Source organism: Spirochaetota bacterium, assembly GCA_030154445.1.
Lineage (GTDB): Bacteria > Spirochaetota > Brevinematia > Brevinematales > Brevinemataceae > Brevinema_A.
This window is the reverse complement of sequence record JAGUQW010000006.1, coordinates 1-115,343: the sequence shown is the minus strand read 5'-3', so window position 1 is coordinate 115,343 and position 115,343 is coordinate 1. Positions and strand designations below refer to the sequence as shown.

The 115,343-nt window shown below is 29.4% G+C and carries 106 protein-coding genes and 1 tRNA gene (1 of these 107 running past the window's edge); 48 read left to right on the top strand and 59 right to left on the bottom strand.

Features of this window, described 5'->3' with window-relative positions; genetic code table 11:
• Positions 1-76, bottom strand: partial view of a hypothetical protein gene (locus KFW21_03775; GenBank protein ID MDK2818553.1) — the beginning only. The gene continues 716 nt to the left of window position 1, outside the view; the window shows 76 of its 792 coding nt (coding positions 1-76); its start codon is at positions 74-76; the stop codon falls past the left edge of the window.
• A gap of 26 nt (positions 77-102) precedes the next feature.
• Positions 103-1,587: an L-lactate permease gene (locus KFW21_03770; GenBank protein ID MDK2818552.1), complete on the bottom strand. Its 1,485-nt coding sequence runs from the start codon at positions 1,585-1,587 to the stop codon at positions 103-105.
• 152 nt (positions 1,588-1,739) lie between these two features.
• Between KFW21_03770 and KFW21_03765 the strand changes: the two genes are divergently transcribed.
• Positions 1,740-2,585 carry a DUF1295 domain-containing protein gene (locus KFW21_03765; protein ID MDK2818551.1) on the top strand — a complete coding sequence of 282 codons (846 nt, stop codon included), beginning with the start codon at positions 1,740-1,742 and terminating at the stop codon, positions 2,583-2,585.
• A 60-nt stretch (positions 2,586-2,645) separates the two neighbouring features.
• Here KFW21_03765 and KFW21_03760 read toward each other — a convergent pair whose 3' ends face one another.
• Positions 2,646-3,023, bottom strand: coding sequence for a sulfite exporter TauE/SafE family protein (locus KFW21_03760; GenBank protein ID MDK2818550.1), 378 nt, complete (start codon positions 3,021-3,023; stop codon positions 2,646-2,648).
• Between the two features lie 156 nt (positions 3,024-3,179).
• Here KFW21_03760 and KFW21_03755 point away from each other — a divergent pair, with 156 nt between their 5' ends.
• On the top strand, positions 3,180-4,142 hold the full coding sequence (locus KFW21_03755; GenBank protein ID MDK2818549.1) for a class I mannose-6-phosphate isomerase: 963 nt from the start codon (positions 3,180-3,182) through the stop codon (positions 4,140-4,142).
• 90 nt (positions 4,143-4,232) lie between these two features.
• On the opposite strand, the gene KFW21_03750 is transcribed toward KFW21_03755, so the two are convergent.
• Both KFW21_03750 and KFW21_03745 read right to left on the bottom strand, forming a co-directional pair.
• A complete protein-coding gene (locus KFW21_03750; GenBank protein ID MDK2818548.1) occupies positions 4,233-5,975 on the bottom strand; it encodes an AMP-binding protein in 1,743 nt (580 codons plus the stop codon).
• 330 nt (positions 5,976-6,305) lie between these two features.
• Positions 6,306-6,452: a hypothetical protein gene (locus KFW21_03745; GenBank protein MDK2818547.1), complete on the bottom strand. Its 147-nt coding sequence runs from the start codon at positions 6,450-6,452 to the stop codon at positions 6,306-6,308.
• Between the two features lie 356 nt (positions 6,453-6,808).
• Here KFW21_03745 and KFW21_03740 point away from each other — a divergent pair, with 356 nt between their 5' ends.
• Positions 6,809-8,347 (top strand): PTS transporter subunit EIIC, encoded by a 1,539-nt coding sequence (locus KFW21_03740; protein ID MDK2818546.1) that lies wholly within the window; start codon positions 6,809-6,811, stop codon positions 8,345-8,347.
• 150 nt (positions 8,348-8,497) lie between these two features.
• Positions 8,498-9,862: an MATE family efflux transporter gene (locus tag KFW21_03735; GenBank protein MDK2818545.1), complete on the top strand. Its 1,365-nt coding sequence runs from the start codon at positions 8,498-8,500 to the stop codon at positions 9,860-9,862.
• 137 nt (positions 9,863-9,999) lie between these two features.
• Here the strand turns inward: KFW21_03735 and KFW21_03730 are convergent, their stop codons facing one another.
• Genes KFW21_03730 through nagB form a run of 4 tightly spaced genes read right to left on the bottom strand, consistent with a single transcriptional unit; the run spans position 10,000 to position 14,816 of the window.
• The gene (locus KFW21_03730; GenBank protein ID MDK2818544.1) at positions 10,000-10,263 is read right to left on the bottom strand and encodes an HPr family phosphocarrier protein; all 264 of its coding nucleotides are present in this window, start codon (positions 10,261-10,263) and stop codon (positions 10,000-10,002) included.
• A 32-nt stretch (positions 10,264-10,295) separates the two neighbouring features.
• Positions 10,296-12,035, bottom strand: coding sequence for a phosphoenolpyruvate--protein phosphotransferase (gene ptsP, locus KFW21_03725; GenBank protein ID MDK2818543.1), 1,740 nt, complete (start codon positions 12,033-12,035; stop codon positions 10,296-10,298).
• Between the two features lie 36 nt (positions 12,036-12,071).
• Complete coding sequence (nagA, locus tag KFW21_03720; GenBank protein MDK2818542.1) at positions 12,072-14,033, bottom strand: N-acetylglucosamine-6-phosphate deacetylase; 1,962 nt, start codon at positions 14,031-14,033, stop codon at positions 12,072-12,074.
• Between the two features lie 30 nt (positions 14,034-14,063).
• The gene (nagB, locus tag KFW21_03715; protein MDK2818541.1) at positions 14,064-14,816 is read right to left on the bottom strand and encodes a glucosamine-6-phosphate deaminase; all 753 of its coding nucleotides are present in this window, start codon (positions 14,814-14,816) and stop codon (positions 14,064-14,066) included.
• A 184-nt stretch (positions 14,817-15,000) separates the two neighbouring features.
• Between nagB and KFW21_03710 the strand changes: the two genes are divergently transcribed.
• Entirely contained in the window at positions 15,001-15,480 is a 480-nt protein-coding gene (locus KFW21_03710; GenBank protein ID MDK2818540.1) for a PTS glucose transporter subunit IIA, read from the top strand.
• A gap of 70 nt (positions 15,481-15,550) precedes the next feature.
• On the opposite strand, the gene KFW21_03705 is transcribed toward KFW21_03710, so the two are convergent.
• Positions 15,551-17,014, bottom strand: coding sequence for a hypothetical protein (locus KFW21_03705; GenBank protein MDK2818539.1), 1,464 nt, complete (start codon positions 17,012-17,014; stop codon positions 15,551-15,553).
• A gap of 146 nt (positions 17,015-17,160) precedes the next feature.
• On the opposite strand from KFW21_03705, the gene murI reads away from it, so the two are divergent.
• The 9 genes from murI to lspA all read left to right on the top strand — a co-directional run bounded on the left by murI (position 17,161) and on the right by lspA (position 27,982).
• Positions 17,161-17,913: a glutamate racemase gene (gene murI, locus KFW21_03700; GenBank protein ID MDK2818538.1), complete on the top strand. Its 753-nt coding sequence runs from the start codon at positions 17,161-17,163 to the stop codon at positions 17,911-17,913.
• A 32-nt stretch (positions 17,914-17,945) separates the two neighbouring features.
• A complete protein-coding gene (locus KFW21_03695; GenBank protein MDK2818537.1) occupies positions 17,946-19,001 on the top strand; it encodes a hypothetical protein in 1,056 nt (351 codons plus the stop codon).
• A 35-nt stretch (positions 19,002-19,036) separates the two neighbouring features.
• Positions 19,037-19,564 (top strand): hypothetical protein, encoded by a 528-nt coding sequence (locus tag KFW21_03690; protein ID MDK2818536.1) that lies wholly within the window; start codon positions 19,037-19,039, stop codon positions 19,562-19,564.
• A gap of 10 nt (positions 19,565-19,574) precedes the next feature.
• Positions 19,575-20,192 carry a hypothetical protein gene (locus KFW21_03685; protein MDK2818535.1) on the top strand — a complete coding sequence of 206 codons (618 nt, stop codon included), beginning with the start codon at positions 19,575-19,577 and terminating at the stop codon, positions 20,190-20,192.
• Positions 20,193-20,203: 11 nt separating this feature from the next.
• The gene (recG, locus tag KFW21_03680) at positions 20,204-22,261 is read left to right on the top strand and encodes an ATP-dependent DNA helicase RecG (GenBank protein MDK2818534.1); all 2,058 of its coding nucleotides are present in this window, start codon (positions 20,204-20,206) and stop codon (positions 22,259-22,261) included.
• 278 nt (positions 22,262-22,539) lie between these two features.
• Positions 22,540-23,400: a flagellin gene (locus KFW21_03675; protein MDK2818533.1), complete on the top strand. Its 861-nt coding sequence runs from the start codon at positions 22,540-22,542 to the stop codon at positions 23,398-23,400.
• A 171-nt stretch (positions 23,401-23,571) separates the two neighbouring features.
• Positions 23,572-24,507, top strand: a complete 936-nt coding sequence (locus tag KFW21_03670) for a flagellin (protein MDK2818532.1) — start codon at positions 23,572-23,574, stop codon at positions 24,505-24,507.
• 174 nt (positions 24,508-24,681) lie between these two features.
• Complete coding sequence (ileS, locus tag KFW21_03665; GenBank protein MDK2818531.1) at positions 24,682-27,435, top strand: isoleucine--tRNA ligase; 2,754 nt, start codon at positions 24,682-24,684, stop codon at positions 27,433-27,435.
• Position 27,436: 1 nt separating this feature from the next.
• Positions 27,437-27,982, top strand: a complete 546-nt coding sequence (lspA, locus tag KFW21_03660; GenBank protein MDK2818530.1) for a signal peptidase II — start codon at positions 27,437-27,439, stop codon at positions 27,980-27,982.
• 32 nt (positions 27,983-28,014) lie between these two features.
• Here lspA and KFW21_03655 read toward each other — a convergent pair whose 3' ends face one another.
• From KFW21_03655 to KFW21_03645, 3 genes are all read right to left on the bottom strand, one after another.
• Complete coding sequence (locus KFW21_03655) at positions 28,015-29,124, bottom strand: SpoIID/LytB domain-containing protein (GenBank protein ID MDK2818529.1); 1,110 nt, start codon at positions 29,122-29,124, stop codon at positions 28,015-28,017.
• Positions 29,125-29,187: 63 nt separating this feature from the next.
• Positions 29,188-29,760 (bottom strand): dephospho-CoA kinase, encoded by a 573-nt coding sequence (gene coaE / locus KFW21_03650; protein ID MDK2818528.1) that lies wholly within the window; start codon positions 29,758-29,760, stop codon positions 29,188-29,190.
• Complete coding sequence (locus KFW21_03645) at positions 29,753-31,849, bottom strand: hypothetical protein (protein ID MDK2818527.1); 2,097 nt, start codon at positions 31,847-31,849, stop codon at positions 29,753-29,755. Before KFW21_03645 ends, coaE begins: the two co-directional genes overlap by 8 nt.
• Before the next feature lie 126 nt (positions 31,850-31,975).
• Between KFW21_03645 and KFW21_03640 the strand changes: the two genes are divergently transcribed.
• Both KFW21_03640 and KFW21_03635 read left to right on the top strand, forming a co-directional pair.
• Complete coding sequence (locus tag KFW21_03640) at positions 31,976-32,482, top strand: hypothetical protein (GenBank protein ID MDK2818526.1); 507 nt, start codon at positions 31,976-31,978, stop codon at positions 32,480-32,482.
• Positions 32,483-32,679: 197 nt separating this feature from the next.
• Positions 32,680-33,504, top strand: a complete 825-nt coding sequence (locus KFW21_03635) for a hypothetical protein (protein ID MDK2818525.1) — start codon at positions 32,680-32,682, stop codon at positions 33,502-33,504.
• Between the two features lie 84 nt (positions 33,505-33,588).
• Here the strand turns inward: KFW21_03635 and glgB are convergent, their stop codons facing one another.
• Positions 33,589-35,733, bottom strand: a complete 2,145-nt coding sequence (gene glgB, locus KFW21_03630) for a 1,4-alpha-glucan branching protein GlgB (protein ID MDK2818524.1) — start codon at positions 35,731-35,733, stop codon at positions 33,589-33,591.
• A 146-nt stretch (positions 35,734-35,879) separates the two neighbouring features.
• Here glgB and KFW21_03625 point away from each other — a divergent pair, with 146 nt between their 5' ends.
• From KFW21_03625 to KFW21_03615, 3 genes are all read left to right on the top strand, one after another.
• On the top strand, positions 35,880-36,341 hold the full coding sequence (locus tag KFW21_03625; protein ID MDK2818523.1) for a hypothetical protein: 462 nt from the start codon (positions 35,880-35,882) through the stop codon (positions 36,339-36,341).
• A gap of 77 nt (positions 36,342-36,418) precedes the next feature.
• On the top strand, positions 36,419-36,868 hold the full coding sequence (locus KFW21_03620; GenBank protein ID MDK2818522.1) for a hypothetical protein: 450 nt from the start codon (positions 36,419-36,421) through the stop codon (positions 36,866-36,868).
• 163 nt (positions 36,869-37,031) lie between these two features.
• Positions 37,032-38,690 carry an aryl-sulfate sulfotransferase gene (locus KFW21_03615; protein ID MDK2818521.1) on the top strand — a complete coding sequence of 553 codons (1,659 nt, stop codon included), beginning with the start codon at positions 37,032-37,034 and terminating at the stop codon, positions 38,688-38,690.
• An 82-nt stretch (positions 38,691-38,772) separates the two neighbouring features.
• Here the strand turns inward: KFW21_03615 and KFW21_03610 are convergent, their stop codons facing one another.
• The 5 genes from KFW21_03610 to KFW21_03590 are packed head-to-tail and all read right to left on the bottom strand — an operon-like array spanning position 38,773 to position 43,778.
• Positions 38,773-39,756 (bottom strand): MoxR family ATPase, encoded by a 984-nt coding sequence (locus KFW21_03610; GenBank protein MDK2818520.1) that lies wholly within the window; start codon positions 39,754-39,756, stop codon positions 38,773-38,775.
• 22 nt (positions 39,757-39,778) lie between these two features.
• A complete protein-coding gene (locus KFW21_03605; GenBank protein MDK2818519.1) occupies positions 39,779-40,315 on the bottom strand; it encodes a hypothetical protein in 537 nt (178 codons plus the stop codon).
• Positions 40,312-40,932 (bottom strand): hypothetical protein, encoded by a 621-nt coding sequence (locus KFW21_03600; GenBank protein ID MDK2818518.1) that lies wholly within the window; start codon positions 40,930-40,932, stop codon positions 40,312-40,314. The genes KFW21_03605 and KFW21_03600 overlap by 4 nt, the downstream gene beginning before the upstream one ends.
• A 1-nt stretch (position 40,933) precedes the next feature.
• Complete coding sequence (locus tag KFW21_03595; protein ID MDK2818517.1) at positions 40,934-42,547, bottom strand: RnfABCDGE type electron transport complex subunit D; 1,614 nt, start codon at positions 42,545-42,547, stop codon at positions 40,934-40,936.
• The gene (locus KFW21_03590) at positions 42,540-43,778 is read right to left on the bottom strand and encodes a 4Fe-4S dicluster domain-containing protein (GenBank protein MDK2818516.1); all 1,239 of its coding nucleotides are present in this window, start codon (positions 43,776-43,778) and stop codon (positions 42,540-42,542) included. The genes KFW21_03595 and KFW21_03590 overlap by 8 nt, the downstream gene beginning before the upstream one ends.
• Positions 43,779-43,942: 164 nt before the next feature.
• Between KFW21_03590 and KFW21_03585 the strand changes: the two genes are divergently transcribed.
• Positions 43,943-44,572, top strand: coding sequence for a hypothetical protein (locus KFW21_03585; GenBank protein MDK2818515.1), 630 nt, complete (start codon positions 43,943-43,945; stop codon positions 44,570-44,572).
• A 2-nt stretch (positions 44,573-44,574) separates the two neighbouring features.
• On the top strand, positions 44,575-45,216 hold the full coding sequence (locus KFW21_03580) for a hypothetical protein (GenBank protein MDK2818514.1): 642 nt from the start codon (positions 44,575-44,577) through the stop codon (positions 45,214-45,216).
• A 54-nt stretch (positions 45,217-45,270) separates the two neighbouring features.
• Here KFW21_03580 and KFW21_03575 read toward each other — a convergent pair whose 3' ends face one another.
• Together KFW21_03575 and KFW21_03570 are read right to left on the bottom strand one after the other, a co-directional pair.
• Entirely contained in the window at positions 45,271-45,708 is a 438-nt protein-coding gene (locus tag KFW21_03575; protein ID MDK2818513.1) for a hypothetical protein, read from the bottom strand.
• A gap of 87 nt (positions 45,709-45,795) precedes the next feature.
• Positions 45,796-46,170 carry a hypothetical protein gene (locus KFW21_03570; protein ID MDK2818512.1) on the bottom strand — a complete coding sequence of 125 codons (375 nt, stop codon included), beginning with the start codon at positions 46,168-46,170 and terminating at the stop codon, positions 45,796-45,798.
• Positions 46,171-46,296: 126 nt separating this feature from the next.
• On the opposite strand from KFW21_03570, the gene KFW21_03565 reads away from it, so the two are divergent.
• The 5 genes from KFW21_03565 (at position 46,297) to KFW21_03545 (ending at position 49,057) form a co-directional block, all read left to right on the top strand.
• Positions 46,297-46,644, top strand: coding sequence for a hypothetical protein (locus tag KFW21_03565; GenBank protein ID MDK2818511.1), 348 nt, complete (start codon positions 46,297-46,299; stop codon positions 46,642-46,644).
• 20 nt (positions 46,645-46,664) lie between these two features.
• Entirely contained in the window at positions 46,665-47,165 is a 501-nt protein-coding gene (locus tag KFW21_03560; GenBank protein ID MDK2818510.1) for a hypothetical protein, read from the top strand.
• A 131-nt stretch (positions 47,166-47,296) separates the two neighbouring features.
• Positions 47,297-47,638, top strand: coding sequence for a rod-binding protein (locus tag KFW21_03555; GenBank protein MDK2818509.1), 342 nt, complete (start codon positions 47,297-47,299; stop codon positions 47,636-47,638).
• 100 nt (positions 47,639-47,738) lie between these two features.
• Positions 47,739-48,611, top strand: coding sequence for a flagellin (locus KFW21_03550; GenBank protein MDK2818508.1), 873 nt, complete (start codon positions 47,739-47,741; stop codon positions 48,609-48,611).
• A gap of 113 nt (positions 48,612-48,724) precedes the next feature.
• Positions 48,725-49,057 (top strand): hypothetical protein, encoded by a 333-nt coding sequence (locus tag KFW21_03545; GenBank protein ID MDK2818507.1) that lies wholly within the window; start codon positions 48,725-48,727, stop codon positions 49,055-49,057.
• A 68-nt stretch (positions 49,058-49,125) separates the two neighbouring features.
• On the opposite strand, the gene bamA is transcribed toward KFW21_03545, so the two are convergent.
• The 4 genes from bamA to KFW21_03525 form a co-directional block, all read right to left on the bottom strand.
• Complete coding sequence (gene bamA / locus KFW21_03540; protein ID MDK2818506.1) at positions 49,126-51,564, bottom strand: outer membrane protein assembly factor BamA; 2,439 nt, start codon at positions 51,562-51,564, stop codon at positions 49,126-49,128.
• A 140-nt stretch (positions 51,565-51,704) separates the two neighbouring features.
• The gene (locus tag KFW21_03535; protein ID MDK2818505.1) at positions 51,705-55,916 is read right to left on the bottom strand and encodes a hypothetical protein; all 4,212 of its coding nucleotides are present in this window, start codon (positions 55,914-55,916) and stop codon (positions 51,705-51,707) included.
• A 108-nt stretch (positions 55,917-56,024) separates the two neighbouring features.
• Positions 56,025-57,899: a tetratricopeptide repeat protein gene (locus tag KFW21_03530; GenBank protein ID MDK2818504.1), complete on the bottom strand. Its 1,875-nt coding sequence runs from the start codon at positions 57,897-57,899 to the stop codon at positions 56,025-56,027.
• 63 nt (positions 57,900-57,962) lie between these two features.
• Complete coding sequence (locus KFW21_03525; GenBank protein MDK2818503.1) at positions 57,963-60,113, bottom strand: hypothetical protein; 2,151 nt, start codon at positions 60,111-60,113, stop codon at positions 57,963-57,965.
• Positions 60,114-60,315: 202 nt separating this feature from the next.
• Here KFW21_03525 and KFW21_03520 point away from each other — a divergent pair, with 202 nt between their 5' ends.
• A complete protein-coding gene (locus KFW21_03520; protein MDK2818502.1) occupies positions 60,316-62,772 on the top strand; it encodes a glycogen/starch/alpha-glucan phosphorylase in 2,457 nt (818 codons plus the stop codon).
• Between the two features lie 77 nt (positions 62,773-62,849).
• Here KFW21_03520 and KFW21_03515 read toward each other — a convergent pair whose 3' ends face one another.
• From KFW21_03515 to KFW21_03490, 6 genes are all read right to left on the bottom strand, one after another.
• Positions 62,850-63,344: a hypothetical protein gene (locus KFW21_03515; GenBank protein MDK2818501.1), complete on the bottom strand. Its 495-nt coding sequence runs from the start codon at positions 63,342-63,344 to the stop codon at positions 62,850-62,852.
• A gap of 39 nt (positions 63,345-63,383) precedes the next feature.
• Complete coding sequence (locus tag KFW21_03510) at positions 63,384-63,533, bottom strand: hypothetical protein (GenBank protein ID MDK2818500.1); 150 nt, start codon at positions 63,531-63,533, stop codon at positions 63,384-63,386.
• A 167-nt stretch (positions 63,534-63,700) separates the two neighbouring features.
• Positions 63,701-63,979: a hypothetical protein gene (locus tag KFW21_03505; GenBank protein MDK2818499.1), complete on the bottom strand. Its 279-nt coding sequence runs from the start codon at positions 63,977-63,979 to the stop codon at positions 63,701-63,703.
• Positions 63,980-64,043: 64 nt separating this feature from the next.
• Complete coding sequence (locus tag KFW21_03500) at positions 64,044-65,300, bottom strand: replication-associated recombination protein A (GenBank protein ID MDK2818498.1); 1,257 nt, start codon at positions 65,298-65,300, stop codon at positions 64,044-64,046.
• Between the two features lie 21 nt (positions 65,301-65,321).
• Positions 65,322-65,966, bottom strand: coding sequence for an FAD-dependent thymidylate synthase (gene thyX, locus KFW21_03495; protein ID MDK2818497.1), 645 nt, complete (start codon positions 65,964-65,966; stop codon positions 65,322-65,324).
• Positions 65,967-65,993: 27 nt separating this feature from the next.
• Entirely contained in the window at positions 65,994-66,170 is a 177-nt protein-coding gene (locus KFW21_03490) for a hypothetical protein (protein MDK2818496.1), read from the bottom strand.
• 294 nt (positions 66,171-66,464) lie between these two features.
• On the opposite strand from KFW21_03490, the gene KFW21_03485 reads away from it, so the two are divergent.
• The 3 genes from KFW21_03485 to KFW21_03475 are packed head-to-tail and all read left to right on the top strand — an operon-like array spanning position 66,465 to position 69,318.
• Positions 66,465-67,013, top strand: coding sequence for a hypothetical protein (locus KFW21_03485; protein ID MDK2818495.1), 549 nt, complete (start codon positions 66,465-66,467; stop codon positions 67,011-67,013).
• Positions 66,988-68,640 (top strand): hypothetical protein, encoded by a 1,653-nt coding sequence (locus KFW21_03480; GenBank protein MDK2818494.1) that lies wholly within the window; start codon positions 66,988-66,990, stop codon positions 68,638-68,640. The genes KFW21_03485 and KFW21_03480 overlap by 26 nt, the downstream gene beginning before the upstream one ends.
• A gap of 24 nt (positions 68,641-68,664) precedes the next feature.
• Positions 68,665-69,318, top strand: a complete 654-nt coding sequence (locus KFW21_03475) for an HAD family hydrolase (protein ID MDK2818493.1) — start codon at positions 68,665-68,667, stop codon at positions 69,316-69,318.
• A 54-nt stretch (positions 69,319-69,372) separates the two neighbouring features.
• Here KFW21_03475 and acpS read toward each other — a convergent pair whose 3' ends face one another.
• The gene (gene acpS / locus KFW21_03470; protein MDK2818492.1) at positions 69,373-69,723 is read right to left on the bottom strand and encodes a holo-ACP synthase; all 351 of its coding nucleotides are present in this window, start codon (positions 69,721-69,723) and stop codon (positions 69,373-69,375) included.
• A gap of 199 nt (positions 69,724-69,922) precedes the next feature.
• On the opposite strand from acpS, the gene KFW21_03465 reads away from it, so the two are divergent.
• The 4 genes from KFW21_03465 (at position 69,923) to KFW21_03450 (ending at position 73,074) form a co-directional block, all read left to right on the top strand.
• Positions 69,923-70,837, top strand: a complete 915-nt coding sequence (locus tag KFW21_03465) for a sigma-70 family RNA polymerase sigma factor (GenBank protein MDK2818491.1) — start codon at positions 69,923-69,925, stop codon at positions 70,835-70,837.
• Between the two features lie 159 nt (positions 70,838-70,996).
• Positions 70,997-71,512, top strand: coding sequence for a ribosome recycling factor (gene frr / locus KFW21_03460; protein ID MDK2818490.1), 516 nt, complete (start codon positions 70,997-70,999; stop codon positions 71,510-71,512).
• Positions 71,513-71,518: 6 nt separating this feature from the next.
• A complete protein-coding gene (uppS, locus tag KFW21_03455; GenBank protein ID MDK2818489.1) occupies positions 71,519-72,217 on the top strand; it encodes a di-trans,poly-cis-decaprenylcistransferase in 699 nt (232 codons plus the stop codon).
• Positions 72,218-72,231: 14 nt separating this feature from the next.
• Complete coding sequence (locus tag KFW21_03450; GenBank protein MDK2818488.1) at positions 72,232-73,074, top strand: phosphatidate cytidylyltransferase; 843 nt, start codon at positions 72,232-72,234, stop codon at positions 73,072-73,074.
• A gap of 57 nt (positions 73,075-73,131) precedes the next feature.
• Here KFW21_03450 and yidD read toward each other — a convergent pair whose 3' ends face one another.
• The 5 genes from yidD to KFW21_03425 form a co-directional block, all read right to left on the bottom strand.
• Positions 73,132-73,782, bottom strand: a complete 651-nt coding sequence (gene yidD / locus KFW21_03445; protein ID MDK2818487.1) for a membrane protein insertion efficiency factor YidD — start codon at positions 73,780-73,782, stop codon at positions 73,132-73,134.
• A gap of 10 nt (positions 73,783-73,792) precedes the next feature.
• Positions 73,793-73,927, bottom strand: coding sequence for a 50S ribosomal protein L34 (gene rpmH, locus KFW21_03440; GenBank protein MDK2818486.1), 135 nt, complete (start codon positions 73,925-73,927; stop codon positions 73,793-73,795).
• Between the two features lie 44 nt (positions 73,928-73,971).
• Positions 73,972-74,044: transfer RNA gene (locus KFW21_03435), tRNA-Phe, on the bottom strand.
• An 83-nt stretch (positions 74,045-74,127) separates the two neighbouring features.
• Positions 74,128-75,198, bottom strand: a complete 1,071-nt coding sequence (locus tag KFW21_03430; GenBank protein ID MDK2818485.1) for a P-loop NTPase — start codon at positions 75,196-75,198, stop codon at positions 74,128-74,130.
• Between the two features lie 2 nt (positions 75,199-75,200).
• Positions 75,201-76,328 (bottom strand): glycosyltransferase, encoded by a 1,128-nt coding sequence (locus KFW21_03425; protein MDK2818484.1) that lies wholly within the window; start codon positions 76,326-76,328, stop codon positions 75,201-75,203.
• Positions 76,329-76,397: 69 nt separating this feature from the next.
• Between KFW21_03425 and KFW21_03420 the strand changes: the two genes are divergently transcribed.
• Genes KFW21_03420 through KFW21_03405 form a run of 4 tightly spaced genes read left to right on the top strand, consistent with a single transcriptional unit; the run spans position 76,398 to position 78,713 of the window.
• Positions 76,398-77,333 carry a YmdB family metallophosphoesterase gene (locus KFW21_03420; protein MDK2818483.1) on the top strand — a complete coding sequence of 312 codons (936 nt, stop codon included), beginning with the start codon at positions 76,398-76,400 and terminating at the stop codon, positions 77,331-77,333.
• Positions 77,323-77,673: a hypothetical protein gene (locus KFW21_03415; GenBank protein MDK2818482.1), complete on the top strand. Its 351-nt coding sequence runs from the start codon at positions 77,323-77,325 to the stop codon at positions 77,671-77,673. The genes KFW21_03420 and KFW21_03415 overlap by 11 nt, the downstream gene beginning before the upstream one ends.
• A 3-nt stretch (positions 77,674-77,676) precedes the next feature.
• The gene (locus KFW21_03410; GenBank protein MDK2818481.1) at positions 77,677-78,363 is read left to right on the top strand and encodes a DUF554 domain-containing protein; all 687 of its coding nucleotides are present in this window, start codon (positions 77,677-77,679) and stop codon (positions 78,361-78,363) included.
• Between the two features lie 38 nt (positions 78,364-78,401).
• Positions 78,402-78,713: an ankyrin repeat domain-containing protein gene (locus KFW21_03405; protein ID MDK2818480.1), complete on the top strand. Its 312-nt coding sequence runs from the start codon at positions 78,402-78,404 to the stop codon at positions 78,711-78,713.
• A gap of 258 nt (positions 78,714-78,971) precedes the next feature.
• Here KFW21_03405 and KFW21_03400 read toward each other — a convergent pair whose 3' ends face one another.
• Entirely contained in the window at positions 78,972-80,027 is a 1,056-nt protein-coding gene (locus tag KFW21_03400) for a VWA domain-containing protein (protein MDK2818479.1), read from the bottom strand.
• Positions 80,008-80,946: a hypothetical protein gene (locus tag KFW21_03395; protein MDK2818478.1), complete on the bottom strand. Its 939-nt coding sequence runs from the start codon at positions 80,944-80,946 to the stop codon at positions 80,008-80,010. Before KFW21_03395 ends, KFW21_03400 begins: the two co-directional genes overlap by 20 nt.
• Before the next feature lie 152 nt (positions 80,947-81,098).
• Here KFW21_03395 and KFW21_03390 point away from each other — a divergent pair, with 152 nt between their 5' ends.
• From KFW21_03390 to KFW21_03380, 3 genes are all read left to right on the top strand, one after another.
• On the top strand, positions 81,099-82,235 hold the full coding sequence (locus tag KFW21_03390) for a tetratricopeptide repeat protein (GenBank protein ID MDK2818477.1): 1,137 nt from the start codon (positions 81,099-81,101) through the stop codon (positions 82,233-82,235).
• Between the two features lie 61 nt (positions 82,236-82,296).
• Complete coding sequence (miaB, locus tag KFW21_03385) at positions 82,297-83,622, top strand: tRNA (N6-isopentenyl adenosine(37)-C2)-methylthiotransferase MiaB (protein MDK2818476.1); 1,326 nt, start codon at positions 82,297-82,299, stop codon at positions 83,620-83,622.
• A 9-nt stretch (positions 83,623-83,631) separates the two neighbouring features.
• Positions 83,632-84,981, top strand: coding sequence for a TldD/PmbA family protein (locus tag KFW21_03380; GenBank protein ID MDK2818475.1), 1,350 nt, complete (start codon positions 83,632-83,634; stop codon positions 84,979-84,981).
• On the opposite strand, the gene KFW21_03375 is transcribed toward KFW21_03380, so the two are convergent.
• Entirely contained in the window at positions 84,970-85,893 is a 924-nt protein-coding gene (locus tag KFW21_03375; protein MDK2818474.1) for an iron ABC transporter permease, read from the bottom strand. The genes KFW21_03380 and KFW21_03375 overlap by 12 nt on opposite strands.
• Positions 85,894-85,995: 102 nt before the next feature.
• Here KFW21_03375 and KFW21_03370 point away from each other — a divergent pair, with 102 nt between their 5' ends.
• From KFW21_03370 to KFW21_03360, 3 genes are all read left to right on the top strand, one after another.
• Positions 85,996-86,559 carry a hypothetical protein gene (locus tag KFW21_03370; GenBank protein ID MDK2818473.1) on the top strand — a complete coding sequence of 188 codons (564 nt, stop codon included), beginning with the start codon at positions 85,996-85,998 and terminating at the stop codon, positions 86,557-86,559.
• Between the two features lie 85 nt (positions 86,560-86,644).
• Positions 86,645-87,445: an RNA polymerase sigma factor WhiG gene (gene whiG / locus KFW21_03365; protein MDK2818472.1), complete on the top strand. Its 801-nt coding sequence runs from the start codon at positions 86,645-86,647 to the stop codon at positions 87,443-87,445.
• A 150-nt stretch (positions 87,446-87,595) separates the two neighbouring features.
• Positions 87,596-87,889, top strand: coding sequence for an HPF/RaiA family ribosome-associated protein (locus KFW21_03360; protein ID MDK2818471.1), 294 nt, complete (start codon positions 87,596-87,598; stop codon positions 87,887-87,889).
• 70 nt (positions 87,890-87,959) lie between these two features.
• On the opposite strand, the gene KFW21_03355 is transcribed toward KFW21_03360, so the two are convergent.
• A complete protein-coding gene (locus tag KFW21_03355; GenBank protein MDK2818470.1) occupies positions 87,960-88,235 on the bottom strand; it encodes an HPr family phosphocarrier protein in 276 nt (91 codons plus the stop codon).
• Between the two features lie 110 nt (positions 88,236-88,345).
• On the opposite strand from KFW21_03355, the gene KFW21_03350 reads away from it, so the two are divergent.
• From KFW21_03350 to KFW21_03335, 4 genes are all read left to right on the top strand, one after another.
• On the top strand, positions 88,346-88,807 hold the full coding sequence (locus KFW21_03350; protein MDK2818469.1) for a hypothetical protein: 462 nt from the start codon (positions 88,346-88,348) through the stop codon (positions 88,805-88,807).
• Positions 88,808-89,162: 355 nt separating this feature from the next.
• Positions 89,163-90,122, top strand: coding sequence for a DUF4340 domain-containing protein (locus KFW21_03345; protein MDK2818468.1), 960 nt, complete (start codon positions 89,163-89,165; stop codon positions 90,120-90,122).
• Positions 90,123-90,172: 50 nt separating this feature from the next.
• On the top strand, positions 90,173-90,718 hold the full coding sequence (locus tag KFW21_03340; protein MDK2818467.1) for a hypothetical protein: 546 nt from the start codon (positions 90,173-90,175) through the stop codon (positions 90,716-90,718).
• 44 nt (positions 90,719-90,762) lie between these two features.
• Positions 90,763-92,313 carry an NAD(P)/FAD-dependent oxidoreductase gene (locus KFW21_03335; GenBank protein ID MDK2818466.1) on the top strand — a complete coding sequence of 517 codons (1,551 nt, stop codon included), beginning with the start codon at positions 90,763-90,765 and terminating at the stop codon, positions 92,311-92,313.
• Positions 92,314-92,427: 114 nt separating this feature from the next.
• Here KFW21_03335 and rseP read toward each other — a convergent pair whose 3' ends face one another.
• From rseP to KFW21_03245, 18 genes are all read right to left on the bottom strand, one after another.
• Entirely contained in the window at positions 92,428-93,813 is a 1,386-nt protein-coding gene (gene rseP, locus KFW21_03330; GenBank protein ID MDK2818465.1) for an RIP metalloprotease RseP, read from the bottom strand.
• Between the two features lie 16 nt (positions 93,814-93,829).
• Entirely contained in the window at positions 93,830-94,558 is a 729-nt protein-coding gene (gene rlmB / locus KFW21_03325) for a 23S rRNA (guanosine(2251)-2'-O)-methyltransferase RlmB (protein ID MDK2818464.1), read from the bottom strand.
• A 77-nt stretch (positions 94,559-94,635) separates the two neighbouring features.
• Positions 94,636-95,835, bottom strand: a complete 1,200-nt coding sequence (locus tag KFW21_03320; GenBank protein ID MDK2818463.1) for an acetate kinase — start codon at positions 95,833-95,835, stop codon at positions 94,636-94,638.
• 50 nt (positions 95,836-95,885) lie between these two features.
• Positions 95,886-97,943 carry a methionine--tRNA ligase gene (metG, locus tag KFW21_03315; GenBank protein ID MDK2818462.1) on the bottom strand — a complete coding sequence of 686 codons (2,058 nt, stop codon included), beginning with the start codon at positions 97,941-97,943 and terminating at the stop codon, positions 95,886-95,888.
• Positions 97,944-97,967: 24 nt separating this feature from the next.
• Positions 97,968-98,294 carry a hypothetical protein gene (locus KFW21_03310; protein ID MDK2818461.1) on the bottom strand — a complete coding sequence of 109 codons (327 nt, stop codon included), beginning with the start codon at positions 98,292-98,294 and terminating at the stop codon, positions 97,968-97,970.
• Positions 98,294-99,955, bottom strand: coding sequence for a DUF2723 domain-containing protein (locus KFW21_03305; protein ID MDK2818460.1), 1,662 nt, complete (start codon positions 99,953-99,955; stop codon positions 98,294-98,296). Before KFW21_03305 ends, KFW21_03310 begins: the two co-directional genes overlap by 1 nt.
• Before the next feature lie 162 nt (positions 99,956-100,117).
• Positions 100,118-102,823, bottom strand: a complete 2,706-nt coding sequence (locus KFW21_03300) for a DUF3553 domain-containing protein (GenBank protein ID MDK2818459.1) — start codon at positions 102,821-102,823, stop codon at positions 100,118-100,120.
• 29 nt (positions 102,824-102,852) lie between these two features.
• Positions 102,853-103,869 (bottom strand): hypothetical protein, encoded by a 1,017-nt coding sequence (locus tag KFW21_03295; protein ID MDK2818458.1) that lies wholly within the window; start codon positions 103,867-103,869, stop codon positions 102,853-102,855.
• Between the two features lie 134 nt (positions 103,870-104,003).
• On the bottom strand, positions 104,004-106,277 hold the full coding sequence (locus tag KFW21_03290) for a lytic transglycosylase domain-containing protein (protein MDK2818457.1): 2,274 nt from the start codon (positions 106,275-106,277) through the stop codon (positions 104,004-104,006).
• A 117-nt stretch (positions 106,278-106,394) separates the two neighbouring features.
• Entirely contained in the window at positions 106,395-107,321 is a 927-nt protein-coding gene (locus tag KFW21_03285) for an FAD-dependent oxidoreductase (GenBank protein ID MDK2818456.1), read from the bottom strand.
• 50 nt (positions 107,322-107,371) lie between these two features.
• Entirely contained in the window at positions 107,372-108,115 is a 744-nt protein-coding gene (locus KFW21_03280) for an OmpA family protein (protein ID MDK2818455.1), read from the bottom strand.
• A gap of 24 nt (positions 108,116-108,139) precedes the next feature.
• Positions 108,140-108,868, bottom strand: coding sequence for a motility protein A (locus KFW21_03275; GenBank protein MDK2818454.1), 729 nt, complete (start codon positions 108,866-108,868; stop codon positions 108,140-108,142).
• 48 nt (positions 108,869-108,916) lie between these two features.
• Positions 108,917-109,171: a flagellar FlbD family protein gene (locus tag KFW21_03270; GenBank protein ID MDK2818453.1), complete on the bottom strand. Its 255-nt coding sequence runs from the start codon at positions 109,169-109,171 to the stop codon at positions 108,917-108,919.
• A gap of 51 nt (positions 109,172-109,222) precedes the next feature.
• The gene (gene flgE / locus KFW21_03265) at positions 109,223-110,596 is read right to left on the bottom strand and encodes a flagellar hook protein FlgE (protein ID MDK2818452.1); all 1,374 of its coding nucleotides are present in this window, start codon (positions 110,594-110,596) and stop codon (positions 109,223-109,225) included.
• Positions 110,597-110,661: 65 nt separating this feature from the next.
• Positions 110,662-111,210 (bottom strand): hypothetical protein, encoded by a 549-nt coding sequence (locus KFW21_03260; GenBank protein ID MDK2818451.1) that lies wholly within the window; start codon positions 111,208-111,210, stop codon positions 110,662-110,664.
• A gap of 94 nt (positions 111,211-111,304) precedes the next feature.
• Positions 111,305-112,711, bottom strand: a complete 1,407-nt coding sequence (locus tag KFW21_03255; protein MDK2818450.1) for a flagellar hook-length control protein FliK — start codon at positions 112,709-112,711, stop codon at positions 111,305-111,307.
• Between the two features lie 202 nt (positions 112,712-112,913).
• Positions 112,914-113,975: a hypothetical protein gene (locus tag KFW21_03250; GenBank protein MDK2818449.1), complete on the bottom strand. Its 1,062-nt coding sequence runs from the start codon at positions 113,973-113,975 to the stop codon at positions 112,914-112,916.
• A gap of 78 nt (positions 113,976-114,053) precedes the next feature.
• Positions 114,054-114,929: a cation transporter gene (locus KFW21_03245; protein ID MDK2818448.1), complete on the bottom strand. Its 876-nt coding sequence runs from the start codon at positions 114,927-114,929 to the stop codon at positions 114,054-114,056.
• Positions 114,930-115,343 lie beyond the last annotated feature (414 nt).

Genomic DNA, 115,343 nt, shown 5'->3' with positions numbered 1-115,343 from the left:
CTATTGTATCTACTTGATTGGTTAACATAGTAGCAGAATAATCCTCATAACTAATACTATTAAAATCTTTAGACATTCTTAGCTCCTTCAAAATAAATCTATTTAGATTATTAAATATCCTACTAGAGAAATCACCATCAAAATACCAACATATCCTAACAAAAATTTGAATATTATTCCAGTTATATTACTCTCTTCATCTGACGAGCCTAGTGCTGCCATCACTATCGCAACACTATGAGGTGCTAACATTTTGCCAGCAGTAGAACCACTTGCATTCATCGCAACTAACCATGCTGAAGATGTATTCAATGCTCGCCCCATCTCTGCTTGTAATGATCCCATTAATATACCTGAAGATGCAACACTACCAGTAACTAAAACACCTATAGTACCTAACAAAGGTGCAAACAAAGGATATAAAGATCCTAAATATTGAGAAAATCCTAAAGAAAGAGAATCTATCATTCCACTATGAGTCATAATTTTTGACATAGCTAAAATTGAAACTAATACTATTATCGTTTTTTGTAATTGTCCTAATGTTTTGATAAATGTTTTTCCTATTTGATTAAAAGATAATCCCTGTATTAAAGTCCCTATTATTCCAGATATTAATAACAATACACCAGCATCTGCAACCCAACGAATAATCAAATGTTTTGAACCAGGATATATTACAAATTCTGTTTTAAAAATACTTATCCATTGATTAATAATAGGAAATAAAGGACTTGTTATTAATATTAAAAATATTGCTATTAAAAATGGAATTAAAGTAATGAACGCTTCTTTTATATCAATTTTATTCTTAGTTCTTAAATGAGGATAAAAAATATTAGTAGCAAGAATACCACCACTAATATTTAGTGTCCCTGATATTATAGCGACAAGAGACGGATCTAAAGGCAGCATCATTCCTACTCCTTGTCCCAAACCTGCAAATAAAGGCACCCAAAAAACTTCTCTAACTTTTTGCCAAGAACCTGCAACAACCCAAGTAATCACAAAAGGTACAATTAAGGATGGTAGTAATAATTGCCAAGAAAGAAAACGCATAATTTCATCTAGTGGAACTCCTGAGGAATTTGCTAAAGCAACTATTCCTATTCCTACCCCACCGTAAGCAGTAGGAACACTATTTGCTAACAAGGCAACTACTCCTGATTTTAAGGGAGAAACCCCCATAACTATTAAAATACTAATAGGTAGCGCTAACCCTGAGCCAAAACCTGCAATTGATTCTAGAAAACTTTCTAAACCCCATGCAATTAGTACCACGGTAATACGACTATCATTAGAAATAGTACCTATAAGAGATTGAATTTTTTTGACAGAGCCACTTGCTACCATCAGATTAGACAAGGTAATAGAGCCTAAAATAATAATCCCTATAGGCCATAGACCATAAATAACACCTTCTAATACTGACAACGCTATTAAATTGATATTTTGTTCCCATACAAAATAAGCTAATAAAGCCGTTATAAGTAAAGTTAAAGGGGCAACAATATAAGCAGGTTTCTTAAGACCTGTTAATAAAGTAATTAAGAACAAAATCGGACCTAAAGCGTATAATGATAACATGATATTCTCCTATTGTAACTCATAATTAATCATGAGTATGATATTACATTTTACTATATATTATGATTATGTCAAATATATTACATATATTTGACAAAATTAGTTATAATAACTATATTATATAAGTATATATACGATACGGAGTGTATATTATGGATATATTTGTTTTATCAGTACTTACTTATGCAGGTTTTAGTCTTTTAATCTTATGGATACTTTTCACTATTATTTTTGTTATTGCTTATGCAATAAACATTTGGAAAATATTAGACATCGCTTGGGGATTAGGATTTGTTATCGTTGTTTTGACAGGATGGGGAATGTTTTGGGATTTTTATCCAACCCAGCATCTATGGGTTGTAGGATTGGTAAGCATATGGGGACTTCGATTGTCTATCCATCTTGGTATGCGCGGGGTAAAAAAAGAAGACACCCGCTACGAACAATTCAAAGGTTCTCGTTATAAAATACTCCAAAGTTATATTAATGTTTTTCTTAGTCAAGCATTTTTTATTTGGTTAATATGTCTTCCATTTTATTTTTATATGCCTATAGAATCTCAAATTATTAAATTACCTATAAATACTTATATCTTAACATTTGGTATAATAATATCTATTGCAGGATTGTATTGGGAATGGGTCAGTGATTTTCAGCTAAAATATTTGAAAAAACCTGGAGAATTAGTAAAACAAGGATTGTGGAAGTATTCAAGACATCCTAATTATTTTGGCGAAATATTATTTTGGTGGGGTATTTGGATAGCAACACGTGTGGCTGTTTTTAGTAATAATTCTATATCCTCTAATCTTATGATTTTTGTGAGTTTAATTTCTATTTTATCACCATTAACCATTACCTGTATTATTAATTATCTTACAGGACCTATCTTAGAAAATCAGATGAAAAAATATTTTAATTGGGAGGAGTACAAATCTACTACCCCTTATATTATACCTTACAAATTATTTAAATCTAACGCAACAAATAATAAATAAAATATTTATAATAAAAAAAAAGATCTCGTATGATACGAGATCTTTTTTATTTATTTCAAGTTATGAAAACCACATTTTAACAGCCATAATAATCATAATAACTGAAAAAGATTTTTTTAATACCATTGTAAATATAGGTGAATCTTTGAATACAGAATTTACAAGCCAAGCTCCCACAGCTGCACCTATAAACACCCCTATCCAAAGAAATACAGCTGTCTTAACATTAGCATTTCCAGCTTTATAATATTGTATTCCTGCTAAAATAGACGGAGCTATTATAAACATTAACAAAGTTGTTCCCTGTGCCATTTTTTGTGGATAATTGAATACAGATACTAATAGTGGAACTATAATAACAGCTCCTCCTATTCCAAATAAACCACTGGCCAAACCACTAACTAAACCTAAGACTAAAATAATAAAAATTTCACTCAAAATATTCTCCTTGGTAATGCATATTAATTATAATTTTCGTCTAGTTAGTATAACAAAGATTATAATAGTTAGCAAAAATAAAATACTAACTAGACAAATAACTAAAATAGATTTATAATAATATATAAATATAAGAATATATCAAAAGGAGAATATATGAAATTTTATCCTATGCAATTTTCCCCTATTTTTAAAGAAAAAGTTTGGGGAGGAAGAGCTTTAAATACAATCCTTAGTAAAAATTTACCTAAAAAAGATCAAAATTATGGTGAAAGTTGGGAAGCTTCTGCTCACAATAATGGTCTAGGTATTGTACTCAATGGTGAATTCAAAGGCAAAACTATTCCTGAATTATTGAATACTTATTCTACAGAAATATTAGGAAAAGATATCGCTGATAAATATCTCAATATATTTCCTCTCTTACTAAAATTTTTGGATATTAATGACAAATTATCTATTCAAGTCCATCCCGATGATTTCTATTCTATTCCTATAGAAAAATCTTTTGGTAAAGCCGAATGTTGGTATATAATCTCAGCAAGTGATGATGCTACCCTAATTATGGGAATGAAAGAAGGTATTACTGCTGAACAGTACTTAGAAAACGCAAATAAAAATATGTTTGATGACATGTTTGAAGAGATTTCTGTAAAAGCAGGTGATTTGGTAGTAATCAAACCAGGCATGGTACATGCTAGTTTAAAGGGATCTATTCTTATTTGTGAATTACAACAAAATTCTGATATTACTTATCGCATTTATGACTTTGATCGTTTGGAAAATGGAACAAAAAGACCTCTTCATCTTAAAAAATCAGCAGATGTTATTGATTTTCAAGCAAGAGCAGATGTGAGATCTTTTGCAAATAACCATAGTGAAATAGTAGAATTACTAGATTGGGAATATTTCACCCTAAATCGATTGACTATAAATAGCTCCATCATAAGATCAAGTATTCCTATAATGAAACTTTACTCTATTCTAAAAGGTTATTTTGTAATGACTTGTCAAAATGAAAAAATGACTCTTACTCAAGGAGATAGCTTTTTATTACCTGCAAATCTCGAAATAACTTTAGAAGGAAATGGGGAACTTCTTGAAGCTTTTCCTAAATAAAAAATAATATTTTAACAACAAAAAACTCTAGTTTGAAAACTAGAGTTTTTTAGATTTAGATTTAGATTTGTAATAATTAATGAAAATTTTCTAATGAAAATGTTTTGACAAGAGATGTCTAAATTTATGCCCTTTGTATTCAAAACGCTTAATTTTTCTTGTGGTATTTTTTTCTAACTCTTCTTGTCTAATTTCATAGCCACGAATTTTTTGATATGTTTGTAATTTTGTATTTACTGTTCTCAAATGAGTATTGATGATTTCTTTTATTTGTGAGCTATTCGGATCTATATCTTCTTCTGTTAATTTCAACATATCTAATACAATTAAGGCACAAGGAACTTCACTCATATCATTATCAGCAACTGCTACTCCAATAACAATGGATTCTAAAATATAGGCATGGGTATTAATAAATTCTTCAATTTCTTCAGGATAGACATTCTTACCTCCACCAGTTACAATAATATTTTTATAACGACCTGTAATATACAGATATTCTCTTCCTTTTTTAGTCCCAATATATCCCATATCTCCTGTTTTTAACCAACCATCATTAGTAAGTACCATTGCTGTTGATTCCATATCATTGAAATACCCTTGCATCACATTCTCACCCTTTATACAGATTTCACCTACTCCACTAGAATCAGGATCTGCAATTTTCCAAGATACATTCATAATTGCATTACCAACAGATTTATTATCAATAGGACCTAAAGGATCACCTACAGAAATTACTGGTGATGCCTCTGTTAATCCATAACCATTAGCAAGATTAAATCCTAATACAGCATATCCTTTTGCGACAGAGTGGGACAAAGGAGCTGCTCCAGAAATCATATATTTTACAGTATCTAAGCCTGCTTTTTTGCGTAAAAAAGCAAGTATTTTTTTACCAGTTTTATGATTCCCTGTAATAAAATAAGATAATTCTGAAATTTTTAATAATAATTGAACAATTTGCTTGATAGGAAATTTTAATTGTGTAAGATTTCTATGAATTCCATCTAGTATTTTGGCATATAGGGTAGGAATACCAATCATAACAGTGACTTCTGTTGTTTTAATGACATCTATTAATCTTGTTGGCTTGATAGAATCTGCATAAGCTATAGTACCCCCAATAGCAAAGAGTGTCAATTCTACAGCAAATTGAAAAGTATGATGCAAAGGGAGAACACTTAATATTACATCTTGTTCTATCAAACGAGCTGATTGCCATAAGTTGTTTGCTTGATGCATAAAATTACCATTACTAAGCATAATCGCTTTTGGATCACCTGTTGTACCAGATGTATAAATTAAGGATGCCAAATCTGATCGTTTGAGTTCATTTTTTATAAAAGATGTGGATATATTAGTAGCTTGTTTTAATATTTCTTTGAATGAGATAGTATTTGTAGTATCTTCAAGTGTCGTACAATAGTCAAAAACAATCCATTCTTTAATCAACGAAACAATTTCTAAATCTTTTATTAATTTTTCATAAATATTTAGAGAAACACCCATGACTTCTATACCAGAATTTCTAATAATATTTTTAACCTCTTCAAGAGAAAGCATAACATCACAAGGAACAGCAATAATACCATTATAAACAATTCCAAAATACATCATCATCCATTCTGGACGATTTTCTGACATAATAGCACATTTATCACCTTTATTCAGTTTAGAAATCTCTTGTAAATAATTCGCAATAGCACGAATATTTTTATAAAATGTTCCGTATGTAACAGCAACATATCTTTCACCGTCATACATTTTACTATAAATAGAATTTTCTCTATATTCAAAAGAATCGGCTAGATTTTGTAAATTTAAATACATATAGTTCTCCTTTTATAATATTTATATAGACAGTATTATAATTTATTTTTACTAAAATATCAAATTGCAATCTACGGATATTTTAAAAAATTATTATTTATTACTATTGTTTTATAAAAATATTACTTTCACTAGTTTGTTTCATGATATTATTTGTCAATAAAAAAGGTCCATATTGAATTCAATCATTAGTCAAATGAAATGCATACCATTTAGTTAGAGGAAATTTAATATCTGTAAAATATATCCCTATTCTGGAATTTTCAGCATAACAAAAATAATATTGTACTCCATTTTCTTTAAGAATATTTTTTCCCAAAGGAGCAAACTTTAACCATTATGATCAGATTTCCATGTAGTATTATTAACAGATAATAGCCAGTTACTCTCTGCTCTATCATTTGAAGTCAAAGAACATTGGGGAACTATCGCAATCAACAAAATTATTAATGTATTGATATCTTTTTTTTTGTTCATCTTAAACCTCTTCATTTATTTTTTAAATTTTTGAAAACTTTTTTAATTTAGCAAAATTTATGATAAAAGATATATAACATTCAAATACATATCAAATTTTTATAAAAATTTATGATAGCTAGTGATCAAAATAATAATATCTGTAGATTTTATATGTTAAGCTAATTATTTAATATCAATAGAAGTTTGAAATCAAATCAAATTAAATTTATAATATACGATCATAGATTTAGAAAAAAGATCTATTTTTATTATTTTCCATAACGATTTTCTGCTTGACTATTCAATAATATAATATACTATAAAGTATAACAATAAAAATATATATTAATAATTGATTAATTGAGGAGAATATTATGTCAAAAAATGGTTCAGGATTTGAAATCATGCAAAAACTTGGGCAAGCTTTAATGTTACCTGTTGCGGTACTACCTGTTGCTGGTCTATTATTGGGGATAGGTGTGGGCGTACCAGCAGCTCTTGCAGTACAAAATATAGCGATATCACCTATATTAAGTAATATTTTTAGTGTTATGGGAACTGCTGGTGATACTATTTTTAGTATTCTTCCTTTATTATTTGCTATTGCAACAGCAATCGCTTTTACAAACAATGATGGAGCAGCAGCTCTTGCAACATTAGTTGGTTATGTAGTTTTTCTTGGTACTGTAGGGGCTATTGCAACAATCAACAGTATTCCAACAAAATCTATCTTAAATATCCAATCTCTTGATATGGGTGCTGTTGGTGGATTGTTAGTAGGAGGGTTATCTGCTTTTGTTTTTAATAGAACTTATAATACTCAATTACCAGAAATTCTAGGATTTTTTGGAGGAAAAAGATTTGTTCTTATTATAAATGCTTTGTCTTGTCTTCTTTTAGGGGTAGTAATGGTATTTATTTGGGCTCCTATTGGCAGTGCTATCCAAAATTTTTCAAACTGGGCAGCTTATGAAAATCCAAATATAGCTTTCCCAATGTATGGTTTTTTAGAAAGATTACTTATTCCTCTTGGTGTTCACCATGTATGGAATGTTCCTTTTTTCTTTGAAATAGGCAATTTTGATAAAGCTAATTTACTTAGTGTCCAAAATGAAATTTCTTATTTAGCTCAAAATGCTTCCGATGTTCTTGCTAGTACAGCTCTTCCGGCTGAATTAATAAAAGGTGAAATTCCACGTTATCTTTCAGGAGATCCTACTGCTGGAAATTTAGCACCATCATATTTATTCAAAATGTGGGGACTACCCGCAGCAGCTATTGCTATAGGTTTGAGTGCAAAACCAAAAAATCGTAAAGCCGTAATGGGATTAATGATCTCTGCAGCCCTCACATCATTTATAACAGGTATTACAGAACCTATTGAATTTTCATTTATGTTCGTTGCTCCGTTACTCTATTTAGCACACGCAGGTTTAGTCTTTTTAGCATATCTTATTGTTACTCCTATGGATATTCGCCATGGTACAACTTTCTCTCATGGGCTAATTGATTTTACTCTACTTTACGGATTAGGACATAACCAATACATGCTCATTCTCTTGGGTATTGTTTGGGCAATACTATATTTTGTCGTATTTTATTTTGCTATTAAAATTTTTAATATCCCAACCCCTGGTCGTGAATTAAACTCAATATCTGTAAAAAATGTAGCTATCGATGAAATTGCAGAAATACTTGTTGAAGCATATGGTGGTGCTAGCAATATTACTACTACAGATGCTTGTATCACTAGATTAAGAATTTCTGTGATGGATGTTAGTCTCATCAATCAAGATAAATTAAAAGAATTAGGTGCTAAAGCTATTATTATTTCTGGAAATGGAACACAAGCTATTTTTGGGACTCAATCCGATATTTATAAAAATGAAATGATTAAATTTATGAAAAAATAATATATTCTATGTGTTAAAAAATCCTCTAGTATAAACTAGGGGATTTTTTAATGTTTTTTTATTATTTAGAAGATAATAGGTATTTATATTTGACAATATAGATACAATATAACTATACTATTATTATATAACTTTTATTAGGATTTTCAGATGTCAACATATAACAAATTAACCCGAAAAATAACTCCTTTAATTTTAGGAATTGGTATTCCAGCTAGTCTTCGCTCACTTTCTCAATATATACAACAAATTATTGATACAATGTATATTGGTCAATATAATAGTGATAGTTTACTGGCCATTTCATCTGTTATTATACCTTTTTGGATGTTTGAATCATTTTGGATTGGGATAGCTTCCGCAACTACGGTTATGATTGCTCAGCGTATTGGATCAAAAAATAAAAAATCTGCTACTAAAGTTGCTCAAATGACTTTTTTAATAGCAATTATATTATCTTTTTGTTTTTTTGTTTTTTGGCAAATAATGAGTCCAGTAATAGCAAAATTGATGAATTTGACAGGAGATCCTGCTGATAACGCTATTATCTATATTAAAACAGTATCATTTTTATATTTTTTTAGATTTGTTGGATTAGGTGCTCCTGCATCTATTTTGGAATCCTTAGGAAATACTAAAATAATTATGTATGCTACTCTTGCTCAATGTTTCACAAATATTATTCTTGATCCTATTTTGATTTGGGGCTTAGGGCCTATTCCAGAATTTGGGATTCAAGGTGCTGCTATTGCTACTGTATTGGCAGAGCTTGTAGCTACAACAATCTTGAGTATGTATTTTTGGAAACATAATTATCTCAATATCAAAACTACTACTATATTGCCTCTTCAATATGATCTTAAAGAGCGTTTCAAATTAGGATTTCCTCTTACTATAGAAATAATGATTTGGAGTTTATCTACTGCTAGTATCATATCCATGATGAATGCTGTTTTTCCTTTAGGGGGGGCAATCTTCAATGTAGGATTCTTACTTAGTGATATGTGTTACAAACTTTTATATGGATTTGATATTGCAAATATGTCCTTAATAGGCAGATCATTTGGAGCCAAACGAAAAGATAGAATGATTGCAATAATAAGATCTGTAACCAAAACTAAATGGATTACAGGATTGTCTATTATGTTATTTTTTTATATACTTAGAATTCCTATTGTTAGATTGTTTTCTAACGATCAGATAATTGTACAAACTACCTTGGATAATTTTTTATGGATTTTGAGTATAGCTTTAATTACAATGACTGTAGGGATTAATATGAGCACCTTAAATGGTATGGGCTACGCTCGTTATTCTCTTTATGTTAGCCTTGTTGCTATTCCTATACGCGTTATATTGTCTTATTGGATACTATACCATACAAATTTTGGTATTACAGGAATTTGGGCAGCTACTATTATTGAAGAAATTTTGAGAATTGTATTGACTTATATTATTAGAAATCATATGTTAAAAAAATATTGGGACAAATGGGCTACAGCACCATTATCTTAAATCATTATCTAACTTGATAAAGATTATACATTATAGATCCTGTATATTTTTCTTTTGTTATTTCATATACTGTGTATTCAAACAAAAAAACACTCTTAGTTTATTACCAAGAGTGTTTTCATTTTAAATATTAAAAATTAATCTTTAAGATTTGCAAAGAAAGAAACTAACTGTTCTCCAATTTTTGCTTCATCTCCACCAGAAATATGTATTTTTAACATATCTCCCTTTTTCACAGCTAAAGACATGATTTTGAGTAAAGAATTACCAATAACTTTTCTATCACCTTTTTCTAATTCTATTGTAGAACCTTCAAAACTTTTTACAAGTTTAACTAGTTCATTACCAGGTCTTGTATGCAAACCTGTTTCATTTGATATGGTGACTTCTATACAACTCATTTTCAACTCCTTAATATAACTAATATATTATATTATTTATTTAATACTTTTTCAAGTGATTCTTCTAAGAATTTTTGTATTTCTGCACCTGTACCTAAAGAAAGAACTTTTTGAGCAATTTCTTTAGCTTCTGTCATTGTTGTTGCACGAATAATTTCTTTGATTTTAGGAATACTAATCGCACTCATACTTAATTCTTTTACCCCTATACCTATCAAAAATAAAGTAGCAAGAGGATGTCCTCCCAATTCTCCACAAACACCAACCCAAACATTTTTAGCATTTGCTGCAGCCGTTGCTTGAGCCATAAGACGCAGTACTGAAGGATGGAATGAATCATATAGCTTAACAATATGTGGGTTACCTCTATCTACTGCAAGAGTATACTGTGTTAGATCATTAGTACCATAACTAAAGAAATCAACAAGATCTGCTAATTCATTCGCTATCATTGCTGCTGATGGAGTTTCTATCATGACCCCTCGTTGAATTTTAGGATCAAAATCTATTCCTTCCGCTAAAAGTTCTTTTTTACATTCTTCTAATAATTCATTAGCACGCTGAACTTCTTCTAAAGAAATAACCATAGGATACATAATACCAACTTTACCATGAGCAGAAGCTTGTAAAATAGATCTCAATTGAGTTTTGAAAATATCAACTTTATCCAAACATACTCTTAGAGCTCTCCAACCTAAGAAAGGATTCAATTCATGAGGAAATGTAAAATAATCTAAACTCTTATCACCACCAATATCTAGTGTTCTAATAATAACAAGATCTTTATCAAAGGCACGAACTACATTAGCATAGGCATTTGTTTGTTCTTCTTCTGAAGGCCAATTGGATCTATCCATATAAAGAAATTCACTACGATACAATCCAACACCTTTTGCACCCTGCTCTAATGCCGGTAAAGCATCAATATCAGTACCAACATTAGCACAGAGATCAATAGTTACTCCATCTTTGGTAATAGCAGGTAAATTTTTGAGCCCTGCAAGTCTTTGAACTTCTTTTTTGTATTCGTTTAGTTTGTTATCATAAAATTTTTTATCTTCGACATTTGGATTAATAATAATATCACCTTCAGAACCATCTAAAATAATATCTTGACCATTTTGAACATTATCCAAAATTTCTCTAGCTCCTACAATGGCAGGAATTACTAAAGTGCGAGACATAATAGCAACATGCGAAGTAGCACCACCTTCGGCAGTTACAAATCCTAGTACTTTTTCTTTGTCCATTTGAGCCGTATCAGAAGGTGTTAAATCAAATGCAATCACAATAGAAGGCTCATCTATTTCTGATAATTGAGGAATATGAATACCCAAAATATTAGATACAAGGCGTCTAAATATATCTTTCATATCAGCAGCTCTTTCTCGCATATAAGTATCTTCCATAGAACTAAACATTTCTATATATTGGTCTGCTACGATTTGTGTTGCTTTATCAGCAGAAAATAGCTCATCTTTGATTAATGTTTTAACTTCTTCTTCCATACTTTCATCAAGTAAAATTTCTATATGTCCATCAAAAATCTCAGCCTCGGCTACACCGATATTTTTTAAAGTGATTCTCTTGATATTTTCTAATTGTTCTTTTGCTTGAGTACGCCCTGTATCAAACAATTGATTTTCTTGTTCTATTTGTGATTCTACAATATTTTTATTATTAATTTTGATTTCTGGTTGTGCAAAGATAAATACTTTTCCTGAAACAACTCCTGGGCAAGCGGATATACCTTTTATTTTAGTTGTAGTCATATTGACTCCTATTGTCGTAATATATTATTTATTGTCTTAATTTTCAACTGGTATATAGCGTCCATTCGATACTACACCATGTACTTTCAAATCTGTATCTAATATGGTAATATCAGCCTTATAACCAGGTTTGAGATATCCATATTCATCATCTTTGTTAATAGAACGCGCTGGATAAAGAGAAGCCATTCTAAAAGCATCTTCTAGTGGTACTTTGACATACTTCACTAAATTCTGAACACATTTATCCATCAAAATAGCAACTCCAGCTAAAGTACCATCTTCAGCAATACATCTACCATCTCTATGATAAATTTTCCGTCCACCAAATTCAAATTCTTTTATATCAGTACCTGCAGGAGCAGATGAATCGCTCACCAAAAATAGATGATCTCCTAATGATTTGTAAGCTATATCCACAGAAGCATAATTACAATGAATTCCATCTACAATAATTCCTGCATAAATATTATCGCTTTCCAACACTGTTCCTACAGCTCCCGGTTCTCGAGAGTCAAAAGGTTTCATGGCATTGTACAAATGTGTCGCCATAGTAAGACCACTAGGTATTTTTTCTGATATTTGAGCAAAAGTCCCATTAGTATGACCCATAGAAACAATTACACCAGCATCTGCTAATTTTTTGATATGCACACTATCTACTTCTTCTGGGGCTAAGGTGACTATTTTGCGTGAAATATTAGTATTTATAATCGCATCTAAAATTGCTATAGATGGCTTTCTAATATATTTTTCTTCGTGAATACCTTTTTTGATTTTAGAAAGATATGGTCCTTCAAAATGCCAAGCAATAATTCCCAATAATTCTGGATTTTCGAGATGATTAATAAGATCTATAGCTTCTAAAATACGCTCATCACTTGTTGTAATTAATGTTGGTGCTATAGATGTTACTCCATGTTTGATATTTGTTTCGTGTAATACTTGTAAAGTATCTAAAGAAATATCATGATTAATATCAGCTCCACCACAACCATTAACTTGAAGATCTATGTATCCAGGAACAATTATTTTTCCTTTGAGATCTATTTTTGTCATAACAATATCTAAAGAAGAATCCATTTCTATACTTTTTATTCTATCATTTTCAATAATCACTGTTGCATTATCAAGAAACTTATCACCGTCAAATACTCTAGCATTAACTAACGCATAATAAGATTTATACAATCCTTTAATCAAAATTTTGGGATGAATATTTTTAGCTTCTACTTCTTTATGATACCGATAAGTTCTGACTCTAATATCTACTACAGCTTCTTCACTTGCAACAAATGTTGCTTTTGTATGCATTTGCAATGCTGAAGCAGGATATAGATGATTGATTCCTTCTTCAATACTTACTTGTAAAGCCCTTGCTTTGGCAGAGCCTTGAGCTAATACGACAATTTCTTGTGCATCGAGAAGTGTTCCCACTCCAATAGTTAATGCGATTTTGGGAACTAATTCTACCTTGCCGTTAAAAAATTTTGCATTCGCAACACGCGTTTCAAAAGTTAATTCTTTATCTCTTGTGCGTGATGTTAAAGAAGAGCCCGGTTCATTAAATGCCAAATGTCCATCATCTCCCAAGCCACAAATCCACAAGTGAACACCCCCGTAAGATTTGATTAATTCTTCGTAGCGTTGCCCTTCTTCTTTTATATCTTCTGCCAAAGAATTTAGTAAATGAATATTTTTGAGTTCTGCATCAACAAAATTAAAAAATCTTGTATTAATAGTTGAGTAAAAACTATTAACATTAGAGGGAGATATCCCTAAATACTCTCCTGTATTAAAAAAAACTATATTTTTAAAAGATAATACCCCATCTCTATGAAACTGAACAAGTCTTTCATACATAGGTAAGACAGTCCCACCCCCAGGTATTCCCAAAATAAAAGGATTTTGCTCTGTAGGGTTAAAATCAAGTATTCTTTTTGCTATAAAATAGGCAGCCCAATCACCAACATGTTCTTCTGTGATAATTAATCTCATCCCCTTCTCCTATGTTCAAATTCAGGCAATTCATTCATTAATCAATGTTGTTAATAATCTACCAGCAACTTTATCTACCATAAAGGTAGTTTTAGGATGCATTTGTAAAATAGAGGCAGGACTCATATTAGAAATTGGTTTTTCCAAACAAGATCTAATCGCAAAAGCTTTTTGTATTCCATAGACTACTATCAATATTTCTTTAGAGTCATAAATAGTGCTTATTCCCATTGTTAAAGCTTGTGAAGGAACTTTAGAAGTATCTTCTCCAAAAAAACGAGCATCAGCTTTGATTGTTTCTGATGTCAATGTTTTTAGTCTTGTCCGAGAATGCAAGGAAGATCCAGGTCCATTAAAAGCTAATTCACCCATTGATCCTAAAGAACCTAAGAAAAAATCTATTCCACCTAATTCTACAATTTTTTGCTCATATTTTTTACATTCTATAGAAAGATCTTCAGCAATTCCATTTAAAGTATAAATATTTTGAGGAAGGATATCAATCTTAGAAAAAAAATTATTTTGTAATAATTCAAAATATTTTTGTTGCATCTTTTTTGAATATCCAACAAATTCCCCAGCATAAAAAACAATAAGTTTTTTTAAAGAAACCTGATCTACTTGTACATATTGTACTAACTCTTCACAAATACTTAATACTGTAGATCCTGTAGACAAACCCAATACAAAATATTCTTTTTGATTATTATTGATTTTTTCAACAAGTATTTTTGTTGCAGAGACTACTAATTCATGCCTATTCAGGAGCACTTTTAATTGCATTGTAATACCTCTATATCGATCACTATAAACTATCATAACATGTTTTAATTTTTATGCAAATTTAAAATAAGAAAATATATAATATATATAATATATATAATATATATATTATATATTATAGTTGACTATCTATTTATTTAATTGTATAATCTATACAATTAAATAAAAATATTTTGAGGTTACCATGTTTAATTTTTTAAAAAAGACTCCTAAAGTCATCAATATATATTCTCCTTTAGATGGAGAAATTTTACCATTATCTGCATCTCCTGATGCAGCATTTGCACAAGGAATGATGGGAGAAGGTATTTGTATTAATCCTACCCAAGATACTCTTTATTCACCTTTTGATTGTGAAGTGAATATTTTCCATACATTACATGCTATCGGTTGTAATGATGGTACTATAGAAGCTATCGTACATATAGGTATGGATACTGTTCAATTGAATGGAGAGGGTTTTAAAGCTTTAGCCCCTTTACAAGGATTTGTAAAAAATCAAACTCCTCTAATTTCCTTTAACAAAGAAACTCTGTTATCCAAAGTTTCAACGCTTATTACCCCTGTTATTATCGTAGAAAAACCAGAAACAGCAACATTACAAATTATCAAAAATTCTGGAATAGTAAAAGCCGGTGAGCTTATTATGCAGGTTACTTTATAAGTTACAAAGTTCTAAACAAATCAAAAAATCCTCCTATTAAATAGGAGGATTTTTAGTTATTTCGTTGTATTTATTTATCTTTATTCTGACGCCAGACTTGTTCTTTTTCCCAAAGTTGATTGTAATAATAACCTTTCTTACTGAGTTGTACTTTGTTCTCTGTAGGAAGAGGCACATATCGCCAAAATACATAGCGTGAATTTTGTTCTAATTTCTGAACACCTTGCGTTTCTTTTGTCATCCACAAAAGATAATCGGTAATAAATAATGTTTTTAGATCACCTTTGAGCTTGGCTTCAAGATAATATTCATAATAACGACCTGTTAATCCTTCTTCCATCCAATAGTAAGAAGCAATTTCTTTCGCAGCTTGCCATCGAATATCACCAATACCAGTAAGTAAAGATAGATCTGCAGATCTTGTAAAAATAGGAAGAACCATTCTACCTCTTCCAAATTTTTTATTATCACTATCCAAAGCTTCCCAACAAGCTCCTATATTTCCATAACCAGGTACTAAGATCATATAAGGCATAATATTCATTGTTTCACCCTTATAGATACGATGAAAAGCTTCTGGATCTAAGGCTAACCACTGATTTAACTTTTTCTTTACTATATCTCTAAAGAGAAAATCCCTACTTCCTTTTGGCAAGAATCCAGAAGTTAGTAAAGGAAATGGATTCCCCTTACGCCCTACCGACATTTTAACCATTTGTCGGAAATTACTAACCTCAGATATTAAACTATCTATATCTTTATGATTGCTTGGTGATGATAGTTCACCACCACCTTCTACCGTTTGTAATTCGCCAAGAGATTCTTGAGCTTTAACCATCGCTCGTGCACTCAATACCATTTCTTTATTAATCTTTTTAATTTCTTTATGAAAAGCTGGAATATCATCTAGTGCTTTATTTTGTTCAAATGTATAGAGGCCTTCTATTTGTGTTTCTGGATCTGCATGTAATTCTGTTAATACCTTTAATCCATTATCGATTTTTTGTAATAAATCATTTCTTTGTTGTTTAAATCCTTCAAATCGACTACGCTCTACATTTAATAAAGAAACATACTTTTCTTGTTTGGCATTTACTTGGTGAGGTTGGATTTGTGATATTTTAGGACCTTCTGTTTCATCAGTAGCTGACGGTTTTATTTTGCCATCGACTATTCCTTGAAGCCATTCATCAGCATAAAAAACTGTCTCTTCCTCGTAATTCACTGGGTTTAAGGATTGATTCAAAATAAATTTCTGATCTTCTGGTGATAAACTTCTAAGATCAACTAATCCATAGCGTAAAAACAATCTTTTAGCAGTACTTAGTTCTGGATTTATCATCTTGGCAATCATAGGATATAATTCCCAAAACATATTTCCCAGTTTATCTCTGTATATGCGTTTATCTTCTTTATCAGTAGCTGTTTCATAATTTTTTTTCATTTGTAAAAATCGCTCAGCAAAGGCATCATCTACACCTATTAGAAGTTTTCTTATATAACTATTTTCTGGTAATTCTTGAAATAATCCCATAATTTATGTGCCCTCAATATTATACTTAACAAATATTATTTATTTTTATTATATTAATTTATTATTATTTTTATCATAGATACTTGTATAAAGAGTCTCAACAATGTATAATAAGATAATTATATCAACTTTATAAGGATCTCAATATGTCATTTATTGGTGTTTTTGATTCGGGACTTGGTGGTTTGAGTATTCTCAAACATCTTCACCAGCAATTCCCTCACGAAGAATTCGTATATCTTGCTGATTCTCAAAATATCCCTTATGGAGAAAAAAACAAAGATCAATTAAAAGAAATTTTTAATCGTAATATTAATTATTTTACAAAAGCCAAAGGTATTGTTGTTGCCTGTAATACAATGAGTAGTTTAATTCCTGAAATTAAGTTATCAAAAATTCCTTTATATAGTATTATCGACTCTATTGTACAAAGCTATATACAAGACTTCGGTAATATTAAAAATGTTGGGATCCTTGCAACTTCATTTACAGTAGAATATCAAGCCTATATAAATGCTTTTTACCGTGTAAATTTTGATATTAATATTACGCAAATTGCAGCACCACAATTAGTTCCTGCGATAGAAAATAATACAGAAAATATTATAGAAATAGCTAATCAATATATAACTCAATTTCCTAATAATATCAAATATTTAATTTTAGGTTGTACTCATTATAATTTATTATTAGAAAAATTTCAACTTCACTATGAGAACTTAACAATAATAAATCCCTATAATGGAATCACAAAGCAAGTATTACCTATTATTTCAAAAAATACAACAGGGCCTATCAAACCTCTTGTGTTTTTAACGACCAAATATAGTGATAACTTACAAAGTATATCAGAAGAAATAATGCAACAAAATATTGTTTGGCAAAATATTTCTATCTAAAAATTATTGCATAACAATATTCAGGAGATATCATGAATAAAAAAAATATTATATTTATTATTCTACTAGGTACTATATCTATCAATACACCAGCAGCAGTCATGAATCAAATTGTTGTTAGTGTTGGTAGTATAGCTATTACCAGTGTTGATATTACTCGTATGCGTGAATTCGATGCAATTATTTCTCAACAGCGTCCTACAGCTAATCAGGCCTTAGAAAAACTAATCACTCTATCATCTTTGTTAGTAATTGCTGAAAATAATTCAGAATATTATATGGATGAAGTAGAATTAAGAAAACAAATTAATGCGATGACTAATAATCCTTCAGACCCTACTAGTGCTCAACGCAAAAAATTATATGATGATTATAGTGATTTATATAGAATGCTCATCAGATCAGATAAAATAAAAAGACAATTAATGTTCGGTGATGTACATATCAAAGCCGAAATTAACAAACCTATTACCTTATCAGAATCTAAAACATTTTATAACAATAACAAAGCACTCTTCAAAGATTCTCAATTTCCAAAATTTAATCTTATTATTTTTGCCGTTGAAATTTCAGATAAATGGTCTTTATCAGAACTTTCTACTGTAGAAACAAAAATGCAAGAACTTGCTAAAGATCTCGATGATTCTAATAATTTTAATAATCTTAAAAAGAAATATTCTTCATTACGATTTACTTCATTTTCTGGACAAACAGGATTGTTTACCCCAGATATTCTTATTCTTCAAAAGAAAATTCCTGACGAAATATTAGGTATTGCTCTTCAACCTTCTCTCAATTTAGGTGGCGCTCCTATTCCTATTACCAAAAATAAAGGTATATTCATTCCTCAACCTATTCCTTTTAGAAGTACAGGAGTTTCAACATATTTAACAATAAAAATTCTTGATGTGATTCAGCCATCACAACTTGAATTTGATGCAGCCTTACCTAAAGTAGAAGAAATGATCAAATTTGAACGAGCTGAAAAAGCAATAGAAAAATCTATTAAAAAAAGAATTACTGAAGGACAAATCACTCTTACACCTTCTGACAATACCTATCAAAATGTTTTTAATAAATTCAAATAATTAAGTAAAAAGTAAAAAGTATACAGGAATTATTTATGATAGAAAAAAAAATTAGTGCCCGAAGATATGGTCGTTTATTAGCTGTGTTATATCTTAATGACAAGATGGATATTATCAGTAATGGTACAGTCCCTCCTATATATATAGAAGATTATGTAGCAAAATTAGAAACATACTTACCAGAATATCCTACGCTACCTTCAAATGTACAATATCAAATCGTACAATTTGCTCAAACTACTATTATAAAAATCTACGAACAAGAAAATTTATTGATTAATATTATCTCTAAGACTAGTACTAATAGAACTTGGGACAAATTTTTGACTCTTGATAAAGCACTACTACTCATAGGAGTGTTAAATCTTCAAACAGAACCTACACCTTCTGTGATCATCAAAGAAATTCTTATTGTTAGTGATCTTCTCAACAATCATAATGCTGCTCCCTATTTATCAGGAATTCTAAAAAGTATTGCCTTTCCAATAAAAGAAAGAGAAACTTCTTCTATATTTACTAACTTCAAAAAAACATCAAAAATCAGATTAAAAACATCTCAATAAGGATAAATTTATGATTAATTCTTTAGAAGAATTATACAAAATTATTGATATATTACGCTCCGAAAATGGTTGTCCTTGGGATAAAAACCAAACTATACAATCATTAGACGCACTCTTTTTGGAAGAATGCTTTGAATTATCTGAAGCAATTCAAAAAAATGATTCCAAAGATATCGCTGAAGAACTTGGTGATGTTACTTTTATGCTATTACTACTTAGTCATATTGCCCAACAAGATAATATTTGTAATTTACCAGATGTATATACACAAGCAAAAGAGAAACTTATTTTTAGACATCCTCATGTTTTTGGAAATACAACAGTAACTAGTCAAGAAGAAGTTGTTACTAATTGGGAGCGTCTAAAGAAAAAAGAAAAATCAGAGCGTACTAGTACCTTTGATGGAATTCCAAAATCTCTCCCTGAAATGATGCGTTTTGACAAATTAATGAGAAAATTGTCTAACAATGATCAGAATATACAAGACTACAAAGATAATACCTCTCTTCCCAAATCTACTCTCAAAGATACTCTTATACAATATGCATCTGATGGGCATAGTCTCTCTCAATTAATGAAAGAAATCAATACAGAAATTGAAGCACAAGCTAGACAAAAAGGATTATAACCTAGGTACTTATGAAAATTCCTGAACTCAAAACCATCCCTATTACTCAACATTATACAGAACGCCAAACTTTTTTACTTCACAAAATGGGCATAGAAAACTTAGAAGATCTTATTACTTATTTTCCTTTTCGTTATGAAGATAGAACTGAGATTAGTTGTTTAACAGATCTTGTTTTTTCTCAAGAAACAGCTGTTATCAAAGCTACTGTTATCGCACAAGAATCATTTTTTTGGAACAAAAAAAGACAAATCAAAATTCTTATTACTGATCATTCTGCTAGTGCTGAACTCGTTACTTTCAATATGCGTGGCATAGACAAATCAATGCCTATAGGTCAAGAATTTTATATTTATGGCAAATTTGAATTTCGTTTTAATAAAATTCAATCTTCTAATTTTGAATTTGAAATAATAGAAAAATTTGGATCTGCTACTTCTCTATTAGGGAAAATAATGCCAGTTTATCGATTAACAGAAGGTCTTAAACAAAAAGAGTTTTACAAAATAATTAAAAAAGCTTTTGATCTCTCTCTCAAAAACATCAAAGATCCTATCCCTAAATATTTTAGAGAAAGCAGGAATTTATTAGATAAAACATCATGCATACAACAATTACATTACCCTGACACTTTTTCACAATTAGAAAAAGCAAGGGTAAGAGGTGCTTATGAAGAATTTCTCTGTACAAGAATTGCCTTGGAACTCAAAAGACTACAAGAAATTAAAATAATAAAAAAGCATCGTTATCCTAATCAAGCTATCTTACATCAATTTAAACAACATTTACCATTTCAAATGACTTCCGCTCAAAAGCGTGTTATCCAAGAAATATTTAAAGACCTCAATCAAGAACATGCCATGCATCGATTAGTTCAAGGAGATGTTGGCTCTGGTAAAACTACAGTTGCTCTCGCTACTATGATTCTTGCAGCGACTAATGGTCATCAAGCAGCTTTTCTTGCTCCTACAGAAGTTTTAGCTTTCCAACATTATAAAAAAATAAAACCTCTATTAGAAACTTTACAAATCCCTTGTGCTTTGTTAACAGGAAGTATCTCAAGCAAAGACAGACAACCTATTTTGGAAGGGCTGAAGATTGGTACACTTCCTATTCTTATAGGAACACATGCTATCTTTCAAAAAGAAGTTATTTATCATAATCTTACTTTAGTGGTGATTGATGAGCAACACAAATTCGGAGTAGAACAACGAGGAATGCTCATCAAAAAAGGTGATAATCCTGATATTTTAGTAATGACTGCTACTCCTATTCCGCGTACTATCACTTTATCTTTGTACGGAGATTTGGATATATCTATCATTGATGAACTACCAGTAGGAAGACAAGAAATACAAACAACTCAGGTGAAACAAAAGCAATATAGAGCTATGCTTGACAAATTACACAGTGAAGTCCAACAAGGAAGACAAGCTTTTGTTGTATGTCCTTTTATTGAAGATAATGAAACTATAAGCAATGTAAAATCAGCAGAACAAGTGTATAAAGAATTTATTAAACTTTTTCCTCAATACAATATTAGTCTTATACATGGGCGTATGTCTCAAGTTGAAAAAGATCAAATCATGCAAGAATTTTCACTAAATAATTCTCAAATTCTTATTGCTACTACCGTCATTGAAGTAGGTATTGATATACCTAATGCAACTATAATGATTATAGAAAATGCAGAACGATTTGGTTTAGCTCAATTACATCAATTACGGGGTCGTGTTGGTAGAGGCTCAGAAAAATCTTTTTGTTTTGCTGTAAATTATGGCTATGATGCTGACTCTCGATTGGATATTTTTTGTTCTACTACAAATGGCTTTATTATTGCTGAAGAAGATCTCAAAATTAGAGGACCTGGTGAAATTTTAGGAGTTAAACAAACAGGAGTTCCTATTTTTAAGTTAGCAGATTTTACCAAAGATCAAAAAATATTACAAGCCTCTGTCAATGATTCTCAATTAATTTTTGCCAAAGATCCTCAACTTAAATTACCAATTCATCTATCATTATTAGAATTTTTAGAACTTGATAGATCTTTCAGAGTATTCTCTGGATAATAGAAACTCCATACCAAAAAAGCACTCTTTTATTTAAAGAGTGCTTTTTATATTTTAAACTAAAGTTTTAAAGATTATAGATCCGATACAAAAATACAATATATTTATAAAATAAAGGTATTGTATATTCTCGGTTAAAATATGAAAAACTTTATAAATAAAATATAAAAAAAATAGGAGGAATATATATTGAATTTATATAATAATTAAAGACAGTATAAATTTTTATTATATAATTAATAAGATATAAAAACCTTACATGAATCAAGGAGGATATCATGATTATCAATAACAATATTAGCTCTATTTTTGGGAATCGCCAATTAGCTATAGATTCAGCGATGACTGATAAAAACATGGAGAGATTATCTTCAGGTATGCGTATCAATCGTGCTGGTGATGATGCATCAGGACTAGCTGTTTCTGAAAAAATGAGATCTCAAATTAAAGGTTTAAATCAAGCTCTTAGAAATACCCAAGATGGCGTATCTTTTATTCAAACTACAGAAGGTTATTTACAAGAAGTAGGCAATGCACTTCAACGTGTTAGAGAACTTTCTGTTCAAGCAGCTAACGGAATCTATTCTGATGAAGATCGTGGATATATTCAAACAGAAGTAGCACAAATGGTTGACGAAATCGATCGTATCGGTTCACAAGCTCAATTTAATGGTTTAAAAATGCTTTCAGGTATGTTCTCTGAACCAACAGCAGAAAGTACACCTGCTGCTGAAATGTATTTACATCTTGGTGCTAATATGGACGAAAGAGTACAAGTTCAAATTAATACTATGAATGCAACTGCATTAGGAATAAGAAATGTAGGAAATAACAATCCTATTTCAATTTCAACACAAGACAGTGCAAATATAGCTATTGGTACTATCGATCAAGCTCTTTCAAAAGTTAACAAACAACGTGCTGATTTAGGTGCGTATCAAAACAGACTAGAATCAGCTACTCGTAGTATTATGGTTGGATCAGAAAATCTCCAAGCTGCAGAATCTCGTATTCGTGATACTAACATGGCTCAAGAATCTAGCTTATTAGCGAAAAACCAAGTCCTAACACAGGCTGCTATATCAATGTTAGCTCAAGCTAATCAAAGACCACAGATGGTTTTACAACTATTAAGATAAACTATTTAATCAGGAATATTCTCTAATTTTATTTAGGGAATATTCCTGATTTTACATTATCAACAATAATATATTATTTTTCCTACGAGAATTATATACCATGTCTTAATCTACAAAATTTAGAAAGAGGCTCTACTCTTGTATAGGTATATATTCAAGGAGGAATAATATATGATTATTAATAATAATATTAGCTCTATTTTTGCAAATAGACAAGCTAATATAATGGATAATAAAGTGTCCAAAAATATGGAGCAACTATCTTCAGGGATGCGTATTAATAGTGGAGCAGATGATGCCTCTGGGCTTGCTGTTTCTGAAAAAATGCGTACTCAAATTCGTGGATTAAATCAAGCCATGAGAAATACCCAAGATGCAACTTCTTTTATTCAAACTACAGAAGGTTATTTACAAGAAGTAACTAACTCTCTACAGCGGGTAAGAGAATTAAGTGTTCAAGGGGCTAATGGGATTTACACGGATGAAGATCGTGGCTATCTTAATCTAGAAATAGGATTGCTTGTAGATGAAATTGATCGTATTTCTAATACTGCTCAATTCAATACTATGGCTATGCTCGATGGTAGATTTTCTCAACCTAGCACACCTTCTCCTATTGCTGAAACGACAGGAGAAGGTCAAGAAGCAGTAAATACAGCTTCAGTAGCAAATAATTCTACTACTTCTAATGCTAGTAGTGGTTTGTTATTACATATTGGACCTAATCAAGATGATAATGTTCAAATTTATATCAAACAACTTAGTGCTGAAGGATTAGGATTGCGTGATGGTAATGGAAATTCTACCATTGGTACAACTACTGCTGATATGGCTAATTTGTCCATAGGAAAAATTGACAATGCACTACGTGAAGTAACAAGTCAACGAACAGAACTTGGGGCTTATCAAAATAGATTTCAAAGTGTATATCAAGGCTTATATATTGCTTATGAGAATACTAGTGCTGCCGAATCTCGTATTCGTGACACTAATATGGCTCGTGGAGTTAGTGACCTTGTTAAGAATCAAATTCTTCAACAAGCATCTGTCTCCATGATCGCTCAAGCTAATCTAAAACCCCAAATGATTCTATCCCTATTGTCATAGCTCTACTCAATAAGAGTTAGAGTCTCTTTTTTAATAAAAAAAACCTCCTAGGATAACTAGGGGGTTTTTATTTTTTATTTTCTTTTATGAGAGATACTATAAATCATATTTTAAGTATTGCAATATCATATGTATTCTGTTATAATTATATTAAATATTAAAAGTGAGACAATTATGAGTAAAAAGAAATCCTATCCTGTCAATCTCCCAAAAACTAATTTTGATATGAGAGCTGGGTTGATTAACAAAGAACCTATCCTATTAAAAGAGTGGGAAGAAAAAAATATTTACCAAAAAAGATTAAGCAAACAAGAACAAGCTCCTTCTTTTATTTTTCATGATGGGCCGCCTTATGCTAATGGGGATATCCATATTGGAACAGCATTAAACAAAATTTTAAAAGATGTTATTTGTCGTTATAAATACATGGAAGGATACAAAGTTCCTTTTATTCCTGGTTGGGATTGTCATGGACTTCCTATAGAATTAAATACATTAAAGTCCTTAGGTAAAACCGCAGATTCCTTAACTCCTGTTGAAATTCGTCAAAAATCTCGTGAATATGCTCAACAATTTGTAAACAAACAACGCGATAGTTTCAAGCGTCTTGGAATAACTGCAGATTGGGATAATCCTTATCTTACCATGTCTAACGATTATGAAGCATCTATTATTGAAGCTTTCGGCAAATTAGTAGGAAATGGTTATATTTATCGTGGACAAAGACCTATCTATTGGTCTCCAGAAAGTCGTACTGCTCTTGCAGATGCTGAAGTCGAATACCATAACCATACATCTCCTACAGCATATACACTATTTCCAATTACAAATTTTCAAGATATCAATTTACCTCAAAAATCTTATGTTATTATTTGGACTACAACCCCTTGGACACTACCGTCTAATGTTGCTATTGCTTTTCATCCTGATGAAACTTACGAAGCTGTAACTATTAATTCTGGTATTACCATGATTCTTGGTTCTGCTCTAAAAGAACAAATTCTCGCACTAACTGCAGCAACAGAAGTTTCAAGTCAATTAATAACTCGTAATGACTTAGAAAAATTAAAAGTAGCTCATCCTTGGATTGAAAGAGAATCTAAGGTAGTATTTGCTGATTATGTAACAATGGATACTGGTACAGGTATTGTTCATACTGCTCCAGGACATGGTACAGATGATTATAACACAGGATTAAAATATAACTTAGATATTTTATCTCCCGTTGATGATGAGGGTCGTTTTACAGCTGAAGTACCAGAATGGCAAGGCGTCAAAGTTTTTGATGCAAATCCAAAAATTATTGAATATTTAAAAACATTAGGATTGTTATATTTCACCCAAGATATTGTTCACTCTTACCCTCACGATTGGAGAACTAAAACACCTATTATTTTTAGAACAAAACCTCAATGGTTCTTCAAAGTATCTGACCCCAAACTAGCTGCAAAAACAATAGCAGTTGTTTCTTCTTCTGTAAAATGGATGCCAAGTTGGGGAGAAGAAAGAATCAAAAATATGCTTACCAACAGACCTGACTGGTGTGTATCACGCCAACGCAAATGGGGCGTACCGATACCAGCTTTTTATTGTAAAAATTGTGAAGAGGCTATTATTTCAGAACAATTAGCAATGGATATTGCTACTCGTGTCCGTACAGAAGGATTGAATTTTTGGATTGAAAATGATGCAACAACACTTTTACCACAAGGATTCCTCTGCCCACATTGTGGTCACAATGAGTTCACAAAAGAAGAGGATATTTTAGATGTTTGGTTTGATTCAGGCTCTTCTCATTATGCTGTACTCAACAAATACGCATCATGTCCTGCTGATCTTTACTTTGAAGGTAACGATCAGTATAGAGGCTGGTTTCAATCTTCTTTATGGAATAGTATGGGTATAAATGGCTTTCCACCTTTTAAAGCAGTGCTTACTCATGGATGGGTTTTGGATGAAAATGGACATCAAATGCATAAATCTGCAGGTAATTCTGTATCACCATCAGAAGTTACTGACAAATTTGGGGCAGATATTCTTAGATTATGGACAGTAACTGAAGATTATACTAAAGATCTTAGAATTGGTGATAATATTATTCAAAAAACTGTAGATCTTTATAGAAAATTAAGAAATACTTTTCGTTATCTTTTGGGATCATTATTTGACTTTAATAATAATGATCGCTTAACTTATAATCAACTTACAAAATTAGATCAACACATGTTGCATAAATTGGCAACTTTAAAAATAAATTTTAAAAAATATATGGATAACTATCAATTCCATAGAGCCTATAGAGAAATATTTAATTTCACTATTATTGATTTGAGTGGAGAATATTTTGATATTCTAAAAGATAGATTATATATTTCTAGTGCTAATGATCCTTCCAGAAAATCAGCACAAACAGTATTGAGTCATATTTTAGAAGAATTGACATTAATGCTCTCTCCCGTATTGGTATTTACAAGTGAAGAGGTTTATCATCACACCTCTTCACATAACAAAGAAGAATCTGTTCATTTATTAATGAATACTACTACTCCTTCAGAATGGATTAATGATTCATTGGCACAGGATTTTAAAATACTCTATACGATAAGAGAAGAATCTATGAAACAATTACAATTGTTACGAGATTCAAGTATAATCGGATCATCTTTAGAAGGTAAAATTATTATAAATTGTAATACAGCTACTTACAATAATCTTTTACCCTATATTAATGATCTTACTGAAATTCTTATTATATCGTCTATAGAACTTATAAAAAATAACAATACTGAACTTATTATTACTGCTCAAACAGCTATTAACAAAACAACTAAAAAATGTGAACGCTGTTGGAAAATCAAAAAAAACATACAAGATGAACTGTGTATAAGTTGTTCTTCCATTATTAAAAAATTCAAACAAGGGGTTTAAGATGACAAAAATAAAAAATAATTTATTATTGATAACTATTGTATTAGGTGCATTCACCTTAGATATGTATACTAAATGGGCTATTTTACAAACATTTAATTATCAACCGTACCCTCTCAGTGATTCAATCTCTGTTATTGATATTTATTTCAAATTAACATATGTACAAAATTTTGGAATTACTTTTGGATTATTAAGCGATTTACCAAAATCATACACTGTAGCCATCCTCTCTATCACATCATCAATAGCATTAATAATTTTAGGGTATTTCTACCACAATATCTCTAAATTACTCAAAGAAGTAGCAGTTCCTACTGGACGAATAGCTCTAGCAATGATTTTAGGTGGAGCTCTAGGTAATATTATCGATAGAATGATTAGAGGATTTGTTGTCGATTTTTTAGATTTTGGAATAGCAACATATCGTTGGTATACTTTTAATGTTGCCGATATTTTTATTGTATCAGGTTGTATTTTATTATCTATTCTGATTATTTTCTTTGAAATTAAAGAAGATAAAACTATAAATAAATCATTAACATAAAAAAAGAGAGCTATAAGCTCTCTTTTTTTATGTTAATATAATTTTTGTAAGCGTGTTCCTTGATAAAAATATTTCAATATTTGAGAATAGCCAGCACCTCTTTGTGCTAGTTCTTGAGCTTCCCACTGTCCCATACCCACGCCATGTCCATATCCTGTTCCCTTAATAATAAGATTTCCTGATTTAGAGACGGTTATTTTGGCTCTTGTACTTTTCATATTCGTAGCACCCATTTTTTCTCTAAATTGATATCCACTGATAGAAGTTATTTTTCCTCTAGAATCTTTGATATTAATTTTATTAATACGCCCTGAAGGGCTTCGAGAAGAAACATCCATAGATTTAATCTGAGTAGTTTTATATTGTTGTTGTATTTTTTTCAAAGGAATTTTTATAGCCCAAATATTATTAGGATTTTGTTTTGAATAATATGATTTCACAGGATTCAAATAAGGTTTATTATCGCCGATTTCATGTCCAGCAGCACTCATACCACCAATAGAAGATGAAAAGTAAGATTTTATCAAAGCACCCTTGTAAGTCAATACTTGTCCTTCTGTTGCCCAGACTGCTTTGGAAGTATTTTTATATTCTTCTTTTATACCATTATAAACTTGAGATCTCGTATCCGCAAAAAGATCAAAATTTCTATTTTTATTCTGTCTACTATTTTTCATTTCATATAAGGCATAAGTTCTTGCAGCAACAGCTTGAGCTTTTAATGTTTCATGATTCCAAGACTTATATATTTCTGACGGAACAACACTCAACAAATACTGCTCTAATTCTACAATATTCACAAAATTAAGATTATTCTTTTCTCTATGTATAACAAAAGATCCTCTATAAGCACGATTATTTACAGAAAAAGATGTCGTCCCTAAAACTTTTATGCATGGTGTTGTTAACAATTTATTATTAAGTACTATACCTTGTTTATGAAATCGAATATCCAAATTACCTTTGTACAATACTTTTTTATTATTAACAATAATACTATAAGGATCTTTCAAGCTAATTTTATAGATTAAATCTGAACTTAAAAGAACTCTTGTATGTATTCTTTTTGATTGAGGTGCTGTATAAGATACATTTGATAATATCAATAATACAAATAATAGCATATAAAAAAATTTTAACATTTATCTTCCTATAAATAGATAAACTTATATCGACAATATCTAGTTATAAACTAAAGAAGAGTATTAAAATAACTGAGAAAGAATATTTTGAATTTGGCTATGAAGAGCCTCTTTTTCTCCATCATTATTGAGGACAAAATCGGCTAATATTTTATGCTCTTGGATATCTTGTTGAGAAGAGAGAACTTTGTCTATCCAAGAGATAGTATGCCCTCTGTTGATAAGACGTTGGTAGAGAATATCATGAGTTGTTTCTATATAAATAAGATGCGTATACGGAATACTATGTCTCACTTTATAAAAAAAAGCACCTTCTATAATAGTATGATTATCATGTTGAGCTAACAACTTTTTTGTTTTGTGAATAATAATAGGATAAGAAAATTTTACTAAGTCAGACATTTTTTGAGGATCATTAAAGACTAGAGCACCAAGTTTATTTCTATCAATCTGATTGTATTCTATTATTTGATCGCCAAATAATTGTACTATTTCATCCCTATATTCATCAATTACTTGATGACCTAAAAGATCTTGATTAATATAAGTCCATTTTTTGGATACAAAAAATTGAGACACCGTGCTTTTGCCTGTACCCACTTGCCCGTACAATCCTATAATACAAGCTTTATTCATTGACAGTACTAATTGTTGGGAAAAACATCTCCCGTAAGTTAATAGATTTTTTTGCAGGTTTAGGCACATAATACCCACTAGACACTATCCCACTTACTCCAAAACGCTCTAATTTTAAAACAGTATCTATCCATAAATCAGGGATATCAGAATAATCATAACCAGTATACTCTACTATGTATTCTAAAGGTGAAGAGTTCTTAATAAATGTATATAAATCCAAAATCTGATCTGCATTTTCATTTGCTTGAAAATATTTACCATGAGAATCTTCAGCCATTTTTGTCCAAAATTCTGTGTTTTTAGTACCAAAATTAATTATATAGATAGGAATACTATTTTGATCTGCATAAGTATTGATAACATCAGATCCGTATTCAGAAAAAGAATCTTGATATCCTTCTCCAGAGGTAAAGATAATAATAGCTCTATTTTCAAAACTATTTAATAACGATGTCACAGCATCATAAATAGGTACATCCCAAGAAATAGGAAGTTCTGATTTTGGTTGATGATTAGTAATAAAAGTCCATATTTTTGAAACACTAGCTATTTGAAATTTTGAACGATATGTTTTTTCATCTAACATAGATACATCGATTTGATCAGCTCCAGAAGTATTACTTAAAAAAGTTTTTAAATAATACTCTAGTTGAGGAACATAAGTTTGTGCTGCTAAACTATTATCAATGATAATAGATAATTTCATATTACTTCTATAAGTATCCATATTATTAACTAATAAATCAGGAACAGCTTGATCAAATTCTGTCAATCCTAATTCTTCTTTAGAAAGTCCAGTGATAGGAGAATCATCTTTATTTCGTACTCTTATAACAGAATAAATATAAGGATATTTATCTGTAAGAACTTGTGGCACTTCTATATTAACATTTCCATATATTCCCTGAAGAGGTGTATAAATAGCGATTTTTTCACTATTGAAATCAGTACGCCACACAATTTTATCTTTATCTTTAATCATATCAAAGGGGGTTACTAATTTATCACCCGTAACAAAGGAGCTTGTTGTTTTAGAAATAGTATTATAAATATAAAGATATCCTGTAGCATCAGAAATATATAACTTATCATCTTCTAAATACAAGCCTCTTGGTTCTTTTAAAAATTGTTGCCCAATATTAGTGATAAAATTACCATTATTATCAAACAAAACAACTCGTCCTTGTTGATTTTTATCAATATCACTTACATATATAATATCTTTTGTTATTTCAATATCTGTTGGTCTATATAAGTACTTTTCTCCAAAAGAATAAACATGCGAACCATCTGGAAGAAACTTTTGTATTCGACTATTACCATTATCTACAATATAAAGATACTGATCATACGAAATAGCCAAGCCCATAGGTCCAGATATTTGATTCGATAAAGAACCACTTTCTCCAAAACTCAATACTACACTACCAAAATTATCTCTATTAAAGGCAAAAATTTTATTTTTTTTATAATCAGCAACATATAACAAATTACTATAAATTGCCAAGCCCATGGGAATCTCTAAAACAGATGGTAAAAACAAACGAGATCCATATTTACTGACAATATTATTAGCATTATTCAAAACAACTACTTGTTTTTTACCTATAGAAGACACATATTTAAGATCTCTAGCACTATCATAAGTAACAAAAGAAGTTCTAAAGATATCATGTCCCCCTTGCGTAAATCCATCGTAGTATTCTCTAAAAATATAAGGGTTTTCATAGTCATAACCTTCATCCAAAGATATTTTGAAATAAAGACTATTTAGCTGTTCTATTACTTGATGATCAGCAACCCCTAAACGAACCAATTCTTCCCAAATTTTTATAGCACTCTGAGTATAACCAGCGTACAAATATGATAAGCCTAAACGATACTTTGCAGCATGATTTAGTGGCTCATAAGATAAAGCTAATTCAAACGCTTGAATAGCTACTGCATATTTTCTTTCATTAAAAAGTGCTATACCATTTTTCATTTCTTGTGTGGAAAGACTTACATTAACAACATTTTGTGTATATGTGGGAATAAAAAAAGTAACACTAATAAAAAATAGGATATTGTAAATTATTTTTTTCAAAATTTTCACCTTTTCTTTATATAATATAACATTATATTATATAATATTATATTATACAATTTTGTAACTAAACACATTTAATAATTAACCGATATAAAATTATTATTTCAAATAATGAGGACTATAATGACATTTAAATATTTTTCTATTATAATACTCAGTTTTATGATTTTACTACCATACAATACTATTTACAATCAAGATCTCGCCTCTCCACAAAATAGTAAAACTAAACTAAACCTTGCTTCTAAGAAGATTCCTTTGTTAAATTTAACAACATCTATCTTCGAAGAATTACAAGAGACTGTATGGATAACTTCAGATATAAAAAGCAATAAGGATCTATATGTTATTTTTAATGACAATCAATATGGAAGAGTATCTGTAACACGAGGCGCAGTTGCAAAATATCCAACAGAATCCTATCCTATAAAATTTATTCAAGAAGGCCCCTATCCTAATTCTGGTATTTTTGTGATTCCTTCTCAAAAGAAAATACTATATTATTCTTTTTATTTTCTAAATCAATATTATTTATTAATATCTCCTGGATACAATCAAATAGAACCTTTATTAAAACTTACCATCCCAGAATATTTCAAAGATGGTTATATTTTACAGCTAGTATATTAAAAAAAATCATATTAATACTTGATATCACCTTTTAAAATATCTTATTATATATTATACTATTACTAAAAAATAGACAACGAATATTTTTCTGTCTATTTTTTATTTTTTTTTGCGTAATATGTTGACATTTTAATCAATATGATATAAAATAATACAATAGGGTTTAATATGTATAAAAATTATAGGAGATACAAAAAATGTTGAGGAATATTTTTCTTGTACTAGTATTATCAATAGCTGTGCAAACAACATCTTACACACAAGAACAAAAGCCCAATGTTAATAAGGCGCTTAGTGTGTATGTATGTGGTGGATCAGGGAATATCAATCCACAAGCTGGGAAGTTACTCAATCTATGGTCTGAATCAGGAATGAATTATTCCCAAAATTTTGCTAATGCAAAATGGTTATCAGTAGATACTACTATAGCCCTTTGTACAGAGACTGGATCTCTAAATACAGCTCACAATGGTGATACAGTGGGATCACCTACAGCAAGTTATGATATTGTAGGTTATGGATTAATTAATCTTAATTTTGATAAATACTTTACTCTAGGAGTTCATACAACAGGTCGTATGGATGCAGCTTTGAAATATAAATTGAATTTTACTGATAATCAATCATTCTCAATAAAAAATACTTATGAGTTTTATTTCACAGGAAATTCTTTATACGCTACTCTTCAAACAGCAGAAAAGGGTAATACTCGCCATATTATTAACTATATAGATATAAGAACAGCTTATGCTGTGGCATTTCATCCTAGATGGGCTTTCGAAACTGAAGCAAGATTCAGAACTAAAGGTAGTGCATCTCTTAACGGAAAAGCTGATTCTGGAAAAGCATTAGCAGAGAATTTTAATATTAGATGGAATAACACCTTATATTATAGTGATCCTAATGGTTTTGGTGGATATTTACAATTCCGTTATGAGCCAACAAATATTATAACTAATATTAAACATAATCTTAAATTATCTGGTGGAATATCTTATTCATACGATCTGTCTGCCCTATAAGATATAATTCTCATTGACAAGATCCAATAAAATTTAACCCCCCCCCTATTTATATAGGGGGGGGGTCTTGTTGAAATATACAGATTAATATGGGGAAATCTTGAACATGACAGCAGATAAAGGGCCAATATTTATTAGTAAAGAATTCTCTTGATCTTGCCATGAAATTTTTTCTGTATATATATATTGATCATTCAATATATTTGCTCCACCATAGTGAGAGCTATCACTATTAAAAATTTCTCTATAAGATCCTGATACAGGAGTTCCCACCCTATAGTGTTCTTTAATAATAGTATTCAAATTCAATACAATCAATATTTTATTTCCTATATAATCTTCTCTCACCCATATCAATAATCCAGATTCAGTATTATCACAATCTATCCATTGAAAAGTACTTGAATCACTATCTATTTGATAAAGAGCAGATTCTGTATTATAGAGATGATTGAGATCTTTTATCAAATAACGCATTCCTGTATGCAGTGCATAACTGTTCAAATGCCAATCAATAGATTGAGATTCACACCATTCTTGCCATGGAGCCCATTCTTGACCAGCAAACAATAATTTTTTACCAGGATATGCCCACATATAACTATACATTAATCGTAAATTTGCAAATTTTTCCCAATCATTACCAGGCATTCGATCTAATAAAGTTCCTTTTCCATGCACCACTTCATCGTGAGAAAAGGGAAGTACAAAGTGCTCATTAAAAGCATACATTAAGGAAAAAGTTATTTCTTGATGATGCCATGATCGAAACAGAGGATCTATAGAAAAATAATTCAAAGTATCATTCATCCATCCCATATTCCATTTGTATGTAAAACCCAATCCTCCTTCAGAAATAGGCGCTGTAACTTTTGGATAAGAGGTTGACTCCTCTGCAATAGTCATTACATTAGGATAATAACGCTCGATCTCCGTATGAAGAGATTGTAAAAATTTTATAGCTTCTAAATTTTCACGACATCCATATTTGTTAGGAATCCACTCCCCGTCTTTACGAGAGTAATCCAAGTATAACATAGACGCTACTGCATCTACTCTCAAACCATCTATATGAAAAACATCTAACCAATACAAAGCACTTCCTATCAAAAACTGACTCACTTCACTACGACCATAATTAAAGATATAAGTACCCCAATCATTATGCCATCCTAATTTGGGATCTTCATGTTCGTATAATGCTGTTCCATCAAAATTACCCAAGCCATGGGCATCATTAGGAAAATGTGCCGGTACCCAATCCAGTATAACACCTATACCACATTTGTGTAGATAATCAACAAAACACATAAAATCATTAGGAGAACCATAACGAGCTGTCGGAGCATAATAACCTGTTACTTGATAACCCCAAGATCCATCAAAAGGATATTCTAAAATACCTATTAATTCTACATGAGTAAATCCATGTTCCAAAATATATTCCGCCAAAGGAATAACAATTTCACAATATGATAAAGAATTGTTTTTTTCATCTCTTATCCACGAATCCAAATGACATTCATAAATACTCAATGCTTGATTTATATGATTACTCCGTGATTGTACCCATTCTTGATCACCCCATGTATCTTGTAATTGATAAGTAATAGAAGCTGTATTTGGTCTCAATTCTGTACAAAAAGCAAAAGGATCACTTTTTTCTACAATAGATCCATTTATAGATTCAACAGCAAATTTATATTTTACAGAATGTACCACCTCAGGTAAAAAAAATTCCCAGACACCTGTGCTATTACGAGTACGCATATAAAATCTATTTTTATCCCAATTATTAAATTCTCCTATAAGACGAACACTCTTAGCATTAGGTGCCCAAACAGCAAATACTGTTCCTGTAATTCCTTGACAGTCTGTTATATGAGCCCCTAGTATTTCCCAAACTCGTCTATGAGTTCCTTCAGAAAACAAATATAAATCATAATCGCTAATCACAGGAGGGAAAGAATAAGGATCTTTTTCTATCCATTCATAATCATCTTTTTTATATTTTAATATATAATCTATTTTGTCCTCTAATTCTGTATAAAAAAATCCATCTCTATTTTTAAGTACTACTATTTCTTGATTATTATTTCTATTACAAATTTTCACAGAATCAGCATCATTAGGTAGTATTCTAATATAATATCTCTTTTCTATTTTTTGTATACCTAGCACTGAGAAAGGATTTGATCGAATTTCTTTCCATAATTCATTCAACAACATACGAACCTCACAATAGTTATCTAATTTATATATAATCATTTTTTTATTCTATGACAAATATTTTTATTTTTATTTTTATTTTTATTTGAAATTTTATGAATTATTGATTATATTCAAAATAGATTGTTACAAAGGAGGGCTAAGATATGCCATTAGAATCTATAAAAAAAGAAATTGAGAAAGAAATTGAATCTACAAAATGCTTTGTCGAACTCGCTATTTCAGCTCAAAAATGTGGTTATACAAAAGCTGCAAAATTTTTCATTACGGAAGCACAAGAAGATTGTGAACATGCATTTTTATATGCAAGAGAATTGGATAAATACAATGAAGAATTGGATGATAATAAAAATATTGTAGAAATTACTAAAGCTTTCTATGAGCTCGAATACGGTGCTATAGAAAGAATTAGTGATATGTACAAAGAAGCTCAAAAAAAAGATCTTCGTAGTATTTATCCTTTCATCTCAGATATGATGTCCAAACATTCTGAAGATTGTTATAAAGCTAAAAAACTACTCCAAAAAATCAGTATTTTATTTTCTGCTGATTCCATATCTGATATAGAAACTCTATTTGAAGATGAACAGAGTAACGATAATACCTAAATAACAATTAATCTATTGCATCACATACCAAAATCATCTATAATAAACTATATAAAGTTTATTATTAGGAGATTACAATGGCACTACAATTAATCAAAGATGAAGTCTTGAAAGAAATGGAAGCTGTAAAATGTTTTATTGATTTAGCAATCAAAGCTCAAAAAGCAGGTTATGAAAAAGCTGCAGAATATTTTTTAACACAAGCTCAAGAAGATTGCCACCATGCTTTCAAATATGCTAAAGAATTAGATAAGCACGGTGAAGTTCCTGGAGATATGACGATCACTGCTATCGTACAAAAATTCTTGAATTTGGAAAAAGATGCTACTACTAGAGTTTTAGCAATTCAAGATCAAATTTTAGCTGAAAATAACAAAGCATTGTTGCCTTTCACCATGGAAGTATTAAAAGATCATTCTGATGAAGCATACATAGCACAAAAACTTCTTCAAAAAGTAATTATTCTTGATAAACAAGAAGCACTCAATGATATTGAAGAACTTTTTACACAATTATTAGAAAAATAATAATTTTTTAAATGGTAATAAAAAAAGCACATACAAATTTGTATGTGCTTTTTTATATTGTATTTTCAATAATATCCAGAATTTTTATTGAATTTCTCACTACTATAATCTATAATTAGTGTATACAAATATATTCAATTATAAATATATTAGGAGTACACAAATGAAAAAAATATTACTTAGCTCTGTATTCTTTATTACAATCTCTTGTAGTAATAATTCACAAATAACACTGGAACAAGTTCCCGATAATTCTACAATTATTAAATCTAATAATTTTCTCAAAATAAATCCTTACCTTATTACTCCCCTTTCTGCAGAATTACATATTCAAGCTCCTAATACAGATTTAACTATTACTGTAAAAGGACAAGATGGTGAAGATTCTGATTTATCTTATACTTGGAAAAATGCTACTAATACTACTTTTCCAATTTTAGGGATGTATTTTGAATACACTAATACTATTATTATTTCAACTCCCGCTTTATCCAAAACTATTCAAATAGTTATTACTAATCGAGCATCAGAGTATATTACATCTATAGAAGTTTTAGTCAATAATAGACCTATTAACGAAGAACGCAAAAATTTTCTAAATTTTTTTAATCCTGTATCTAGTTTAAAAGATCTTTTTGCTACAGATAATTATGGCAAAATTAGATGGTATCTTTCTAGTACTAATGAACTACACGCCATGAAATTCAATACTAGTAATAACGAAGTTCAATTTTCTATACTAAATACTGTCGCTCCAGAAGTGCTTACATACAATATGCTAGGCAAGCTAGTTAATATTGTAAAAGGACCAAAAGAGCCTGTCTATAATGTAAAAGAAGCGGACAAAAGATATCATCACGATTTCTTTTATAGAGATAATGGAAATATAATTATTCTTGATAAATCTCAATATGGTGTTGAAGATGCGATATTAGAAGTTGACTCCAAAGGTACTATCGTCAAAGAAATACGAATTGGTGATTGGATTAGAAAAACTGTTAATAATGATCCTAAAGATAATACAGGATTAGAAAATTTTATTTTTGACTCAGAAGATAATCCTTTTGATGAATACGCCTCAGGAATTAGATATCCTGGAATGCCTAAAAAACAAAATGCTATTGATTGGGCTCATATTAACGCTATAGATTTTGATGAACAAACTGATACTATTTATTTATCTTTCCGTCAACATGGTATTTTTGCCTTTGATTATAACACTGAAACACTAAAATGGATTTTTATCAGAAAAGATTATACTATACCTTTTACGAATCGTTTATTTTACAATCTTCCTGATACCATGGATTATGTTTATAATATTCCATTATTAGCAAAATATATTCTAAAAGGAATAAATGGTCCAGATCATACTCACAGTATCTCTTTTCTTTCAAACAATCAATTTATGGTATTTGATAACTCTGGTGATGATGGTAATTATCCAGCTGAAGGCTCTCGTCTGTTAGTATTCTCTGTCAATGACGAAACAAAAACTGCAACATTAGATTGGGAATATAGGCATACAAACCAAGATGGTACTTTAGTATATTCACAAATTGTTTCTGATATAGACAAAACTCCATTTAATTCTTATATAGGAACTTTTGGAACAATAGCTCCTTTTCCTTATATAGAAATCGATGCAAATAATAAAGTTATTTTTGATATGAGATTAAATCTTACAGCTCGTGGTACTGGAGAAAGTGATGTAGCATTACCTATTGCTTGTCCAACATCTAGACTTATGCAAAATGGAGTAGTTTTATACAGATCAGATTATAATTCTATTTATCCAAGCGTTTATAAATCTATTGATTAAATTTAATAATAAATATCAAACAAAACCCCCAAAAAAAAAATTTTGGGGGTTTTTGTATATCATATATAATTTGTATAGTTGTTTAAGGAATCTCTACTCTTTGTAGAATTTGATCAATAAGACTATCTGAAGTTAATCCTTCAGCTTCAGCTTCAAAAGAAATCAACAATCTATGTCTCAACACTTCATGAGCAACACTTTTAATATCTTCTGGAATGACATATGCTCTTCCATCAAAAAATGCTTCCGCTTTAGCCGCTTTAAGAAATGCCAAAGATGCTCTTGGTGAAGCTCCAGCACGAATATATTCTGATTTTATTTGTACACCTTCTGGATCACGAGTAGCATAGACAAGATTCACAATATATTCCATGATTTTTTCATCAGCATAAATTTGTTTTACAAAATTTTGTAGATCAAGCACTTGTTCTTTGGAAACAATTTTTTTCGGTTCTGGAATAATCATACCTCCCATACGAGAAATAATTCTTTTTTCCTCAGCTCTTGTCGGATAATGAGCAATTACTTTTAATAAAAAACGATCCATTTGAGCTTCAGGAAGAGGATAAGTTCCCTCTTGTTCTATAGGATTTTGAGTAGCCATTACTAAAAATGGATCTGGTAATCTATAAGTATTATCACCAATAGTAATTGTTTTTTCTTGCATAGCTTCTAATAAAGCTGCTTGAACTTTTGCTGGAGCACGATTTATTTCATCTGCTAAAACAAAATTTGTAAATACTGGTCCTTGTTTTACTTCAAAATTTCCAGAACCTTGATTATAAATCAATGTTCCACGAATATCAGCAGGAAGCATATCAGGAGTAAATTGAATTCTATTAAAATCCAGATCTAAAATTTTTGCAAGAGTACTGATAGATAATGTTTTTGCTAATCCTGGCAATCCCTCAATAAGAATATGCCCGCCAGTCAATAAACCCATCATCAAATATTTATAAACTAATTTTTGACCTACGATAATTTTTTCATATTCCAGTTCAATTTGAGTAAGTATTTCTTTTTTTTGTACTGCTAATTCTGTAATACGACGAATATCTGTATCCATAATTATTCCTCCTAGTGTTTTTTTAATAACTAATCATTGATAAAAGACCTAAAATAAATAATTTCAAAGCATAGGTATGCTTGGCATTTAATCTATAAAAATTAAAATTAATACTAATAGCTGTAATAGTACATAGTACCAGCATAAATCCTATACCCAGACCTAACGAATAAACAATACTATCCATAGCTCCAAAATTTTTCCCTATAATCACCGAACAAATTAAAGGTAAGATAGCATCTCCTCTACGAATAAATCCTATAACAGATTCTTCTAGACGAGACTTTGGTAATAAAAAACCGATTATAACACTAAATATCACTTCGAATCCTATTAGTACAATTAATAAGAACAGTTCTTTTCCAGGAAATATGAACCAAGGTTTTAAAATAATCATAATAATAGTTTGCATCAATAAAAAAAGAATTATCCTTAAACCAACCCAAAAAGATTCACTTAAAGTATAAGTAAATAATACAATTGTACCCAATCCAATAGCATGCCAAACAAATATATTTTCAAAAAAAATTCCTGAAAAGAAAATACTTAAGAAACTCATTGTATTTTTTCTCCTTTGTTTGAAGGAGCAAGTCCCATTATTCCAATAAGTATAGCTATAATAAAAAAGATCATTGCTCTTATATTAATTACTGAAAACCAAGAATATTTTTTATTATTTATAATATTTTCAAAAACAGAATCGCCACCAAAATTGTAAATTTCACCAAAAGAACCAAATTTAAAATTCAATGATCCATGTAACATTAAATCTCTAATACAAGAAAAAAGAACCACCAAGATCGCTGATATAAATGCTTCGATAAAAGGAGTAGATTCTCTCTCATGTTCATGATCTTCTAACCAACCTATTAACATTGAAGTAGCTGTCATTGATGCAGGAAAAACAAAGGCTAATTCTTTGTATAATCTCCAATCTACCATACCCACCAATAGCACATACAATGTACCACTACATACTCCCAAAAAAGAAGTAATATAAAAAGCATCTATCGTTTGTATTCTTTTTTTTAATAAATCAATAACCATTGATAAAAAAGGATATAAAATTAAAATTCCTATTCCAGCAATAACGCCTTGGTAGGCACTATTCATTGTAAAAATTAAAGGATGCAAGCAAAATCTAACTAATGGACCATGAGAAATGTGTTGTTTCATATTACTCTCTTTTATTCTTAATAAACTCACTATAAATTTTAGAGCCTTTTCTAAAAGCATCTACAACTCTATAACTGACAAAAGGGTTTTTATTACTATATTGTTTAATTTTATTTTCATCTAAAATTTCTGTCATATTATTAATATTTTGATCTATCAATAATTCTCTGAATTGACTATCAATATAATAAGAATGAGCTGTAACTAGTTTGACTATCTTTACATCTTTAATAATATCGTCTTTTACCAACAGTAATATATTGATATATGTTCTATATAGACTAGAATCACTATTAATAATGTAGGATGTTTCACCTTGAATATCTTCTACTTTAAATATATTTGTAAAGTTACTTTTTTGAACACGATATGTAGGGAAAAAATCTCCTACCACATTTAGAAAATATTCACTCTCTCTTTGTTCAAAAATATTATTAGGAAATAAACTCAAAGTAAAAAAAACACTCCAGATCATTGTTATACCAATAATAATTCTTGTAATATATTTTGTTGATATTGTGAATCTCAATTTCTCTGGTACATCACTAACTTTTTTTGATATTCCAAAAACAGGTTTTTTACAAATAATTTCTATCAACGCTGCACTAATATTTATTATTATTACTGCAAAAATATGATTAATAATATAATAAGATTTATAAAACATCATTGACGCTATCACAGCTGTGATAATTGTAGCAATATATCGTCCTTTTTTGTTATTAATAGGAATATTATTAGCAATAATAAAAACAGAAGAAAACCATAATGAAATATTAAATACAAATCCTTGTAGTAAAATTTTTATCGCATCAGGATTTCCAATTAATTGTAAATAATAAATCAATAAAAAAACAAAACTATATAATATTGGAATGATAGGATCTATAATTTTACTAAATGACAACATAATATATGCTAACAAAACAACAAATATAGATCCAACACTTATATTAAAAGAGTAAGGGGCTATCATTATATAAAATAAATCTTTAGGATTTTGAACAAAAATATCTATATAATTTGTTATTAATTCTGTATAAGCTGAGATACTATTACTATATAAAAAGGTTTTTTCAGGTACTTGAGCAATAATATGATTTGCATCGATTAGTGCTGTTAAAAAAGAAGAATTACCAAGTATTGTATTAGCTTTTTGTACCATAAAAATAAGATAAGGAAGGGTAAAAGTTGGCTCAGTAGTATATTGTTGAATAGATCCTACTAATACACCTAATAAAACAGGGGTAACAATAGGTCTACCATTTACTGATAATACACCTATACCAAATATCATCATAGCTGCAACACCTATAATATTAGCGTATATAGATGTCTGAGGAGATATAATAAGAACATAATTAAGTATAGATATCTGCCATAATAAAGTATTAAAAAATAGATTTTTATCAAAAAATTGATAAAACCATACTATACAATACCCAGCAATGTAAGCAATTAATAATTGTTTTAGAACACTATAGCCAAAAAAGAATAGCGAACAAAATAATATAATATTTAAAATAAAGAGATGTTTTTTTTGTTGATTTTCTGTTGTTACTGTGTCATGTAAAAATGGAGCTTCGGATACTACTTTATCAAAAACTTTAAGCATTAAAACTATCCTTATTTATTATTTGTCCCTCTTTTATAATTTTTCCTAATGGAATAAATGATGGACAAACATAGCTACATAAATTACAATTAATACATTCTTGTAAATAATTATCATAAGCCCTATCATATTCTTTATTATTAATAAAATCTACTAATTTTATTGGCTCAAGTCTAATAGGACAAACTTCTACACAAGCAGTACAATGCACACAATATTGTTCTTCTGGGATAGTAATAGCACCCTCAAAAATCATGATGGCATTCATATTCTTCACAAGCGCTTTTTCTTTTTCTAATGACTGTCCTTGAAGAGGACCCCCAGAAAACATCACATAGGAATTTTCTAATGAAAAAGGACGCATAAATTTTGAAATAGGTGTCCCTATTTTTATACGAAACACACCATAAGCTAAACTATACGCTCCATCTACTGTGATAACTCTATCAGTTACGGGCTTTTCATAAAATAAGGCTTCATATATAGCATAAAATATAGTAGGAGTAAATACTACTACGCCAGCATCAGAACATAACTGACTATCATTTAATTCTTTGTTGAAAAGTTCTTTAATCAGTATTTTATTATGATTTAAAGGATAAAAACTGTTTAATTCTACTACTGTTTTGGTGTTATCAAAAATAAATTGTTCTATAGTTTCTTTCAGTTGTTTGTTTTTAGATATTGCAAAAACTACATTTTTAGCATTGAGTATTAATCTTAGTTGATGAGCAGCTTGCATTATTTCTCTAGTTTTTTCTAACAAGAGGACACTTTCTCCGACTAAAAATGGTTCTCCATCAATAGCGTTAATAACAACAGTATCTATTTGACCTTTAGCACAAGCTTCAATTAATTTTTCATTAATAGAATACTTATTATCCCATACTTCCAATCCATTAATTCCAGCATTATATATTCTATTGATAAGAATATCTGCTGGTAATCCTACAGGAGAAGACGTATTATATACTTTGGGTTTGCATGTTTTATCTGTTTTTAAAACAAGATACTTTTGTTGATGATGATACTGTATATCTTTTATTATACCACATACAGGACTATGTGTTAAAAGATGTTTTTTAGAATTAGAAATCAATACCTGACCTTCAGATACAATATCTCCTATAGTAACATGAAGCTCTCCATCAATAGCCATAAAATAAAAATCATGAATAATATCATTTTGAATAGATTTATTTTTACACCGATCTTGAGAAACTAACTTCATTATTACCTCTATATTCCTGTAGAACACCTATTATTATTATATCATATTACATAAAAAAGTCAATATATTCAAACAGATCTCATTAAATTAATAAAAAAAACATAATTCATTTACAAAAGCATCTATTATGTAGTATAATTAAAAAAATACACTATGAGGAATTTATGGAAAATAAAACTCAACAAAAAGAACAAATATCTCAAAAAACATATTTTCAGAAAAAAAAACATAAAAACAAATCTCATAAAAAAGAACAAAGTAACCTTAAATGGGATATTGAAAAAACCTCTCGTGATATTAGTATACCCATTACCAAATCTGATCTTATGACTATTTTAGACGCCGTTGATCCTGAAGAATTATTAATGACATCTCTTGTAAAACAGAGTAAAATAATAAAAGTATTAACTACCACTACTACTAAAAAAAATACTATAGACACAGATGATTTTATAGATCCTATCATAGAACCTGCTACCATCGTCAAAATAGATCTAACCCAGACATGTCCTATTTGTAGTAAACCTATCAAAGAGATCATGTATGCTTTACATGATTATGATCATGATAGTTTAGCACATTTTGATTGTGTATATAAAAAAGTAACAACTTCAGTCAAAGAAAAACTCATAACTAATAGATATCTTGCTTATTTAGGTAGCGGATCTTTTGGTATTATGGAATCTGACAAAGATAAAAAAATACAACTCATCGAAAAAATATATCCTGGTGCTCCTCTTGAAGAGCTTCTTCATGGTGAAGATCAACAAAAATTATTGGATGAAGAATTGTAATAATGCAAAGACTTTGTGAAGGGATTATTTTATCTAAAAAAGGATTTGGTGATGGACATTTAATTTTAAATTTTCTTGATTCTGAATTTGGCAAAATCACATTAACATCTTATGGTACTGCTTTAGAAACAGGAAAAAGAAGAGCCTTATTATTATCTGGATCTTTTATAGAAGGTCTTATTACCAATAATAAAAAAAACGATCGCTATCTATTAAGTGATTCTAAAATTATTTTTGCCATGGATAATATTAGAGAAGATCTCAAACCTATGGGCTTTGCTTTTTTTACTTTAGAAATTTTAGATATGTTAGTTATGGAAGGCGATTTGTTTCCTTATTATTCAGATTTATATACTGCTTTCACACTATTTGATGCAAGTTTAGATGAAAAATATTTACTATTTTTTTTAGCTAAATTTTTGAATGGAGAATCTTGGTTAGATATTCCAGAACAAGAAAAATTACAAAAACAAAGTAAACGATTTATTTTTGATGCCCTTACACACCCTATAGAATTTCTTCAAGGTAAAAATATTTCTAACTCTCGTCGACATGAATTATCTTATTTTTATGCACATGCTATTAAAAGAGCCAAATATATTATGCCTCATTCTATAGAACTACTACGTTTTCATGAATTATAATTTATAACAATCAATAAAAAAACACCTTCTAATAAGGTGTTTTTTTATTGATTGTCATTGAGGTTTTTCAATAGCTATAGGTACAAGATGTTCGAAACGAACATTATTTTCACTGATTTCACTATTAGTAGTTGCTATTAGTAACAATTCTTTTTTTCCCATAGCTACATAAGTTTTTTTATTTTCTAATTCATACAATCCTTGCTTTTCTAACTTCAATTTGATAAATTGAGCTATTTTTTGAGATGATGTAGGAGAAAATATTATACTTAGTGAACCATCACCTCTCATTTCTAACTCTGTTCCTTCTGTTACAGATTCTGTAACATATCCTGTAAGTTCTCTTGTGATAAAAGATACCCCTGTTTTACTTAATGTATATGTACCTGAAATATCTCGTAGAAAACTTTTTTCATCTAAATTTGGTGAACAGTAAGTAAAGCCAATAAAAACTATTAATATATTAAATAATTTCCAAATTATATTTTTCATAGAAAACATCCTTAAAGATTATAGTATAAAACAATAGAAAATATTTATCAATTTTATTACTAGTAATCTTATGATATTAAATAAAAATTAATTGATTTTCATTCCAAATAAAGAAACTGTAGAAAAATTAACACCTTCATAATTTTCACTACTATTACCAATATACAACATATCTGTTTGATAAAAAACAGGAACATATCCTACCCCATATGTAGAATCAATAACACAATAGATGGCTTTATTGACCGTAAAAACATGGTACAAACGATAAACTATTGTACTGTTTTCAGAGATATTTCCCTCACTATCCACTATATTTATCACCCCTGCTGTTCTATAACTTTCATAAGTTCCCATTATATTATTAATAAAGTCTTTTCCGGCTGAGATAGAGCAAGAAGAGGTAATAATTAATAATATAAAGAATACACTAATAGTATAATATATTTTTATCATCTTCATAAATATTTCTCCTCAAAAAATTTATATCTTATAAAAATAAGATATAAATTTTTATTGAAAAAATAAAATAAAATTAGACATTATATTATTATAAGAGTATTTTTATATTATATCAAAGGGGGGGAAATGAAAAAATTATTAGTATTATTAGTATTATCTATATTTAGCTCTTGCCAAGATATTACTTATCTTTTTAGACAAAAAGCCAGAGGAACTTATGAACTATTATCTGATCCGTCTATACAATTCTCTATTGATAGCACAGGAAGCATGGCTGGAACACCAGAAACTCAAATGTTTTTTTATCAAGGCATTTCGGACACAGAAGCTATTTATACTAAAAAAAGTAATGGAACTAAATATTATGTTCCAATTAAATTAGATAATATTATTTTATATTATAATACTCCTAATAAATCATCTCATAATATATCTTTTGAGAATATGATACCTTTTGCAAAAAAAATATCATAAATAAATAATAGAGTACAAAAATGAAAAAATATAAAAAAATTGTTATTGTCAGCCTATCTGTCATTATAAATATTATTATTACAGCGTGTAGTGTTGATACGAATCCTGTTAATATAAGAAATGAAGTTTATTTATCTTTTGTTTTTGGTCAATACCAACTTAATCCATCAGGAGCTGATTTATTAAATACTCCAGATAATTATTTTGTTAACATCCCCAATCCTTTATTTAGTACAATGGATATCTTTAACATTGATAATTATGGACAAATGGATATTTATACAGGGGTATCTCGAGTTATAATACAATTTCAATATGTTCTACAAAACGATATTTGTTCCGCAATATTTGAAATTATGAGTCCAAATATAGAAAATTCAGGATCACTCATCAAAAAAAACAGATATCTAAAAATAAAATTTGATAATAATACCAATCTAATATTTTCTTCTGAATATGCAAATAATACTAAAGATGCTGAACAACTAACTACAACTCTCCCATTCTCTACTCGACTATAATACTATTTTTTTGTGTTTTACACATTAATTGTCTAAAAAAGCTCATTAATTTTCTAAAAAATCCGAAAATATAAACAGTACAGTATATTTTATATATTCATATAAATTTCTTTATGGAAAGCGAGGAAATTATGCAAATTATAAATCAACAAGCCACATCATCAATGAACAGAAATCAAACACATGAGTTCGCACAATTAAAAAATAAAGCCCTAGATGATAAAAAAATCAAAGAGGTATCTCAAGAATTCGAATCATTATTTATAGAAATGATGTTTAAAGAAATGAGAAAAACAATTAATAACAAAAGTACCACTGAAAAAGAATCCCCAGGAAAAGAAATTTTTGATGATATGCTTTATACAGAATATGCAAAAAACACTTCAAAAATCGGTGGATTTGGTCTCGCAAAAATGATAGAAAACTCCTTAAATCCACAATTACAAGAGAGATCTTTATATACATATAAATAAAAAAATAAAAATACTACACAAAGCTAATTTTTTTTAGAATTGATCCGATAATTCATTATATGCAAGGATGCATGTAATAAAACACATCATGGAGGATGTTATGGTTATTAATAATAATATATCTGCGATTTTTGGAAATCGTCAAATGGAAGTTCAAGGTCTTGCTAATAGTAAAACTATGGAAAAATTATCTTCTGGTATGAGAATTAACAGAGCTGGTGATGATGCTTCTGGATTAGCTGTTTCTGAAAAAATGCGTGCTCAAATCAAAGGTTTGAACCGTGCTAATATGAATACTCAAGATGGTATTTCTTTTATCCAAACTACTGAAGGATATCTTGCTGAATCAACACAAATTTTACAACGTATTCGTGAACTATCTATCCAATCTTCTAACGGTATCTATACAGATGAAGATAGAGAATATATCCAAGTTGAAGTTTCTCAAATGATTGCAGAATTAGATCGTATTTCATCACAAGCTCAATTCAATGGAATGAGAATGCTTACTGGAACATTTGAAAAAGCAACTGCTGAAAAACCAGCAACTGCGTCTATGTGGATTCATATGGGTGCAAACATGGATGAAAGAGTTCAACTTAATATTGGAAACATGAATTCTCAAGCTCTTGGATTAAAATCACCTATTGGAAATCCAGCAACTGCTTCTTTCATTTCTTTAAGTACACAAAACTCTGCTAACGCTACTATTGGTCTTGTCGATCAAGCATTACGCACTGTTAACTCACAAAGAGCTGATTTAGGTGCTTACCAAAATAGACTAGAATCTGCAACTCGTTCTATCCAAGTTGGATACGAAAATCTTCAAAGTGCAGAATCACGAATTCGTGATACTAATATGGCTAAAGAATCCAGCGTACACGCTAGAAACCAAGTCATGATGCAAGCTGCAAATGCTATGTTAGCACAAGCTAACCAACAGTCACAAATGGTTTTACAACTTTTAAGATAATATTATTTATAAATCAAAAAAACTCCTAATTTCGATTAGGAGTTTTTTTGATTTATAAATAAATTTGAATATTTGTCATGATATGTTTAATTTATTTGTATAAGGAGTATATTATGATAAAATTATTAATCTTATTGAGTGTTTTTTCAACTTCTTGTTCCAGTGTCCCAAAAGAACATTTTTTAAATCAAGTAAAAGGTAAAATTGCTTATGATACAGAAGCTTTTATTAATGAAAGAGGTAGGTTTTCTAATGATGGAAAAGAATTCGTATTTATCGGTGGTTCTATTCCTCTCAAAATAAATGAAGTTATAGATCAAAATACTGCTTATTATATGGAACATAACATAGGTGTTTATACAAAAGCAGAGTTTCATATTAATGGTAACAAACTAACAATAAACGAAGAAAATGGACAAAATTCTTTTTCTTTATATCTAAATTAGTGATTTTTACAACATAAAAAAAACAGTCTTAATAGACTGTTTTTTTTATGTTGTAACTATTTTTTTTATTAAAATAAACCTTGAATTGAGAAAACAAATTCCCATCCTTCCCAAAAATTTGGATTATTTGCAAGTTGGAACGAAGTACCTCTCCATTCTACAGGACGAGCTGCATAAAGCCGTATCGGTAATACTGGTAAATTAATAGCCAAACCAAGTCCAAAACTCATAATATAATTAGGTCTTCTCCAAGAAAAGTCTTCCCAGTTAGCAAAAATAGCTCCATAATCCCAGAATGCAACAGCTCCTATAAAACTCCAAATAGGTATACGAGTTTCAATAGAGAAATAAGAAGATCCTTCACCTTTAGTTAAGTAATTTAACCAACCACGCATTTTATAAACACCATCAAAATTCATTAAATTAGCATCTCTAAAAGAAAATTTTTGTCCTATTTGAGGAAATAAAAATCCCATATCATAATGAAAAGCTACTGTTAATTCCCAAAATGGTTTGATATAATAGTCAAAACTATATGTTAAGTTAATAAAATGAATATCTCCACCTAGGATACCTCCAGAAAAGGATGCAAATACAGCTGTATTAATACCTTTGGTAGGCCATAAACCACCATCAGTATTATTAAATCGTAATGTTGTATAAATACTAGTTTGTAATGTCCAACTATTTTCTCCATCTGCAAGTGAATCAATTAAATTATCATCTATTTGCCAAATACCATCATACTTTAGAGGTGTGGAGAAAGTCGCTTGATAGTCTTTAAAGATATTAATCTCATAACCAACATTAGCATTCCAATAAACAGCAAACTGAATACCAACTGCCAAACCAATACGAAAGCTCAATCTTGTATACTTATTATCAGACTCGTAACTATTTAGTACACCATCAGCATCTAAGACATAATCAAAATCTGTTCCATCAATAATTCCATCTCGATTTTCATCTGTAGGCATATCTACATATTGATTGTTAAAAACACCAACTATAAAACTTATGGAAAAAGGAGAATTAAAAATAGATGGTTCTGTAAATGTTATCTCACCTAATTGTCTATTTTCACCGTATTCTCCACGTATAGAAATCTGTAATCCACGTCCAAACATATTTTTTTCTGATAATTTAATACCACCACTAAATCCACTAACAGTTCCATAACCAACAAGAAATTCTATCATACCTGTTTGTTGTTCTGTAACAACAAAGTCTACATTAACTAAACCATCTGCACTTCCTGGAGATGGTTCTACTCGAACATCTGAAAAGAATTGTGTTTGCATAAGTCTATTATAACTTTGCTCAAGTTTGTTATTAATATATAGTTCACCTTCTTTAATTTGGATATATCTTTTAATAACACTTGGTAGTGTTTTTGTATTACCACGAACATTTATATTTTCTATATGTGCTCTAGATCCTTCATATATAACAAAAACTGTATCAATAATATTAGCAGTTCTTTTTTCTTGAATAGCAGATATATTTGCAAATAGATAGCCTCTATCTGCATATTTTTTATAAATTAAAGCTCTTGTTTGTTCTACTAAAGTTTTATTATAGGTATCACCTTTTTTAAGAGTTATATACTGAAATAATTCTTTATCTGAAAAAATAGTGTTATTTTCAAAAGAAAAATCACCAACAGCGTACGGTAAACCTTCTTTAATATCAATTCTTAGGACAATACCACGTGTTTTTTTAGTGATTTCACCTTGTTTATTAGTTACAGCAATATCTTCAGTATTCCAAGAAAAATTAGAAATAGTCATATCCATAAAACCATTTTCTTGATAAAAAGCTTGGATAATATCTTTGTCTAAAGCAAATTCATCTTCTTTAAGCACACCACTACGGAAAATCCAAAGTTTCTTTTTAGTTTTCATAATTCCTTGAAGTTTATTTGCTTTAAAAGATTCATTTCCTGTGAAAATAATATCTTGAACAACAATTTTCGGACCTTCTGCAACTTCAAAAATTAAATCATATTGTCCAGGTAATTGTTTGATAGGCGCTAAACGATAGGTAACTTCTGCTTCTAAATTACCTTCTTTTTCAAAGTATCGCTTCAAAGTATAGACAGCAGCTCGAACTGCAGCTTCCCTAAAAGCCATTCCTTCTTTAAGATCGATTTCATCTTTTAATTTTCCTGATTTAAAACGAGATACACCTTCAAATATAATCTTATCTATTAATGATTCTTCAGATACAATAAAAGTTATTACTGCACCAAATTTTGTGTTATTTACCTCAACTCTTGCTGTTTGAAATCGCTGCATAGCATATAAATCTTTTAGTGCAAAGTTTAATTTTTCTGCAGTGAATATATCTCCAGGTCGTAATTGAATAGCATTTAGAACATCGCTTTCACTTGTTGATTTAAGTCCTTGGAACTTAATTTCTGCTATAATTTTTGATATATCTTGTGAGTATATATAAGGTGTGACGAAACAACTTATAACTAAAAAAAATCTTATAAAAAATTTCAATGGGTAACTCCAAATTATATTTATAATTGAAACTAAAATATAATACATATTATTAGAGCAATAAATATGAGCAATAGTTTAATAAGTTAGTATACTATTTTTATTAAAATAAATCAAGCGTAGCATTTATATGATAAGTATCAAAATCTTTTTTTGAGAGAACCTTCCAATATGATTCCTGGTTCAAAAGAATTTTGAGCACTTGGTTTTACTTCGCCTAATACACTAACTCCAACCCCACCTTGCCAATTATAAGGTAATATACTAGACCATTCAAGACCTGCTTTATGTATTTGATTTAAACTACCAGAATCTAAACTAGAGTTATCTGGAGATTCTAATTTCAAATTATATTTGAATTGTAAACCTGCAATTCTTGGTAAATATTGACCCATCTCTAGCTCTGAACCATGAAGAATACTTAATCCTGTTACAGCGTTTCCTGAGCCATTATTTACAGAACGAGTAAGATTCCCTAATACATCTGTTTTTATTTGAAAAGTATCTATAGGTATCAAGCGTTGAATACGCCGTGCTAAAGGCGTTGTAAATAAAGCGTTTTCAGCTACTTCAACTCCGCTAGCAATCAAGTCTTGAGCAGATGATGATGATGATGTTCTAGAATCTTCAATACTACCAAAGCCTAATAAATTTAATAATTCAGATCTTGATTTGGCAGGAGCTGAAGAAATTTGAGATAATTCAAAATCAGGTAATTTTCCTGAAAAACTAACAAAAATATCTATCAATTCATTTTTTGAATTTCGATGGGTTTCTGTATTTAATGAAATATAAGGGAAAGGATCTCCTTGATCTCCAGAGAACTGCATCACTCCTGAACTAACATTTAAATCAGTACTTAAATACGATACCCTACCTTTTTCAATATTAAAATCACCTGTAAACACAACGGTACCATCACCAATATTACCTTCAACAGTAATTGGATTTTGTTGTTCAAATTCTAGATCAAACAATTGATTTAGAAATCGGGATTTATTCTTTAAATCAATATTAATATCTAGGTTTAATATGCTTACTAAACCTAGTAATGGATTTTTTTCTGGTACTGAACTTGTTGTTTTTAAAGTATCTTGTAACTCTAAGCCCAAATTCAAATTTTCAGTACTAATATCTGCAACTAAATCTAAATCATCAATAGTACCACTTAAATTAATATTATTAATATATGTTTTTCCTTTTATAAAAAGATAGGGTACTTCTAAATTCCAATTTAAAAAGGATATTTTATCTCTAGCATTAACTTCTTTACTATAAAAACGAATATCTGTTGTTCCTATTGTTTGATTTTGAATAGAAATAAACCCATCCAAACCAAAAGTACCCCCACCTGTTGCATTAATAGTAATATCTGGAATGTTAATCTGATTGTTTGAAATATACATTATTTGTTTGTTAGTGATCTTTAATGTATTGCGTAAAGATTTTAAAGTGATATTAATATCTTCACCTACTAATTCACCATTAACTATTGGATTATTTAAAGCTCCACTAATAGTCGTATACAGTCCTATATCACCTTTCACTTTACGTACATCACCGCTTAAGGTTAATTTGTTTAGAAGAACATCCCAGTTTAGTGTGGCTTGTATATTATTTTGTATCAAAGCTCCTTCACTAACAAATTTCATACTATCACTGATAAAAGAAATATCCCATGATGGCTTTTTGTTATCAGTAATTACTATACCCATCAAACCTTTGTGTATATTATCAGAAATTAATAAAAACTCTTTTGTATCATGAAATATCTGACCACTTAACTGCATTGGTTTTTTAGATAAAAAATAGAGATTCGGAATGTTATAATTCAACTGACCTTGATTTGATAGCACTGCATAATCAAATTCAAAATCAGTTTTTAAAATATTATCTAGAGTTATTGAACCTGTTAAATGTGAACTCAGGTTATCATTCTGATAATTTAAAGATACATCTGAATCCAAATTCATACGAGAATGTCTTAATCTGAAATCAGTCAATGATACTCCTGTATTCGATACAACAAAGTTAGCTATTGCAACACGAAAAGCATCACTATATTCTCCTTCTATATTAACAGAACCTTTATATAACAAATCTGACCATACACCCTCAATAGTAGTGTCTAAATCAAGTAGGACTGTTTCTGTTTCTTCTGTTTTTAAAAAAGATATTCTATCAAAAATATCAAAATCCAACATATTCTCTACTATCAAATCTTTAATATTTATCTGTGATTTAATTACATAGCGTCCTAATTGAAATTGAAAACTACCCCCTCTATCAAAACGAAATGCCCCTGAAAAGATAGAATCTAAGAAAGAAAAGTATCCATATGCATCCATATTATCTTTGTCCAAACCTATTGTTAAATAACTTGTATCTAACAAACCTGTATTAGTGTTTTGTCGCGAATCAAAATCTAAGGTAATTTTTCTATTGTTAATAGTCCACATTCCTTCTTGTATAGAAAATCTAGTAATAGAGCTCGTATCAAATTCCATTACTAAATACGCATCTAAGAATCCATTTATACCTAATTTGTTTAAGGGATATTTATCAAATAATACTGTAAAATCAGTATTCAAATCTTTTGTTATTGTTTTTATTTTAATTTGTTTATCTACTAATCCTGATACAATAGCATTATTTTGTTGTATATTTACGCCTATTTCTATAGGAATATTGTCATTACTATCAAAACTACCATTTGCCATAATAGTAACTACTGTATTGGAACGAGTAGCAGCAACGAGAATATTACCATCTAGTAAAATATCAGGATTAATAATATGAAATCGTGGAATATTTATTTTTTCATCTTCTATAGCAATAATAGCATCTATCTGTTCTATATTATCTAAAAATCCTTTGATATATCCATTAAGAAAAAATGGTGAAAGTCTATCCTTTTTAAACATATCGATAGAACCCTTGTATCGAGAATCTTTGATACCAAAGATAGGTATTTTAATATTTTGTGCAACAAAATCACCATCTACATCTAATATTTTTAAATTGACGACTGTCTGTCTACTAATAGAGGCACTCACTTCTAAAGCATTATTAGCCAAATATTTGGGGTGAATATTAAATACCCCTTCTGGAGTAAATTCAAACTTTACGGCTGTATTACCTATTAATCCGCCGTTCATTTTGATATCAAAAGCAGTCAAGTCTATTTCATTTCTATTAGGGACAAGCTCTGCTATGCCATTTCCTGAGAAAATCAATCCACTCAAAATAAAACGAACATTATCTAATTCTAATTTCCCCCTAGGTAAAGGATACAAACCTTTTCTAATAGGAATTAGTAAATCGGCTTTTATAGAACCAAAATAATGAGTTTGTAAATTCACTATAGCCGCATATAATTTATGATTTTTCACAGAATCAATAAATACTGACAAACCATAACTAGGATGTTGAGGTGAACTGAAATTTAAATTGAATATCCACTCTTTTTTTCTTTCTGCAGAAAAATTAAAATTCCAAGTACCTGGTTTGAATACATAATCTAAGAGAGTACTTTCTTCAAAATCAGCATACTTAATATCAAAAGTTCTGTGCAAAGAAAAGAAGAAATCTTTTTTATTGATTAATACAATATCATTTGTTTTATAAAGATCATTAAGAGTAAAAGTAGGAACACTATTAGAAAAGATACTATTTATAATTACATTAGATCGAATAATTGGTAAGCCACCAAGATTTAAATGTTTGATATTAATATTTGCAAAACCAGTTAACGATTGTAAATCATTAAACATTCCTTCCGTAGTTAGTTGTGTATCTGCCAATAAGAGTGTATTACTCCACTGTCCATTAACATTAACAAGAGCTTTCCACGATACTTCTCCACTCTTCATAGCAAGATTCATTCCTTTAACATCAAGTTTATACCAAAATTGCGTCATAACATTAAGGGTAAAAGAAATATTTTTGATATTGACTTCAAATTGTAATTGTTCTAATAACTCTTGTGTGTTAACAGGAGTAGTATTTTTAGCTTTTTCAGCAAATTTTGTTTGTAACTTTTTTTGATAATCTTGAATATCAAATTTATGTCCTCTAACAACAATATTTTCTATTTGAACTTCTTTAAGAATTTCTTCAAAATTTCGAGTAAAAATTTTAAAAAAACGATAATGAATATATATTCCTTCTACTCTTAAAGAAAGCTCATCGTTAACTTTGATTTCAAATTCTGCGCCACTAATAAAAACTAAAGGCAAATTTGACACACTACCTATAGAAACTTTTTCTGCTTCTAATAAATCCGCCACAAATACTTCTATAGAATTTTTATTCAAAACAATAAGAATATTAAAAAAACCTAGAAGTATCATATAGACAAAAAACAAGCTGAAAATTAATCGCGGGAAAAATTCTTTTCTAGATCTTTTCAAAGTGCATCCAAAAATGAAATATGTTAACCATTAAAATCTCGTATCTATTTATAAATTTTTATTATATATTTTATTAAGATACTTATCTTCTTTGTTTATTTTAAATGCTTTGTCAAAATATAATTCTGATTTTTGTAAATTTTCTATTTTTCTATAAAAATATCCTAAATGAATATATATATCTAAAATACTTGGTGAAGAATCTTCAGGATTTAATTTTTTCTCTATAGTAGAAAAAATTTGTTGTGCTGATTTCAAATCATTTTTTATTGTATAAACCCACGCTAAAGTATCTAGGTATACAAGCTCTTCAGGTTTCTCTTCCACAACAGCTAAGGCTAATTGTAAAGCTTGATCTGTATTTTTATTTACCGTAGCATAATGATATGCAAGATGGTTTTTAGTAATAATATCAGAAGGATCATACTTTAGTTGATTTGTTAACAATTCTTCCATCTCATCATATTTTTCTTGTTTGTTGTAAATACTTGCTAACAAATTATTTACTAAATTATTTTGAGATAAAATTTTTGACATTGTTATAGTTTTTTGTTCTGCAGAAGTATAATCTTCTTTCATAAAATCTATATAGGCATCCATAAAAAGCAACCAATTTGTATCTATTGTAACATTTTGTTGAACTTCTTGCATGAGAGTCGTTACTCTATCAAAATTTTTCAATAAAAGATTTTCTTCTATTAGTTCCGAATATGTATATAAGGTTTTATTTTTAGATAATGATTCTTCATAATATTTAATTGTTTGTTTACTGTTGATATTTTCTCTAGATATTCTTGCTAAAATATAAGCTATATCTCCATTTGTATCAAATTTACGAGAAAGTGGTAGTAAATATTCTTTTGCTAAAGAGTATTTGTTAGCATCATAAGCTGCTTTACCAATATTTGCTTTCACTTGATATTGTTCTTCTGTTTGTCCTACTCGTTTTAGCCACGCTAATTTGATAAGATTATAATTCAGTGGTAGCTCTTTTTTAACAAATTTATCTTCATCCAAAAGACGCAAAGCACGCTGTGTTCTTCCTAATTGTATTTGAATAATAGCTTGAGCAAATTTGGGATTAATGTTATTTTGAGATAAAAAATAATTCATTATAGTTATTGATTCTGGAGAACCCTCTTCCCACAATGCTAGAATATAGGTATTGAATAATTCTGGGGTCATAATAGCTACAGGAATATTTTGAAAAAAAGAAATAGCGTCAACATAATTCATACGATATGTTTCCAAAACTGCCAATTTCGCTATTAATTCAGGAGTAGAAGTCAGCTCCAAAGCTTTGTGATAATATTCTAAAGCTTTTACTTTTGATTGTTGTTCCAAATAAATATCACCTAAATATACTCTGCTTTGAAAGGAAAATTGTTCCTTCCCCTGTTCCAACGGAGCATAAGCAGCTCTTTTGAAATAAGCAATTGAATGAGCATATGTTGAAGCAGTAAAACGATATAAGCCTGCAAAGTAATTAGCCATTAGATTGGAAATATCTTGTTTTAAAACGAGGTCAGACATCACCATCCCCATTTCTTTATCACCTACCATCCATGCTATTTTCAAGCTATTGTCTTGGATAGTGGAAGAATCTGGAAACAGATCCCATATTTTAGCAATATTGTCTCTGATACCTGGGTAAGCTGTTTTTAATAAATTGGTATCTTGTCGTTGAATTAAATCTGCAACATATTCGCTATAAACTTCTATTAATAAACTCATTACATATTCATTAGTAAAATTATTTTCTTTGAGATTTTCTAATATATGTCTTGATTTTGAAAAATCTCCTGAAAAACGAGCATCAATTGCTTGCGTATAGAAAGTTTCAACTTCATTAGATTTGATAGTTAATTGTGCATGATTCAAAGATGCTACAAACACTAATAAAATAAATATAATTTTTTTCATCTTTTATCCTTACTATTATTTTTATATAGCTTCTTCAATTACTTGATTAATTTAATTTCGCATTTATTCATAATCTTTATTTAAATCTATAATTGTCAATGTTGATTTGAATAAAGATACAAAATTGCTATAGATCATTTCATCATTTGTTATTGTCAAAATAACCTGCCATCCTTCATATACTAAGGCATTAATTACATCTATAAAATTTTGTTTTCTAATAGAATCAAAATTACCAAAAGGATCATCAAGCAAAATAATTCCAGGCTGCTTATTTAAAATTGTTTTTGCCAAGGATAATCGAAGTAAAAACCAAAATTGAGAATATACAGAATGTCCAAGAGTTTCTAAAGGAAATCTTTCTCCATAACCATTTTCTGCAAATATTTTTATCCCTTGTTGAGAAACATGCTCGGCAACAAAAGATTTGTACTTACCTCCAAAAAAGTTCTGTACTAAATATTCAAAAAACGAAGAATTCAATGTTTTGGTCAGTAATGTTTCACTATTTGATTCCATATTATGATAAATATTCATAATCTTTTCTGATTTGTATCTATCTTTACCAATTTGATCCACTAATAGGTCAACAGCTTCCAATAATTCATAATACCCTCCAAGATCTTTACTGTTAATTTGCAATCGATACAATTCAGGATAAAAATATTCTATTGTTTCTTTATGATCTATATTTTTTAACTCTTCAATTAGTCCTCTAATCGTATGAGTTATATGTGATTTAGAATGTTCATATTCGTGAGAAATATTGCTTCTTTGATTCATCAATTCATATTTTTGCGACTTGACTTCTTGAAATCCATCATAATCAAAAACAGGATCTTCTTGATCTATCAATGCATACCAATCCTGCATTTTTTTATAAATAAGAGCAGGATCTTCTGTTTCATACAAAGGGAAAACAATCTGTTCTATTTTTTCTAATTCAAGATCATTATTGTACATTTTTCTTTGTTGTGTTTTGAGTGTTTCTATTTTTAAAAAAAGTGATTTTATTGTTTTTCTTAATTCCAAAACATCTTCTTTTGATTTGTTCAACAAATTCTTTTGATGATCTAATTTATCATTTGATCTTGTGAAGTTTTTTTGAGCTTTATCTATCAAAAATTTATGAAAAAAATTAGGATTATCTTTTGTGCTATCTGACAAACTCTGGACATATATACTATGAAACAATGTTTTTAATAAGAAAAAAACACCTATTACAAAACAAACTAAAGCGAGACCTTTTACCTTTGTGAAAGAGGTAATACCCATTGATTGATAAGCTAACGAAATACTCGCAATCACCATAAATAAACCTATCAAAAAACCTAGAATAGATTCTCCCAAAGAACTATTATGATTTGTATACGGTGCATTCAAAACTTCTTCTTCTGTTTTTTGCAATTTCACTATATCTAATAATAATTCATCTATACTATCTTCTGTATCCAAAATATGATCGTCTTGTTTTTTAAGAATTATTTTGAGATTTTCATGCTCTTGAATTGAATTTTCTATTTCTTGATCAAGCTCTTTTAGGTCTTGTTTCTTATCCAAACAATCAAAATAGTGTTGAGCCTTTTTTATTTTGTCCATTAAAAAATACAAATGTTGTGTTGATTCAAACTGATTTTCAACTTCTGATATAGCACCTATAGAATCGTTAAGTTGATACAAACCATATTCTTTACTATTGATTTTTTCAAATTCAGGAAGTAGATCTTCAAGCGTTTGTTTGAGATTGAAAATCCCATCATGTAATTGTACCAACCAAGAAGTTTTTGCAGTTTTACTGACACCCATTGCTTTTAGAAAGCTTTTTTGCAAATTTTCAGAAATTTCATCTTGTCCATATAGAATTTTATTAATTTCATTATTCCAATATTCATGTTTTTGTAATTCTTCTTGTGTTTTATGCTTAAAAAGTAGATCATTTTCTTTGACAAATAATAAATTTCTCATTCTTTCACCATCATAATAGAGGTATAAAGGATCTACTGACATTTGAACATTAGCCTTACCGCCAATTGTTGTTGTCCACGATTCGTCTTTGAATTGTTCTGAGTTTTCAAATAATCCCTTTGATATCCAATTAAGAAAATGTGTTTTTCCTCTTTCGTTATCACCAATTATTAATGTCACTTGAGATAATTTTGTATTAATATTTTTTAAAGGACCACTGTTCTTGATAACAATTTGATTAATTCTCACATTTGCCTCATTTTATATTCTTTAATAAATAATTTTTAGATTGTTTTTAGATTATATGCAATAATCCTTATCTTAATTATCGACGATTATTTGTATAATATTAATAATTGATATTCTAAAAGTCTATATTTATATTATATTTATTGCTTTATTTAATAAATATAACTATTATTCAATAAATAATATATATTAAGGATATACTATGAATCAACCATTTAATAAAGAAAGTTTCAAACATGATGTATTATCAAATATCAAAGAACACACTGGAAAAACAAACAAAGAAGCTAATATTAATGACTTATACAAAGCCTTAAGTAAAACTATTATGGCATATATCACCCAATCGTGGTCTGATACTAGAGATCAAATACGAGAACAAGAAGCGAAACAAGTATATTACTTTTCTGCTGAATTTTTAATGGGAAGATCTTTGGGTAATAATCTTATTAATTTTGGACTTTATAATAATATTTTAGAGACTATTGAAGAAATCGGACTAGACATAAATATGCTTGAAGATCAAGAACCTGATCCAGGACTTGGTAATGGTGGGTTAGGTCGTTTGGCTGCTTGTTTTTTAGATTCCTTAGCAACTTTAAAATATCCAGCCATGGGTTATGGAATTCGATACAAATATGGTATGTTTGAACAAAAAATTGAAAATGGTTATCAAATAGAAAGTCCTGATAATTGGTTAGAAAAAGGAGATGCTTGGGAAATAAAACGACAATCTTGTTGTGTTTATGTAAAATTTGGTGGTGATGTTGACAATATAGTTGAATCCTCTGGGCGTATAGGATTTCGTAGAAATCACGCAGAGACAGTTATCGCTATTCCTTATGATATGCCTGTTATTGGATATAATAACAATCATATACTCACTTTAAGACTATGGCAAGCTCAAGCTCCAGAGCCATTTAATTTGACAGAATTCAATAATGGTAATTATGAAAGTGCGGTAAAAAATCAAAATGCTGCAGAAAATATTTCTCGTGTACTTTATCCCAATGATAACAATACTCGCGGAAAAGAATTAAGACTAAGACAACAATATTTTTTTACCTCTGCGTCTCTTCAAGATATTATTCATTATTTTACTGATATATATGGAGACGATCAGTGGAATATTTTTGCAACTAAAAATGTTATTCAATTAAACGATACTCATCCTGTTATTGCAATTCCTGAATTAATGCGTTTATTAATGGATTGGAAGATGCTGGACTGGGACACAGCTTGGGATATTACTACCAAGACATTCGCTTATACTAATCATACTGTACTATCAGAAGCTCTCGAAAAATGGGAAGTTAATATGTTTAGATCTACAGTTCCTCGTATTTATCAAATTATAGATGAAATTAATAAACGATTTTTGAATGATTTACAAAAAAAATTCCCTAATGATTATCAGAAACAATCGCGTATGTCTATTTTGGATCATGGATATATAAAAATGGCACATCTTGCTATTATAGGATCTTTTAAAGTGAATGGAGTTGCAGAACTTCATACCAAAATTTTAAAAAATGATGTTCTAAAAGAATGGTATGAAGTATATCCAGAAAAATTCACTAACAAAACTAACGGTATTACTCCAAGACGCTGGATTATCAAAGCCAATCCACTGTTAACTAAATTATTAAATGAAAAAATAGGCATAGAGTGGCATACAGATCTATCACAATTAAAAAAACTTTTAGAATTTAAAAATTCTACAGACACTTTGAACAAATTATGGGATATCAAACAACAGAACAAATTATTATTAGTAAAATCTATCGAAAATTGGACAAATATTACTTTAGATCCTAATTCTATTTTTGATGTACAAATAAAAAGACTTCATGAATACAAAAGACAGCTACTAAATGTTTTACATATTATCTCTCTATATCTACAACTCAAAGATAATCCCAATATAGATATACATCCACGATCTTTTATCTTTGGTGCAAAAGCCGCTCCAGGATATTGGAAAGCCAAATCTATTATCAAATTAATTAATAATGTTGCTAATATTATTAATAACGATGCAGTGATTAATAACAAAATAAAAGTAGTATTTATTCCTAACTATTGTGTATCTATTGCAGAACATATATTTCCTGCTGCTGATATTAGTGAACAAATTTCTACGGCAGGTAAAGAAGCATCTGGTACTGGAAATATGAAATTCATGGCAAATGGAGCTATAACCTTAGGTACATTAGATGGAGCAAATATAGAAATATTAGAAGAGGTTGGTAATGAAAATTGTATTATTTTTGGAGCTACTACAGAAGAAATTAACGAAGCCATCCACAATAATACCTATCACCCGCAAGAATATTATCATAAAAACCCTCTTCTCAAACAAACATTAGACAGTCTTATTAATGGAACATTTACTATTGGAGAAGAATCTTCTTTGTTTCAAGAATTATATGATTCTCTCTTATATGGATCTGATGGTAACAATCCTGATACTTATTTTGTACTAAAAGATTTCGAACCTTATAGACAAGCTCAAGAAAAAATAAATCAATTATACAAAAATAAAGAAGTTTGGTCAAAAATGATGCTTGCTAATATTGCTCAATGTGGCAAATTCTCTTCAGATAGAACAATAAGAGAATATGCAAAAGAGATCTGGAATATAAAAGAAATTAATTAACCCCCCCCCTTAATTACCCCCCTACGATATTTAGTAGGGGGGTAATTAATTGATATTAAAATAATATTTTATAATAATTATTTTATAGATTGGAGCCATGTTTTGGTTATCGTACTAATATCGGTAAATTTTTTATCTTTGAGTATTTTTATCTCAGAACTCTTATCGTTTTTCAGATTCTTTTTTTGAATTTTTAATTCTTCCATTTGAAGCATTAGTTCAGCTTTTTCTATATCTATAATATTGTTATTTATAGAATTTATTTGATTTTTGAGTTGTCTATACTGATCTTTGATAGATATTTTTTGTCCATCATATTTTTGTTTTACAGCTGTTTTTTGTTTTTCATATTCTTTTTCTATAGATTGAATCTGTGTTTGAATCTCTATAGGCATCTCCGATCTCTTAGTGTCTTTATGTTTTTGAGAATACTCTTTTCTATCATTCATGCCGTGTTTTGAGTGTGAACGATCTCTTTTATTATTCATATCGTGTTTTGAGCTTGATGAGCCAGCAAAAGAAACTGATACACTTGTTAGTATTAACATAGCCATTAAGATTAGTTTATTCATTTTTACCTCTTATCTTTATATAAATTATTACTATATTGATTATCTAAAATTACTTCCAAATCTAGCTTGAAATTTACAAATATTTTCTTTTTTTTCATTAGTCATATGTTCTTCTGTACCTTTTTTCTCTGTACTTGCAAATGTTCCTGTGTTTATAGCTAAAAATGCTAATAGTGCTAAAAATTTCATAATGATACCTCTTATTTTATAAATATTAAATAAAAATCTTGCGCATAGATTAATATTTAATACGTTTATTATATATAAGTCTATTAAAAAAAAAGAGATTCGATTTACATAAAAAAAACTATTCTTAAAATATCTTAAGAATAGTTTTCAAATTCAATATATTGGGTTTATTGTACAGAATAATAAAAATTAACACGCATATCATAATACTTTGATAAGAAGTTCATTTGTTCTTGCATGGAAGAACTTCTTAACAAGCCATCCACTTCTGCTTCTTTTTCTGATATTTGTGATTGTACTTGTTGCATCTCTACAGAATAAGGATCTGTTGCAAAAAAATGGATACCTTGTTTTAATAATGCTTGATATTCTTCCAACCATATAGCCATAGGGGATGGTCCACAATTTGACAAACTCAGTATTATAAATACAAATAATAATTTCATTATATTATTCCCCCTATATGATCTATAAATACACATCGGAATAAATAAATAAAATATTAGTTTCTTAAGAATATCTTTTTGTCCATAGTTTGTGTAAACGCTCTTTAATTTTTTTTTCAAAGCCACTATCTTGAGGGGTATAAAAAGAAACAGGGGTAGAAGTATAATCTTGTACCACAAAATTTTCTGGATAATCGTGAGGATATTTGTAATCGATTCCTCTTCCTAATTCTTTAGCTCCATTATAATGATTATCTTTGATTGCTGGAGGAATGGAATAGATATTACCTGATCTAATACTAGAAATCGCTGCATTTATAGACAATACAGAGTTGCTTTTGGGAAGACCTGCTAATAATAAAGTAGCATGAGATAAAAATAAAGTACCTTCAGGGAAGCCTACTCTTTCAAAAGATTCTGCACAAGATTGTACTACAGATATAGCTTCTGGGTATGCTAAACCTACATCTTCAACAGCAGATATTAACAATCTTCTAAAAATAAATCGAGGATCTTCTCCTGAATCTATCATCAAGCTCAAATAATACAAAGAAGCATCAGGATCACTTCCTCTGATACTTTTTATAAAAGCAGAAACGACATCGTAATGCCCACTTTCATTATCATACACGGCATCTTTTTTTTGAATAATATCAATAATATTATCTTTAGTAATACGATGATCCCCTACACTCTTTGCAAGTACCACTGTCTCCAAAATAGTAAGCATATTACGAGGATCAGAGGCAAATTGAACTAAAGTTTCTGCAGCTTCTTCTTCTATAGATATTTTCAATTCTTGTAACAGAGAATCTTCTGTAATAGCTCGTTTTAAGATAGTTTTGAGATTATCTTTAGACAGAGGAAATAATTCAAGTATAAGAATACGAGAACGCAATGCTGGTTGTAAAGAAAAATAAGGATTTTCTGTTGTAGCACCAATAAGAATAATCAATCCAGATTCTATAGCATTGAGAAAAATATCTTGTTTGGGTCTTGTCAATCGATGTATTTCATCAATAAATAAAACAGTTTTTTTAGAAATATTCATATTACTATGAGCTTTTTGGGTGATTTGTTTAATATCATCGCTATTCAGGGTTAAAGCATTGACAGAAATACATTCTGCATCTATCATCTCAGTAATAATTCTTACCAGCCCTGTTTTACCAGATGCTGGAGGGCCAAAAAAAATCATTGATTGAACAATTTTTTTTTCAGCCATCATTGATATAGGTTTGTTAGATCCCACAAGATGTGTTTGACCTTCGTATTGAGAGAAATCCCGAGGAGCACACCTTCTTGCCAAAGGAATATGCATAGAATCCTCAAAAAGGCTCATCTATTTAATACGCTCATTAAAGATTGTGTTTTTATAATCAGCATCTTTGCTCCAAGCATTAAAATAATGCATACAAAATACATTAGGAGCATGTTGGTAGAGTTCCTTCCAGATAAGAATTAATAACTCTCTGATTTCCCATTGTGCTGGTTTTGAAACTCTCATATCAATAACATGCAACCATTCTCTAAAATTAGTTGTCATGACCAAGGTAGTACTAGTAGCATTTGGAAGAATAAAACGAGCGTCTTCTTTTTTAATACCAAGTTTGATTAATTTTATATATTGTTCATTGAGTGTTTTCATTATTTGCTGATAACATGAGTTAGCTTCTAGATTTTGTTCTATAGAGGGAGGGGTTACAAATGAGAAATCACCCTCATTAACATAACGCTGAGAACGCTGAGAAAAAGAACTCATTCTATGTCGTACGATTTGATGAGATGCCGTACGACTAATACCGTCTATCTTAAAACTAGCAGAACTGTGTTCAAAAATAGAAATATGCCCAGATCTAAGAAGAGTAGGTAGAATACTTTCTCTACTTTTTTCTGTCATTTTATCATTAGAATCATAACACACTCTAGCACCTGTTTCACATGTTCCTTCAGCATCAGGAGAAATATAAATAAGTTCTATATTCATTTTTACAACCTCTATATTTTTATAACATTATACGGATATACGGATTTTTTTTAAAATAGTTAATGTTTTTTCAAATTTTAATGCTATTGTATCTAACACAGTAGTAAATCTATGAAAATATTCACTTATTGATTCATAATTTATCTTTACTTTTGTAAAAAATAAATCAAAATCATTATCTTTTTTTTTATTCCATAAGTTCATAAATATTTGTAATTGATTGTATATTAGATTTTTCTACTCAATCCATTTATAGAATTAAAAGAATTAATAATTGTATTATATATATCTTTCTCTTTCTCTTTCTCTGTGTTACATTTTGTTACATCAGTGTTACATTGTAACGATTTTAATTTCCTATGTTTTCTAACATGCTTTGTTGACGTTGATTCTCACCTGTCATTTTTACAACTTCATGAAAAACAAAAATATAGCTAAACACTTCAAAATAATTTATAAATATGTTATATTATTAGTATATCCTTAAGGAAGTATTTTGTGTTTATTTATAAATTGATAGGTATTTTGTTAATTAGCTCTCCGATTACGGTAATGACAGAGTATAGCTATTTTCCTTATTCTTATTTAGGACTTACTTTGTATTCTATAGTAAGATTATTTTCTTATAAAGGATATCCTCCTGTCGTTGATTTGTTATTATGGGGGTTTTGTTCTTTATGTATTTTTATCCAAAAGCCAATAAGCTATCAAATAGGATTAGCCTTATTTATGATTTATAACTATATGATTATTTATATATCTTCCAAATTTACGATTATTCCTTTATTAATATTTTTAGGTATTATACTGAGCTTTTTCACATTGATATTTACATTAAAAATGCCCATTCTTCCAATAATCAATTCATTATTATTAGGGATAATCATGATAGTTAATCACAAAAAAAACAACCATAAACAGCTAGATTTAGTTATCAATCCTCAAAAATCGGAATATAGTACGACTATTGATACATTAATTCCTTTACAAAGTTCCAACAATCTTATTCAGGAGCAAGAATATGTTATCCCACTCACAAAAAAATAAATTTCTCGCTCTTTTTTTAGTATTCAATTTTTCTATTTCTTTGTCTACTCCTGTTTTTGGTTTTTATTCTCAATTTATTATTCCTGTACACAAATATGAAGAAGAATTGTTAAAAAATATAAATAACTCTACAGACATTCTTAGTGCCTTAATTGCTAGTGGAGTAGAACCTCAAAATTATTCATTCTACGCATCAGAAATCCAGCGTTGGAAAAAAGAAATCGAAGAAAGTCTCCCGAATAACTATACGCAACATCAATTAGCTCAAGCAATTGGTTATTATTTACATGATAATGTTTATACTGCGTACAAACTATCATCAACAACCCTTAAAGAGATTTTTGAAACAGGCTATTTTAATTGTCTTTCTGGAACTATATTAATGAATATTCTTCTTGGATCTTTTGGTATAGAAACAAAATCTATTGTTTTACCTACCCATGTATATACATTTGCAACATTAGACAATAGACCTGTTGAAATTGAAAATACAATTAGAGAAGGATTGTCTATCTCAAATGATAAAAATGCACAAGAACGATTTAACAAACTTACAGGTTTTAATTATGAAAGCACTAAACAACAAAAAGTAGTTATTAGTTCGGAAGAAACGGTAGGACTTTTATATTCTAACAGATCATATTTCAATACCAAAAAAAAAGAATATAGTCAAGCATTTCAAAATATGCTCAAAGCTCAAGTTTTTTTAGCACAAACATCTAGTGAACAACGAAATCTTATTGCTGGATATTTGAATTATTCTTACTATACATACAAAAAACCACAAGCTCCTATACAAGAATATCTGAAAACTCTTTCTATTCTTGAAGAAGGTATTTCTCGTTTTCCAGATTATAAAAATCTAAAAGGGAATTATCTAAAAGGGGTGGATATTATATTAGACAAAATGATTTCATCTCAAGCTACCACAGCAGATATTGATTATTTTGTCTCTAGCTCTAAGACATTTATTGACCCTAAAGATTTTGAGAAATTACAAAAAATTCGCTATATCCGTTCTTCTATTCATTATTTACGCACTAATAATAATTTCATAGAAGCAAAAAAAAATATTAAAACTTTATGGGAACAAAACAAAACGGATAAAAATACAGAAGTATTAATCCAAGAATTCAGCTATAATATTGTTTTAGATAGTATTAATAATCCAAAAAACTTACAAGAAAATCCCGAAATTGTAAATTCTCTCACCGAATTTCCTAAAAATCTTGTACAAGAATCGCTGGGATGTTATTATTCCGGATTAGCAAAAAATAATTTTAATAAAAAAAAATTTGATAATGCTGTTCAAATCATGATAGATGGCAAACAAAAAATAGGTAATACTCGGCTAATCAAACAAAATGGATTTGTACATTCTGTAAATTCTGCGCAATATTTTATTGATAACAAAGAATATCTCAAAGCTATACAGTTTTATAAATATGCCCTTAATTTTAAAGATGATAGAAATGTTATTAATAATTTAGGAATTTTATATGAAAAAACTATTTCCTATTATTTATCATCAAATAACAAAACTCAAGCACTTAAATTGGTACAAGAAAGCAAACTATTGACTCCTAATCATCCAGCATTAAAAGATTTTCATAGAAAATATAGCTAACAAATAAAAAGATAGGACATAATAATGACATTCAAAGCATTTATTTTTGATTTAGATGGCACATTAGTTAATTCAGAACAAGATATTACAGAATCTATTAATTTTTCTTTATCCAGCCAAAATTTTGACACGCTTACTGTGAAAGAAGCAAGAAAAAAAATAGGTAACGGTATTAATAAACTAGTTATCGATGCTTTACCACAAAAATACAAAAATAACAACAAAGTTATTGCGCGTACTTTAGAATTAATGGCACAAAAATATAGTCAATCATGGCACAAAAATACTTGTCTTTATCCTAACATTGCTGATTTATTAGATCAATTAATGATCAATAAAATACCTATGGCTATTTTATCTAACAAGCCAGATCCTTTTGTACAAGAAATTGTGAAATTTTTAATAAGTAAATGGGAATTTGTTACTATTATGGGAGCTCGTACCACTGTACCTCTCAAACCAAATCCTCAATCTACCTTAGAAATTATCAAAAAACTCAATATCGACGATCATGCTATTGCCTTTGTAGGAGACGGAGATACAGATATAAAAACAGCTCTTGGAGCTGGGATTCATCCTATCGCTGTAACTTGGGGATTAAGATCAGTCGAAGAACTAACTCAAGTTGGTGCAAAAACATTTATCAATAACCCTCTGGAACTATTAGAATATATATAGATTTTAAAGCAACAAAAAACCAGCATATGCTGGTTTTTTTCTTTGAATATAGTTTTATTTATTTATTAGTACTGTTGCTGTTGCATAATTTTTTGTATGAGAAACACTTACCAAAATACAAGTATAAGATTTAATATTCCACAATTCTTTAGTTACACCATAAAGTTTTATAATAGGTTTGTTATTATCATGTGATAGTTCTATTTCATACAAATTACCAGATCCAAAAGCTTTATAAAAAGCTTCTTTAGCTGCAAAACGAGCTGCAAAACGCTGGTATTTATTATTAGAGGCAAAGGCATAGTCAATTTCTCTTTGAGTAAATATTCTCAATAATTGTTGTTTTGTTTTTGAATCAATAAATTTTTTAATTCGACAAACTTCTATAAGATCTACACCTAGCATATATAAAACCAACCTTTATACTATTATGTTAAGATACAAATCATTATATGTCAAATAATAATTTGTGAGTATTATTAAATAATACTTAATATTTAAATAAATATGACGATATACTTGACATGTAGAGAATTTATATTCATATTTATTTACTATAACAAATTAATATTAATTTATATATTTAAATTTTAGGAGTTAGAAAATGAATCATACCTCTAATACAAAAAATACCACTCATCAATTGCAATCTATCAATAGTATGTCCTCATATTTGAAAGAGATTGATAGAATTCCTTTATTAAAGAGAGAAGAGGAAGAGGAGCTTACGACTAATTATGGTGAGTGTTGTCAACCTTTCAAAAAAGAAGATTCTTCTCATAAATTATGTTCTAAATGTGAATCTATTAAACATAAATTAATCACTTCAAATCTTCGTTTTGTTGTTTCTGTAGCCAAAAAATATCAAGGTAATAATATAGCTCTTTCAGATCTCATTAATGAAGGTAATGTTGGATTATTAACCGCTGTCGATAAATTTGATCATTCCTTAGGATATCATTTTATTTCTTATGCAGTATGGTGGATAAAACAAGCTATTATGAAAGCCATATCCGAAAAATCTAGAATGATTCGACTACCTATGAATAGAACTAATGAATTATTCAAAATAGCTAAATTTATAGATGAATATACCAAAATACATAATAAAAAACCTACAGAAACAGAAATCGAATCTCATCTTGGTATCAACAAACAAGAAATTAAAAGAATTCTCGACCTAGCAAACGGACACACTTCTCTGGAAGAAATCACCATGAACGATTCCAACGATTCAAATGCCTACGAAATCCCCGATCACAAATTCACCCCCGAACAAGATGTTATATCACAATCATTGTCCCATAATATAGAAGAATTACTGCAATACCTTACTGAAAGAGAGCGTTTTATTTTAATTCATAGATTTGGGTTGAACGATAATGAATCTTTATCATTGTCTAAAATTGGTATTTTATTAGGATTAACTAAAGAACGAATTAGACAACTAGAAAAACAATCTTTAGAACATATTAGAAATATTGCAAAAGAAAAAGAAATGCTTTTATATTTTTGTTAAAAATAACTAGCATAAAAACTCCCATATCAGGGAGTTTTTATGATTATTCTTGACTATTTTCCTAATACACTGTAAAATAGTACATAACCATTTCGAATCTATTAGGAGGATTCTATGAATCTAGAGTATGAGGCTTATAAGACGGAAGCCCAAGCAAGTATGGATAAAGCAATACAATTTTTGAAAGATGAATTTAATCGGTTAAAAGCAGGTCGAGCAAGTATTGTAATGGTTGAAGATATTGTTTTTGAAGCTTATGGTCAAACAACAACTATCAAACATTCTTCTGCTCTTTCTGTACCAGATCCTCATCAAATTGTTATCGAACCTTGGGACAAATCTTTATTAAAAGATATGGAAAAAGGTATACATAATACTGGCCTTGATTTTTCTGTTGTTAATGATGGTCAAGTATTACGCATTAATGTTCCTGCATTAACAGAACAGCGTAAAAAAGAACTCGTAAAATATGCCAAAGGAATAGCAGAAGATTCAAAAGTTGCTATTCGTAATGTTCGTCGAGATATTAATAACAAATTAAAAGAATTGACTAAAGAACTTGGGGAAGATACTCTTAGAAAAGAACTTGATTTTATACAAAAAGAAACGGATTCCTATATCAATATTATCGAAACGCTTATAAAAAATAAAGAAACTGATATTATGGAAGTATAAATTATTATGGATGCCAAAATAATCAACCATGTTGCTATCATTCCTGATGGAAATAGACGTTGGGCAAAAAAAAATAATTTGCTAATATCAAAAGGTCATGAAGCTGGATTTGAAGTATTAAGAAAAATATTAAAAGAATGTAAAGACTCTGGACCTAAAATATTAAGTTTTTATGCTTTTTCTACAGAGAATTTTAATAGATCAAAACTTGAAATCAAGCAACTTTTTTCTCTTTTAGAAAATGTGTTAGACAAATTTTCACAAGAATTAAAAGAAAACAATATTCAACTTCGTATTTCTGGTTCGCAAAAAAATTTATCTCAAACATTATTAAAAAAATTCAAGCAAGCGACAACTTTATGTTCTTCAGGAGATTTTATTCTTAATATTTGTTTTAACTATGGATCTCAAGAAGAACTTATTAATATTGGAAAAATTATTGTAAAACAAAGTCAAGTAGGGGAAATACAAGAAGCAGATATAACCAAAGACTATATAAATTCTCTTCTTTGGAATGGTGATTTACCACCTGTAGATCTACTTATCCGTACCTCTGATGAATATAGAATTAGTAATTTTATGTTATGGCAATGTGCTTATGCAGAATTTTATTTTTCTAGTAAATTATGGCCTGATTTTACTACAGCTGATTTTGATATAGCATTAGAAGAATTTCAAAAACGCCATCGTCGTTACGGTACTTAATAAAAGGAACAAATATGATAAAACGAATAATAACAACATTAATTGGAATTCCTATTTTGATGACAATATTTATACTCTCTTCTATGTTAAACGAATTTCCAATTTTTATTTTAATAACTGTTGTTGGTATAATTCTCAATTTTGAAATAATGCATCTTGTTAAAGAGAAAAAAGAAATCCATTATCCTTTCTTTTTAATAGGTATTTTAACTTCTTTATCTATTTTATTTTCTTATTTATTTGGAATGAAAATTATTACATTCTCGACTCTTGTACTAAGTCAATCCATTTTTCTTCTCATTTTTTTCTACTATTCTTTTATTAGAGAAATATTAAACAGTCATAATTATTCTAAAAATATTGAAAATATTGGATTTTATTTTATTGTATATATTACATTAATACTACTATATCCTCAATTTATCATTATTAAATTCATGCAACCAAATGCATTAGGAGTCATATTATTATTCATTTTTTGTTGGAGTAGTGATGCATTTGGATTGTTCATAGGAATGTTATTTGGTAAGCACAAATTAAACATGCTTCCAAGTAAATCAAAAACTTTAGAAGGATATTTAGGATCATTAATTTTAACTACTATACTAGGTATTTTATTATATTACCTACAGGGCTTGTTACACCTTCCATTCCAATGGAGTTTACTCAAATGGACTTTGTTTGGTTTTACAATGAGTCTTGGATCTAATTTTGGCGATTTATTAGAATCATTAATCAAACGCTGGGCAAATAAAAAAGATTCAGGTAATTTACTACCTGGTATGGGAGGATTTTTCGATACTATTGATAGTCCCTTATATTGTATCCCTATTGCTCTGTTATTCTTTAATTTTTAATAAATATTAAAACAAAAAAAACAACCTTTAAAATGAGGTTGTTTTTTTATTATTGATTTATAATAATGATTTTTTTTTTGAATAAATTTTTCTAGGAACAGGATCATAACCTTCTCTACCATAAGGATGACAAGATAAAAGTCTTTTAATAGTTAGAAAAGATCCTTTTAAAAATCCATGTACCCGAAATGATTCTAAAGAATAAACAGAGCATGAAGGATTAAAACGACAAGATTTACTTAAAAAGCCTGCTAAATATTTTTTATAAAATAACACAAAATAAAAAGCTCCTTTTGAAAACACAGACATTTTTTGTGAAAACTGTGCCGTTTTAAAAGCGATAGATTCTACAGAATTTTGTAATAAAAAATAACGATCAGAAAGTAATTGAAATACTTTTTTTAATTCTTTTCTTACTTGTTTGATATCAAAAATAGGTTTTGATTGATTAATTAACAATATTAAAGGATATGGAAAATCATGATGCCTAAATTCTTCACGAATTATTCTTTTAATTCGATTTCTATAGACAGCATTTCCAAATTTTTTAGAACTAACAGCACCAAGTTTTGTATAATCATTTTTAGAAAAAACAAATCTATAAATAAAAGAGCCTCCGTAAATACGAAAACTCTTCTGAAAAAGATATTGAAATTCTTTTTTATGCCTAATATGCTGCGAAGAATGAAATGAGAAATTCTCTTTCATTAAACGAGTTTTATACTGCTAAACGAGTTCGACCCTTAGCACGACGACGCGCAAGGACTTTTCTTCCATGACGATCTGACATTCTATGACGGAAACCGTGTTTACGAGCACGTTTGATTTTAGAGGGTTGCCAAGTACGTTTCATTATTTTCTCCATAACACTCTTTAAGGAGTGTTTATCTTTAGTCTTGCCGAAAGGCGGAATTGAACCGCCGACACGAGGATTTTCAGTCCTCTGCTCTACCTACTGAGCTATTTCGGCAATAAGAAAGCAAGCTATCTTAATAGATAATATTATACATGATTTGTTTTTGTTTGTCAATATGTTTTTTTATTTATTTTTTATTATTTAATTAAGTTTAATTTTGTTAGTACCTTATCTGTAATCTTATTGAATTCTTTTTTCCAAATTCCAGATAAATCTATGTTTTCCAAAGACCCTTTGTCAGCAGCAATTGCTACTTTTGGATCTAATGGTAATTCAGTAATAATATTAAGTTCATAACTTACTAACAAATCATCAAATTCTTGATTTTTTGGAAAAATAGAAATCAATTTATTACAATCAGAGCATAAGACTGAACCCATATTGTAAACCAATCCCACAATAGGAGTGTTAAATTTTTTGAACATAGAAATACCTTTAATAGTATCTTCTAAGGCAACCGCCTGTGGAGTACTCACAACTAGTAATCCATCTAAAGGAATACTTTGACCTACCAAAATAGGAATATCCCCTGTTCCTGGAGGCATATCCAAAATAAGCACATCATATTCATCTGCCCAAAGAGTATCATGAAATATTTGCGAAATAACGCCGTTGGCAAGAGGTGCTCTCCAAATTAGTGGAGAATCAATATTAGGAATTAAAGAACCCACGCTCATCATATCTATCCCATCAACTTTTGCAGGGACAAATTTCTGACCTTGAGTTTTTAAAGAACCTTTTATTCCCAAAATTCTTGGAATACTAGGACCATAGATATCTAAATCTATCAGTGCAATTTTAAAACCCTTTATAGACAATTCTCTAGCCAGCATTGCTGCTACAGTAGATTTGCCCACACCACCTTTCGTTGAATAAATAGCTATTATCTTTTTGAATTTTTTTACAATATCATCTTGAAGAAAAGTTTTTATTTGAGAGGTTGGAATTACTGGAGCAACTTTTGGTGCTGTAGGCTTTTCTGTGATAATACTAATTAAAGCGTCTTTACCTTGTTTAGAAAAAGCATCTTCTATCATTATACGAATACTTTTTTTTTCTTCTATAGGCAAAGCTTTTATTAAAATTCTAATTTTTAATAAATTACCAGATTCAGAAATACCTTCTACTGTTGCTATTTCGGAAAGTTTTTGTTGAGTTTGTTGATATTCTATAGTACTTAATATCTCTAATATTTCTTGTTCTCTCACTACTATACCCCTAACTTATTATTATTAAAATTTGTATAACACTCTTGTGCATAATTATTAAACTCTTCTTTAAAGCGTTCTTGAGAAAAAAATTTACTATGTGTTGCAATATGAGTTGGATCAAAAGAATCCTCTTTATTTTCAAAGAGCAACACGGCTTCTTTAATACTATCTATTGATTGTGTGGGGAAAAAAATTCCTGTTTTATTGGCAATAACAGTTTCTGTTACACCACCTACTCCATAAGCAATCACAGGTGTTCCTAGACTTTGTGCTTCTACAGGAAGAATACCAAAATCTTCTTCTGCTGCAAAAATAAAAGCTTTCGCTCTTCCTATAGTATCCATCAAAACTTGTTTGTTTTGGTGGCCTATATATTCTATATTTTTAGCCAAGGCACAGATTTTTTTTACTTTTTTACTATCTGGACCATCTCCTAAAATCACTAATTTTTTTGTTGGCATCCTGGCAAATGCTTCTGCGATTAATGGAATATTTTTGTAAGGGACATGCCGTGATGCTGTGACAAAAAAATCCTCTTTGTCTGTATATACCTTATCGCTAAGACTCACAGGGGGATAAATCACCTTGGCATCTCTTCTATAAACTTTTTGAATTCTTTGCTTAATAAAATTTGAATTTGCTACTAAATAATCAGGTCTTACAGATGAAATAATATCCCATGATCGTAATTGATGAAAAACATTTCTCGTATACCATTCTATAGGAAAAGAAAAATTTGCTCTTTTAAGATAATCAAAGCTTAAATCCCATATGTAACGCATTGGTGTATGTAAATAAGAAATATGACAAGTCTTCGCATCAGTCAAAACACCTTTTGCTACAGCATGAGAAGAAGATATAACCAAATCATAATTTCCCAAATCAAATTCTTCTATTGCCTGAGGAAAAAGATTTGGCAATTTTCTGTATATATTTTTAATCATAGGTAATTTTTGTAAGGAGCTGTTATAAATAGGAGCATTATATAAATTAGTATTTTCAAGATTCTTTTTTTCACTAAATAAAGTGTAAATATCTGCAGTCGGATAAAGATTGAAAAACTCTTCTAATACTGTTTCAGCACCACCCATAGTAACAAGCCAATCATGAACTAAAGCAACTTTCATATAATTTCCTTATGAATAATAAATATTATACAAATTTATAAAAATATTGTATAATATTTATTGTACAATATGATAAACATTTATTCAAGCTTATTTTTAATATTACAAGGATTACACATGCTCTTACCAACAAAAAAATCACAGCATCTAAGAATTGCTGTTTTTGGAGATATAACAGGAGTAGCAGGTAGAGAAACTGTGAAAGAGGCTTTTGTTATCGCCAAAGAAAAATGGGACGCCGATCTTATTATTGCTAATGGTGAAAATGCATCTCATGGTTTTGGGATTACGCCAAAACACATTAAAGAACTTCATTCTTATGGACTTGACTTGATGACTTTAGGAAATCACACTTGGGACAAACATGTCTTAAGACACAAAATTAATTCTTTTCCTTTTGTAGCTAGACCTATCAATATGCCTAAAGAAGCTCCTGGATCTGGGGTGGCTACTATAGAAACCAAATTTGGTACTTTTGCCATTATTAATGCTTTAGGGCGTTTGTTTATGAATCCTAGTGATTGTCCTTATCATCTTATTTATGACAAAATAAAAGAACTCAAACAAAAACATAATATCAAAATGATAGCTATTGATCTTCATGCAGAAGCCACTGCTGAAAAGCTTATTATGGGACGATTCCTGGACGGAAAAGTTAGTATCGTTTGGGGAACACATACTCATGTACAGACTGCCGATGAAGTCATACTACCTAAGGGAACGGGGTATCTCACAGATTTGGGAATGACAGGTGCTGAAAACTCTATCATAGGCTTCGAAATTAATGCCGCATTAAAAAAAACAATCTATGGAGAACCATTTCGTAATCAAGTTGAGAACAAAGGCCCTCGTATCACTACAGGATTAATAGCTGATATTGATCCTGTAACAGGTAAAACAGTATTTATCACTCGTTTTAAAGAACGCTTTGAGGCCATTGAAGATCTTATAGAAGACCCTAACAAAACTTCTAATTATACCAGCGAGGAACAAGATGACAAATAAAATTCATTTGCACGAAACATCTCTCCATAGAATTGAAACTTTGTTAAAACTCTCAGAAGATTTCACAACACATGCTTTTTTATTACCTGAATTGTTAGCCAAAACTATTCGAGATCTTCACCGCTTTAATAATAATAATCTTTCTTATCATAGTAGTGTTGAAATAATGGATATTCTCAATATTACTTGTACTGCAGAAGAAAAAAAATTACTCAATAACATAGAAAATGCTCTCAGAAAAATAAACGAATACCAAGCATTGACTCTATCTTTGCCCAAAGATACCTTTCTTTCTATTGTATTAAAATTACAAAATTATATATCAAATCTTCAAGGATAATTTATGCAAGGAACTCTCATTAATGTATTGTCTATACTCCTAGGAAGTTTCATTGGAAGCCTTCTTGGAAAAAAATTAAATCAACACTATGGACAAGTTGCTATACAATGTATGGGAATCGTAGCACTTTCACTTGGAATAACATGGATTACTACAAATATCCCCAATAGTACCAAACCTTTATTATTTATTATAAGCTTAATTGTGGGGACTTTGTTTGGAGAAATTTTACAAATTGATCAACAAATAGAAAAACTTCAATACAAATATCAAAAAGAAAACGACTCTCATAATATTATTCAAGGACTAACCACAGCCGTATTATTATTTTGTTTAGGAACCTTTTCTATCTTAGGCCCTATCAATGCGGCATTGACTCAAGACTATTCTCTTCTTTATACCAATGCTCTTTTAGATGGAATCACTTGCATTATTTTTGGTGCTAGCTATGGATTTGGAATAGCACTATCTGCTGTTTTTTTGTTTATTTGGCAAGGAACTATCTATATGTTAGCTCAATATATAGAACCTTTTATGACTACAGCTACCTTTACAGAATTGAATATTATTGGTGGTATCCTTGTTCTAATTACAGGAATGAATATTTTGGGAATTACCAAAATACGCACGCTAAATTCTCTCCCTTCTATTTTTATTAGTTTATTATATATGATTTTCTTTGGTTCTTAAGATACTTATCAATCAATCTAAAAAAGAGGTTTGTGATTATGTTAAATTGTGAAGAAAGAAATTTGCTAAATGCTTGTATCCAAAATGATTTCAAATTAGTTCAAAGCTTAATTCAAGAAGGTGTAGACCCTAATCAACGCTTTGAAATGGGAGCAACTGCCTTAATGGTAGCCACCCAAGAAGGAAACAAGGACATTGTAGAATTTTTATTAGCTCAAGGTGCTGATCCTAATCAAAAAACAGAAACTGATATTTCTCCTTTAATGGTTGCAGCAGCCAAAGGTAATACAGAAATTGCCAAAATACTTGTATCTAATGGAGCAAAAACATCGTATGACCAAGACTATTAAGAGCGAGTTCTTTACAAGATGATAAATATTACAATCATAAGGAATAGGCTCTCAATTAATCGAAGAAGGACATAAAATAGCTCTAGCAATGCAATTTTCACAAATTGTTTTTTTGGCGATCCAATTAAAAAAGATTCTACAAATTCTCTTAATTTACCTAAAAATATATTCTTTTTTTCCAAGAATTTTCACAACAATCAAAAAACACCCTTCAAATTTGAAGGGTGTTTTTACTTTATATATTTAATAAAAATAGTGTTAAGGTATTCTAATCACCATAGCATTCAAGAGAAGCCATAATACCCATAATATCATTGCTCCTACAAGCCATGATTTAAATTGTTCTTCATACAAAACTCTTCTTTTGATCTCTATTTCACTTTTTTCTAAATTGTCAATTTCACTATATACATCTTGGAGAGCTGTTTCACTAGATGCTTCAAAATACTTACCACCTGTTATGTCAGCAATTTCTTGTAAAGTAACAGGATCAAATTCACCACCAGGTTTGTATGCAAAAGTACCTTGTTGTATCTGTTGCCACGAACCTTCTGTATTACCCAAACCAATAGTATATATTTTTACCCCTAATTCCCTAGCTACATTAGCTGCTGAAATAGGCTCAACAATACCTGCATTATTAATACCATCTGTTAAAAGGATCATTACTTTACTTTTGGCTTTAGAGTTTTTGATACGATTTAATCCTGTTAAAATACCAGAACCTATCGCTGTCGCACCATCATCTAAATAATCAATCTCATCAACTAAGCTTTTTAAAAGTTCTTTATCTAAACTTAATGGAGCCTTGGTAAGAGCAAAACTCACAAAAGTTACCAAACCTATTCTATTAAAATTTTGCTTGTCTATATAATTTTTAATAACTCTTTTTGCAACTTCTAAACGAGTTTGATAAAACATATCACCATTAGAATCCACTAATGTCTCTGTCCCAAAAAAACTCCCACGACGAGCATTTGCAGGCGGCTCATCGACAAAAGTCATACTTCCAGAAAGATCTAATATCAATATAATATCCACCCCAAGATTGTTATTAGTAACAACAGCAGAACCACCTCTCGGTCTTGCCAAAGCAACAACCATAACTACTAATAACAATAATAATAGAATATCTTTGGCTAAAGTAATACCGTAAGCTAAATAATCTTTTTTTTGAGATTCTAATAATCGTAGCCAAGAAAAAGGAAAACTTGGATTATTCCAAATACCTTTGCCTAACTTAGTATATTTACATAATACATACACAGGAATCAACAATAATAACCATAAATATCTAGGATTTTCGAAGTTCATTATTTTTCTCCAGATCTTTTTTGCGTTTTACAAATTTAACCATTTTAATACTATCTGCGAGTACTTCAGCAACACGCTCTTGAGCGAAAATTTGTTTTGCATATTTTGCTCTATCTGTATTTTTTAAGATAGTGGTGATAATTTCTTGTAACTCTTCTTCAAATTTCATTTTTTTCATCATTACTATCAATTCACTTGTTGGTAACTCCAAAGCTAAAGTGATTATCGTTTCAGACATGAATTCTCTAATAGTCTCTGATAGCTCTACAAAAAAATCTTTGTATGTCTCTTCTGTTAATTCTAAACTTCTCTGTTTTAAATTTTTAAGTTTTGTTGAAACCTGTTCAAAGGGGTCTATCACGATCACAGGTGCTTTTTTTTCTCTAGGAGTTATCATCATAGGAATAAAAATAACGCCTAACATAAACAATAAAAATAAAATAATCATAATAGTCCAAAGATGATCCCAAACAAAATAAATAGGCTCTATATCTTCTAGTATCAAGTTGGTATTAGAAATAATATTATTCGAAACAGGTATTATAAAACTTGGGGTATAAAATTGATTGGTGTTACTTTGTTGATCCAAAGCCGTAATTAAAACAGAAGGCATAGGATATGGCTGTACTCCATAACTTGTCACCGACAAATCTAACTGCTTGGTACTAAGATTCGTTATGGCAATATCAGTGTCCCCTTGAGCTTGAATATTAGAATCTATTTCTATAATTTGCATAATAGTTTCTGGCATTTTATAAACTACAAGAAAGGGTTTTCCTATCTGAATATTGGACAAATTAACCTTATAAGAGATATTCATATTTGTAGGGGCAACTAATACAATATTAGCATTACTTTGTTGAGGGTAAACAATGCTTGTTACTACAAGAACAAGCAAAACTAAAAAAGGTACTCTCATACATTATTCTCCAATTTATATCTAAACTAATCTTATATACATAATAACTTAAATTTAATATCTTGTCAAACAGAAAGTATCGTATAATTGTTTGAATTTATATATAAAATCTGTTATACTTGTAATAAACATTATTGTATAATGAGGAAATCATGAAAATTATCAGCAGTGGTCTAGCAAAAAAAGATCACGTTCAGGCTATCATTTTTTTTCAAAAAGGTAACTACAAAGATGCTAGCTCTATTTGGGCTAAGATAATTGAAATCAAAAATGACGATACTCTTGCTCTCAAAGCTTTAGCATGTTGTTTGTTTATCGATAATAAAACACGAGAAGCTTTGTCTTATCTTGAAGAAGCTTCTTCCTATGCTGCTACTGATCCTGAAATCACTAATTTATTAGCCTTGATTCATTTGAGTAATGGTAATGTTCAACAGGCTATTGAAGTAATTTTAGACGCTCAAGAATTGCAAACACATCCTTTACTGAATAAAACGCTAAATGCTATCAAACAATTAAAAGATCCAACTCATGCAAAAAATATGCCTTTAATTTCGTTGATTCAACTAACACTCCCCCGTACAACATTAATATCAAACAAAATATTTGCTCCCTTGATACAATTTGTCAAACGATTTAAAGTTTTAATTTTCTTAGTAATTCTTTTTTCTTTTTTATATCTTGTGTATCCTCAACTTCGTAACTGGTCAACATCATTAAATATTAGAAATAGAGGAGAGATATCTCCTGCAACAGAAGTAAGTATCAAAGGGATTAAAGATATTATAAACGCTAGAGAAAATTTTAGAATTATTCTCGATGAAAAAGTAATCATTAGAAAATTTGAACAATTAAAAACAGCTATTTCTGAACAACATCACAACAAAGCAAAAATACTAGTTAACGAATTATTAGCATCTAATGCTAGTCTAGCAGTGAAAGAGAGAATATCAATATTAGAAAGTTTTATTATTGACCCTAGTACAGATAATATTGACTATGTGCCAACATATGCTGAAATCGCAGTAGCTCCGGCTATTTATCAAGGGGTGATGCTTCGTTGGCAAGGTACTATAGCTAATATCCATCATCAAGGACGCTCAACAACAAGCTTTGACCTTTTAGTTAATTTTCTCGGTAATGGACAAGTAGAAGGACTTGCAGCTATAGAAACAGAAGGATTTCAAGAGCTAAATAATGGTGATAAAATTACTGTTATTGGACCAATTTTGGGTATAAGTAAAGATAATCGTGTTATTATTAAAGGGCAAAAAATTATTCCTTATTAAAATAATATAGTACTAAGCATCACTAATAAAATTGAATACTTTAAAACAAAGGATACACTCTATGGCAAAACTTTTTTTTGAAACTTATGGATGCCAGATGAATCATGCTGAAGCAGATTCTCTGATTCCAAAATCTATACAAAGAGGGCATAGTATAACAGAACGCCCTGAAGATGCAGATGTTATTATTATTAACACATGTTCTGTGCGTCTTACAGCAGAAAGTCATGTAATAGGACGATTAGGCTATTATAGAATGTTAAACAAAGAAAGACTTGATAGAGATCTCAAAATTATCTTGATGGGTTGTATGAGTGAAAACATAGGATTAGAAGTAAAAAAACAGTTTTCTGATATTGTTTCTATTTTATGGGGTACTTATAATAAAGATCTATTTTTAGATTATATTGAAGATTTTGAAGTTAAACAAGAATCTTTAGGGTTTGGTGCTGCCTATTCTTTTATGCCAGCAACAGCTTCCAAAGAATATTTCTTCAAAGCATATCTACCTATTTCTCATGGTTGTAACAAACATTGTAGTTATTGTATCGTACCAAAAGTGCGTGGATTAGAAAAAAATAGAGATTTTCAAGATGTTATCGATAATGCCAAGCAACTCGTTGATGAAGGCGTAAAAGAAATTTGTCTTCTTGGGCAAACCATAGATACCTACAAATATGAAAACAAAAGACTACCAGATATTTTAGAAACTATTGCTCGTCAATCTGGTGCGGAGCGTATTACTTTTTTAACTTCACACCCAAAAGAATTTCTCTATGAAACCATTGAGCTAATGAATACTTATTCTAACATTATGCCTTTCTTACATTTACCTTTTCAATCAGGAAATTCTCGTATTCTTAAAGAAATGAAACGAAATTATACCATAGAACAATATTTAGAAAAAGTTGAAAATATTAGAAAGATTCGTCCTAATATTATTCTTTCTACAGATATTATAGTTGGATTTCCATCAGAAACTGAAAAAGAATTTGAAGATACGGTTGAGACTCTTAAAAAAGTTCGCTATAACGAAGCATTTATGTATCGTTACAATACAAGACCTAATACTCCAGCTGAAAAATTTACTGAACAAATTCCTGAAGAAGACAAATTAAGACGATTGGATATCTTAGTAAAAACACATAGAGGTATTATGTCTGAATTGCTTGCTGGTCAAATTGGCTCTCAAACTACAGCTCTATTTGATAGAGAATCCAAATATAGTGATAAAGTATTTAAAGAAACAGGGCAAAAACAATATTTAGGCCGAACCCTCAATAACACTGTTTGTATTTTGGATTCTTCTATAGATCTTCGTGGAAATATTGTCCCTGTAGAATTGTACGATTCATTAAATGCAGTTATGAAAGCAAAACTAATTTAAAGGTTATTTATGATAAATATATTAAAAAATGCTCTATCCAAATCACAAGCTGATTTTACAGAATTAACACATTCAGAAAGTACAGGATCTTCTATTCGTATTTCCAAAGGCGAAGTAGAACGCTGTCTCAATTCACAAGGTTCTGCTGGTTCTGTCCGTAGTTTGCACAAAGGGGGGATTGGATTTTGCTCTTTTAACGATAACAACTTTGAACAAGCGTGTCACAAATCTTTAGAAAGTGCTCTTGTAGTCGGTGATGTAAATCGTAAATTAGCAGATACCTTAACAATCAAAGATTCTATTTCTAATACAGTAATCAAGAATCCTCAACTATTATCTTTGGAAGAAAAATTTGAATTTGTTAAAAAAATCCATTCTTTATTAGAAGATCCTTCCTTAAATTCTACCAATGTAGAGTTTAAAAATTCAACAAGAAACATGCTTTACCTATCTTCTAACGGATCAGAGATTCAACAACAAAAACATTTTACAGGGATGTCTGTAGCAGTTGCCATTAAAGATAACAACACACTACAACAAGCTTATTTTTCTGATGGTACTTATGGTGGTATGGAAAACTTAGATGGTTATGAAGAAAAAATAGATATTATCAAAAAGCGAGTAAAAGATCTCATCAAAGCACCCAAAGTAGATTCAGGATCTTACAAAGTACTTCTCAATCCAAATTTAGCAGGAGTATTTGCTCATGAAGCTTTTGGACATATGAGTGAAGCTGACTTTCTTGCAGAAAATCCAGATTTATTAAAAAAAATTGCCCTCGGTAGTAAAATAGGTGCTGAAGATCTTTCTATTACGGATGATGGGCGAGATTCAACATTGTGTGGTTGGTGTCCTTACGATGATGAAGGTGTTCCAGCTATGAAACGAGAACTTATCAAAAATGGTGAAATTGCCTGTTATTTACAATCTCGACTCACAGCTTATGATATGCATATGCCTCCGACAGGTAATGGACGCTCTTTGAATCCTTTTTATGCACCTATCCCAAGAATGACCAATACTTATATAGAGAATGGATCAAAATCTTTTGAAGCCTTATTAGAAGAATTATGGGATGGTATTTATGCCTGTGATATGATAGGTGGAATGACTAATCTCGAAACTTTCACTTTTTCTTCTGCTTATGCTTATAAAGTAGAAAAAGGTAAGATCATTGGTCTTGTGAGAGATGTTGTTTTGTCTGGAACATTATTTGAAACCATGAATAATATCATCGGTATTGGTAATGATCTTCAGCATCATGGTGGATTAGGTGGTTGTGGCAAAGCAGGACAAAATGGATTGCCTGTATCAACAGGTAGTCCACATTTATTAATAGATAATGTGTTAATTGGATAAACGGGTATTTCTTGTTAAAATATAAATAAACATTGGAGCTCCCAAAAGAGACATTGCAGAACCTATAGGCACAAAAGTACCATCTGGTAACAAACGCACTAAAAATGCAGCACTTATTATGAGAATACCAGAAACAGAAAATAAAATCTCCATAGATAATACTTCTTTTTCTCCAAATATTAATCTAACAATATGTGGTGTAGCAAGTCCTATAAAACCTATACTACCAGAAATACTTACTACTATTGCCAACGCAATTGTACACACTATTATTACTTCTAATTTTATTTGTTGAATAGGAACACCTACAGATGCAGCTAATTCATCTCCCACACTAAGAATATTTAATTCTTTGTTTCTTAAATAAAGATATCCTGTTAAGAGTAGTAAGACAGCAAATAAAATTGTTAATTCTACAAATGATCGTTGTACAAAATATCCTGAAGTTCTTACTAAAGTCGTAAAAAAATCATTGGGCGCTATAAAACTTTGTAAAAACATAATTAACGAAGTACAAAAAGAATTTACACCTATTCCTATAAGAATAAAACGACTAACATTGAAATTAAAAGATCTTTTAGCAACAACAAATAAAAAAGATATTGCTATTATAGATCCTATCAACGATCCTGTAGTTCTCCAAAATAATATCGGAGTAAGTTGTAATAAAGACACTATTACTGTGCCAAGATTTGATGCTCCTGACACTCCTAACAACCAAGGATCTGCAATAGGATTTTGAAGTATACTTTGAAGGATAGCCCCTGTTGATGCCAACACAAAAGCTGTAATAGTCATTTGTATCCATATATTAAGACGCAATGAAATAAAATCAATACGATATAGATCTAAAAAAATATAACAAACAGAAAAAACAAACCACAAGCTAATTATTATTATTTTTTTTTTCATTATGATCCTAAAAAATAATTATTTATCTAAACGAAAAAATGATAACAAAATAGATAATAAATATATCGGTATGTTCATCATAATATATTAAACGAGGAAATTATGCTTTTAAAGATTTTTTCACAACAATTTACACTATATATATTTACAAGTGGATATTTTTTCACTTTTTTAATTATGATTATTCAAAAATTTCCTATTCTAAATACTTTTTGGATTGCTTTTATTGGTGGAGTTAGTTTTTGTGGGATCTGGGGATTTTGTATTAAATTACTTACGATTTTATTCTCTGAATCAGAATTATCTGACTTATTTAGAATTCCTTTACCACCAGGGAAAGTAGATGTATTTAATGAGTATGATGATGACGATGCGTTAACACTCAATGATCTATATAATTCCCCAGAAGATAGTGACTCTTCTTTTTCTTCTCCTTATATAACAAATAATGTAGCAACAGATGATGAAAATTCATCCAATTCATTAATAGACTTAGAAGACAACATAGATATCCATGAAAGCACACCACCTACCGTATCTACTAATGGTAAATTAGACGCAAATGGCAATTTTAATCTAACAGTAAATGGTAAAACATTGAAAGCAAGTCCAGAAGATGGAGCTAAAGCTATTAAGAAAGTATTACATGATTCACCAAACGATTAATATTGTTGAAATTTGCGAAAAATAATAATATAGTATATAATATAAAAAACTTATATAATATATAAGTAGAAAATTTTTAGAGGCTATCTTGAAAGGTTACGAACATTTAGAAGGGTTTTCAGAAGAACAACTTTGGGCTCAATACACCGATGAAAAAGATCGTAGTATTCGCAATTATTTTATCGAAAAATATGCTCCTCTCGTTAAATATGTCGCTGGTCGTGTTATAGCTAATGTTCCGTCTTCTGTTGATTTTCAAGATCTAGTTAGCTTTGGTGTACTAGGATTAATCGATGCTATAGATAAATTTGATCTTAGCCGAGATATCAAATTTAAAACTTATGCAGTTACAAGAATTCGTGGAGCTATTTTTGATGAACTTCGTAATTTAGATTGGTTACCACGATCAGTAAGACAAAAAGCAAAAGAAATTGAGCGTACTATATCATCTTTAGAAGTCAAACTTGGCAGAGCAACTACAGATAGTGAAATTGCTGAAGCAATGGGATTGACTATTGAAACTTTCCATCAACTTTTATTAAGAGTTGGAACAAATTCTTTGATTTCTATGGATGATAATTGGTTTATGAATGACGGAAATGATAACTCACCAATGTCATTTGAAGAAACTTTAGAAAATAAAAAAATACTCAGTCCAAATAATGCTGCAGAGCGAACTGAATTAAAAAAAATGATATCTCAAGCTATTTCAGATTTACCTGATAGAGAAAAACAAGTGCTAATTCTTTATTATTACGAAGAATTAACACTAAAAGAAATAGGTAGCATTTTAGCTGTTACAGAGTCTCGTGTTTCTCAATTACACACAAAAGCAATCATGAGACTTAGAGGTCGATTAGATCAAATCAAAAAGAATTTTAATTAAAATTATCTCTTATTTTTATCTTCAAAAGGTCGTTGTAAATACAACTGCCTTTTTTTATTATATACTCATATTATTCCTGTTGACTTCTTAATAAAAACGAAGTAAATTAAACAAAGATAGAGTTTTCTTATTGAAAACTAGGAGGAAATAATGAATTTAATTATTACTGGTCACCGCTTTGAATTAACACATCAACATAGAATATTTATTACTGAAAAAACACATAGTAAATTACAAAAATTTGAATCTCGTCTACATAATGTTACAATAGTAGTTACGAAAGAGTTTATTTATACACAAGTAGAATGTACTATTACTAGTGATTTTAGAGAATTTTTTGCATCTGCTACAAATGAAAATTTAGAAATCGCTGTAGAACATACTTTAACAAAAATACTTACTGAAATTAAAAAAAAATATGATAAAAATTTTACTCATAAATAATTCTTAAAGCAACTATTTAAAATAAAAAATGAAAAGTATAAAACTTTTCATTTTTTATTTTAAAAATATTCTACTGAGAATCTGCTACGATTAATTCATCTTCTAAATAGTTAACAAGTTTTATAAAAACCTCTTGTTCATCTACTCCATCTACGATTAATTCAATTTTTGTTTTTGGTTCTACACAAAGTAAAATTAAACTCATAACACTAGAAGCATCTGCTTCGTTATCATTATATTTTAAAATAACTTTACTCTTATATTGATTTACAATTTCAGAAATATGTGATGATGGACGCGCATGAATACCATATTTATTATTAATATTTATGAATTTTTTAAGCATACTATCCTCCTTCAATTATTTCATTAAATATTTTTTATTTTTATTATATAATTAGATTTTATTCCGATATTAAAGATAGATTATAATATTTTAGAAAGGAGAGTAGCAACATGAACAGTTTTATATTGATTACTGGTATTATTATAATATTATTATTATTATTTATTAAAAATTCTTATTATTTAGGATTTGAAAAATCCATTAAAAATTTACTAAGTTTATTAGTACCTATTATCTTATCAGGCACAGCAATTAGAATAGGAAGAATTTTATTACCAGATTCTATTAATATTAGTTATTATATTACAGGTATTGGAATGATTCTTTTTTATCTTGTTTTAGCACCTATTATTACAAAAGTCACATCTGATCGTTATAGAAAAGTATCTAAAAAATCCCGTATATATGGAGCATGTGTAGGTATTTTACAATGTTGGTTATTTATCTCTTTTATATTATTTTTTATAAATTTAATATTTTATAAAAATATTCCAGTACTGCAAAAATATGATCATATTATATCAATACTAACACTTCCTATCCAATTTTTTTGGAATTTTCCAAATATGTAATTCAAATAATATTACGTAAGGCAAAATATGTGGGGTCTACACCTTATTATGAAGGGACAATATCTATAATGAAGATGATTCTTAATTATTTAAGAAACGTGAGTTATGGTGAGAAACTTATTGTTATTTTTAAGGACCCACACAAACGCCTTACGTAATTTTAATTTCAAACCCTTCCAAACAATCATCTATTTTAAAATTCACTCTTACTCTATTATTATTAATCAAATTATAAATATTATTATTATACTACACATATTTTAAAAAATAAGCAAGCTACATTATATAAAAGTCATAAAATTGACGAATTAATCATTACATATTACAATAATAAATAAACATATATGGAGAAACAATGAAAAAACAATTGTTAATATCTGGTATTATATTATTTATAGGTTGGGGAATTTTTACTTTTATTAATCGAAAACAAGTTCATTCAAAAGAAAATATTATCAAATTATCTTGGTCTAATATCAGAAAAGATAAATTTTTATCACTTACTACCACAATATACAAAAATAACACCAATGTTTATTACACTATTACTAAAAATCAAGGCTCTTGGATTCTTACAGAACCTATTAATATTTCCATTTTACCAGAAAAAGCAGCTTTATTAGTCAATGGCCTACTTACACTTACTCCATCTCAAATGTTAACAAATATCAATGATACAGAATTAAATACTTATGGACTTAATTCTCCTCAATTGAAAATTACAGGATTTTTTGACAATGCTATTTATGGATTTTTTGTAGGTCAAAAAACTACTATAGGGAATCAATTTTATATTAAAGACATAAATAATTCTAATACTGTCTATCTTATTGATTCTCATGTTATAGAACCATTTATTCAAGGAATTTCTTCTATTATTAATAACAAATTTCTTACTCAATCAACTGATGATATTTTAGCGATTAAATTCAAAAATATGCATCAAGAAACTATAGAATTAACAAATGAAAATACTTTTTGGATACAAAAATTTCCAGAAGAAAATCCTAATGTAGACTGGGGAACTAAGAAATTTTTATTAAGTCTAAAAGATCTTACTTTTAATACAGATTCTTTTAGTTTTGATGTTGATAATACTATTTTAAAAAACTTAGGTATTGACAAAAACTCCTCTCTTATGATATCATTATTATTTAATAATGGAGAATATTCTGATCTTTATATAGGTAGTAAAACTACTAACAATACCTATCCTATTTATATCTCTAAAAATAATATGATTGCTTATATTGATCTTTTAATGATACAAAATATTTTTGGTGTATCTACAAAAGATTTGATTACTCACAAATAATAATGAAAAAATTACATAAAATTTATCAGATATTCTTAGAATATCCATATATGAATGCATGCTTAGTTTTTGAAGATCAAATATTTCAAGGAGTTTTGTTAAAAAAAGATTTAGAAAGAAAATTATCTGATACTAATAATTCTATTTTAAATCATATTATAAAAATTCCATTAGAAAATTTAGAAGACATTATTTTTAACGACCCTCCTTCTATCAAAATGAAAATCCCATATATTAATTGTAAAGGGGATATTTTAGGAGCTTTATTATATGATGAATTTGTTTCTGAATTTTTTCCTTTGGATTTCACTACAAGACTTTCTCTACAAGAAATTTTTACTTATTATGAAAATCCTATTATTATACTCAATCAATTTAAAACGATATTATATATGAATAATATTGGACGAGAATTATTGTCAGAAAAAGTGTTAGGATTAAAAATATCTGATGCCCTGCTAGCTTTTCAAATTGGTCATAGAAAAGAAAATATAATGATTACTCGTCAAGATGAACAGTGGATACTTACTATTTCAAAATCACAAACTCCTCACGCTTATTATTATATTTATCAATTTTTTCCTTATTCATTATAGTATATTGTTTTAAATAAATTAAAAAAAAGATCAGGAACATTAAAATGAAAAACACAACACAATACGATGCTATCATTATTGGTGCAGGTTTAGGCGGACTTACTACCGCTGGTATTTTAGCTAAAAAAGGTAAAAAAGTTCTTATTTTAGAACAACACAATATTCCTGGAGGTTGCGCTACTTGTTATCCCCGTTTAGGTGTTACTATAGATGTTGGCTTACATGAATTAGATTGGGGTAGCGATAATGAAAATCTAAAAATTCGTATTTTCAAAAAATTAGGAATCTATGAAAAAATCCCTTTCGTATCTATTAACGAATGTTGGAGTTATAAAACACCAACTCATTCTTATACTATACCTCATGGCCGTGAAAATGTAAAAGAGTTCCTAAAAAATAATTTTCCAAAAGAAGAAAAAGGAATAGATGCTTATTTTAAAGATATGCAGTTTACTGCTTTATTAGCACATAAAACAGCCTCTGATATGAATTTTTGGGAATTTTTATGTTTTCCTTTCAAAGAATTAAGATCTATGATAAAAAATTTATTAGTACAAGAAAATACAGGTGATAAATTAGATTTTTATTTTAAATCAAATGAAATCAAAGCTGTACTATTAGCTAATAATGGGTACTACGCTGATGACCCTTATAATCTTTCATGGTTTTATCATTGTGCAGGACAGTATGCTTATTATAACTCCTCTAAATATATTAAAGGTGGTGGGCAAACTTTATCAAATTTACTATTAGATGTTGTCTTAGAAAATAATGGCGAGATTCGTTATCTAAAGGATGTTCATAAAATAGAATTAGAAGGAAACAAAGCTGTTGGCGTTACTTACACCGATCGTAAAACTAAAGAAAATGTTACAGTATATGGAACTCATATTGTTTCAAATGCGTCTCCTAATAGTATTAATAAAATGATTCCTGCAGAATTAGAAGATCAATCTGTAAAAGGATTGAAAACTAATTCAAGATCAATATTTTCAGTTTATATGATTACCAATAAAAATCTTACTGATATCTATCCTGACATGTCTTATACTTCATTTTTTGATAATGATAAAGCCTACACTTCAGAATTAATTGAAATAGAAGAAGCTTTACACAATCCATGTATTGGATCACGCAAATTTTCTTTTACTAACTATGGTAGTATTGATTCTGGATTAGTACCTGAAGGAGATCCTAGAACTTGTGCTGTATTTTGTGGTTCATCATTTTTAGCAGAGTGGGATAATTTATCAAAAGAAGAGTACAAAGCTAAAAAAGAAGAACTAGCTCAAAAATTATTTGAGCGTATAGAACAATATTATCCTGATTTTAGAAAACATATTGAATATTATGAAGTCTCAACGCCCAAAACTATACAACGTTATATTAAAACCCCTCATGGAAGTGTTTATGGATATTTACAAACAGGATTTTTTTGGAATAGAAAAGGTCTTCGAGGGTTTCAACAAAGACGAGCTCCTAGACATTCTCAATCTATTCAAAATTTACATTACACTGGTGCTTGGGGATGGCCTGGTGGAGGATTCACTGGAGCTATTTGTTCAGGGTACCTAGCTGGTAATCATATTCACTAAGTTATATTTATTAACATCATTAAAAAACACCCTCACTTTTTGTAAGGGTGTTTTATTTTATATTTATTTCTTTTGATTATTATTTCAATTAACTAAGTCAAAATTCTATGAGTATTAATCTTCTATTTGTTCCACAGAAGATTTTTTAGTTACAAGAGTTTTCACATCATTAAATAATACAAATACTGCTATTGTAAGAAGTAAAATAATACCAAATTGTTCAATACCAGAAATAATTTTTTCTGCTCTATTATTCTTTTTAAAAATACTACGAGCAGTTTGAAGAATAAGAGCCCCACCATCCAATCCTGGAAAAGGAAGCATATTGAATGTTGCTAGAGCAAGACTTAACATTACCATAAATTTCATTAATAATGCAAAATCAAAAGTTTTTGCAATATCACCAGTAATAGAAACAATACGAACAGGCCCAGAAAGATTTTCTTTTACATTCACTTTACCAGAAAATAATTTTACTAAAGATGAGCCTATTTGAGATAAAGTACTTGATATATTGTCAGATGCCATTTCAAAAGCTGTGAAAATATTACTAGATTTTTGAAGGACTTCGATTTTGTTAGGATACACAGAACGGATACCCAAATTCCATACTCCATCAATTTTAGTTGGGCTAACCGTTATATTATTTGTTTTATTATTTTGAAGTACCGTCATCGATAAAGGCTGTCCTAAACGAACTATATCTACTAATTGATAAAAGAACTTTATAGAACTCCCATTAATAGCCAAAATTTGATCCTGAGCTTTAATTCCTATTTGTTCTGCTGGAGAATTTGATAGTACATCACTAACAATAGCTGGAGATATGGGTTGAACACCTAATAAATCTAATCCTGTAGATTTATCAGCTACAGTAACTACATTAATATTATTAGTACGATTATTTCTAACATATAAAATATTTTTGGTAGCAGAATTTGAGAGAGAAAGTGTTAAAGGAATCTGTATAAAATGTTCTATTTTTTTTCCATCAATAGCAATAATAGTATCACCATTTCTTAATCCAGCCTTATAGGCAGGAGAATCAATTTCAATGTTATCAGCAGGTAAAGTTATTGTTTGAGAAACAGCAACTTGATTAGAAAGATGATATTCTTTGAAGCCAATACTAAACATAGCAAGTATTACTAAATAAGCAAAAATAATATTAAAAAGACTTCCACCAATAACAGTTAGTAAACGAGCCCATAAAGGACTATTCATTAAAGCTCTAGGATCTGGATCATCTTTATTTCCATTTTCTTCATCACCAAAAGCACAAAATCCACCAAAAGGTAATCTACCAATTTGATAATATGTTTCTCCATATTGAAAGCCCCAAATTGGTTTTCCCATCCCTATAGAAAACACATCAACTCTTATTCCTGACCATTTAGCCATCAAAAGATGTCCTGCTTCATGAACAGCAACAAGAATACTTAATACTAATACTGCAACTACAATACCAAAAATATTCATTAAAAAATCTGTACCAAACATTGTTTCTTCCTTATTGTTATATTTTTAAAGAATCTTGCCACAAAGAATTCATTGCTAATGCCGCAGCTACAGACACATTAAAAGAATCTAGTTTTTTTGTAGAAGGTAATACTACTTTATGAGTACATAAAGATTTTATTCCTTTTCGAATACCTTCTCTTTCTGAACCTATAATAATTGCTATTTTTTGACCTTGTGGTTGAAAAGTATATACAGAATCTTTAGATTCACCAGTTAATGCTAAAATTTCAAAACCTTCTGCTTTCATATTATCAATTTCTGTTTTAAGATTATCTACATAAGCTAAAGGCGTTTTATAAATCGCTCCTGCAGATGCTTTGATAGTTTGAGGTGTGATACGAGCAGCATTATCTTTGGGTAACAAAACAAGATCAGCTCCTAATAATAAAGCAGATCTCAAGATTGCACCTAAATTACCAGTATCAGTAATACCATCTAGTAATAACACTTTATTAATAACACTATAATCAGCATTATATTCTTTATCTTCTGTAATAATATTATCTGGAAGAATCATTTCTGCTGCAATACCTTGATGTTTTTGTGTTCCAGAAATTTTATCTAATTCTCTGTCCACAACAAATTTCACAGGAATATTTTTTTCCCTTAGCATTCGTTTAAGTCCAGGGTATTTATCACCCTTTTCCATATCTATCCAAACTTGACTTAATTGAAGAGATTCTAATAACGCCTCTTCAATAGAATTCCTTCCATACACTACCATATTTTATGCCCTTTAAATATATGAAAATACTCAGATTATCTTTTAAAATATCTTTTTATTTTCTTAATATATATCATTTACTTTATTAATTGTTCTGTTTCACGAGCTATCATTAATTCTTCATTTGTAGGAACAACTAATATTCTTATTTTTGCATCAGTAGTAGCAATATCTTCTAATTTTGAACGACACGCTTTATTTTTGTTACTATCAATTTCAATACCTAAAGCTGTTAAATCTTTTGTTACTAAAGCTCTTAAATTGGTATCGAATTCACCCATTCCGGCAGTAAATACGATAGCATCAACTTTACCACCAAGTTCAACTATGTAAGAGCCTATTGTTTTACGAATAGTATGTGCTAACATTTCTATTGCTAATTGAGCGTTTTTATTACCTACAGTTGCTGCATTTTCGACATCTCTCATATCACTAGACACTTCAGAAATCCCTTTAAGTCCACTTTCTTTATTAAGAATATCAGCCATAGCACTAGGAGTAAGATTTTCTTTTTCCATTAAAAATGGTATAATAGCTGGATCAATACTACCACAACGTGTTCCCATCATAAGACCATCTAAAGGCGTAAAACCCATAGAAGTATCAATACATTTTCCACCACGAATTGCAGCAACACTAGCTCCATTACCTATATGACAAACAATTAAATTAGTATCTTTGACATCTTTCTTTAATAATTCACACGCTTTTGGAGTAACATAAGCATAAGATGTTCCGTGAAATCCATAACGACGAATTTTGTATTGTTCATAATATTTAAATGGAATCGGATACATAAAAGCTGTTGGTTCCATTGTTTGATGAAAAGATGTATCAAATACAACTACTTGAGGTGTTTGTGGCACAATTTTTTGACAAGCTTTTATTCCCATGATATTTGCTGGATTATGTAATGGTGCAAGTTCACATAATTTTTCTAAATTTTGTAATACTGTCTCATCTACTACTACTGAATTTTGATAAATATCACCACCATGAACAACACGATGCCCGACAGCATGGATTTCATCCAAACTAGATAAAATTGCTTGATTACCTTTTATAAGAGAGTCAAAAACAACTTGCAATGCTTCATCATGATTTTTCAGTGATTTTTCAAAAGAAACTTTATCATGAGTTCCATTAGTATAGCCAATGATAGAAGATCCAATTCCTATTTTTTCAATAACACCTTTTGCTATTACGGATTGATCATCTGTATTCAAAAATTGATATTTGAGAGAAGAACTTCCTGCATTTAAAACTAAAACTTTCATATAAAAAGCTCCTTTGGCTTATATTCAATATTATATATATTTATAATTTATTATCCAACAGTTGAACCAGATGAAATGTCTCCAGGATCAACTAAATATAATAGTGATTTATCTCCATTGGAGGCAGCCAATAACATTCCCTCTGATAACTCTCCTGCTAATTTTGCAGGTTTTAAATTATAAACAATAACGATTTTACGCCCAACTAATTCTTCGGGGGAATAAAATTCTTTAATTCCAGCCAAAATTTGGCGATTCTCGTTTCCTATTTTCACTTGTAATTTTAATAATTTACGAGATTTTTCTAAGTTTTCAGCAGCAACAATTTCTGCTACACGAAGATCTAATTTCAAGAAATCTTCAATAGTGATTTCTGGTTTTGATTCTTTTATAGTATTTTCTTCCAATTTTTTGTACCCTACTTGTCCTGATTGTTTGTTTAATTTATCAATTTGAGCTTTAATTTCACTATCTTCTATTTTTTTAAATAAAATTTCACTTTCATTTAATTGTTGTCCTATAGAAAGTGAATTTTTCATAATAGTCTGTATTCTTTCCATAGAAAGATCAGTTTTTTGTCCTAGCATTTTCCACAATTTTTCAGAGCTATGAGGAATAATACAATAAGAACCAAATGACAAAATACGCAGTGTATTCAAACATACATTTAATACCGTATTCAATCGATCAGGATCAGTTTTTCGTAACACCCAAGGCTTCATTTCGTCAAAATATCTATTACCTTCTCGAGCAAGATCCATCATTAATTTACAAGATTCTCGGACTTTATAAGTTTCAAAAGCTGTAAATAATTCGTTGAGTTTATTTTCTAAATAAGTAAAATGTTCCAGATCTCTATCATTATAATTAGCTTCAGGGACAAGTCCTCCCTCTTTGTGTAAGAAAGTCATTGTTCTATTTACTAAATTTCCATAAATATTAGCTAATTCATCATTATTACGCGATTGAAAAAATACCCATGTGAAATCAGCATCTTTAGACTCGGGGGCATTTGCAGCTAGGGCATATCTTAAAGTATCAGCTGGAAAATCATTAGCAGCTTCACTAGCCCATACTGCCCAATTTTGTGAGGTGGATATTTTATTACCTTCTAAAGTTAGATACTCATTAGCAGGAATATCATAAGGCATAATCCAATCTGATTTTTGCCCCATTAATAAAGATGGCCAAATCACTGCATGAAAAGGAATATTATCTTTTCCAATAAAATGGATCAATTTTGTATCATTATTTTTCCAATATTTTTTCCATAACTCAGGCTGTCCTATCCGTTCAGCCCATTCTATCGTAGAAGAAATATAACCTATAGGCGCATCAAACCAAACATATAGAACTTTCCCAAGAGCTTCGGGATCATCAAGAGGTACAGAAATACCCCAATTAATATTACGGGTAATAGCTCTTTCATGTAATCCTTCAGTACGAATCCATCCAAGAATAAATTTGGTAACATTATCTTTCCAATCTTTTTTACTTTCAAGCCATATAACTAAATCTTTTTCAAAATCTTGTAATTTTAAATACCAATGTTTTGCAGTTTTTACAACAGGTTTGGATCCAGATAATGCACTAGTAGGATTTTTAAGTTCAAAAGGGGTTAATAATACACCGCATTTATCACACTGATCACCACGAGCTTTTTCATCATTACATTTTGGACAAGTTCCCTCAACATAACGATCTGGTAAAAAACGCTCTGATTGTTCATCATAAAATTGATCTTCTTCTTTAATCATAATATGATCATGATTTAATAAATTAAGAAAAAATTCTTGAGATAATTTTGCGTGATTAGTACGAGCTGTACCCGAAAAATTATCAAATTTTATATGAAATTTATCAAAAGAATCTTTAATTTCATGGTGAAAACGAGTAACAATATCTCTAGGAGTAACATTTTCTAGCTCTGCTCTAATTGTAATAGGAACACCATGTTCATCTGTTCCACAAATATATACAACATCATCACCATTCATACGACGAGAACGAACAAAAATATCTGCAGGTAAATAAGCTCCAGCCAAATGTCCTAAATGTAGAGGGCCATTCGCATATGGTAAAGCAGAAGTAACTAAATATCGTGCCATTTAATTTATCCTTAATTAATAATTTTATGATTTTTCTGTGTGTTCTGAAACATATTTATAAATCCATAAAAATAACCAAACACCTAAAAAAGAAGCAATAAAATTAATATCAAATCGATTTACTAATAAATATTTGATTCCTGAAATCTCTTGTAAATTTTTTAACAAAGGTATCTTAAATAGAAGATCAAAGATAAATCCACCCAAAACTCCCCCAATAACACCTACGGTCATTCCCATAGGTATACCACCGAAAAATTCTTTGTTATCTAATTTAATATATATATAACTTCCAATAATTCCAATAAGTATTAGTATAAATGTGGATATTAAAAATGCTCCAAAATTCATTATTTCTTCCGCTTTGAATACTCTTGTATTCTATTAGGTATTTCTAATATAAATTGATAAGCAAAACCAACAAATATAGCAAAAACTAAAAATTGTTGAATAAAAAACACTTCTTGTGTTTCCATAGAACGAGGATCTACTTCAAAATTAATAAATTCAACAATGGTCCACAGATAAATCATTGACGATAGTATAAAGTATCCAGCTTGTACAGGCTCTCTTTTCACAAAATAAATCAATCCACCAATTCCTAAAATCACATTTGTTAATCCAAATTGATTTATATGATATTGCCACAAAGCACCTATTTGACCTATTAAATTGTTATAATCATCAGAACCTACAGGATATTGTTTTCTAAGCATATGATTGAATAAAATATCTAATGTTTGGGTATCTCCCCATGAGAGAGGTTTAGGTTCTACTAATAGAGCAATAGCTTTAGCTCTAATCCACATATAAAGATAAATAGAAACAGCGAAAATCAATAACCACATAGCAATTGTTAAAATAAATAAAAAATTATCTACCCAATTATTCCTATGTCTTTTATGTAAATCTTGTCTTTGAGAAAGTTGATATATAGCTATTATTATCAGAGGTAAACATACAATAATTCCATTTATTCCACCTAAAAAAACAAAAGTATAGGCAATCACCCCTAAAACCACAATAAAGAAAATAGAATGAAATATTTCTAATATATTTTTATTTATAGAAGAATATCTTTCTAATTTGTAAAGATAATTTTGAATAGAATAAAAAGTCAGCCATATTGGAACGCATAAAATTGCTACTAAAATATAGGGAACATGTTCTTTAAAGATTAATCTATAGTCACCAGATAATAAATCTGGAAATAACATATAAGGTTTAATTGCTGATATAACTAATAAAAATAAAGCCATTATACATACTATTCCAAGTAAAATAAGAGGTAGTTTTCTTTCTTCAAATTGAAGAATGAAATCTTTACCTTTGAAAGATATTAAAATAATCATTATAGGAATAAGCGTTAATGCCCAAGAAATAATATACCATACAGGAATTTGATGATTGGTAATTGATAAACCCATTACAAAAGCTAACAGAAAAGTGATTCTCGGAGCTAACCACAAATCATCTACTTCTCCTCTATGACTCATTACTTCTTCATACCATATAATCATAATAAAAAACATAATAGAAGATAAGGCAGCATTAAGTGCATAAACTTCAGCCATAATAGCTTGTGACCAATGTGCTTTTGAAAAAGCAAATAATAAAGAAGCTGCTAAAGCAGGTATATGAACACTAAATTCAAAATGTTTTGCATCTTTGTTAAAACCTAACAATTTAACTAATGATAAATAAGTAAATAAGACAGCAACAGCTGCCGAAACACCTGAAAAAATATTCATTTTATAACCAATATCTGAAAAACGAAGAAAAGTAAATAATTTACCTATAATTCCATACAGAGGAAATCCTGGCGGATGACTAGCACCCATATTATAAACTGTGGTAATCAATTCACCTGAATCACCAGCTGTCACAGAAGGATTTAGCGTTTTAAAATACACTGCTAAAGAAATCAAAAAAACAAAGCTTGCAAAAACAAGATCTATTTTTTGTAATAGATAAGGTCGATAAGAGTGAGGATATAATTTATCAAATATCATATGATTTTGGGATTGTAACACGATGAACCTCTTTATAATATAGTTTAAATAATTATACAAATTATAATTGTCATATTATAAAGTTTTTATTGATAAAATGCAAGTATAAAAAATATTTATCAAAAAAAACTCCCTCATAATGAGGGAGTTTTTTATTTACATTTATTCAAAATCAGCTAATTCTATTTCTATAACTTTAAAGTTTTTGACTTCTCCATTAAATTCAAAACGAACTTTATCACCAACTTTTTTATCAAGTAATGAGTGTCCTAATGGAGAGTGATAAGAAATAATTCCTTTATCAAAGTTTACTGCCCATTGGTCAAGAATTTGATAACTCACTATTCCATCTTGTTCTTCTTCTAAGGTTACTTTTATACCCACATCAACTTTATTTGTTTTAATTTTTGATTTATCAATAATTTTAGCTTGCCCTAAGTCACTTTCTAATTTGATAAGAGTAGCTTTTAATTGATCTTGTCTTTCAAGTGCTGCTTTATATTCTGAGTTCTCTCGAAGGTCTCCTTTTTCCATTGCCTCACCAATAGAAAGTGAGTTTTCAGGAATTTGTACATTGACAATGTTTTCCAATTCTTTCCTTTTATTATTATAAGAACCTTTTGTTACTAAGAAAGGATGTCTAGTTTTAATTATAGTATTTTTTGGTTTTTCAACTTTTAATTGAGGGTATTTTGCATTTAATTGTTCTAAATAACTTTCTTTATGTTCTTTATCAAAAGTAATCGTTGATGTTAGAAGAGCAAATAATGATTGAGCTGTACTTTCATCTGATTCTTCAATAACTTTTCCAAGAAGATCTTTTTTAAACAAGAATTCTTCTACTTGAGAAAGTAGTTTTTTATTTTTTGCTAATGATGTCTTAACACTGATTTCAGAATTTAAAATATCAACCAGAGTTAACATTCTTAATACAAATTCTTCATTTCTAATTGCTTTTCCTAACTCATCATTCATTTCATCTAAAACATATCGTGCGACCCAAATAAAAAATTCAGGTTTTTCTTGGAAATGAGTTAAAACATATGTGAAAATACTATTAATATTTTCCCATTTATTATGCGTAACTAATTCTATTAACATAGAATTATGATTTTTTGCCAATGGTGTTTTTAACATAATATCAGAATAGAAATTTGCCCATTCTTCTGATTTTTGAATATAGCGTAAGAATATTTTTTGTAGATTAACATCTAAATCAGAGTAAAAATCAACAATATTTTTGATACCATTAATTAAAGAAATATCAGCAAAATGTTCTTCTACTTCTGTACTTTTAGCAAGAGTTAAAATAGTTAGTGAAATAACTTTTTTATCAGAAGCTTCTGTTTGAGAATTTAAAATTTCTAAAAAATATTGCGCAACAGCTTGAGCAGATGGAATATTAATATCCCCACCTCTATCAATAAAATTAAGTGCTACAGAAACTTTATTATCAAAGTTTGTAGTTTTTTTAAATCTACTGATTAATTCTTCAACAACAGATCTTTCGGTATCACGAAGTTCAATCACATTTCTTTTTTGAAGACTTGGTACTATTGTATTTGATGATTCCATCACTTTTTTAGCTCTCAACCACCAACGAGTCCATTCTTTATCTGTAAGTAATTCTGGAACAATAGCCTCTTTAAGATCTTTTGAATTAATATCTTCAAGATCATTACTACGCATAATTAATTCAATAACACCTAGAGGATTAGTTTCAAGCATTGCTTTTAATTCTTCAGATTTTCTAGTTTTCCATAACAAAATATGATTTTCATCTAAAACAGTTAAGGATCTAAGTGCTATCATCAAGCTCATTTCATGATCTTTTTTATTTTCAAAACTGATGACAACTCTTTCTTTTTCAATAGTTTTAACTTGCCCTAAACCCCAACTTTTATGAGAAACAAAAGATCCTTCATCAAAAGCAATATGTGTTTCAAAAAATCGGATTGCTTCTCGATAAGGTTTCCAACTCTGTCCTATAGCAGCAGCTTTGAGATAATGATCTAATTGTTGATGGTCTTTATATATTTCTCTATAACAATCTTCCAATGCTTTTCTATATGTTTTTTCAGAAGAATGTAAGCCAACACAAAATTTAACAACAGGTAATACTAATTTGAATTTTTCTGCTTTCATTAATGTTTTTACAACATTACTAAACACTAAAGTAGCTACATATTCATCATTTGCTGCTTCACGAATTTTTTTAGCAATAGCAATGATTAACTTGGTATCTTCTGGATATAAAAAAATAATTCTATCCCATATAGCTTCAATCATACGAAGATTACGCATTGCAATAAATCTCTCTATAGCAAGACGATAATAGAACATCGCTAAATCAGTATCTTCTTTCTCATAAAACTCACCTAATAATTTCGCATTGGCAGCGTCTGAACTATCAACCAATACTAAGCGTTTTTTAATTGAGAAAAGAGACTCTTGATCGTCTGTATCTTTATAAATTTGTTCTAATGTTCTAAGTGCATATTTATGTTCTCTATAAATAAGAATTTTTTCACATAAAAATTGAACTACTGCAGTTTTATTAATTTCTAAAAAACTTTTAATGAGTAATGGTAAATAGGAATCATCCATAGCTGATTCTTGTAATGAAATAGCTCCAACAATATATAAAGCCATCACGCTATTAGAAGCCTCTTTCAAATGATCTCTACAAATCACACGCAACTCATCTAAAAAAGATCCATTTACAGCCGTTTCAATAAAAGAATTGAGCTCAACAAGATTTTTCACACTATAAGATTCTAGAGCTACATTTGTCCATTTTTCCTCGTTCAATTTCCCTTGTATATCTAAAAGAAAGTCGTCTTTTTTATTAGCGAATTTATTACTCATATTGTAGTGCCTCCGGAGGCTATTTATTTTTATTTATAATTTTGAGCAGTTTTCAAAAGCATATCCAATACTTTTTCAGCATGTAACCCTAATTTGTATACAGATTCTTCGTATCCTGGTACATGGTATAGAATAGCAAGTAACTCCAATACTCTACGACAAATTTGTGTTGCCCCACCCAATGTTTTCATTTGATAAATATAATAATCAAAAACCCAAAAATAAACATTTAATAACTTAGGAACAAGAATTTCTATATTTTCATTTTCTCTTACATCTGCCTCTAAAGAAGAAATCAGATCTTGTAATTTTTTATATTCTTCATACCGAAGATTTCGTCTAACTGTCAAACCACCATAAAGATATCCATAAATAGGAATCCAATATTTGACTTCATCCTCTGAAAAATGATCCGCTCTAACACCTTGAGCAAGTTTTTGAATATCAGGATATTCAATATTATTAATATCAACATCATTAATACATTTTAAAAATAATTCATTAAACATAATAACAGCCAGATCTCTTTTGGGGTGATTATCAGAATAGATCTCCGCATAAAGATCACCTAATAAAGTATATACCCTTGAATCATTTTCATCTTGGAAACGACCTAAAATGAATTCTAAAGTTTCCACTGCTCTATCTATCATTTCCGCTTCATAAAAGGCGTAAGCCAAAAAAACCAATGTTTCTCTTGAAGTATTATTTTTCTCTCTACTTGTTTTTGTTAAAAAATCAATAATTTTCTTGAGAACAAAACTTTTTGTTGCTAAGAAAATAACAGGCTCTCTAATACCATATTCACAACAAAAATCTACAAAATGCTCCCATTCTGCAAATAACTTTTTCCCAGAATGTTCATCATCATATATAAAAAGGTCTAAGCGTTTTTGCCAAAATCTTGTAATTTTTAAGACATCATCTCGTAATTCAATATTTACTGAATCACCTTCAATAGCAAAAGCGATTTGCTCTACATCAGTCCAGCGACCAGCCTTTAAGTGTTGAAGAATGTTCTTTTCTTCTTTAGAAAAATCTGACACTAAGAGTGCCCCTTAATCAATGATTTGCACATTATATATTATACCATTTTTTATAAAAAAGATCAAGATTATTTTTTTAAAATAAAAAAAGTGCTATTATATATTTTATAACAAGCACTTTTTGTTAGTTAATTTTAAGATAAATTTTTATAGAGTGGAGTTTTTTTATTATTATAAATATAAGAATATCTTGTATAACTTTCTATCACTTTTTTTACATAATTACGAGTTTCTTGTTTAGGATGTATCTCAACTAATTCTAAATCTGTTTGAGGACGATATTTATTTGATAAATTTCTTACAAATGTTGGCCCACTGTTATATGCTGCTATAGCAGGTAAAAATCCCATTCGTTGAATGTTATCATACATATATACAGAACCTAAGTAAATATTAATAGAAGGTGTGTATAAAGAATATTTTTGTAATTCAGGTAAATATCTATCTACCAGCCATTTACCAGTAACAGGCATAATTTGCATTAACCCTCTTGCTCCTGCTCGAGAATATGCATTTTCTTTATAAAAGCTTTCTGTTCGCATGACAGAATAAAGTAAATAATTATCCATTTTTCTTTCACTTTTTTCAGATATTTCTAAAAAATATTCTTGGTAAGGGGTTGGGAAATATATTTGCAAAGCTTCTTTGCCTATAGTATAACTATTTCTTTTGGAAATCATATGACTTCTTTGTGTAACCAGATCCATTATTCCTGATATATAATTCATTTTTTTATAATAGTTAAAAAGCACTACATCTTGTCCATAAATAGTTTTAATATCATCATTATATGCTATTTGTCTCGTGTTTTTAATAAGTCCCAATTCAAGATAAGCTTCTATTAAATATTTTTTGGAAGATGTTGGTGTTTTTTTTACATTAGAAAATATCAATCCTTCTTGTAAAAAAATTTTTTCAGCATATCCTCTAGCACTTCGATTTCCTATATAATATAGTACATGTGCATATGCTAAGAGAGATTTTTTGTCATTAGCACTTTGTTTTTTTAATTCATAAAAATATTTATTAGAAGCTGAGGGTATAAGGGAAAATATATATTTTAGTTTTTTTTGAGCCAATATTCCATAATAAGATTCTGGTGCAACTGACAAAATATCACCTAATAATGGAATAGCTTCATTCGTATACCCTTGTTTAAGAAGAGAATACGATTCCCAAAAATTAATATAAGGAGAAATATTGTCAACACCCATTTTTTCACGCATTTGTTGAGCTGAGCTAATAAGAATATCATATTTTTTATAAGCAAGAAAATTTCTAAAAGATCTCTTTGCATTTTTCTCTAAATACTCTGGTTCAACAGAACCTTTCACATACTCATCAAGTATTTGTTGCGACATGGATGAATTATAAGGTGCTTTACTTTCCCCTCTATAAGCATACAATCTGCGATGGAATTGCCTTCCTCTGTTTTTGGCAATTATTCGATTTTGGTAAAATTCTACATATTCTTTATAAACACTAGATCTACCTTGATAAATTTTAACAAATTCAAAAAGATCCCTTTCATAAGAACCTAATTTTTGACTCCATGTAACTAAAGTGTTGTGATCAACATTTTGTTTTTTGATTAGGATTCTCATCAAATATAATGCTATGTCTGTCCTTTCATTATATAATGAAAAATTAATAGATTTGTGAAGATCTAGAACTGATAAATTATCTTGAATATTATTTAATACACGTATACTAAAACCATCGTGTTCAAAAGATAATAATGGGGCTAACACTATATTTTCTAACAAATAATTAGACTCTTCTATAGTATTTTTATTTTCAAGAGATAATACAATAATATCTGCATAAGCATTTATTTCAGAACTAACAAAAGATCCATAAGATTTCATAAAAGATTCTATTTTTTGTTTGTTTCCATCTGTATAAGCAAAAGATATCAACATTTTTATAGCATCTTCTCTAACACTAGCTATTTTAGAAGTTACAACTAATCGATGAACATCTTTATCCGCTGTCTCTTTGATACCCAAGCGATAACGAAGAGTACTCTTCATCAAATCTCTCTGCCCAACAAGAAACTCCGTATTAACTTCCATTTTATTTAGCCGAACTAATAGTCTTCGATAAAGATCTATTTTTTGTAAAACATCAGATGGAGATTTATTATAGAGAGACATAATATTTTGAAATTCCTTCATCATCAAGGGCACTTCACCTTCTAGTAAATCCTTGTTTGGTGTATTATTTAATTCTTCTGTAACTATAGGGGTACTTTCTATATTACTAATATCTAGTTCTGAAATTATATAATTAGATGTACCTGTAACATTTTGTACTACATCTAGTGCTATATCAGAAATATCTTGAGCAGCACTTAAAAATATCATTAAATACATTAGAACAAAATATTTTTGTAACCGTTGTATCATTGTTGATTTCCTTTTATCTTTATATTTATTATTATAATTATACTACAATAATATAATTATGGCAAGGTGAAAAAAAGCCTTATTATCTAAAGTAATAAGGCTTTTTTTTAATTTATTTTATATTTCACTGAGATATTTATTAATACTATAAGAAGATTTTGCTCCATCTCCACAAGCTATAATAACTTGCTTTATAGTACCTGCACAACAATCGCCTGCAGCAAACAAACCATTTTTGTTTATTCTATTATCCATATCAACAACAATAAATCCACTTTTGTCTTTATATTGAGAATCAAGAAAACTTGTATTCGCATCTAATCCTACATATAAAAAAACACCATCAAGTATTAATTCAGTCACATTATTTGTTATTATATTTTTAACAATACATTTATTTAGTTTTTGTTCACCAACAAATTCTTCTACCACTGTATCTGTAATGAGTTTGATTTTGGGATGATTTTTGACTCTATCTTGTATGAATTGATCCGCTCTAAATTCTTTTCGTCTATGAATAATATATACTTCTGTTGCTATATCAGCTAAATACAATGATTCTTCAAGAGCAGAATTTCCACCACCAATTACTGCAACAATTTTATTTTTGTAGAAAGCACCATCACATACAGCACAAGTTCCTATTCCTCTTCCAAAAAATTTATCTTCTCCTTTTGCCCCAAGTCGTTTGGATGTTGTCCCAGAAGTAATCAAGACAGATTTGGCATGGAAAGAATTACCCATTCCTGAGATAACCGTATAAATTTTAGTATTAGTATCTTGAGAAATAGATTCTATACTATCATATTCAAAAATCACATTAAATCGTTCTACTTGTTGACGCATTTTATCAGACAAATCCATACCATTAATCCCTTCTTCAAATCCAGGATAATTGTCGATACTATGCGTTAACGCAGCTTGTCCACCTGCTGCTAGTTTTTCAAAAAGTAATACAGATTTCCCAGTACGAGCTATATAAAGAGCTGCTGTCATACCTGCTGGTCCAGCACCAACAATAATTAAATCTTTAATTTCATTCATAATGAACTCATCCTTTTTAAGCACTCTATTTACTTATATTGTACTAAAATTTATCTATCTCTGTCAACAGTTACATAAATTTCTACGCGTCTATTATAAGCTCTACCTTCAGGTGTATTATTAGATTCAAGAGGTTCGTATTCAGCTCGACCTTCTACAAAAAATCTTTCAGGAGCTAAACCAAAATCTATGAAATAACGAACTATTGTTGCTGCTCTTCCTGCAGATAATTCCCAGTTTGATGGATATCGAACGGCTAATTTTGATATAGGAGGAATTGCTCCAGCATCTGTGTGGCCTATTACTTCCAATCTACTATTGGTAGATCCTTGTTGTAAAGCGCCTGCAAGTTTTCTTAATAATGAGACTCCTTCTACATAATCAATAGTAGCAGAAGATGGTTGAAAAAAGAAATCACTAGCAAGAGTAATTTTATAGCCTTTACTAGTTTCATCAATCCGCACTTTTTGAGATTTAATCTCAGGTTTGAACAAATCAGAAACTTGTAAAATATGGCGAGCAAGTCCTTTTCCTTGTGTAGAAGAAGGTAAACTCTCGACACTAGCACCCATATCTGCGAGAACTCCTTGAGAAAGAGTATTTCCTCCATCAAGATTCCCTAAACTTCCATCAAAGGCTGATAAAATAAGTTGAACTTGTTGACCTTCCGGCACTTGTGTTCCCATAAGAGCAATAAAAAATGTAAGAAGTAAGGTAACCATATCTCCATAAGTTGCCATCCAAGCAGGAGCACCAATTGTACACTTGGGACATTTTTTTTCACCTTCAGCCATAATTATGCCTCTTTAATATTTTGCTTATTCTTCTACACTATCTCCGCGTCTTTCGTTAGCACCTAAGAATGAATTCAATCTTTCACGAAGAATAGCCGGATTATCACCAGCTTGTATAGAAAGTACCCCTTCAAGAATAATTTCTTTCATGAGCACCTCACCACTATTATTAACATTTAATTTTGATGCTATAGGTATACAAATCCAATTGGCAAGAATAGATCCATACATTGTTGTAATTAAAGCTACCGCCATACCTGAACCTAACGCGGCTGTATCAGAAAGATTTCCAAGTAAAGCAATAAGTCCTACCAATGTTCCAATCATTCCAAAAGCTGGACCATAAGCTCCCCAATCTGCAAATAATTGTGAATAGCTTTGATGACGCGTATCTAATTTGTCTAATTCATTATACATAATTCTTTTTACAACTTCTGGATCTGTTCCATCAACAACAAGTCGAATTGCTTTTTGTAAAAATGGATCTGGAATTTCAGAAACATCATCTTCTAATGACAAAACTCCTTCTTTACGAGCTTTTTCACCAAAAGTTAATAATGTATCAATCAATGATCTTACTTCATTTTCAGGATTTTTCATTGCTAATTGAAATAATGCACCCATTTTTATAGAAGTTCCCCATGGATTAGCAAGTAAAGTTGCTCCAATTGACCCTCCAATAGTAATAAAAATTGAAGTCAAATCCCAATATGGGCTTAAAGATCCAGCAGAAATAAACATTCCACCAAACATTAAGATAGCACATAATGAAATGCCTATTATTGATCCTTTTTCCATAGTTTACTCCCCTTTCTCTTCCGTACCATATAGAGATATTTTTTTATCGACTATCCCTTTAGAGTGAACAATAGCCTTATAAATACTTCCAGCTAAAAAATTTGAAAACTTCTTTTCTATGTCGATTGGTTTTTCTTTTACTAGATATTTTTTTCCAGAGTTCATTATAATAACAGTATCTGGGTTATTCTCCATCATTTCTACTTGATAAGGATTTATACTTATTTTTGTATCATTTAATCGTGTTAACTCTATCATATATATTCCTATTATTACAAAATAACACTTGTTATTGTACTATAAAATTTATTAACGCTTGAGAGATAATATTTCTTGAAGCATGTTATCACTTGTTGTAATAACTCTTGAATTAGATTGAAAGCCTCTTTCTGTTACTATCATATCTGTAAATGATTCAGCAAGATCCACATTAGACATTTCTAAAGCTCCAACAAATAAAGAACCTCTTCCCATCAATCCAGATTCACCTATCATAGCATCTCCAGAGTTATTAGAACTCATATATAAGGAGTTACCAACTTTTTCAAGACCTGCAGCATTAGTAAATGATGACATAGCTAATTGACCTAAAGGACGACGAACACCATTATCCATTACTCCGGTAATAACACCTGTATCATCGATATTGAAACTTTCCATATAACCCATAGTATTTCCATCTTGGAAATAAGCTTCTGTTGTAAAGCGTGATGCAAATTGAGTAATAGAATTTTTAACACTTCCTACCTCTCCAAGCTCTAAGTTGAAACTTTGTTGTGTTCCATCAGGATGATCGTAAGTAACAGTTGCTACTAATTGCCCTTCTTGTAGAGTATCCCCAGCAGCTCCAGCAGCTTCTGTAGCTCCAGCTAATGTTCCATTAGTATTAAAAGAAAGATCTAAAACATTATTTGTATCTAATTTCGCACCATTAATACTAACTTGAACATTTTCTAATACTGTACCATCTTCATTAGTCATAGCTAAAGACATTTGCCATGAATTCAACTCATTTTTTTTAAAATTAGAAGATAATCTGATATTATTTCCGTAAGGATCAAAGATATCAATAGAAGTACCATGCGTTGCTAACATATTTTCAGCAGCAGATGCTGTTTCTGGTAATATAGCAGAATTAGCATCTAAATTTGATCTAAATTTCACACCAGCAGTTTCTTTAGCTTCTACTTTTTGACCCGGTTCTATTTTCAAATCTCCCACAGGGGCTGCTGTATCAATCATGTATTCTCCTGTTGGATAAAGTTCAGATGTCCAACCTTGAACTTTCATACCATTAGAGTTTACAAGAGTTCCATCCCTATCAAGCATAAAATTACCATTTCTTGTATGGAATGTTTGATCACCTTCTTGAACAACAAAAAATCCTTCACCTGTAATAGCTATATCTGTATTTTTACCTGTTGTTTGCATAGAACCTTGAGTCATTAGTGTTTCAATAGCGGCCACACTCATACCAAGACCAACTTGTTTCGCATTGACACCACCACGAGTTTCTGATGGCTTAGCAGCACCAGATGTTGTTTGTGATAAAATATCTTGAAAAGTTACACGACTCTTTTTAAAACCTGTGGTATTCACATTGGAAATATTATTACCAATAACATCCATTCTTGTTTGATGATTTTGAAGACCTGATACACCTGAATACAATGATCTTAACATTAAATTTCTCCATAGGTAGTTATTCTACCATATTTTATTTTTCTAAATTATTATTTATATGAATACTAATCTTCTAGTAAATTTTCTTCTGCACTAATTTCTACTGTAGCTTTTTCAATATTTTCTTTAAAAGAGACTGTTTCATTATTTTTTTCTGGTAAATTTTCTGCTGTAGCTTTTATAAGAGCTGATTCTGTGTTTTTGACTTCTGTAATTTCTTTGAGTGATACTGTTTGATTATTTACTTTAAGATAGCTAAATCCATCTTTCATAAGAACTGAATCAACTTTTCCCTCACTCATATTACCCATTTCATCAGTCCATACAACATCTTTACCCACTAAGGATACTGATTTTGTAAAATCAAATTCTTTAGTGAAATTTTTGAGATTATCAGCTACAGAACTCATTTGTTTTAAAGAAGTGAATTGTGCCATTTGACCAATAAAAGCTTTATCATCCATTGGTTTGGTTGGATCTTGTGTTTTTAATTGTGTTACCAATAAGGTGAGAAAATCTGCTTCTCCAAGAGAGTTTTTACTCACTATTTTTTGAGTTTCTTTTAATTGTGTGTTAAAAGTATTTATATTTTGATCCAAGACTCTCTTATCCATATCTGAAATAGTCGTTGGTAAACCACTTGCTACTGCACCAATCATATTTTGCTCCTTTCTCTTTCTTAATTCCCTAAGTAAGATTCTTTATTATTTAAGCCGTGAAATCAACTAACAAATCACGCACCATTGATTTTCGTTCTGTTTGTTGTTCTATATTATTATCTAATGATTTTGTTCTAACTGCTTGCAAAAAACCCTCTGATTCATCTTTCATATCAGAAGAAAAATCACTTTGCGATCCCAAATCAATATCTATATTTCCCAGTTTCACCCCAGATTGTGCTAAACTTTCTCTAAGATTATCCAAATTTTGCTCAAAAAAAATTTTCGCCTCTAAGGTTTCAACAACTATTTTTCCTACCATAATATTATCTTGTGTAATAAATGATAATTTCATTTGACCTAGTTCTGGAGGGGTCAATTTCATCCTAAGCTCATTTTTACCATCTTGTAATAAGATGGACATTCTACCTGCCATATTTTGCATCAAAGCTTCTACTTGAACTCTTGACACGGAAGATGACAAAGAAGTATATAATTTTTGAGCAATAGTCGTGTGTTCATTGTTAATAGAATTTTTTGAAGATTGTATTTCTGTATTAGTTGTAGATTCGGCTTCTGTAGCTATTACTACATTATCTATATTTTCTAAACTAAAAGATTGTTCTACTGCTTCATTTAATGGATTAGCACTTTTTGTTCTTAGATCTTTAATAGCTAATTTTTGCTCTATATTATTGGGATCACTATCAGAGGAATCATCTTTATTCATATTAAATTCTGAAGATTTCATTGTAAGATCTTTTTTTAAAATATTTTCTTCAGAAAGACTTATGTCTAATTTACTTGGCTCAATCACTTCCATTTCATTTAGCATTGCTGTCATAAGTATCTCGTCTTGAATAGAGCTATTAATAATATTATTTGATTCAACAAAAATATTCATCATTGTATTCATAGTCGTTAGATCATTTTTTTGTAATAATAGATCAGGCTGATCATCTATATTTTCTAATAAAAAAGAAAATTTTTGTGCCGAAAAATAACTAGTATCATTTAAAACACCTGTACTAGAAATCTCGTCAGCAGAAATTTCTATAAAGTTTGTTACAGTGTCTATCCATGTTAACAAATCCACAGATTCTGTACTTGATTTAATTACAGATGATTCTTCTACAGAATCAACATTTTCGATCATATTCTGTAAAAAATCTAACAATTCTTCTAAAGGAGCAAGGGTTTCTAATAATTTATTATGTTCTTTAGCGTCCAAACTTTCATTTTTTTCGTCTTTCAAAGCTTTTATTTTTGTTTTCAAAGATTCTAATTCTTTTTTTTTATCATATATTTTTTGTTCTCGTAATTCTTCTGAAAGATTTTTTTGATTAGAAATTGATTTATCTAATTGATCTTGAAATGTATTATTAGCCGAAAGTTTCGACTGATGTTTTTTTTGAGACAAAGCTTGTGTTTTTACAGAAGTTACCATTTCTATCATAATTACCTCTTTTATTAAAGAAGCTTTCTAAAATAATTAGAAACGCCCTTTATAATTTTCGGAATTATTTGAAAAATTATTATATCTAGACACAATTTTATTATCATATTCACAAAAATATCTTAATTTAAAATAGAAAAAGCTCTCTAGAATAATCCAGAGAGCTTTAAATAATTAGATAATTTCTTCATCTTTTTGAAAATTAATAAGCAATCATTCCCTTAGTATCTAATTGTTCACCGTTAACACCAACATCTATCCCAAAAATATCAGCATATTTTTTATAAAACATAATGCGACGAGTTACTGTTTGATCTTTCACTTCTATACCTTGATCAACAGCGTCTCCTTCAATATTACCATTAATAATTATAATAGTGTGCCCAAAACCCCATTGTGATAAATGAGTTGGTATAAATGTTTGTTGATACATCAGTTCATGAGCAGAAGGTTTTGGATTTTGAGGAAACATCCAAAACCAAATAGCAGCCATAAAAGCATATTTCCCATTTTCTAATAATTTATTAGGATTGTCTAACAAAATCATTTTATCTCCAAAAACAGCTGCACTCATTGCTCCATAATTAAAATTCCAAGATAATTGAATAGGACCTCTTCCATGATATGATTTCATAGGAAATCGCACTTCACCATATTTTTGAGAACCTTCTACATATAAACAAGGTTCTTGTGATGGAGGAAAATTAGTAAAGGTAATATCTTGATAATTATGCCCTGGCATACCCCAATCTGGAAATCTTTCAAAAAACAACTCTTCTCTATAAAATAAAGCCATAGCACTTGTATCTTTCCCTTCACCTGTTTCGTGGGAAATATTTCCTAAAAAAGCAGCTAATTCTCTTAAACGATCCTTTTTAGTAGCTCCTGGTTTATTAATAAAATGATCAAAATTAATTTCTTTCTCATAAGTACCTAAGCCACTATAAGTGTATAATAGTTCCCATTCTAGATTTTTAGATTTCATATCTATTCTAAAAACTTTAACTACTCCATTAGAAGCAATTTCTTTTAATTTAATAGATTTTAATTCTGTTAATGCTGCTATAAAATTTTTATAAGAAAAAAAATCTACTTTCATTGCAGGATAGTAAATATCTAATATTGGATATACTTTATTCCATTCTTCACCAACTCCCCATCTTTGTGGAAAAATTTCATTCCACAATTTTTCTGATATTAAGAATTCATTTTTTTGTTTGCCACAACCTGATAACAACAATATTACTATTATTAATATTTTCATAATATATTCTCCTTATATTTTAGTATATCATGAATAATATAATTCACAAGCATAAATCTGTTTCTAATTTTATAATGTTTATATAAAATTAAAAAAGACTTCAATATTAGAATATTTTTGAGAGAATATTTTTTTAATACTATTTTGAAAGTTGATGTATTCTTCTAAAGATAAAGTCTTATCCAAAACACTAAGATCTATACTTATCCATGTGCCTCTTCCAAGCTTCGATACAGATATATCTTCCAAATTAAAACTATCAGATTTGAATTGTTGTTTTATTAATAAGTTAATATCTTCTGTAAATGTATTATTTACAGCTCTTAACATTAATTCTTTAAAAGAATTTTTGATAAGGTTAATAGGATCTGTAATCGTTAATATACATAAAACTATCACTAACACTTGATCAATATAACGATCTATCCATCCAAAAGAAGTATTCTTTAAAAAGAAAACTATCACTAATGCTATAACTATTACTCCTGTAATAAGCGCATTCAATTTCCAGGCAGAAAACTCTGCATATAATAATTCTGTTTTTGCTTTTTTATGTGTTAGATAACAAGCTACTAAGGTTAACAAATTTATCAACAACGCAGGTATAGCATAAGTAATCATTCCTACGATATTAGGATCTCTACCTCCCGATAATAATACGGTGATATTACTATGCAAAGACATCACGACTAATCCTAAAATAAAAAGTCCTTTAATAAAAATCATAAAAGATTCATAGGCATAAAAGCCCATAGGGTGATGCTTTGTATAACCTTTTGTAACAAACATAGAAATTATTAAACTTCCAACAGACAAAAAAGCCGATAATAAATTAAACATTCCATCTAGTAAAATAGCATCAGATTTGGTTAAATAAGCCATTGTTAAACCAAAAATTGCCATTATTATTGCTCCTAAAATAGAAACACTTATACCTATTCTTTCCATATTCATAATATTCTCCAAAATATTTATATATTATTAACAATAATAAGTTAACAGACCAAGAACACAAGAGAGCGAAGGATATTTTTTTTAATAAAGAGTAGTTATGGCAAGAATATACCAATCATCACGGCAGAGATAAGAAATGCTAATAAAACATAATGGATATAGATAATTCATTCGCACTCCTTTTGAATATAAAGTATAACATACTTCTATCTCATTCACAATACATAACAAAAGAAAATATTGCTTGTCTTCAATTTTTCATATTAGCACAAAAAAAAACCACCTTATACAGGTGGTTTTTCATATCATATAAGTTATAAATTTTTATTTTTTTTATATATTCCAATATTCACATATCAAATAAATAAAAAAAATAAAAATCTGGTAGTACCTACTTTCCCCCCTAAAGAGTAT

Excerpts from the sequence above, each read along its gene's own strand:
- KFW21_03770 (MDK2818552.1), bottom strand. The coding sequence starts at position 1,587 with ATGTTATCATTATACGCTTTAGGTCCGATTTTGTTCTTAATTACTTTA.
- KFW21_03765 (MDK2818551.1), top strand. The coding sequence starts at position 1,740 with ATGGATATATTTGTTTTATCAGTACTTACTTATGCAGGTTTTAGTCTT.
- KFW21_03755 (MDK2818549.1), top strand. The coding sequence starts at position 3,180 with ATGAAATTTTATCCTATGCAATTTTCCCCTATTTTTAAAGAAAAAGTT.
- KFW21_03750 (MDK2818548.1), bottom strand. The coding sequence starts at position 5,975 with ATGTATTTAAATTTACAAAATCTAGCCGATTCTTTTGAATATAGAGAA.
- KFW21_03745 (MDK2818547.1), bottom strand. The coding sequence starts at position 6,452 with ATGAACAAAAAAAAAGATATCAATACATTAATAATTTTGTTGATTGCG.
- KFW21_03740 (MDK2818546.1), top strand. The coding sequence starts at position 6,809 with ATGTCAAAAAATGGTTCAGGATTTGAAATCATGCAAAAACTTGGGCAA.
- KFW21_03735 (MDK2818545.1), top strand. The coding sequence starts at position 8,498 with ATGTCAACATATAACAAATTAACCCGAAAAATAACTCCTTTAATTTTA.
- KFW21_03730 (MDK2818544.1), bottom strand. The coding sequence starts at position 10,263 with ATGAGTTGTATAGAAGTCACCATATCAAATGAAACAGGTTTGCATACA.
- ptsP (MDK2818543.1), bottom strand. The coding sequence starts at position 12,035 with ATGACTACAACTAAAATAAAAGGTATATCCGCTTGCCCAGGAGTTGTT.
- nagA (MDK2818542.1), bottom strand. The coding sequence starts at position 14,033 with ATGAGATTAATTATCACAGAAGAACATGTTGGTGATTGGGCTGCCTAT.
- nagB (MDK2818541.1), bottom strand. The coding sequence starts at position 14,816 with ATGCAATTAAAAGTGCTCCTGAATAGGCATGAATTAGTAGTCTCTGCA.
- KFW21_03710 (MDK2818540.1), top strand. The coding sequence starts at position 15,001 with ATGTTTAATTTTTTAAAAAAGACTCCTAAAGTCATCAATATATATTCT.
- KFW21_03705 (MDK2818539.1), bottom strand. The coding sequence starts at position 17,014 with ATGGGATTATTTCAAGAATTACCAGAAAATAGTTATATAAGAAAACTT.
- murI (MDK2818538.1), top strand. The coding sequence starts at position 17,161 with ATGTCATTTATTGGTGTTTTTGATTCGGGACTTGGTGGTTTGAGTATT.
- KFW21_03695 (MDK2818537.1), top strand. The coding sequence starts at position 17,946 with ATGAATAAAAAAAATATTATATTTATTATTCTACTAGGTACTATATCT.
- KFW21_03690 (MDK2818536.1), top strand. The coding sequence starts at position 19,037 with ATGATAGAAAAAAAAATTAGTGCCCGAAGATATGGTCGTTTATTAGCT.
- KFW21_03685 (MDK2818535.1), top strand. The coding sequence starts at position 19,575 with ATGATTAATTCTTTAGAAGAATTATACAAAATTATTGATATATTACGC.
- recG (MDK2818534.1), top strand. The coding sequence starts at position 20,204 with ATGAAAATTCCTGAACTCAAAACCATCCCTATTACTCAACATTATACA.
- KFW21_03675 (MDK2818533.1), top strand. The coding sequence starts at position 22,540 with ATGATTATCAATAACAATATTAGCTCTATTTTTGGGAATCGCCAATTA.
- KFW21_03670 (MDK2818532.1), top strand. The coding sequence starts at position 23,572 with ATGATTATTAATAATAATATTAGCTCTATTTTTGCAAATAGACAAGCT.
- ileS (MDK2818531.1), top strand. The coding sequence starts at position 24,682 with ATGAGTAAAAAGAAATCCTATCCTGTCAATCTCCCAAAAACTAATTTT.
- lspA (MDK2818530.1), top strand. The coding sequence starts at position 27,437 with ATGACAAAAATAAAAAATAATTTATTATTGATAACTATTGTATTAGGT.
- KFW21_03655 (MDK2818529.1), bottom strand. The coding sequence starts at position 29,124 with ATGTTAAAATTTTTTTATATGCTATTATTTGTATTATTGATATTATCA.
- coaE (MDK2818528.1), bottom strand. The coding sequence starts at position 29,760 with ATGAATAAAGCTTGTATTATAGGATTGTACGGGCAAGTGGGTACAGGC.
- KFW21_03640 (MDK2818526.1), top strand. The coding sequence starts at position 31,976 with ATGACATTTAAATATTTTTCTATTATAATACTCAGTTTTATGATTTTA.
- KFW21_03635 (MDK2818525.1), top strand. The coding sequence starts at position 32,680 with ATGTTGAGGAATATTTTTCTTGTACTAGTATTATCAATAGCTGTGCAA.
- glgB (MDK2818524.1), bottom strand. The coding sequence starts at position 35,733 with ATGTTGTTGAATGAATTATGGAAAGAAATTCGATCAAATCCTTTCTCA.
- KFW21_03625 (MDK2818523.1), top strand. The coding sequence starts at position 35,880 with ATGCCATTAGAATCTATAAAAAAAGAAATTGAGAAAGAAATTGAATCT.
- KFW21_03620 (MDK2818522.1), top strand. The coding sequence starts at position 36,419 with ATGGCACTACAATTAATCAAAGATGAAGTCTTGAAAGAAATGGAAGCT.
- KFW21_03615 (MDK2818521.1), top strand. The coding sequence starts at position 37,032 with ATGAAAAAAATATTACTTAGCTCTGTATTCTTTATTACAATCTCTTGT.
- KFW21_03610 (MDK2818520.1), bottom strand. The coding sequence starts at position 39,756 with ATGGATACAGATATTCGTCGTATTACAGAATTAGCAGTACAAAAAAAA.
- KFW21_03605 (MDK2818519.1), bottom strand. The coding sequence starts at position 40,315 with ATGAGTTTCTTAAGTATTTTCTTTTCAGGAATTTTTTTTGAAAATATA.
- KFW21_03600 (MDK2818518.1), bottom strand. The coding sequence starts at position 40,932 with ATGAAACAACACATTTCTCATGGTCCATTAGTTAGATTTTGCTTGCAT.
- KFW21_03595 (MDK2818517.1), bottom strand. The coding sequence starts at position 42,547 with ATGCTTAAAGTTTTTGATAAAGTAGTATCCGAAGCTCCATTTTTACAT.
- KFW21_03590 (MDK2818516.1), bottom strand. The coding sequence starts at position 43,778 with ATGAAGTTAGTTTCTCAAGATCGGTGTAAAAATAAATCTATTCAAAAT.
- KFW21_03585 (MDK2818515.1), top strand. The coding sequence starts at position 43,943 with ATGGAAAATAAAACTCAACAAAAAGAACAAATATCTCAAAAAACATAT.
- KFW21_03580 (MDK2818514.1), top strand. The coding sequence starts at position 44,575 with ATGCAAAGACTTTGTGAAGGGATTATTTTATCTAAAAAAGGATTTGGT.
- KFW21_03575 (MDK2818513.1), bottom strand. The coding sequence starts at position 45,708 with ATGAAAAATATAATTTGGAAATTATTTAATATATTAATAGTTTTTATT.
- KFW21_03570 (MDK2818512.1), bottom strand. The coding sequence starts at position 46,170 with ATGAAGATGATAAAAATATATTATACTATTAGTGTATTCTTTATATTA.
- KFW21_03565 (MDK2818511.1), top strand. The coding sequence starts at position 46,297 with ATGAAAAAATTATTAGTATTATTAGTATTATCTATATTTAGCTCTTGC.
- KFW21_03560 (MDK2818510.1), top strand. The coding sequence starts at position 46,665 with ATGAAAAAATATAAAAAAATTGTTATTGTCAGCCTATCTGTCATTATA.
- KFW21_03555 (MDK2818509.1), top strand. The coding sequence starts at position 47,297 with ATGCAAATTATAAATCAACAAGCCACATCATCAATGAACAGAAATCAA.
- KFW21_03550 (MDK2818508.1), top strand. The coding sequence starts at position 47,739 with ATGGTTATTAATAATAATATATCTGCGATTTTTGGAAATCGTCAAATG.
- KFW21_03545 (MDK2818507.1), top strand. The coding sequence starts at position 48,725 with ATGATAAAATTATTAATCTTATTGAGTGTTTTTTCAACTTCTTGTTCC.
- KFW21_03535 (MDK2818505.1), bottom strand. The coding sequence starts at position 55,916 with ATGATACTTCTAGGTTTTTTTAATATTCTTATTGTTTTGAATAAAAAT.
- KFW21_03530 (MDK2818504.1), bottom strand. The coding sequence starts at position 57,899 with ATGAAAAAAATTATATTTATTTTATTAGTGTTTGTAGCATCTTTGAAT.
- KFW21_03520 (MDK2818502.1), top strand. The coding sequence starts at position 60,316 with ATGAATCAACCATTTAATAAAGAAAGTTTCAAACATGATGTATTATCA.
- KFW21_03515 (MDK2818501.1), bottom strand. The coding sequence starts at position 63,344 with ATGAATAAACTAATCTTAATGGCTATGTTAATACTAACAAGTGTATCA.
- KFW21_03510 (MDK2818500.1), bottom strand. The coding sequence starts at position 63,533 with ATGAAATTTTTAGCACTATTAGCATTTTTAGCTATAAACACAGGAACA.
- KFW21_03505 (MDK2818499.1), bottom strand. The coding sequence starts at position 63,979 with ATGAAATTATTATTTGTATTTATAATACTGAGTTTGTCAAATTGTGGA.
- KFW21_03500 (MDK2818498.1), bottom strand. The coding sequence starts at position 65,300 with ATGCATATTCCTTTGGCAAGAAGGTGTGCTCCTCGGGATTTCTCTCAA.
- thyX (MDK2818497.1), bottom strand. The coding sequence starts at position 65,966 with ATGAATATAGAACTTATTTATATTTCTCCTGATGCTGAAGGAACATGT.
- KFW21_03490 (MDK2818496.1), bottom strand. The coding sequence starts at position 66,170 with ATGAACTTATGGAATAAAAAAAAAGATAATGATTTTGATTTATTTTTT.
- KFW21_03480 (MDK2818494.1), top strand. The coding sequence starts at position 66,988 with ATGTTATCCCACTCACAAAAAAATAAATTTCTCGCTCTTTTTTTAGTA.
- KFW21_03475 (MDK2818493.1), top strand. The coding sequence starts at position 68,665 with ATGACATTCAAAGCATTTATTTTTGATTTAGATGGCACATTAGTTAAT.
- acpS (MDK2818492.1), bottom strand. The coding sequence starts at position 69,723 with ATGCTAGGTGTAGATCTTATAGAAGTTTGTCGAATTAAAAAATTTATT.
- KFW21_03465 (MDK2818491.1), top strand. The coding sequence starts at position 69,923 with ATGAATCATACCTCTAATACAAAAAATACCACTCATCAATTGCAATCT.
- frr (MDK2818490.1), top strand. The coding sequence starts at position 70,997 with ATGGATAAAGCAATACAATTTTTGAAAGATGAATTTAATCGGTTAAAA.
- uppS (MDK2818489.1), top strand. The coding sequence starts at position 71,519 with ATGGATGCCAAAATAATCAACCATGTTGCTATCATTCCTGATGGAAAT.
- KFW21_03450 (MDK2818488.1), top strand. The coding sequence starts at position 72,232 with ATGATAAAACGAATAATAACAACATTAATTGGAATTCCTATTTTGATG.
- yidD (MDK2818487.1), bottom strand. The coding sequence starts at position 73,782 with ATGAAAGAGAATTTCTCATTTCATTCTTCGCAGCATATTAGGCATAAA.
- rpmH (MDK2818486.1), bottom strand. The coding sequence starts at position 73,927 with ATGAAACGTACTTGGCAACCCTCTAAAATCAAACGTGCTCGTAAACAC.
- KFW21_03425 (MDK2818484.1), bottom strand. The coding sequence starts at position 76,328 with ATGAAAGTTGCTTTAGTTCATGATTGGCTTGTTACTATGGGTGGTGCT.
- KFW21_03420 (MDK2818483.1), top strand. The coding sequence starts at position 76,398 with ATGATAAACATTTATTCAAGCTTATTTTTAATATTACAAGGATTACAC.
- KFW21_03415 (MDK2818482.1), top strand. The coding sequence starts at position 77,323 with ATGACAAATAAAATTCATTTGCACGAAACATCTCTCCATAGAATTGAA.
- KFW21_03410 (MDK2818481.1), top strand. The coding sequence starts at position 77,677 with ATGCAAGGAACTCTCATTAATGTATTGTCTATACTCCTAGGAAGTTTC.
- KFW21_03405 (MDK2818480.1), top strand. The coding sequence starts at position 78,402 with ATGTTAAATTGTGAAGAAAGAAATTTGCTAAATGCTTGTATCCAAAAT.
- KFW21_03400 (MDK2818479.1), bottom strand. The coding sequence starts at position 80,027 with ATGAACTTCGAAAATCCTAGATATTTATGGTTATTATTGTTGATTCCT.
- KFW21_03395 (MDK2818478.1), bottom strand. The coding sequence starts at position 80,946 with ATGAGAGTACCTTTTTTAGTTTTGCTTGTTCTTGTAGTAACAAGCATT.
- KFW21_03390 (MDK2818477.1), top strand. The coding sequence starts at position 81,099 with ATGAAAATTATCAGCAGTGGTCTAGCAAAAAAAGATCACGTTCAGGCT.
- miaB (MDK2818476.1), top strand. The coding sequence starts at position 82,297 with ATGGCAAAACTTTTTTTTGAAACTTATGGATGCCAGATGAATCATGCT.
- KFW21_03380 (MDK2818475.1), top strand. The coding sequence starts at position 83,632 with ATGATAAATATATTAAAAAATGCTCTATCCAAATCACAAGCTGATTTT.
- KFW21_03375 (MDK2818474.1), bottom strand. The coding sequence starts at position 85,893 with ATGAAAAAAAAAATAATAATAATTAGCTTGTGGTTTGTTTTTTCTGTT.
- KFW21_03370 (MDK2818473.1), top strand. The coding sequence starts at position 85,996 with ATGCTTTTAAAGATTTTTTCACAACAATTTACACTATATATATTTACA.
- KFW21_03360 (MDK2818471.1), top strand. The coding sequence starts at position 87,596 with ATGAATTTAATTATTACTGGTCACCGCTTTGAATTAACACATCAACAT.
- KFW21_03355 (MDK2818470.1), bottom strand. The coding sequence starts at position 88,235 with ATGCTTAAAAAATTCATAAATATTAATAATAAATATGGTATTCATGCG.
- KFW21_03350 (MDK2818469.1), top strand. The coding sequence starts at position 88,346 with ATGAACAGTTTTATATTGATTACTGGTATTATTATAATATTATTATTA.
- KFW21_03345 (MDK2818468.1), top strand. The coding sequence starts at position 89,163 with ATGAAAAAACAATTGTTAATATCTGGTATTATATTATTTATAGGTTGG.
- KFW21_03340 (MDK2818467.1), top strand. The coding sequence starts at position 90,173 with ATGAATGCATGCTTAGTTTTTGAAGATCAAATATTTCAAGGAGTTTTG.
- KFW21_03335 (MDK2818466.1), top strand. The coding sequence starts at position 90,763 with ATGAAAAACACAACACAATACGATGCTATCATTATTGGTGCAGGTTTA.
- rseP (MDK2818465.1), bottom strand. The coding sequence starts at position 93,813 with ATGTTTGGTACAGATTTTTTAATGAATATTTTTGGTATTGTAGTTGCA.
- rlmB (MDK2818464.1), bottom strand. The coding sequence starts at position 94,558 with ATGGTAGTGTATGGAAGGAATTCTATTGAAGAGGCGTTATTAGAATCT.
- KFW21_03320 (MDK2818463.1), bottom strand. The coding sequence starts at position 95,835 with ATGAAAGTTTTAGTTTTAAATGCAGGAAGTTCTTCTCTCAAATATCAA.
- metG (MDK2818462.1), bottom strand. The coding sequence starts at position 97,943 with ATGGCACGATATTTAGTTACTTCTGCTTTACCATATGCGAATGGCCCT.
- KFW21_03310 (MDK2818461.1), bottom strand. The coding sequence starts at position 98,294 with ATGAATTTTGGAGCATTTTTAATATCCACATTTATACTAATACTTATT.
- KFW21_03305 (MDK2818460.1), bottom strand. The coding sequence starts at position 99,955 with ATGATATTTGATAAATTATATCCTCACTCTTATCGACCTTATCTATTA.
- KFW21_03300 (MDK2818459.1), bottom strand. The coding sequence starts at position 102,823 with ATGAGTAATAAATTCGCTAATAAAAAAGACGACTTTCTTTTAGATATA.
- KFW21_03290 (MDK2818457.1), bottom strand. The coding sequence starts at position 106,277 with ATGATACAACGGTTACAAAAATATTTTGTTCTAATGTATTTAATGATA.
- KFW21_03285 (MDK2818456.1), bottom strand. The coding sequence starts at position 107,321 with ATGAATGAAATTAAAGATTTAATTATTGTTGGTGCTGGACCAGCAGGT.
- KFW21_03280 (MDK2818455.1), bottom strand. The coding sequence starts at position 108,115 with ATGGCTGAAGGTGAAAAAAAATGTCCCAAGTGTACAATTGGTGCTCCT.
- KFW21_03275 (MDK2818454.1), bottom strand. The coding sequence starts at position 108,868 with ATGTTTGGTGGAATGTTTATTTCTGCTGGATCTTTAAGCCCATATTGG.
- KFW21_03270 (MDK2818453.1), bottom strand. The coding sequence starts at position 109,171 with ATGATAGAGTTAACACGATTAAATGATACAAAAATAAGTATAAATCCT.
- flgE (MDK2818452.1), bottom strand. The coding sequence starts at position 110,596 with ATGTTAAGATCATTGTATTCAGGTGTATCAGGTCTTCAAAATCATCAA.
- KFW21_03260 (MDK2818451.1), bottom strand. The coding sequence starts at position 111,210 with ATGGATAAGAGAGTCTTGGATCAAAATATAAATACTTTTAACACACAA.
- KFW21_03255 (MDK2818450.1), bottom strand. The coding sequence starts at position 112,711 with ATGATAGAAATGGTAACTTCTGTAAAAACACAAGCTTTGTCTCAAAAA.
- KFW21_03250 (MDK2818449.1), bottom strand. The coding sequence starts at position 113,975 with ATGAAAATATTAATAATAGTAATATTGTTGTTATCAGGTTGTGGCAAA.
- KFW21_03245 (MDK2818448.1), bottom strand. The coding sequence starts at position 114,929 with ATGAATATGGAAAGAATAGGTATAAGTGTTTCTATTTTAGGAGCAATA.